102 protein-coding genes and 1 pseudogene (1 of these 103 running past the window's edge) are annotated in these 115,343 nt (G+C 31.9%); 80 read left to right on the top strand and 23 right to left on the bottom strand.

The features are described from left to right. The 3 genes from uvrA to WA340_RS02310 form a co-directional block, all read left to right on the top strand. Window positions 1-2,377, top strand: the 3' portion of a protein-coding gene (gene uvrA / locus WA340_RS02320; protein ID WP_336127115.1) for an excinuclease ABC subunit UvrA. The gene continues 458 nt to the left of window position 1, outside the view; only the last 2,377 of its 2,835 coding nucleotides appear in the window; the start codon falls outside the window, past its left edge; the stop codon is at window positions 2,375-2,377. Window positions 2,378-2,465: 88 nt separating this feature from the next. Further along, window positions 2,466-2,633 (top strand): lmo0937 family membrane protein, encoded by a 168-nt coding sequence (locus WA340_RS02315; RefSeq protein WP_027879774.1) that lies wholly within the window; start codon window positions 2,466-2,468, stop codon window positions 2,631-2,633. A 146-nt stretch (window positions 2,634-2,779) separates the two neighbouring features. Next, window positions 2,780-3,469: a TIGR00730 family Rossman fold protein gene (locus WA340_RS02310; RefSeq protein ID WP_027879775.1), complete on the top strand. Its 690-nt coding sequence runs from the start codon at window positions 2,780-2,782 to the stop codon at window positions 3,467-3,469. A 70-nt stretch (window positions 3,470-3,539) separates the two neighbouring features. Here the strand turns inward: WA340_RS02310 and WA340_RS02305 are convergent, their stop codons facing one another. Beyond that, window positions 3,540-4,430, bottom strand: a complete 891-nt coding sequence (locus WA340_RS02305) for a lysophospholipid acyltransferase family protein (protein WP_336127114.1) — start codon at window positions 4,428-4,430, stop codon at window positions 3,540-3,542. Window positions 4,431-4,492: 62 nt separating this feature from the next. On the opposite strand from WA340_RS02305, the gene WA340_RS02300 reads away from it, so the two are divergent. Then, the gene (locus tag WA340_RS02300; protein ID WP_336127113.1) at window positions 4,493-5,143 is read left to right on the top strand and encodes a rhomboid family intramembrane serine protease; all 651 of its coding nucleotides are present in this window, start codon (window positions 4,493-4,495) and stop codon (window positions 5,141-5,143) included. A gap of 61 nt (window positions 5,144-5,204) precedes the next feature. On the opposite strand, the gene WA340_RS02295 is transcribed toward WA340_RS02300, so the two are convergent. Continuing rightward, the gene (locus WA340_RS02295) at window positions 5,205-5,717 is read right to left on the bottom strand and encodes a peroxiredoxin family protein (RefSeq protein WP_336127112.1); all 513 of its coding nucleotides are present in this window, start codon (window positions 5,715-5,717) and stop codon (window positions 5,205-5,207) included. A 64-nt stretch (window positions 5,718-5,781) separates the two neighbouring features. On the opposite strand from WA340_RS02295, the gene mnmE reads away from it, so the two are divergent. The 27 genes from mnmE to WA340_RS02160 all read left to right on the top strand — a co-directional run bounded on the left by mnmE (window position 5,782) and on the right by WA340_RS02160 (window position 36,633). Beyond that, window positions 5,782-7,188 carry a tRNA uridine-5-carboxymethylaminomethyl(34) synthesis GTPase MnmE gene (mnmE, locus tag WA340_RS02290; RefSeq protein WP_304145322.1) on the top strand — a complete coding sequence of 469 codons (1,407 nt, stop codon included), beginning with the start codon at window positions 5,782-5,784 and terminating at the stop codon, window positions 7,186-7,188. Window positions 7,189-7,404: 216 nt separating this feature from the next. Further along, window positions 7,405-7,809, top strand: a complete 405-nt coding sequence (locus WA340_RS02285; protein WP_147677439.1) for a helix-turn-helix domain-containing protein — start codon at window positions 7,405-7,407, stop codon at window positions 7,807-7,809. Window positions 7,810-7,813: 4 nt separating this feature from the next. Continuing rightward, the gene (locus tag WA340_RS02280; protein ID WP_286493004.1) at window positions 7,814-8,920 is read left to right on the top strand and encodes a site-specific integrase; all 1,107 of its coding nucleotides are present in this window, start codon (window positions 7,814-7,816) and stop codon (window positions 8,918-8,920) included. A 1-nt stretch (window position 8,921) separates the two neighbouring features. Beyond that, complete coding sequence (locus WA340_RS02275; protein ID WP_336127111.1) at window positions 8,922-9,992, top strand: DUF6617 family protein; 1,071 nt, start codon at window positions 8,922-8,924, stop codon at window positions 9,990-9,992. Between the two features lie 121 nt (window positions 9,993-10,113). Further along, window positions 10,114-10,416, top strand: a complete 303-nt coding sequence (locus tag WA340_RS02270; protein ID WP_042292012.1) for a helix-turn-helix domain-containing protein — start codon at window positions 10,114-10,116, stop codon at window positions 10,414-10,416. Between the two features lie 2 nt (window positions 10,417-10,418). Then, the gene (locus tag WA340_RS02265; protein WP_040280860.1) at window positions 10,419-10,703 is read left to right on the top strand and encodes a helix-turn-helix domain-containing protein; all 285 of its coding nucleotides are present in this window, start codon (window positions 10,419-10,421) and stop codon (window positions 10,701-10,703) included. Beyond that, complete coding sequence (locus WA340_RS02260) at window positions 10,693-12,978, top strand: DUF3987 domain-containing protein (protein WP_336127110.1); 2,286 nt, start codon at window positions 10,693-10,695, stop codon at window positions 12,976-12,978. The genes WA340_RS02265 and WA340_RS02260 overlap by 11 nt, the downstream gene beginning before the upstream one ends. Before the next feature lie 104 nt (window positions 12,979-13,082). Next, the gene (locus WA340_RS02255; RefSeq protein WP_336127109.1) at window positions 13,083-13,376 is read left to right on the top strand and encodes a helix-turn-helix domain-containing protein; all 294 of its coding nucleotides are present in this window, start codon (window positions 13,083-13,085) and stop codon (window positions 13,374-13,376) included. A gap of 13 nt (window positions 13,377-13,389) precedes the next feature. Continuing rightward, window positions 13,390-14,955 (top strand): type I restriction-modification system subunit M, encoded by a 1,566-nt coding sequence (locus WA340_RS02250; RefSeq protein ID WP_336127108.1) that lies wholly within the window; start codon window positions 13,390-13,392, stop codon window positions 14,953-14,955. After that, window positions 14,945-16,072, top strand: a complete 1,128-nt coding sequence (locus WA340_RS02245) for a restriction endonuclease subunit S (RefSeq protein ID WP_336127107.1) — start codon at window positions 14,945-14,947, stop codon at window positions 16,070-16,072. Before WA340_RS02250 ends, WA340_RS02245 begins: the two co-directional genes overlap by 11 nt. A gap of 4 nt (window positions 16,073-16,076) precedes the next feature. Then, on the top strand, window positions 16,077-18,455 hold the full coding sequence (locus WA340_RS02240; protein WP_336127106.1) for an AAA family ATPase: 2,379 nt from the start codon (window positions 16,077-16,079) through the stop codon (window positions 18,453-18,455). 89 nt (window positions 18,456-18,544) lie between these two features. Continuing rightward, the gene (locus WA340_RS02235) at window positions 18,545-19,579 is read left to right on the top strand and encodes a virulence RhuM family protein (RefSeq protein ID WP_336127105.1); all 1,035 of its coding nucleotides are present in this window, start codon (window positions 18,545-18,547) and stop codon (window positions 19,577-19,579) included. Between the two features lie 18 nt (window positions 19,580-19,597). Further along, complete coding sequence (locus tag WA340_RS02230; protein ID WP_336127104.1) at window positions 19,598-21,433, top strand: DUF262 domain-containing protein; 1,836 nt, start codon at window positions 19,598-19,600, stop codon at window positions 21,431-21,433. Beyond that, the gene (locus tag WA340_RS02225; protein ID WP_336127103.1) at window positions 21,423-23,666 is read left to right on the top strand and encodes a GmrSD restriction endonuclease domain-containing protein; all 2,244 of its coding nucleotides are present in this window, start codon (window positions 21,423-21,425) and stop codon (window positions 23,664-23,666) included. The genes WA340_RS02230 and WA340_RS02225 overlap by 11 nt, the downstream gene beginning before the upstream one ends. Further along, the gene (locus tag WA340_RS02220; RefSeq protein WP_336127102.1) at window positions 23,663-26,818 is read left to right on the top strand and encodes a type I restriction endonuclease subunit R; all 3,156 of its coding nucleotides are present in this window, start codon (window positions 23,663-23,665) and stop codon (window positions 26,816-26,818) included. The genes WA340_RS02225 and WA340_RS02220 overlap by 4 nt, the downstream gene beginning before the upstream one ends. A 26-nt stretch (window positions 26,819-26,844) precedes the next feature. After that, the gene (locus WA340_RS02215; RefSeq protein WP_336127101.1) at window positions 26,845-28,872 is read left to right on the top strand and encodes a Piwi domain-containing protein; all 2,028 of its coding nucleotides are present in this window, start codon (window positions 26,845-26,847) and stop codon (window positions 28,870-28,872) included. Window positions 28,873-28,881: 9 nt separating this feature from the next. Next, window positions 28,882-29,694 (top strand): AraC family transcriptional regulator, encoded by an 813-nt coding sequence (locus tag WA340_RS02210; protein WP_286493031.1) that lies wholly within the window; start codon window positions 28,882-28,884, stop codon window positions 29,692-29,694. A gap of 77 nt (window positions 29,695-29,771) precedes the next feature. Then, window positions 29,772-30,248 carry a hypothetical protein gene (locus WA340_RS02205; RefSeq protein ID WP_336127100.1) on the top strand — a complete coding sequence of 159 codons (477 nt, stop codon included), beginning with the start codon at window positions 29,772-29,774 and terminating at the stop codon, window positions 30,246-30,248. Continuing rightward, window positions 30,248-30,826: a phosphatase PAP2 family protein gene (locus tag WA340_RS02200; RefSeq protein WP_225604075.1), complete on the top strand. Its 579-nt coding sequence runs from the start codon at window positions 30,248-30,250 to the stop codon at window positions 30,824-30,826. The genes WA340_RS02205 and WA340_RS02200 overlap by 1 nt, the downstream gene beginning before the upstream one ends. 1 nt (window position 30,827) lies before the next feature. Further along, window positions 30,828-31,256: a DoxX family protein gene (locus WA340_RS02195; protein ID WP_225604076.1), complete on the top strand. Its 429-nt coding sequence runs from the start codon at window positions 30,828-30,830 to the stop codon at window positions 31,254-31,256. Further along, a complete protein-coding gene (locus tag WA340_RS02190) occupies window positions 31,253-31,798 on the top strand; it encodes a phosphatase PAP2 family protein (protein ID WP_225604077.1) in 546 nt (181 codons plus the stop codon). Before WA340_RS02195 ends, WA340_RS02190 begins: the two co-directional genes overlap by 4 nt. Beyond that, window positions 31,777-32,892 (top strand): chromate efflux transporter, encoded by a 1,116-nt coding sequence (gene chrA / locus WA340_RS02185; RefSeq protein ID WP_225604078.1) that lies wholly within the window; start codon window positions 31,777-31,779, stop codon window positions 32,890-32,892. The genes WA340_RS02190 and chrA overlap by 22 nt, the downstream gene beginning before the upstream one ends. A 5-nt stretch (window positions 32,893-32,897) precedes the next feature. Then, window positions 32,898-33,512, top strand: a complete 615-nt coding sequence (locus WA340_RS02180; protein WP_225604079.1) for a sigma-70 family RNA polymerase sigma factor — start codon at window positions 32,898-32,900, stop codon at window positions 33,510-33,512. A gap of 123 nt (window positions 33,513-33,635) precedes the next feature. Beyond that, window positions 33,636-33,881 carry a thioredoxin family protein gene (locus WA340_RS02175; RefSeq protein ID WP_225573212.1) on the top strand — a complete coding sequence of 82 codons (246 nt, stop codon included), beginning with the start codon at window positions 33,636-33,638 and terminating at the stop codon, window positions 33,879-33,881. A 1-nt stretch (window position 33,882) separates the two neighbouring features. Continuing rightward, window positions 33,883-34,857 carry a permease gene (locus WA340_RS02170; RefSeq protein WP_225604080.1) on the top strand — a complete coding sequence of 325 codons (975 nt, stop codon included), beginning with the start codon at window positions 33,883-33,885 and terminating at the stop codon, window positions 34,855-34,857. 3 nt (window positions 34,858-34,860) lie between these two features. Then, window positions 34,861-35,217: a hypothetical protein gene (locus tag WA340_RS02165; protein WP_225604081.1), complete on the top strand. Its 357-nt coding sequence runs from the start codon at window positions 34,861-34,863 to the stop codon at window positions 35,215-35,217. A 363-nt stretch (window positions 35,218-35,580) separates the two neighbouring features. Beyond that, on the top strand, window positions 35,581-36,633 hold the full coding sequence (locus WA340_RS02160) for an ArsO family NAD(P)H-dependent flavin-containing monooxygenase (RefSeq protein WP_225604082.1): 1,053 nt from the start codon (window positions 35,581-35,583) through the stop codon (window positions 36,631-36,633). Window positions 36,634-37,859: 1,226 nt separating this feature from the next. Here the strand turns inward: WA340_RS02160 and WA340_RS02155 are convergent. Then, on the bottom strand, window positions 37,860-38,114 hold the full coding sequence (locus WA340_RS02155) for a hypothetical protein (protein WP_336127099.1): 255 nt from the start codon (window positions 38,112-38,114) through the stop codon (window positions 37,860-37,862). A gap of 47 nt (window positions 38,115-38,161) precedes the next feature. Between WA340_RS02155 and WA340_RS02150 the strand changes: the two genes are divergently transcribed. Further along, on the top strand, window positions 38,162-38,596 hold the full coding sequence (locus WA340_RS02150; RefSeq protein WP_336127098.1) for a DUF6943 family protein: 435 nt from the start codon (window positions 38,162-38,164) through the stop codon (window positions 38,594-38,596). Window positions 38,597-38,752: 156 nt separating this feature from the next. On the opposite strand, the gene WA340_RS02145 is transcribed toward WA340_RS02150, so the two are convergent. Continuing rightward, window positions 38,753-39,556: a hypothetical protein gene (locus tag WA340_RS02145; RefSeq protein ID WP_336127097.1), complete on the bottom strand. Its 804-nt coding sequence runs from the start codon at window positions 39,554-39,556 to the stop codon at window positions 38,753-38,755. Window positions 39,557-39,648: 92 nt separating this feature from the next. Between WA340_RS02145 and WA340_RS02140 the strand changes: the two genes are divergently transcribed. The 8 genes from WA340_RS02140 to WA340_RS02105 all read left to right on the top strand — a co-directional run bounded on the left by WA340_RS02140 (window position 39,649) and on the right by WA340_RS02105 (window position 54,696). Then, window positions 39,649-40,140 carry a thermonuclease family protein gene (locus tag WA340_RS02140; RefSeq protein ID WP_336127096.1) on the top strand — a complete coding sequence of 164 codons (492 nt, stop codon included), beginning with the start codon at window positions 39,649-39,651 and terminating at the stop codon, window positions 40,138-40,140. Between the two features lie 173 nt (window positions 40,141-40,313). Then, window positions 40,314-43,133, top strand: coding sequence for a helix-turn-helix and ligand-binding sensor domain-containing protein (locus WA340_RS02135; protein WP_336127095.1), 2,820 nt, complete (start codon window positions 40,314-40,316; stop codon window positions 43,131-43,133). 230 nt (window positions 43,134-43,363) lie between these two features. Next, window positions 43,364-46,414 carry a SusC/RagA family TonB-linked outer membrane protein gene (locus WA340_RS02130; protein WP_336127094.1) on the top strand — a complete coding sequence of 1,017 codons (3,051 nt, stop codon included), beginning with the start codon at window positions 43,364-43,366 and terminating at the stop codon, window positions 46,412-46,414. Between the two features lie 11 nt (window positions 46,415-46,425). After that, a complete protein-coding gene (locus tag WA340_RS02125; RefSeq protein ID WP_336127093.1) occupies window positions 46,426-47,889 on the top strand; it encodes a RagB/SusD family nutrient uptake outer membrane protein in 1,464 nt (487 codons plus the stop codon). 16 nt (window positions 47,890-47,905) lie between these two features. Beyond that, a complete protein-coding gene (locus WA340_RS02120) occupies window positions 47,906-49,957 on the top strand; it encodes a hypothetical protein (protein ID WP_336127092.1) in 2,052 nt (683 codons plus the stop codon). Window positions 49,958-49,968: 11 nt separating this feature from the next. After that, on the top strand, window positions 49,969-51,633 hold the full coding sequence (locus tag WA340_RS02115; RefSeq protein ID WP_304145307.1) for a glycoside hydrolase family 16 protein: 1,665 nt from the start codon (window positions 49,969-49,971) through the stop codon (window positions 51,631-51,633). 3 nt (window positions 51,634-51,636) lie between these two features. Beyond that, entirely contained in the window at window positions 51,637-53,934 is a 2,298-nt protein-coding gene (gene bglX / locus WA340_RS02110) for a beta-glucosidase BglX (protein ID WP_336127091.1), read from the top strand. Then, window positions 53,935-54,696, top strand: a complete 762-nt coding sequence (locus WA340_RS02105; protein WP_336127090.1) for a glycoside hydrolase family 16 protein — start codon at window positions 53,935-53,937, stop codon at window positions 54,694-54,696. 87 nt (window positions 54,697-54,783) lie between these two features. Here the strand turns inward: WA340_RS02105 and WA340_RS02100 are convergent, their stop codons facing one another. Further along, on the bottom strand, window positions 54,784-55,461 hold the full coding sequence (locus WA340_RS02100; RefSeq protein WP_336127089.1) for a Crp/Fnr family transcriptional regulator: 678 nt from the start codon (window positions 55,459-55,461) through the stop codon (window positions 54,784-54,786). 102 nt (window positions 55,462-55,563) lie between these two features. Here WA340_RS02100 and WA340_RS02095 point away from each other — a divergent pair, with 102 nt between their 5' ends. From WA340_RS02095 to WA340_RS02055, 9 genes are all read left to right on the top strand, one after another. After that, window positions 55,564-57,936 (top strand): heavy metal translocating P-type ATPase, encoded by a 2,373-nt coding sequence (locus WA340_RS02095; protein WP_336127088.1) that lies wholly within the window; start codon window positions 55,564-55,566, stop codon window positions 57,934-57,936. A 73-nt stretch (window positions 57,937-58,009) separates the two neighbouring features. Further along, window positions 58,010-58,192: a cbb3-type cytochrome oxidase assembly protein CcoS gene (gene ccoS / locus WA340_RS02090; protein ID WP_336127087.1), complete on the top strand. Its 183-nt coding sequence runs from the start codon at window positions 58,010-58,012 to the stop codon at window positions 58,190-58,192. An 11-nt stretch (window positions 58,193-58,203) separates the two neighbouring features. Then, window positions 58,204-60,393 carry a cytochrome-c oxidase, cbb3-type subunit I gene (ccoN, locus tag WA340_RS02085; RefSeq protein ID WP_336127086.1) on the top strand — a complete coding sequence of 730 codons (2,190 nt, stop codon included), beginning with the start codon at window positions 58,204-58,206 and terminating at the stop codon, window positions 60,391-60,393. A 6-nt stretch (window positions 60,394-60,399) separates the two neighbouring features. Continuing rightward, window positions 60,400-60,591, top strand: coding sequence for a cytochrome c oxidase subunit IV (locus tag WA340_RS02080; RefSeq protein ID WP_027879818.1), 192 nt, complete (start codon window positions 60,400-60,402; stop codon window positions 60,589-60,591). Next, on the top strand, window positions 60,588-61,556 hold the full coding sequence (locus WA340_RS02075) for a cbb3-type cytochrome c oxidase N-terminal domain-containing protein (protein ID WP_027879819.1): 969 nt from the start codon (window positions 60,588-60,590) through the stop codon (window positions 61,554-61,556). Before WA340_RS02080 ends, WA340_RS02075 begins: the two co-directional genes overlap by 4 nt. A 12-nt stretch (window positions 61,557-61,568) precedes the next feature. After that, window positions 61,569-62,990 carry a cytochrome c oxidase accessory protein CcoG gene (gene ccoG / locus WA340_RS02070; RefSeq protein WP_027879820.1) on the top strand — a complete coding sequence of 474 codons (1,422 nt, stop codon included), beginning with the start codon at window positions 61,569-61,571 and terminating at the stop codon, window positions 62,988-62,990. Between the two features lie 147 nt (window positions 62,991-63,137). Next, on the top strand, window positions 63,138-63,584 hold the full coding sequence (locus WA340_RS02065; RefSeq protein WP_223076537.1) for a FixH family protein: 447 nt from the start codon (window positions 63,138-63,140) through the stop codon (window positions 63,582-63,584). A gap of 1 nt (window position 63,585) precedes the next feature. Then, window positions 63,586-64,287, top strand: coding sequence for a sulfite exporter TauE/SafE family protein (locus tag WA340_RS02060; RefSeq protein WP_336127085.1), 702 nt, complete (start codon window positions 63,586-63,588; stop codon window positions 64,285-64,287). A 65-nt stretch (window positions 64,288-64,352) separates the two neighbouring features. Continuing rightward, window positions 64,353-65,183, top strand: a complete 831-nt coding sequence (locus WA340_RS02055) for a universal stress protein (protein ID WP_336127084.1) — start codon at window positions 64,353-64,355, stop codon at window positions 65,181-65,183. On the opposite strand, the gene WA340_RS02050 is transcribed toward WA340_RS02055, so the two are convergent. From WA340_RS02050 to WA340_RS02010, 9 genes are all read right to left on the bottom strand, one after another. After that, window positions 65,180-65,881, bottom strand: a complete 702-nt coding sequence (locus tag WA340_RS02050; RefSeq protein ID WP_336127153.1) for a sulfite exporter TauE/SafE family protein — start codon at window positions 65,879-65,881, stop codon at window positions 65,180-65,182. The two genes, WA340_RS02055 and WA340_RS02050, sit on opposite strands and share 4 nt — an antisense overlap. A 30-nt stretch (window positions 65,882-65,911) precedes the next feature. Further along, window positions 65,912-66,550 (bottom strand): hypothetical protein, encoded by a 639-nt coding sequence (locus WA340_RS02045; protein WP_336127083.1) that lies wholly within the window; start codon window positions 66,548-66,550, stop codon window positions 65,912-65,914. A 4-nt stretch (window positions 66,551-66,554) separates the two neighbouring features. After that, window positions 66,555-66,992 carry a hypothetical protein gene (locus WA340_RS02040; RefSeq protein ID WP_336127082.1) on the bottom strand — a complete coding sequence of 146 codons (438 nt, stop codon included), beginning with the start codon at window positions 66,990-66,992 and terminating at the stop codon, window positions 66,555-66,557. Between the two features lie 89 nt (window positions 66,993-67,081). After that, window positions 67,082-68,455, bottom strand: coding sequence for an MBL fold metallo-hydrolase (locus WA340_RS02035; protein WP_336127081.1), 1,374 nt, complete (start codon window positions 68,453-68,455; stop codon window positions 67,082-67,084). 3 nt (window positions 68,456-68,458) lie between these two features. Beyond that, window positions 68,459-69,301, bottom strand: coding sequence for an ATP cone domain-containing protein (locus WA340_RS02030; RefSeq protein WP_336127080.1), 843 nt, complete (start codon window positions 69,299-69,301; stop codon window positions 68,459-68,461). A gap of 3 nt (window positions 69,302-69,304) precedes the next feature. After that, window positions 69,305-70,144 carry a universal stress protein gene (locus WA340_RS02025; RefSeq protein WP_336127079.1) on the bottom strand — a complete coding sequence of 280 codons (840 nt, stop codon included), beginning with the start codon at window positions 70,142-70,144 and terminating at the stop codon, window positions 69,305-69,307. A gap of 118 nt (window positions 70,145-70,262) precedes the next feature. After that, window positions 70,263-71,099, bottom strand: coding sequence for a universal stress protein (locus WA340_RS02020; RefSeq protein ID WP_336127078.1), 837 nt, complete (start codon window positions 71,097-71,099; stop codon window positions 70,263-70,265). Window positions 71,100-71,187: 88 nt separating this feature from the next. After that, entirely contained in the window at window positions 71,188-72,552 is a 1,365-nt protein-coding gene (hemN, locus tag WA340_RS02015) for an oxygen-independent coproporphyrinogen III oxidase (protein ID WP_336127077.1), read from the bottom strand. Window positions 72,553-72,625: 73 nt separating this feature from the next. Next, on the bottom strand, window positions 72,626-73,282 hold the full coding sequence (locus WA340_RS02010; protein WP_336127076.1) for an HAD family hydrolase: 657 nt from the start codon (window positions 73,280-73,282) through the stop codon (window positions 72,626-72,628). A 78-nt stretch (window positions 73,283-73,360) separates the two neighbouring features. Between WA340_RS02010 and WA340_RS02005 the strand changes: the two genes are divergently transcribed. The 16 genes and pseudogenes from WA340_RS02005 (at window position 73,361) to WA340_RS01930 (ending at window position 87,397) form a co-directional block, all read left to right on the top strand. Further along, a complete protein-coding gene (locus WA340_RS02005) occupies window positions 73,361-73,993 on the top strand; it encodes a Crp/Fnr family transcriptional regulator (protein ID WP_027879832.1) in 633 nt (210 codons plus the stop codon). A 65-nt stretch (window positions 73,994-74,058) separates the two neighbouring features. Beyond that, complete coding sequence (locus WA340_RS02000; RefSeq protein ID WP_336127075.1) at window positions 74,059-74,853, top strand: sulfite exporter TauE/SafE family protein; 795 nt, start codon at window positions 74,059-74,061, stop codon at window positions 74,851-74,853. Window positions 74,854-74,951: 98 nt separating this feature from the next. Next, the gene (locus tag WA340_RS01995) at window positions 74,952-76,367 is read left to right on the top strand and encodes an MBL fold metallo-hydrolase (RefSeq protein ID WP_336127074.1); all 1,416 of its coding nucleotides are present in this window, start codon (window positions 74,952-74,954) and stop codon (window positions 76,365-76,367) included. Window positions 76,368-76,488: 121 nt separating this feature from the next. Further along, complete coding sequence (locus WA340_RS01990) at window positions 76,489-76,848, top strand: rhodanese-like domain-containing protein (RefSeq protein ID WP_336127073.1); 360 nt, start codon at window positions 76,489-76,491, stop codon at window positions 76,846-76,848. An 8-nt stretch (window positions 76,849-76,856) separates the two neighbouring features. Continuing rightward, on the top strand, window positions 76,857-77,126 hold the full coding sequence (locus WA340_RS01985) for a heavy-metal-associated domain-containing protein (protein ID WP_336127072.1): 270 nt from the start codon (window positions 76,857-76,859) through the stop codon (window positions 77,124-77,126). Window positions 77,127-77,128: 2 nt separating this feature from the next. Beyond that, window positions 77,129-78,145, top strand: a complete 1,017-nt coding sequence (locus WA340_RS01980) for a c-type heme family protein (RefSeq protein ID WP_336127071.1) — start codon at window positions 77,129-77,131, stop codon at window positions 78,143-78,145. An 11-nt stretch (window positions 78,146-78,156) separates the two neighbouring features. Further along, window positions 78,157-78,453: a thioredoxin gene (gene trxA / locus WA340_RS01975; RefSeq protein ID WP_027879838.1), complete on the top strand. Its 297-nt coding sequence runs from the start codon at window positions 78,157-78,159 to the stop codon at window positions 78,451-78,453. Beyond that, a complete protein-coding gene (locus WA340_RS01970) occupies window positions 78,453-79,055 on the top strand; it encodes a methyltransferase domain-containing protein (RefSeq protein WP_336127070.1) in 603 nt (200 codons plus the stop codon). The genes trxA and WA340_RS01970 overlap by 1 nt, the downstream gene beginning before the upstream one ends. 141 nt (window positions 79,056-79,196) lie before the next feature. Next, window positions 79,197-80,459, top strand: a pseudogene (locus tag WA340_RS01965) (NAD(P)/FAD-dependent oxidoreductase). Between the two features lie 139 nt (window positions 80,460-80,598). Continuing rightward, entirely contained in the window at window positions 80,599-80,742 is a 144-nt protein-coding gene (locus WA340_RS01960; RefSeq protein WP_169558270.1) for a hypothetical protein, read from the top strand. Between the two features lie 160 nt (window positions 80,743-80,902). Further along, window positions 80,903-81,565 (top strand): peroxiredoxin, encoded by a 663-nt coding sequence (locus tag WA340_RS01955; protein ID WP_336127069.1) that lies wholly within the window; start codon window positions 80,903-80,905, stop codon window positions 81,563-81,565. 83 nt (window positions 81,566-81,648) lie between these two features. Beyond that, on the top strand, window positions 81,649-82,986 hold the full coding sequence (locus WA340_RS01950; RefSeq protein ID WP_336127068.1) for a rhodanese-like domain-containing protein: 1,338 nt from the start codon (window positions 81,649-81,651) through the stop codon (window positions 82,984-82,986). Window positions 82,987-83,134: 148 nt separating this feature from the next. After that, a complete protein-coding gene (locus tag WA340_RS01945) occupies window positions 83,135-84,490 on the top strand; it encodes a cytochrome ubiquinol oxidase subunit I (protein ID WP_336127067.1) in 1,356 nt (451 codons plus the stop codon). 9 nt (window positions 84,491-84,499) lie between these two features. Beyond that, window positions 84,500-85,537, top strand: a complete 1,038-nt coding sequence (gene cydB / locus WA340_RS01940) for a cytochrome d ubiquinol oxidase subunit II (protein WP_336127066.1) — start codon at window positions 84,500-84,502, stop codon at window positions 85,535-85,537. A 123-nt stretch (window positions 85,538-85,660) separates the two neighbouring features. Continuing rightward, window positions 85,661-87,118, top strand: a complete 1,458-nt coding sequence (locus tag WA340_RS01935; RefSeq protein ID WP_336127065.1) for an NAD(P)/FAD-dependent oxidoreductase — start codon at window positions 85,661-85,663, stop codon at window positions 87,116-87,118. Between the two features lie 141 nt (window positions 87,119-87,259). Then, window positions 87,260-87,397, top strand: a complete 138-nt coding sequence (locus WA340_RS01930) for a hypothetical protein (protein WP_162835789.1) — start codon at window positions 87,260-87,262, stop codon at window positions 87,395-87,397. 189 nt (window positions 87,398-87,586) lie between these two features. Here the strand turns inward: WA340_RS01930 and WA340_RS01925 are convergent, their stop codons facing one another. Together WA340_RS01925 and WA340_RS01920 are read right to left on the bottom strand one after the other, a co-directional pair. Continuing rightward, complete coding sequence (locus WA340_RS01925) at window positions 87,587-89,677, bottom strand: TonB-dependent receptor domain-containing protein (RefSeq protein ID WP_336127064.1); 2,091 nt, start codon at window positions 89,675-89,677, stop codon at window positions 87,587-87,589. Between the two features lie 86 nt (window positions 89,678-89,763). Beyond that, window positions 89,764-90,138: a hypothetical protein gene (locus WA340_RS01920; protein ID WP_336127063.1), complete on the bottom strand. Its 375-nt coding sequence runs from the start codon at window positions 90,136-90,138 to the stop codon at window positions 89,764-89,766. A 131-nt stretch (window positions 90,139-90,269) separates the two neighbouring features. Here WA340_RS01920 and WA340_RS01915 point away from each other — a divergent pair, with 131 nt between their 5' ends. From WA340_RS01915 to WA340_RS01855, 13 genes are all read left to right on the top strand, one after another. After that, window positions 90,270-91,580: a TolC family protein gene (locus tag WA340_RS01915; protein ID WP_336127062.1), complete on the top strand. Its 1,311-nt coding sequence runs from the start codon at window positions 90,270-90,272 to the stop codon at window positions 91,578-91,580. Between the two features lie 108 nt (window positions 91,581-91,688). Further along, window positions 91,689-92,765, top strand: coding sequence for an efflux RND transporter periplasmic adaptor subunit (locus WA340_RS01910; protein WP_336127061.1), 1,077 nt, complete (start codon window positions 91,689-91,691; stop codon window positions 92,763-92,765). 190 nt (window positions 92,766-92,955) lie between these two features. Continuing rightward, window positions 92,956-96,150, top strand: a complete 3,195-nt coding sequence (locus tag WA340_RS01905) for an efflux RND transporter permease subunit (protein ID WP_336127060.1) — start codon at window positions 92,956-92,958, stop codon at window positions 96,148-96,150. 83 nt (window positions 96,151-96,233) lie between these two features. Further along, a complete protein-coding gene (locus WA340_RS01900) occupies window positions 96,234-96,539 on the top strand; it encodes a hypothetical protein (protein ID WP_336127059.1) in 306 nt (101 codons plus the stop codon). Between the two features lie 19 nt (window positions 96,540-96,558). After that, complete coding sequence (locus tag WA340_RS01895; RefSeq protein ID WP_027879860.1) at window positions 96,559-96,747, top strand: YgaP family membrane protein; 189 nt, start codon at window positions 96,559-96,561, stop codon at window positions 96,745-96,747. A 78-nt stretch (window positions 96,748-96,825) separates the two neighbouring features. Further along, a complete protein-coding gene (locus WA340_RS01890; RefSeq protein WP_336127058.1) occupies window positions 96,826-97,380 on the top strand; it encodes a YeeE/YedE family protein in 555 nt (184 codons plus the stop codon). Between the two features lie 4 nt (window positions 97,381-97,384). Next, the gene (locus WA340_RS01885) at window positions 97,385-97,801 is read left to right on the top strand and encodes a DUF6691 family protein (RefSeq protein WP_336127057.1); all 417 of its coding nucleotides are present in this window, start codon (window positions 97,385-97,387) and stop codon (window positions 97,799-97,801) included. 86 nt (window positions 97,802-97,887) lie between these two features. Next, window positions 97,888-98,226, top strand: a complete 339-nt coding sequence (locus WA340_RS01880) for a DUF4870 domain-containing protein (protein ID WP_336127056.1) — start codon at window positions 97,888-97,890, stop codon at window positions 98,224-98,226. A gap of 131 nt (window positions 98,227-98,357) precedes the next feature. Then, complete coding sequence (locus tag WA340_RS01875) at window positions 98,358-101,270, top strand: sensor histidine kinase (RefSeq protein ID WP_336127055.1); 2,913 nt, start codon at window positions 98,358-98,360, stop codon at window positions 101,268-101,270. A 3-nt stretch (window positions 101,271-101,273) separates the two neighbouring features. Next, window positions 101,274-102,026 carry a LytR/AlgR family response regulator transcription factor gene (locus WA340_RS01870; protein WP_336127054.1) on the top strand — a complete coding sequence of 251 codons (753 nt, stop codon included), beginning with the start codon at window positions 101,274-101,276 and terminating at the stop codon, window positions 102,024-102,026. A gap of 113 nt (window positions 102,027-102,139) precedes the next feature. Next, entirely contained in the window at window positions 102,140-103,357 is a 1,218-nt protein-coding gene (locus tag WA340_RS01865) for a hypothetical protein (protein WP_336127053.1), read from the top strand. Window positions 103,358-103,547: 190 nt separating this feature from the next. After that, window positions 103,548-106,328 carry a T9SS type A sorting domain-containing protein gene (locus WA340_RS01860; protein WP_336127052.1) on the top strand — a complete coding sequence of 927 codons (2,781 nt, stop codon included), beginning with the start codon at window positions 103,548-103,550 and terminating at the stop codon, window positions 106,326-106,328. 8 nt (window positions 106,329-106,336) lie between these two features. Beyond that, entirely contained in the window at window positions 106,337-106,882 is a 546-nt protein-coding gene (locus WA340_RS01855; RefSeq protein WP_336127051.1) for a hypothetical protein, read from the top strand. Window positions 106,883-106,949: 67 nt separating this feature from the next. Here WA340_RS01855 and WA340_RS01850 read toward each other — a convergent pair whose 3' ends face one another. The 7 genes from WA340_RS01850 to WA340_RS01820 form a co-directional block, all read right to left on the bottom strand. Then, entirely contained in the window at window positions 106,950-107,312 is a 363-nt protein-coding gene (locus WA340_RS01850; RefSeq protein WP_336127050.1) for a hypothetical protein, read from the bottom strand. A gap of 148 nt (window positions 107,313-107,460) precedes the next feature. Then, window positions 107,461-108,579, bottom strand: coding sequence for a DNA polymerase III subunit beta (dnaN, locus tag WA340_RS01845; protein WP_027879870.1), 1,119 nt, complete (start codon window positions 108,577-108,579; stop codon window positions 107,461-107,463). A gap of 87 nt (window positions 108,580-108,666) precedes the next feature. Further along, on the bottom strand, window positions 108,667-110,343 hold the full coding sequence (gene gldG / locus WA340_RS01840; RefSeq protein WP_336127049.1) for a gliding motility-associated ABC transporter substrate-binding protein GldG: 1,677 nt from the start codon (window positions 110,341-110,343) through the stop codon (window positions 108,667-108,669). Next, on the bottom strand, window positions 110,336-110,821 hold the full coding sequence (locus WA340_RS01835) for a hypothetical protein (RefSeq protein ID WP_336127048.1): 486 nt from the start codon (window positions 110,819-110,821) through the stop codon (window positions 110,336-110,338). The genes gldG and WA340_RS01835 overlap by 8 nt, the downstream gene beginning before the upstream one ends. Further along, complete coding sequence (gene gldF / locus WA340_RS01830) at window positions 110,818-111,537, bottom strand: gliding motility-associated ABC transporter permease subunit GldF (protein ID WP_336127047.1); 720 nt, start codon at window positions 111,535-111,537, stop codon at window positions 110,818-110,820. The genes WA340_RS01835 and gldF overlap by 4 nt, the downstream gene beginning before the upstream one ends. A 125-nt stretch (window positions 111,538-111,662) precedes the next feature. Beyond that, entirely contained in the window at window positions 111,663-111,959 is a 297-nt protein-coding gene (locus tag WA340_RS01825) for a putative quinol monooxygenase (protein ID WP_336127046.1), read from the bottom strand. Window positions 111,960-111,968: 9 nt separating this feature from the next. Then, complete coding sequence (locus tag WA340_RS01820) at window positions 111,969-112,802, bottom strand: SAM hydrolase/SAM-dependent halogenase family protein (protein ID WP_336127045.1); 834 nt, start codon at window positions 112,800-112,802, stop codon at window positions 111,969-111,971. A gap of 118 nt (window positions 112,803-112,920) precedes the next feature. On the opposite strand from WA340_RS01820, the gene WA340_RS01815 reads away from it, so the two are divergent. After that, window positions 112,921-113,874 (top strand): PhoH family protein, encoded by a 954-nt coding sequence (locus tag WA340_RS01815; RefSeq protein ID WP_336127044.1) that lies wholly within the window; start codon window positions 112,921-112,923, stop codon window positions 113,872-113,874. Window positions 113,875-114,130: 256 nt separating this feature from the next. Further along, a complete protein-coding gene (locus WA340_RS01810) occupies window positions 114,131-115,081 on the top strand; it encodes a phosphoribosylaminoimidazolesuccinocarboxamide synthase (RefSeq protein WP_336127043.1) in 951 nt (316 codons plus the stop codon). Window positions 115,082-115,343: the final 262 nt, after the last annotated feature.

The following is a 115,343-nucleotide window of genomic DNA, read 5'->3' as shown; positions in this document are numbered from 1 at the left end:
CGTGTTAGCGCCGGTAATTAGATCTAGAAAAGGACATTATCGTGAGTTGTTTGAGCAAATTGCAAAACAAGGTTTTGTAAAGGTTAGAACAGATGGAGAAATTAGAGATTTAATTAAAGGCATGAAACTAGATCGTTACAAAACACACGATATAGAAATTGTTATAGATCGCTTAAAGATAGATGAAAATGTAGATAACGATAAACGTTTAACCGAGACAATTAATACAGCAATGTATCATGGTGATGACGTGTTAATGGTGATTGATCAAGATACGCAAGAAGCACGTTATTTTAGTCGAAATTTGATGTGTCCAAGTTCTGGGATTTCTTATCCAAATCCAGAACCTAACAACTTTTCATTTAATTCGCCAAAAGGAGCTTGCCCAAAATGTAATGGCATTGGAACCTTGTATCAAGTTAATGAGAAAAAAATAATTCCAGACGATTCTTTATCCATAAAAGCTGGTGCATTAGCGCCTCATGGACCAGAAAAAAAGAGCTGGATTTTTAAGCAGTTTGAAACCATTGCACAACGCTATAATTTCAAATTAACAGATCCTTACAAGTCAATTCCTGACGAAGCAAAACAAGTGATTTTATATGGCGGAAATGAGAAGTTTTCTTTGGAAAGTAAAACATTAGGCATTACCAGAGATTATAAAATAGATTTTGAAGGTGTCGCTAATTTTATTGAAAACCAATACAATACTGCAGAGTCAACATCATTAAAACGTTGGGCAAAAGAATATATGGACAAAATTGAATGTCCAGAATGTGAAGGCAGTAGATTGCGTAAAGAGTCGCTTTATTTTAAAGTGAACGAAAAAAACATCGCCGAACTAGCAAACATGGATATTAGTGAGCTTTCTGCTTGGTTTAGTGATTTAGAACAACATTTAAGCAAAACGCAACTAAAAATTGCAGAAGAAATTATTAAGGAAATTCGTGCCAGAATTCAATTTTTATTAGATGTAGGATTAGATTATTTGTCGTTAAACCGAAGTTCAAAATCCTTATCTGGTGGAGAAGCACAACGTATTAGGTTGGCAACACAAATAGGATCGCAGTTAGTTGGTGTGTTATATATTTTAGACGAACCTAGTATTGGCTTACATCAACGCGATAACGAAAAGCTAATTAATAGTTTGGTGTCTTTACGCGATATTGGTAATTCGGTTATAGTTGTAGAGCACGACAAAGATATGATAGAACGTGCCGATCACGTTATAGATATTGGTCCACGAGCAGGAAAACATGGAGGAGAAATTATAAGTGAAGGTACGCCAAAAGCATTATTAAAAGGTAACACCATTACAGCACAGTACCTTAATGGTAAAATGGAAATTGAAATCCCTAAAAAGCGTCGTGAAGGTAACGGTAAGTTTTTAGAGCTTAAAGGCTGTACAGGTAATAACTTAAAGAATGTTTCTGTAAAGTTTCCCTTAGGAAAAATGATAGGTGTTACAGGTGTTTCAGGAAGCGGTAAATCGACGTTAATTAACGAAACGTTGTATCCAATTTTAAACGCTCATTACTTTAATGGTGTTAAAAAACCAATGCCATACAAAAGCATTAAAGGTTTAGAACATATTGATAAAGTGATTGATATTAACCAATCGCCAATTGGTCGTACACCACGAAGTAATCCTGCAACCTATACCAAAACTTTTGACGAAATACGTAGTCTTTTTGCCAAAATACCAGAAGCGATGATTCGTGGTTATAAACCAGGTAGATTTAGTTTTAATGTCGCTGGCGGAAGATGCGAAACTTGTAAAGGTGGCGGATTACGAGTAATTGAAATGAATTTTCTTCCAGACGTTTACGTAGAATGTGAAACCTGTCAAGGAAAACGTTTTAATCGCGAAACTTTAGAAATAAGATACAAAGGAAAAAGTATTAGCGATGTATTAGATATGACTATTAATGAAGCGGTAGACTTTTTTGAAAACATACCAAAGATTCATAAAAAACTGAAGACCATAAAAGATGTTGGATTAGGTTACATTACTTTAGGACAACAAAGTACAACGCTTTCTGGTGGAGAAGCGCAACGTATAAAATTGGCAACCGAGCTAAGTAAACGCGATACAGGAAATACTTTTTACATTTTAGATGAACCAACAACAGGACTTCATTTTGAAGATATTAGAGTGTTAATGCAAGTGTTAAATAAATTAGCTAATAAAGGCAATACTGTGTTGATTATAGAACATAATTTAGATGTTATTAAAACAGTAGATTACATAATTGATATAGGTTATGAAGGCGGTAAAGGCGGCGGACAAGTAGTTGCTGAAGGCACACCAGAAGAAGTTGCAAAACATAAAAAAAGCCATACAGCACGATTTTTAAAGAAAGAATTAAACTCTTAATAATAAGCTAATTACGATTTTGTTAACACATATTGGTGATTTGGATATGTAACTTTAAGTAACATTAACCATTAAAAACCAATATATTATGAGAAGTATTCTTTGGCTAGTAGCCGTTATTTGTATAATCATGTGGGTTCTTGGATTTTTCGGAATTGTTTCAGGAATGGGAACCGGAAGTTTAATACATGTATTATTAGTAATTGCAGTAATAGCAGTGCTTTATAACATCATTTCAGGAAGAAAACCACTGTAATTTTTAGTATAAAATATTCATTTTTAGAATATTATATAAAGACTAGCAATATTGCTAGTCTTTTTTTGTTTAAAAAATGTGAATAGAACAGCTAAATCCTTTCAAATCTATTAAATTTGTTTGTTTGAATTTTTTAAAACTATAATATGAGAAAAGAACAACATCCTAAAGGTTGGAATGAAAAGAAAACAAACGACTCTTGGGCGATTTTTAAAATCATGGGCGAGTTTGTTAACGGATTTGAAAAAATGAGTGCAATAGGACCAAGTGTATCTATATTTGGATCTGCTCGTACAAAACCAGATCATAAATACTATAAATTAGCAGAAGAAGTAGCTTCAAAAATTGTTAATGCCGGTTATGGTGTAATTACTGGTGGAGGACCAGGTATTATGGAAGCAGGTAATAAAGGAGCTCATTTAGCTGGCGGAACATCTGTAGGATTAAATATAGAATTACCTTTTGAACAACATGATAATCCTTATATAGACTCAGATAAAAGCTTAGACTTTGATTACTTTTTTGTTAGAAAAGTTATGTTTGTAAAATACTCTCAAGGTTTTGTAGTTATGCCTGGTGGATTTGGAACATTAGACGAGTTATTTGAAGCAATTACTTTAATCCAAACCAATAAAATTGAAAAATTCCCGATTATATTAGTTGGTACCGAGTTTTGGGAAGGATTAATGGATTGGGTTAAAACAACACTTTTAGATAGTTTTAAAAATATTAGTCCTGGAGATATCGACTTAATACATTTAGTAGATACAGCAGATGAAGTGGTAGAAATACTAGATAAATTTTACGAAGAATATGGTTTAAGTCCAAACTTCTAAAAAAACAAATAGGTTTTAAAAAAAGAAATTTCAGAAGATAATATGATGTTATTTTCTGAAATTTTTTGTTTTACATAAACTCTTTTGGCACCTTATCTCTGTGTTTCCATCGTTTATGAGTCCATAAGTAGTATTCTGGTGCTTCGTAAATTTGTTGTTCTACTAATTCAAAAAAACGATCGGTGATTTCATAATCTTTAAAATCATGAGGGTTTTCTGCAAGAGTAGTAATTGTAGTTTCATAATATCCTCTTTTAACACGCTTTACAGCAAAAAATACTACAGTCATATCAAGGCGTTTTGCCATTAATTCGGCACCAGTATAAACAGGAACTTTAATTCCCATAAAATTTAACCAATGGTAAGCTTTATCTGGTTTAGGACTTTGGTCTGCAGCAAAGCCATTAATAGTTAATTCGCCTTTATTCTTTGCTTTTTGCAGTACGTCAAAAGTTTCTTTAGTAGTTATTAAATAAGAGTTGTAACGTGCTCTAATACGTTTTACCAAACGGTCAAAATACTTATTGTTTAATCGTTTGTAAATAGCGTAACCAGTGTAGTTTATATAGGTTTGTAATATAAAAATCCATTCCCAACTGGCATAATGCGCAGTCATCATTACAATACTCTTACCTTCTTTTTCGTGTTTTTTAAGCTCTTCAATATTTTTAAACGTGAAGCGTTTTTTCATTTCTTTTTCAGAAATAGTCATAGATTTTATAGCTTCAACAACCATATCACATAAATGATGATAGAAGTTTTTAGTTATCGTATTAATTTCATCATCAGATTTCTCAGGAAAAACAAGTCTTAAATTTTCCTTTACGGTTTTTTTTCTGTAGCCAATAATACGGTAGATTAAAATGTACAATCCATCAGAAAATGCGTAAAGTAATCTAAAGGGTAAGATAGAGATTAACCACAAAAAAGGGTAGATTAATATGTAGGCAATAAATTGCATGATGCGTTCTTAGTTTAGCTTGGCAAATATATAGTATATTTGAATGAAACTTAAATATTGAAATGGGTAATTTAGCAATTGTTACAATAATTATAATCGCTGCAAACGTCATAATTTCTTACAAAGGATTTGACGATTATGGTTTTTTTGATAAGTATAAATTTAATGTTGGTGCCATAAAAAGAGGCGAACAATTTAGATTGTTTAGTTCTGGATTTTTACATGTAAATACACAACATTTGTTATTTAACATGATTACGCTGTATTTTTTTGCTAACAATGTAATTGCATATGTTGGGTCACTTAAATTTATAATTATTTACGTAGTTAGCTTAGTTGCTGGAGGATTATTGTCGCTATATTTTCATAAAGATGAATACCATTACAGCGCAGTAGGAGCAAGTGGAGCAGTTACAGGTATTTTATACGCTGCAATACTGCTTAATCCAGATATGAGTTTGTTTTTCTTTTTTATTCCTGTTCCAATTCCAGGCTATGTTTTTGGTATTGGTTACCTTTTATATTCTATCTACGGAATGAAAAAACGTATTGGTAATATTGGACATGATGCGCATTTTGGAGGTGCAATAGGTGGTTATATAACTACTTTAATTTTTGTTCCGTACTTGTTTCAAATTAATTTAACAATGGTTGTTGTTTTAGCATTACCAATCATTTTATTGTTTGTAATGAAAAAGTTAGGCAAAATCTAAACAAAAAAACTCCGATATTTTATCGAAGTTCTTGATTTTCCACGAAAGTGAAATAAAAATTTTAATTCGCTAATAACTCAGCAACTTTATCTTCTAAAGCTTTACCACGTAAATTTTTTGCAACAATCTTACCGTCTTTATCCAAAATGTAAGTCGCAGGTATTGATCTTACACCATAAGTTTGTGCTATTGGCTCTTGCCAACCTTGTAGGTTAGATACATGTTTCCAAGTTAGTTTATCTTGCTCGATAGCTTTTAACCATCGGTCTTTTTGCTGTGCTTTATCTAAAGAAATCCCTACAATTTCTAATCCTTTGTCGTGATATTGGTTATACATTCTAACCACGTTTGGGTTTTCTTTTCTGCATGGTCCGCACCAACTAGCCCAAAAATCTAAAATAGTGACTTTAGCGTTAATATCGTTAATATTTAAAGTAGCCCCATCAGGAGTTGGCGCAGTAAAAGTTGGCGCATAATCACCAATGTTAGTCCCAAAAACGGTAATTTCCTTTTTTTCTTCTTTACAAGAAAACAATGCTAAAACCGAAATAAATAATATTAAAGTGTTTTTCATTACAAATAAGTTTGCAACAAATATAAACTATAAAAGTTGAATAAAATATGCATATTTTTGCACTATGATATACAACGATACCATAGTAGCTTTAGCAACCGCTTCTGGTGCTGGCGCAGTTGCCATAATAAGATTATCGGGTAAAGACGCTATAAAGATAGCGGCAGATAATTTTAAGTCTGTAAAAAGCCAAAAGTCGCTTAGCGACCAAAAGACGCATACCATACATTTGGGACATATTATAGATGAAAACCGCGTAATAGATCAGGTTTTAGTATCAGTTTTTAAAAATCCAAATTCTTATACAGGAGAAGATGTAGTTGAGGTATCGTGTCATGGTTCGGTTTATATTCAACAAGAAATTATTCAGCTATTTTTAAGAAAAGGTTGCCGAATGGCAAATCCTGGCGAATTTACTTTACGTGCTTTTTTAAACGGAAAGCTAGATTTAAGCCAAGCCGAAGCTGTTGCCGATTTAATTGCTAGTGATAACGAAGCATCACATCAAATTGCAATGCAGCAAATGCGTGGCGGATTTTCTTCTGAAATAGCTAAGCTACGTGAAGAATTGTTGAATTTTGCTTCTCTAATAGAACTTGAATTAGACTTTGCAGAAGAAGATGTAGAGTTTGCAGATCGTACACAATTTAAAGATTTGGTAGATCGTATTTCTTTCGTTTTAAAACGTTTAATAGATAGTTTTGCAGTAGGAAATGTGATTAAAAACGGAATACCAGTAGCAATTGTTGGAGAGCCAAATGTTGGTAAATCTACATTACTTAATGCGCTTTTAAACGAAGAACGTGCCATAGTAAGTGATATAGCAGGAACAACCAGAGATACCATTGAAGATGAATTGGTGATTAACGGTATTGGTTTTAGGTTTATAGATACCGCAGGAATTAGAGATACAAAAGACGTTGTTGAAAATATTGGGATTAAAAAAACTTTTGAGAAAATAGAACAAGCGCAAGTTGTTGTTTTCTTATTTTCTGCTAACGAGTTTAAAACACAAAGCGAACGTTTGATTGTAGAAGTAGAGAAGATTAAAAACAAGTTTCCGCTTAAACCTATGTTAATTATCGCTAATAAAGTAGATCAATTATCAGAGGAAGAAAAAGAAGAAGTGTCACAATCTTTAAATACAATTCAACACATTGAAGCATTAATGATTTCGGCAAAAAATAACGAAGGTGTAGAAGATTTAAAAGATAAATTAATAGGTTTTGTTAATACTGGTGCATTAAACAATAACGAAACTATTGTCACAAACACACGTCATTATGATGCTTTATTAAAAGCTTTTGAAGAAATCCAAAAAGTAAAATACGGCTTAGAAACTGGACTTTCTGGAGATTTAATGGCAATAGACATTCGCCAAGCTTTGTATCATTTTGGAGAGATTACTGGTGAGATAACAAGTGATGATCTTTTGGGTAATATTTTTGCTAATTTCTGTATCGGAAAGTAATTATCTTTCTCTTGTTTGCTAACTACCTGTTTTTATTGGTTTTACAAGTTTTTAGCATCTCTTTTTTGTTGCCCAATTGCTCTTTATTTCTTATATTTGTTGTTCAGTTGTTGCCCTAATAGCTTATCTGTTGCCCAAATCATAAAGCAACAAATCAAAGCGAAATGATGCACCATATAGCACCACCAAGCAACATTGAGCTACAAGTAGCACCAAATGAGCAGTACAATTAAAATACCGAAATTCTGTCAATTCTGTGGAATGGCTTTTGTTGCACAAAAGACCACCACTAAGTATTGCGGTCATACGTGTGCAAGTAGAGCCTACAAACAACGTAAGCGAGAAGAAAAAGTACAATCCACCCTATCCGAGCAAATAAATAATAGTAAGCCTACATCTTCCGAGAACTTGCAAACTCTGCAAACCTTACCTACACAAGCAGGAAATCATATCAATCTTAGAGATAAAGAATTTCTAAGTATTACTGAAGCTGCCAATTTATTAGGTGCAAGCAGATGGACTATTCAGCGGATGATAAAACGTAACCAATTGAGCATTGCAAAATTAGGTAGGCGTACTATTATAAAACGGACAGAAATCGATAATCTCTTTAAAATTTAGCCTTATGAAAGTAACATTAAGAAAACGCAAGAAAGGAAACAAAATCAGTTTGTATTTAGATTACTATGCCAATGGTAAGCGAGAATATGAATATTTAAAATTGTACCTAAAACCTGACCCAGAAAAAGGTTCACTTACTAAGGCAGAGAAAGACCAAAATAAAACGATACTACAATTAGCTGAAAGTATCAGAGCCAAAAGGCACTTAGAGATTCAGAATAACATTTATGATTTTCAAGACAAGGAGAAACTAAAGGGCAGTTTCCTATTATACTTTGATGCACTTACAGAAAAGAGAAAAGCCAGTTTAGGTAATTATGGTAATTGGGATAGTGTTGGTAAGCATCTAAGAAAATACAGCCCAAGAGATATTTCATTTGATAGAGTAAATCGTGAATGGGTACAAGGCTTTAAAGATTATTTAGATAATGAAGCCAAAACAAAAAGTGAAAACGAATTATCTCAAAATTCCAAGTACTCCTACTTCAATAAATTAAAGGCAGCATTAAAACAAGCGGTTAGAGATGGGATTTTAAAATACAATCCTGCGGAGCAAGTCCAGGGATTCAAACAAGGAGAACCACAAAGAGAGTTTTTAACCTTAGAAGAAGTACAAGCATTAGTAAAAGCAGATTGCGAAAGTAAGCAGCTAAAAACTGCGTTTTTATTCGCTTGCCTTACTGGTTTAAGATGGTCAGATATAAATAAGTTAATTTGGTCAGAGGTGCAACATTCTGATGAAATGGGCTACTACATTCGTTTCAGACAACAAAAAACCAAAGGAGCGGAAACCTTACCAATATCCGAGCAAGCTCGTAATATGTTAGGAGAAGAAAAAGAAAAAACAGAGCGTGTTTTCAAAGGCTTAAAATATAGTGCTTGGCACAATGTTAAATTAGCTCAATGGGTACTTCGTGCAGGTATTACTAAAAACATCACGTTCCATTGTGCAAGACACACCTATGCAACCCTACAGCTTACAATGGGTACAGATATTTATACCGTATCAAAATTATTAGGTCATAGAGAATTAAAAACCACTCAGATATATGCCAAAGTAATAGATAACAAGAAGAAAGAAGCAGCTAATAAAATTCAACTCGATTTATAGTATGGAACTAACTATTTTTAAAAGCATCATTTATGGCGACCTAAAACCTTGGGCAAGTGATGCAGTCAATGAAAAGTTTTACAGACAAAATTTGTCTGCAAAATTTATACAGCCAAAACATACTATAAATGAGTATTACAAAGCGTTAAAAGAAATCCACAAAAACAAGCCTAATCTATTCAAAGAAGATGGTTTGGAAATATATCTTTTGCAACCTGATACAAATATTCAACACGATATTCTGTATCCATTGGTTGAAATCCAATTAGCTGAACCAACCACAGCAACACAAAGGTTTTATCATTACTTGCTATTAAATGAAGCTACAAGACTATCAGACAGAGTTTTTAAATGTGTAAATAAAGACATTGGAGAAATTCAGAAAAAAGAGATAGTTCAAAATGTAGTGAAATCCTGCAAAGACTTATTATTAAGAATAGGAACAGATCAAGACAGTTTTAAGCAAACCGACTTGACAGCTTATGTTATTCCGCAACTCATTACTAACGTAATTCGTTTTCTAAAGGAAACCGAAAAGTTATATCCTCAATTCCTTTCGGAATTACCGTCAAACAAAAATGAGCTTTACGGAGAACTATTACAACAACCCATTCCAGATATAGAGATTGACAAAACAACTCCTGAATTTCAAACAGTAAATAATATTCTTTTAGGTATTGATAATTATAAGTTTGAAAAAGATACTCGTTTCTCATTTGGATTTACTGGAGATACAACAAAGCTAAAATCGGTACTCTTTTTGCTTAATCGTGATATGGAACTCTTAAATGAGGATAAATCAACAGTTGAAGAATTATTGTCTGTATTAACAAGTAAAGATTTAAAACTGGGTGCTCCACAAATTTATTTAGGATGTGAAACATTAGAATTTGCATACATAGTGAAGAAATTAGAACTCTCATTCTCAAATTTTACAGCTACCACAATAGACAAATCAAAGTTATTTCATTCTAAAAAAGGGAATGCAATTTCAAAAGGAAGTCTATACAATGCAAACCAAAAACAACCCTATAAAAAAGAAGATATAGACAACATTTTCAGCCATCTGTAAATAAAAACAGTTAGATGTGTTAGATATAGTAGTTAGATGTTAGCGTCTAACTGATTACCAGAGTGTTACGAAATAGTTTAGCGGTCAGAAATGATTGTTAAACCTTTTAAATCGTAACACAATGAGTAACGAAAATTTAATTTTAGAAAAGCTCAACAGACTTGAGCAAAAGATTGAGGAACAAAACCTCTTAAAGAAAGAAGTATTAAACTTCAATGATGCTTGTAGCTATTTAGATATAAGTGCTTCGCATCTCTACAAACTTACCAGTCAGAAATCCGTTCCGCATTTCTGCCCACAAGGTAAAAAACTCTATTTCAATCGTACCGAGTTAGACGAATGGTTACAACGTAACCGTCAATCTTCTACGGACGAAATCGAAAAAGCAGCAGCCAATTATCTAATTCAAAACAAACGCAGTTAGATATGGGCTTTTATCATCCTTTAGACGAAAAGTTAGAACAGATAGACGATAGACTATCAGAACTAACGCTTATGCTTAAAGATAAGCAAAGAAGCAATCCTGACCAAGTGTTTTTCGACACCCAAGAGTTTCTACAGATAATGAATGTTAGTAAGCGAACCGCTCAATATTGGCGAGATAGCGGACTCATAGGCTATTGCCAAATTGGGTACAAAATCTATTACCGCTTATCAGACATACTCCAATTGTTAGACCAAAATTTTAAAGCACCTATCAATGGAAAATAATCACATAAATACTTCTAAAATGGCATCATCAACTATATATAAAAATTTCAATCAACCCATAGAAAATAAAGCCTTACTACTGATAGTAAAGGATGTTATTGAGGGTAAATACAAAGAACCTATTGAAGCTATCCGTATGGCTATTGGAATGGGTAAACCAGAACGAGCAGACCAATTCAAAAAAGAATTAGTAGCCTTTACACCGTCAGCAACTTTTGAAGGCGGTCGTAAAATGGAGTACTTTAAAATGTACAGCGGATTTGTACACTTAGATTTTGATAAGTTAGAACCAGACGAGCTTCAAGAAGCAAAACAGAAAATACAATCCATTCCTTTCACTTTTGCTTGTTTCACAAGCCCAAGCGGTAATGGCCTAAAAGTTTTTATTGAAGTAGATTCTACTATGGAACAGCATAAAACCGCTTATGCACAAGTGCAAGCGTTTTATGAAAAAGAAGTGGGTATTGAAGCAGACCCAAAATGCAAAGATATAACAAGGTTGTGTTTTGTGTCTTACGACCCTGATGGATATAAGAACATTCAAAACCAAAAGTTCAAGGTTAAAACCGAAACGATTTTACAACCTATCACACCAACAGCACCCAAAAAAGTAGTAACCCAAAATCTTAGCAATAATGAAAACAGTAATAGTTCAGAAATCTTTACCGAGTGTATCACATTCACCGAAAACAAAGAAAGCTATACAGACGGCAACCGAAACAATTTCATATATCAATTGGCTTGTAATTGCAACAGGAGAGGAATCGTGTATGATGATACTTTGCATCTTATTCTAAATACTTATGACCTAAACAAAGATGAAATAAAAGCATCAGTAAAATCAGCGTATGATAACAACGCTATACAATTTGCGAGCTATCCAAGTCATAAGAAAACAATACAACCAACTGAGATAGTAAACAATGAAGATTATCTAAAAAACACACCCACTTTTGACGAGCAATTATTTGATAATCTACCAGAGATATTAAGAAAAGGCACAATGGCATTTACAGACCCAAGAGAACGTGATGTTTTTTTTACTGGTGCATTGTCTATTCTTAGCGGTTGTTTACCTAATGTATCGGGCGTTTATGCTCAACAGACTGTTTTTCCAAATCTGTTTTCTTTTATCATAGCTCCAGCAGCAAGCGGAAAAGGTGCTTTAAAATTTGCCAAAATATTAGCAGACCCATATCAAGAAAGTGTATTAGCACAAAGCAATCAAGATAAGTCCATTTATGTAGCTGAATTAGCCCAATACAAGGTAGAACAACGTAACCGAAAGAAAGACGACACAGAAACTCCAGAAGAGCCTGTAAAACCACCTTATAAAGTGGTGTTCATTCCTGCCAATACGTCTTATGCAGCTATCTTACAACACATACAACAAAATGAAGGTAAAGGAATTATTTGCGAAACAGAAGCTGATAGTATGGGAGCAGTTTTTAAGCAAGATTGGGGCGGATATTCCGATATGCTAAGAAAAGCGTTTCATTCTGAAACGATTTCTGTGTCAAGAAAAACCGACAATGAATATGTTATTATCAAAGAGCCTAAAATATCTGTTGCTTTATCAGGAACTCCTGGTCAAGTAGCCAACATCATTGCATCCGCAGAAGATGGTTTATTCAGTCGTTTTTTATTCTATACGTTTAAGGTGGAGCAACTTTGGAAAGATGTATCACCTTTCGGCAATACCTTAAATTTAAACGACCATTTTGAAGTCTTATCGCAGAATGTTTTGGAAATGATTCACTTCTTAGAAGCAAATCCAACGCAAATACACTTGTCCAAAGAACAATGGCAAACGGTTAATTATACAGGGCAACAATGGTTGACAGAAGTAACCACCTTTACAGCAGAAGAAGCTGGAAGCGTAGTAAAACGTTTGGGTTTAATTCTATATCGTATTTGTATGATATTATCCACGCTTCGCAAATTTGATAATGGCGATTGTACCGAAAATATTACGTGTACGGATGAAGATTTTGAAATGGCATTAATGATTGCAAATGTCTATCTGGAACATAGTTTGTTAATGTACAACAACCTACCAAAAAAAGAAGAAACAGGCATTTTTAAAGGTGCTAATAATAAAAAGAAATTTTTTGAAGCCTTACCGCAAAACTTCAAACGTGAAGAAGCCATCATCATAGGAAAGAAATACCAACTCAAGGACCGTTCTATTGATAATTTGCTCAAATCCTTATTAGGTTCACATCTCTCGCAACCCAGTTACGGACACTATCAAAAAACTACAGACAAGCTGTAGTTTGCAACCTTTGCACTTTTTTAAATTCTTCTTGTGGTTTTTGTTCTTGTTTATTTTTTATTTGTCTATATTTGACAAATGCAATTAACACAAATAAGCAAAGGATGAATAAGTTTGGAGACTTAATACGGTCTAAAAGAGAAGAACAAGAAATGCTACTCAGGCACTTATCCGCAGAGTTAGACATTGATACCGCAATGCTTAGTAAAATAGAAAGAGGAGAAAAAACCGCTAAACGTGAACATATAGAACCTTTAGCAAAACTTTTCAAACTTGACTATAACGAACTGTTTTCACTATGGTTAGCAGACCAAGTATTTCAGTTAGTAGAAAATGAAGAACAGGCATTACAAGCTCTGCAAATTGCAGAAAAGGAATTAAAATCAATCAAAAAATAATCAGACCCTATATATGGCTAAGAAGAAAGTAGAAACTACTAAATCAATAGAAGAAACACTTTGGCAATCGTGTGATAAGTTAAGAGGTTCGGTTGACCCATCAGAATACAAACACGTAGTATTAGGGCTTATTTTCTTAAAGTTTGCAAGCGATAAGTTTGAAGAGCGTAAAGCTGAATTGATAGCAGAAGGCAAAGAGAAGTATGTAGAGATGAAAGATTTCTACAATATGAAAAACGTCTTCTTTTTAGAAGAAATATCACGTTGGACGTACATCAGTAAAAATGCAAAACAGAACGATTTAGCATTAAAGATTGATACTGCGTTACATACTATAGAAAAAAACAATCCTGCACTTAAAGGAGCGTTACCAGACAATTACTTTTCTCGTTTAGGTTTAGACAGAACCAAATTAGCATCCTTAGTAGATAAGATTAATGAGATAAACACTTTAGAAGATGAAGAACAAGATATTATAGGACGTGTTTATGAATACTTTTTACGAAAGTTCGCTATAAAAGAAGGGAAAGGAAAAGGAGAATTTTACACCCCTAAAACCATTGTAAACCTTATGGCAGAATTAATAGAGCCATACAAAGGTATTATCTATGACCCTGCTTGTGGTTCTGGTGGTATGTTTGTTCAGTCTATTAAGTTTATAGAAAGTCATCAAGGAAGTAAAAAAGAAGTATCTATTTACGGTCAGGAATCCTCGCCTACTACTTATAAATTGGCTAAAATGAATTTAGCTATTAGAGGTATATCAGCCAATTTAGGAGAGAAACACGCAGATACTTTTTCTAATGACCAACACAAAGATTTAAAAGCCGATTTTATAATGGCAAACCCACCTTTCAATCAAAAAGATTGGAGAGGAGAAAATGAACTCATAGACGACCCAAGATGGAAAGGTTATGATGTACCACCAAAAAGTAACGCCAATTATGGTTGGATATTAAATATGGTATCTAAACTTTCAGAAAATGGTGTAGCAGGTTTTATATTGGCAAATGGTGCATTGTCTGGTGGTAGTGAAGAATACAAAATCCGTAAAAAACTAATCGAAAACAACCTCATAGAAGCAGTTATCATTATTCCTCGTGATACGTTTTACACCACAGATATTAGTGTAACACTTTGGATTATTAATAGAAATAAAAAAGAGCGTACAGCCACTATAAACGACCAAGCTAAAAACTACCGTAACAGAGAAAAAGAAGTCCTATTTATGGATTTAAGACGTTGGGGAAGTGAATACGAAAAGAAGTTCGTACAGCTTACAGAAGAGGATATTAGCAAAGTTGCAGGTCATTATCACAACTGGCAACAAAAAGATTGGGAAACCACCTATAAAAATATTCCAGAGTTCTGCCAATCGGTAGATTTTGATACTTTAAAAGAGAACGACTTTTCTTTAGTACCAAGTAAATACATAGAGTTTGTAGATGCAGATAGCAGTATAGATTTTGATACCGAAATGAAGCGTATTCAAACAGACTTTAAAGAATTACTAAAAGAAGAAAAACAAAGTCAAGACCAACTCATAAACGCCTTTAAAACATTAGGATATGAGTTATAAAAGATTAGGCGATTACATACAATTAGTGGATAACCGTAATGTAGATTTGGCGGTTACAAATCTTTTGGGAATCAATATTACTAAAAATTTTATGCCTTCTGTGGCTAATGTTTCTGGTACAGATTTATCTAAATATAAAATCATTCAAAAAGGTCAGTTTGCTTATTCTGCAATGCAGGTTGGTAGAGATGAAACTATTCGGTTAGCATTATATGCTGAAGATGAACCTGCTATAATTTCACCTGCCTATTCTGTTATAGAATCAAAAGATATTGAAGAATTACTGCCTGAATATATGATGATGTGGTTTCAAAGACCAGAATCTGATAGATATGGATGGTTTATTAGCGATAGTAGTGTTAGAGCAAGCTTAGATTATGATAGACTTTCAGATATTGAAATCCCAATACCACACATAGACGAACAACGTAAATATGTAGCTCTCTACAATGGCATATTAGCCAACCAAAAAACCTATGAAAATAGTTTAGAGGATTTGCAGTTAATATGCGACACCTACATTGAGGATTTAATAATCAACGAACCTGCAAAAACGCTTGGTACATACATACAGCAAGCAGATGAAAGAAATACAGATTTAGAAATAACTTTTTTACAAGGTGTTTCAACTTCTAAAAAATTGATAAACTCAAAAGCTAATACTACAGGTGTTAAGTTTAATAAGTATAAAATAGTAAGGAATGGTCAGTTTGTTTATGTAGCAGATACATCAAGAAGAGGGGAAAAAATTGCATTAGCAATGAATGACGCAGAAGATTGTATTGTTTCTTCAATTTATACAGTTTTTGAAGTTATAGATGAATCTGTTTTAATACCTGAATATTTATTCCTGTTTTTTAAACGTGCAGAATTTGATAGATATGCTCGTTTTCATTCTTGGGGAAGTGCAAGAGAAACTTTTGATTGGGATGATATGTGTAGCGTAAAACTACCTATACCAGATATAAAAATACAAGAAGCCATAGTTACAATATATCACACCTTAGAAGCTCGTAAGCGTATTAATGAGCAACTAAAAGCAAGTATAAAACCTATTTGTCCAGTATTAATGAGAGGTGTTGTTGAGAGTATGGAATGTGAAACAGTAGAAGGTTAAGATTATGATTAAACAAATAAATAACATCACTAATGTTGGTACATTTCGAGACTTTTCTAGAGGTGGTTCAATTCAATTTGAAAAACTGACATTTATTTATGGGCGTAACACAAAAGGAAAAACCACATTAACAGATATACTCTCTTCACTCAAAGAAAATGAGTCATCCTTAATTACATCTCGTAAGTCGATTCCTATTGTTAGTTCAAATCAGAATGTAAGAATTTCAGTTAAACCTCATAATGCTAATAAGCAGCTACCGTGTACTTTTTCTAACGATTCTTGGACACAATTGAACTCAAATAATGACCTTCATATTTTCGGCTCTGATTTCACACATAAAAATTTGTTTACAGGACTCTCTATTGAACGGCAGAATAAGGAGAATTTCACAAGATTTGTTCTTGGTCAGCAAGGGGTTCAATTAGCAACACAAATCGCAGAGGATAAAAGAGTTTTAAGAGGTAAAAGAAGAGGCCTTTCTAATGTTTTGCCAGCATATTTAAAAGATAAGGCAAATGAAGAGTTTCTACCTTTTTTATCTATCGACCCAGCTTCAATTAACCTTGAAGAGACAAAACAGCAATTAATTGATTTAGAACAAAAGCTCAAACAAGAACAGCAAAGACTTGAAAAACCTAGAGAAATACTATCAATTGAAGATATTTCCCAGTTCAATATTACACTAACAAATGTTCAAGAGCTAGTAAATCAAACAAATGATTTATTACAAAGAGAATTTAATGAGATTAGTTCTGTTGCAATTGCAAAGCTTCAGGAGCATATTCAAAATAATTTTGAAATAACCGAAAATGCAGAACAATGGATAAAAAAGGGGTTAGACACTCGAAAATCAGACTCTAGTAACTGCTTATTCTGTGGTCAATCTTTAGAATCCGCAGCCGATTTAATCAATGCATATCACTCGTATTTTAATGAGGCATACCGCAACTATATTTCTGATATATCGAATACGATTAATAATTTAAATAGTCAATGGCAAGAATTGAACTACAGTTCATTGAATACGGTTGCAACAAAACAAACTCTACTTGCACAATATGCTCAGTTAATAAATACAGATGCTTTTACAGCTTTAGTTTCTCGGTTGAATGAGTTAATAGTTTCAGCGAATGAGACAGACCTTAATGTTTTATCAAAACAATTTGCCCAACAGGTAGAGCAAGCATTCAATATAAAAGAAAGAAAGCCGCACGAAATTCTTCAATCAATTGATTTTTCTGACCTTTTAGGAAATTACATTAATTATCAAAGAAACTTATCTTTAATTTCTGAAACCAATGATAGTATTCGGGAAGCAATACGCTTGTTTAAAGAACCCTATCGTAACTTAACGCAAATAAGAACTAGGATTTCTGAATTACAAACTGAAATTGAAACTAAAAAAAGAGCAATTGCAAGAGTTGAACAAAATGATGCTTGCGTTTTATATCAAAGAGAACAACGAGAAATAACAGTTATTGATGGTAGAATAACTGCAAGCGAACAAGCATTATCTGAAAATCAAAACCAATACCTCGATAGGTTCTATGATCGAATTGATTTTCACTTTAAGCAGTTCGGTAGCGAAAACTTCACACTTGAAAGAGGAACGGACAATCGTGGACACCAACCTGTTTATTCTTTAAAAGTAAAGTTCAAAGATGTTGAAATAAACGACTCCAACATTACCAAAGTATTTAGTGAATCTGATAAACGGGCATTGGCTCTCTCTTTATTTTGGGCTAAGTTAGATTTTTTAACACCTGAACAAAAGCAAAATGTTATTATCGTTTTAGATGACCCTGTTACAAGTTTTGATGACAACCGAATAATAAAATCAATAAATCGTATTAAGGCAACCTTGAGAGATGTTCGTCAAATAATTGTCTTGACTCACTATTCTCATTTTATTAAAAACTTTCTTGAGAGAGGGATGAATGATGATTTTGCAATAGCATTCATAGAGATTGCTCAAAATAATAACACAAGTTATTTAAGGCGTATAGAAGGTAGAACGTTTACAGAAACTACCTATGAAAGAGTTGCTACAAAAATATATAAGTTTATTAATAGAGAAAGTGAAGATGATATAAGGTCGTATCTAAGAACGTTTTTAGAAAGTCAATACTTCCCTCACTTTTATTTTGGAAAATTAAGAGAATTTGAACAAAATGGTGTTTCCTGCCCTAATCTCAGTGATAAGATAGACCAAATCTTTTCAGATGATGATGTAGTAAGAGCCAAATTTCACGAGTTTAGAACCACACTAAATGGCGATAATCATATTTTCACAAGTAGTAATGAGGAAGATATAAGGAGTTTTGCTAGTGAAATGATGACGTATCTCTATAATTTTTCTCACAATACGTATGAACATTAAAATTATTGTAAACGAATTAAGATTATAATGACAGAAACCAACCTCATAGAACACAAAGCACTACTCAACAAACTATAAAACTTATGTGAATGAAAGAAAAAGACAAAAACATAAAAGCAAGTGATGAGCTAAGCGACTTTATTTTATACACCGCACCAAGTGGTGAAGTACGAATAGAGATTTATGTGCAAAATGAAACCGTTTGGCTAACACAACAAAAAATAGCCGATTTATTTGGAGTAGATAGAACCGTAGTTACCAAGCATCTTAAAAACATATACACAGAAGGCGAATTAGAAAAAACAGCAACAAGTGCAAAATATGCACAAGTTCAAAAAGAGGGAGAAAGAGAGGTAAAACGAAATATAGAATTTTACAACTTAGATGCTATTATATCTGTAGGTTACCGAGTTAATTCTACCAAAGCTACACAGTTTCGTATTTGGGCAACCAAAACTTTAAAGGAATACATTATAAAAGGATTTACCATAGATGACGAACGCTTAAAACAAGGTAAAACCCTATTTGGTAAAGATTATTTTAAAGAGTTATTAGAGCGTGTGCGTTCCATACGTGCCAGCGAACGCAGAATTTACCAACAAGTAACCGATATTTTTGCCGAATGTAGTATCGATTACGACCCACAAGCTACCATTACCAAAAAATTCTATGCTACTGTTCAAAACAAATTTCATTACGCCATTACAGGAAAAACAGCCGCAGAAATTATCTACTTAAAAGCAGATAGCAAAAAAGAAAATATGGGTTTAACCACTTGGAAAAATGCACCAGATGGTAGAGTTATAAAATCAGATACCAGTATCGCTAAAAACTACCTGCAAGAGAAAGAAATTAAGCAATTGGAAAGAACAGTTACAGGCTATTTCGATTATATAGAAGGTTTAATTGAGCGTGAAAACACCTTTACTATGGAGCAATTAGCATTAAGCGTAAATAAGTTTTTGGCATTTAACGAATACAAAGTGTTAGAGGGCTTGGGTAAAAAATCAAAGAAGCAAGCAGAAAATAAAGCCTTTTCAGAATATGATAAATTCAACAAAACTCAAAAAATAGAATCTGATTTTGATAAGATGGTTAAGGGATTAAAAAAAGGTAAAAAGTAGCCCAATTAAATAAACTGAATGAGCAAACAAGAAAATCAAATCATACTAAAAACCATAACAGAATTGTTAGGGTTAAATTTTTATATCCCAGATTATCAAAGAGGTTATAGATGGACCAGTCATAATGTAAGTCAGCTACTTAATGATGTATGGGAATACCGGCAAGATGCTACAAAAGTAAATTCCTTCTATTGCTTACAGCCTATAGTAGTTAGAAAAAAAACTTGGCAAGGACAAAATGGAGAAACTATTGACGGTTATGAGTTAATAGATGGTCAACAAAGATTAACCACTATGCATAGAATACTTACTTATTTACGCTTAGAACATTTGCGTATCGATAAGTTAAGTGATGAGTATAAACAAGACATATATACTATAGAATACCAAACACGTCCAGAAACTCGCCAATTTCTAAATCAAACAGAAGAGATTCTTAACAAGCCCGATTTATACTACCTAAGTAAAGCATACAATACCATAAAGGATTGGTTTAAAAATAGCGGTAAAATAGAAGGACGTTCAGATAAAAATAACTTTTTAGATACCTTATTGCCCAGTATTAAAAAAGATGAAGATGGCAAAACAATAATGCCTGAGTGGAGTACTCAAATTATCTGGTACGAAATCAATGACAGTACGCAAAAGAGCGAAGAACTTTTTACACGTCTTAACAGAGGTAAAATACCTTTAAATAGTGCAGAATTAATTAAGGCTAAATTTGTTAATCAAGAGAGTTTTAAGGAGTTTGGTGAACAAGAAAAAGTAAAAAGACGAACCCAACTTATTCAACTTTGGGATGAAATAGAGAATAACTTAAATAACCCTAAGTTTTGGGCATTTATATCCAACAAAAAAATAGATGCTTATGCTTCCAAAATAGAATATCTGTTTGATATAAATACACAGAAAAAAGATAATAGTAAAGACCCATTATATAGCTTTATTCATTTTTTTGATGAAAAAGAAAATGCAACGACTTTATGGGAGAAATGGTTGAGTATTGAAGAGGTATATCGTTCGTTAAGTTATTGGTACACAAATAAAAATCATTACCATAAAGTAGGTTATTTAATTGCTATTGGCACGAATATAAAAGACATTATAAAGCTCAAAAAAGAGAATGATAAAGACCTTTTTGAGCAGGAAATAAATTATTTAATAGCTCAGAGCATTCCTAATGATTGGGATGATTTAAGTTATGACAATCGTAACGACCATAAAAAACTAATTGAGATACTACTATTAGTAAATACAGAGCTTACGCGAAAAAATAATAATAACAACGATTTTTTTCCATTTGAAATTTACAAGAACATAAACAAAAGTTTAGAGCATATTCACGCTCAGAATATTATCGGTATCAACGAGAATAAAAAAGAACAATGGTTTTCTTGGTTAGATATGCATATTCAAGTACTGCCCTCAATAGCAACAAATCCTAAGAAAGCAGAAAAAATCATAGAATCTGTAAAAACAATTGATAGAGAAAAATATACCTATGCCCAGTTTCAGGTATTAAGTGATGCTATTATAGATATTCTTCCAAAAGATGATGAGAACGAAAATTTGTATCTACATAATATTAAAAACTTGGCACTATTAGGTTTAACAGAAAACATCTCATTAAGTAATTCCATTTTCGAAATTAAGAGGAGAAAAATAATTGAGATGGATAAACAAGGTGCATTTATTCCTATTGCAACAAAAAGAGTGTTTTTAAACTACTACCAAAAAGAGTCCTATGCACATTCAGCTATCTGGTCTAAAGAGGAAAGAGAAAACTACTTAGAACAAATTGCTGATTGCTTAAACCATTATTTAAACAAAATTGAAGTGCATAATGAAGCTTAAATTTACAGACATACTTGCCAATAAGGTTGAAATACCTATTATTCAACGAGATTTTGCACAAGGCAGAAAGGACAAAAATACCAGTAAAATAAGAAAAGATTTCTTAGATGCTATTTTTGATACCATTGTTAAAAACAAAGAAGAAGGCATAACCAAAAACTTAGAATTAGATTTTATTTACGGTAATAAAACACAAGAAGAAAACCCTGTTTTCTCGCCTATAGATGGGCAACAACGTCTTACAGTATTGTGGCTTTTATATTGGTTTGTAACATCAAAAGAAAACGTACTTACTGAAGATAAAGTAATGCTTAAAAACTTTGTTTATGAAACAAGGCACAGCACTACTATATTTTGTAAAAAACTAATAACATTTAAGCCAAAATTTGATAATAATACCATTTCAAAAGAAATTAAAAATCAGTCTTGGTACTTTGAGACTTGGGATTTTGACCCAAGTATTCAAGCTATGCTTGTGGTATTAGATGCTATAGAAACTCGTTATGCAAAATTCAATTTAGAGTCAATTTGGCACATCTTAAAAGAAGATAATTGCCCATTTGTAATGTACCAATTGGTGTTAAGTGAATTTAAATTATCAGACGATTTGTACATTAAAATGAACTCAAGAGGTAAACCTCTTACAGAGTTTGAATATTTTAAAGCTAATTTTTCTGAAATCATTAGCGACAAAACGTTAAAGCAAAAGTTTGAAAAACAAATAGACCAAGATTGGTTTGACTGTATTTGGAACTTGTTATTAAACACAGAAGAAGCAAAAGACATTAAGGATGTTGCTCTTTTAGTTGATAATAGTTTCTTAAACCTCTTCAATTTTATTACATACATTTTAGGTCTTAAAAATGATATAAAGTATATAGATACAGTAGAATCTAACAAAGAATTAAAGGCAATTTATGGTGACGAAGAAAATGTAAAAGCACTCTTCTCAACCTTAGATAGTTTGGTTCTTAGTGTGAATACAAATCCTAACTTTTGGCAGAACTCTTTTTACTATGATAAAGATAGTTTTCATAAAGACAAAACAAGATTATTCTTCCCTCACAAAGAGCATAATTTATTAGTAAGGTGCTTATTATATTATGATAAAGATAGAGGTTTCACTTTACCAGAACAACTGTTGTTGCACAGCTATTTATTCCAAAACAGTAAGCAAACTGAGAACTTCACAAGAAAATTAAGAATAGTAAGAAACTTAGTTGCTAATTCAGAATTTGAACTACGTAGAGAAACTTTGGTAGAGAGTATTACTGAGCTGGAATCTTTCTTGTTAACTTTTGATTTTGATACATTAAAGAGATTTAAAACAGACCAAGTACAGGAAGAAAAAGAAAAAGAAACTTTTTACAACACACAAGAATCAATTGATGCATTTTATCAATTAGAGGATAGTGATATTTTCAGAGGTAATATATCTATATTTCAATTTGACGAAAACACAGAAAACAGAGCATTACAGTTTTTAAATTACTTTGATGAAGATGTGATTATTAACGATTTCTTTAATAGAGCTAATTTTTTACTTTGTTTTGGCGATTACACGCAACACGATAGTGGTAATCAAGACAGAAAAGAAGGCTGGTACAATATTTTGTCACCAAACAAAAAAGTGATAAGAAAATTCTTTACAACACCTGGTTTTGGTAAAAAGAAGGATATTTTTTCGCATACACGTCCTGTACTTATGAAGTGTTTAGACTTCTTAGTTACCAATCCAAATACAGATGTAAAAGAACATACTGCTACAGAAATAACAGCTTACCAAGAAGAAGGTAAAGATTGGAAATATTATTTTATCAAATACCCATCTTTCCGTCACGAATGTTTGAGAGGTTATTATTACTCATTTGAAGATTATGTTTTCAACAAAATGCGTCAGAAGCAATTCAATGGCTTTAATTGGTGTCCGTTTTTTTATGAGGTAAATAAACAGATTAAAAGTAAAAAGCTAAAACTTGGAGATTACAACGAGTTACTGTTCTTAAAAATCAAAAAAAATACAGTTAGTATCAATATGAAAAGCAATCATTTTCTTTTTGAAAATCATAATTCTGAAGGTGTTGAAAATATCATATTAGAAGAGCTACTAAATACCAACACAATTGATGATAATGGTGTGTTTAAAATAAGTCAAAATGAAGAAGGTTTAGATAATGAAGATAGGATTGTAAAATTAGTTGAATGCATTAATTCGATAATTGAAAGCGTATGAGTACAAAATTTACAGAAGCCAAATTAGAGGAAGCATTTATAGAATTATTGGGTAACGAAGGCTACCCACATTTTTTAGGCAACACCATTAATAGAAATGAAGAAGAAGTATTAATAGAAGAAGATTTAATAGCGTTTCTTTTAAGTCAATACAAAAATGATGGCCTTACTACTAATGAAGCCAAATCTATTGTACTGCAATTAAAAACCTTATCATCATCAGACCTATACGAAACCAATAAAACCATTATGCAATGGTTGGCAGATGGCTTCACTTTTAAAAGAGAAGACCGCAACCAAAAGGATATTTGGATATACTTAATAGACTATTCAGAAGCTAATAATAACACCTACAAATTTGTAAATCAACTTGAAATAGTAGGTACAGAAAAAAGAATACCTGATGGCATTATCTACATAAATGGATTACCAGTAATAGTGTTTGAATTTAAAACCGCTATTCAAGAAAACTGTACCATTCATAATGCTTATACTCAATTAACCACACGTTACAAAAGAGATATTCCCGAATTGTTTAAATACAATGCTTTCTGTGTTATTAGTGATGGTGTCAATAATAAAGCAGGTTCATTCTTTGCAGCCTATGAGTTTTACTATGCTTGGCGTAGAGTTTCTGATTTAGCTAAAGATGTAGACGGTATAAATAGTATGTTTACGCTTATACAAGGTATGTTGTACCAAAACCGTGTAAGAGATATTATTCAAAACTTTATTTACATTCCAGATACCTCTAAGAAGGATGAGAAAATAGTATGTCGTTATCCTCAATATTATGCAGCCAAAGCATTATATGAAAATATTAAAGTAGCTCAAAAACCAGCTGGAGATGGTAAAGGAGGAACATACTTTGGTGCTACAGGATGCGGAAAAAGTTTTACAATGCTTTTTCTGTCAAGGATATTAATGAAGAGCGAATATTTTGAAAATCCTACCATAGTTTTAATCACAGATAGAACAGATTTAGACGACCAATTATCAGGACAATTTACTAACGCTAAAAATTATATTGGAGACAACACAATTACAAGCGTAGAGAGTAGAGCAGAATTAAGAGAATTAATACAAGGTAGAGCAAGTGGAGGTGTTTTTTTAACAACTATACATAAGTTCACAGAAGATACTGAACTCTTAACAGACAGAACAAATGTTATTTGTATTTCAGATGAGGCTCATAGAAGTCAAACCAACTTAGACCAGAAAATTAGAGTTACAGAAAATGGCGTTAAGAAAACCTTCGGTTTTGCTAAGTATTTACACGACTCATTGCCTAATGCCACTTTTGTAGGTTTTACAGGCACACCAGTAGATGCCACTTTAGATGTGTTTGGTAAAGTGGTAGATGCTTATACAATGACAGAATCTGTTAAAGATGAAATCACTGTTAGAATTGTTTATGAGGGAAGAGCAGCTAAAATAGCACTACATAATAGTGAATTAGAAAAAATTGAAGAGTATTATCAGGTTGCGGAAGAAGCTGGTGCAAACGAATATCAGGTAGAAGAGAGTAAAAAGCAATCTGCTAATATGAATGCTATCTTGGGTGATCCAGACCGCTTAAAAGAGTTAGCAGCAGACTTTGTAAATCATTATGAAAATAGAATAAATGAGGGTGCTACCGTAAAAGGAAAGGCAATGTTTGTAAGCAGTAGTAGAGAGATTGCCTATGAGTTCTACAAAAATGTAATAGCACTTAGACCAGAATGGAATGAAGTAAAAATAGCGGAAGAAGGTGCTGTACTTTCTGATAAGGACAAAAGAGAAATTAAACCTATGGAACGTATCAAGATGATAATGACCAGAGGAAAAGATGACCCAAAAGAAATGTATAATTTATTGGGTACAAAAGACTATAGAAAAGAATTAGATAGACAATTTAAAAATGAAAAATCTAACTTTAAAATTGCTATAGTTGTAGATATGTGGTTGACTGGGTTTGATGTGCCTTTCTTAGATAGTATCTACATTGATAAGCCAATACAGCAACACAATCTTATTCAAACAATTTCAAGAGTTAACAGAAAGTTTAAAGGCAAGAATAAAGGCTTAGTAGTAGATTATGTAGGTATTAAAAAAGCTATGAATTTGGCTTTAGCCAAATACACCAAAGGAGAAGGAGATAACTTTGAAGATATACAGCAATCATTGATTGTAGTTCGTAATCACTTAGACTTGCTATCAAAATTGTTTCACAAATTTGACAGCTCAAAATACTTTAATGGTTCTTCTTTAGAGCAGTTAAATACCTTGAATATGGCAGCAGAATATGTGCAGCTTACAAAGGATTTAGAAACTCGTTTTATGGGCTTAGTCAAAAGGCTAAAAGCAGCTTATGATATTTGTGCCGGAAGCGAACAATTAACCCAAACAGAAAGAGATTACACACACTTTTATTTAGCGGTAAGGTCTATTGTATTTAAACTCACCAAAGGAGATGCACCAGATACAGCACAAATGAATGCTAAGGTTAGAGAGATGATAAAAAATGCACTTCAAAGTGATGGTGTAGAAGAACTTTTTAAAATGGGAGAAGAAACAGAAAAAGAACAAGATATTTTTGATGAAGATTATTTAGCAAAAATAGATAAGATAAAACTACCTAACACTAAAATAAAACTGTTACAACAGCTTTTGGCTCGTGTCATTGGCGAGATGAAAAAAGTAAACAAAGTAAAAGGTATTGATTTCTCTAAAAAAATGGAAACTCTGGTTACACGATATAATGAAAGAGATGAAAATGATGTGTTAAGAAGTGAGGTGTATGAAGAAATGGCGGAACAACTAACTAACCTAATTTGGGAAGTACATCAAGAGTTTACAGCAGGTGATGATTTAGGAATCGACTTTGAAGAAAAGGCATTCTATGATATATTAAAGGAATTATGTGTAAAGTATGATTTCTCATATCCTGAGGACAAATTAATTCAATTAGCTAAATCTGTTAAAGACTTAGTTGATGGTCAAGCTAAATTTCCAGATTGGAGCAAAAGAGACGATATAAAATCGGCATTAAAAGTTGGTCTTATTCTTTTATTAGATGAACACGGTTATCCACCAGTTCAGAGAGATGAAGTTTATAAAGAAATATTTGAACAGGCAGAAAACTTTAAAAAGAATCGTGTCATTAAAAAATAAGAAATAACTATAAAAAAATATTGCTTTTGAAAAACCTTACTATAAATATCATCCCATTCAAACACCCTTCTATTCAGAAGGAGTTTGGTTTTTATACCGAAAAAAAAGAAGGTTATTTCCCTATACACAGAACCGAGCTTCCCAATGAGTTATGGGATAATCAAAAAGAAGAAGTTGTAAAACATAAATATTACTACACCAATTTTGAAGATACAGAAGATTGCATACTCAAAACAAAAGTAGATTTATACAGCAGTACCAAGTTTGCAAAACATCTTTATACACGTTTGGTATATCAATATTTTATTGATATTTCGGATGCAATACAATTCAATTATGTAGGCGATATAGAAGTATGGTTATTAGATGCTAAAGCATCAACAACCAAATACAACAGCTATAACAAATACACCCTAAAAATTGAATTTTCAGGTTTAACCAAAAGTCCTGCATTGCTTTTATCTTATGATAGCACCTCTAAAGTTGCTACCACAAGCATTGATGAAATCAACATTTCTACGGAATATTTCAAAACAGTAGTTTACAATAAAGAAATACAGCGTTTTAAGTACCTTTCAGAAGATGCTAAACAGCATTTAGACCAAGTATATCCATTACTAAATATACCGCTTAAAAACCATTTAGAAATACCGCATACAGTACCAAGAAAAGGCAATAGATACAAACCTTACTTTAATTACATAACCACTTTTTACAACAACTATCTAAATACAGATGAATTTAGAGCCATACTTCCATTAGATGAAAATGGCTTTTTTGATATTGCAGAAGATGAAGTATTGCAAACACATTATCACTCAAACAATTTAAGATTTTATGATGGCGTAGGTATAGACCCAAAAGCAGGAATGAAAAACCCTGGTCCTTATAAAGCAAGTCCACACGATAATGTAAGGTTCTTTTTTATATACCATAAACCTGATAGAGCAGACTATGTAGTTAAATTATATAACTATTTTGAAAAAGGATATAAGACGTTCTTTCCACCACTAAAAAAACATATTCGTCAACCATTTTATATGGATAACGATACCAGTTTAGCATTTGATAGTCCTGATACTGCAATAAAAGAAATCAAACATCATCTAATCAATTTAGAGAAACAACCAAATACAAGATATGTTGCGGTTTATGTAAGCCCAATACATAAAGAGGATGAAGATAACAAACACTTATATTATCAAGTAAAAGAAGAGCTTTTAAAGCACGAAATAACCTCACAAGTAATTTACAAAGAGAGTATCAATAATGCCTATTTTGGTGCATTCTTAGAGAATATCACACCTGCATTGTTAGCTAAAATAGACGGTATTCCTTGGCGTTTAGATAGAGAACTGAAACAAGAGTTAATTGTGGGTGTAGGTGCTTTTAAATCAATGGAAACCAATACTCGTTTTGTAGGTAGTGCATTCTGTTTTAATAACAAAGGAGAGTTTAAAGGATTTGATTGTTTTAGAGATAATGAATTTGACTTAATAGCTGGAGCAATAGGAAAACAGATTTTAAAATTTGTTGTGGATAATGATAACAAAGCAGAAAGGCTAATCATTCACTACTATAAGCCAATAAGCAAAGACGAAATAGACCCAATTCAAAAAACTTTAGGTAGATTAAAATTAGATATTCCAATAGTTATAGTAACTATCAATAAAACAGAATCAAGCGACTATGTAGCGTTTGATACCAATGATGATGCCTTAATGCCTTTAAGTGGTACAATCATAGAAATTGCACATCTAAAATATTTGTTATTCAACAATGCCAAATACAGTAGTAACGGTTTTGCAAAAGACCATCCGTTCCCTGTAAAACTAAGTCTATATTGTACAGAACAAGACTATTTTGAGGATATAGCAATTGTAAAAGAGTTGATAGACCAAGTATATCAATTCAGCAGAATGTATTGGAAATCTGTAAAACAACAAAACTTACCAGTAACCATAAAATACCCAGAAATGGTAGCTCAAATATTCCCTCATTTTGAAGGAGATAAACTACCTGACTTCGGTAAAAATAACCTTTGGTTTTTGTAGTAAATAAAGATGGATATTCAAATACAAAATAAGGCTAAAGATGTTTCCCTTTTTAAAATTGCAAAATTTAAGAAGCATATTAGAAAAACATCACCCCACAAACATAACAGTTATTTCGAAATCATTTTTTTAACCAAAGGATCTGGTTCACATACAATTGACACAATAGAATACAAAATTCAACCACCTGTAGTATTCAATATACGTAAAGAACAGGTTCATTTTTGGGACATCAAAACAGAACCTGAAGGGTTTGTTTTAATTATTAAAAAAAACTTTATTGAAAACTGTATAGATAAAGATATTAAAAAGCTAATTTCAGAACTGAGTGCCTTAACTTGTCTATTTCCTAATAATACCACAGTAATTGATATGTCAAATATATTATTAAAGGAATATGAAGGTGCAAAAATTAAAAACCATCAAGTTATAGAAGGATTGTTAAAAGCTCTGTTAGCAAAGTTTCTTGAATCGAAAATTGTAAGTAGTCCTAAAATAAAATGTAGCTCAATCTATCAAGAACTTATTTTGCTTTTAAGTAAAGAAAATGAACTTACAAACAAGGTAAGTCATTATGCAAAATTACTAAATACCACTCCACAAAACTTAAATGCTATATGCAGAAAAGAATCAGGTCAATCTTCTGCTGAGGTAATTTCCAATTATATTATTAACGAAGCTAAACGCCTTTTGCTTTATACTGACTTAACGGTTAGTGAAATTGCAGGCAAACTTGACTTTAAAGATAATTCTCATTTCACTAAATACTTTAAACGAAACGTAGGTGATACCCCAATTGCTTTTCGTAAAGCAAATGATTAAGTACCATACATTTTTCAAATAGACCATATTATTAGTCTTGTGTTGTATAATTTTACACCATAATTAAATCACAACATATGAAATGGCTAATATATATTCTCACAGCACTTCTACTTTCTTCTTGTCGAGAAAACCAACAACAAATAGTAGAAGGAAATTGGATAAAAGGTACGGAACAAGAAAAAATTGAAACCATCGAAAACCAATTTAGGGGTTTTGATATGGCAATGGTAGAAACAGGATACCGCTATCAAGAACTGTATTGGGCAGGACAAGATGAAAATTGGGAATATGCTGATTACCAAATTGAAAAAATCAAAAAAGCGATTGAGAACGGCTTGAAAAGAAGACCCAAACGTGCAAAATCCGCAGAACATTTCTTAACCGTTGCAATTCCAGAAATGGAAAAAGCACTCGAAAAAAGAGATACCCTTGTATTCAACAAAAATTTCCAAATCTTCACCAATAACTGCATTAGTTGCCACGCAATGGAAAAAGTGCCAAGCTTTACTATAAAAAAACCGCTTTATAGACAATCACCAATTAGAAAATAATGATAGAATTTATTAATCAGATAGATATTGAAATTCTATTATGGCTGAATGGTAATCACAATCTATTTTGGGATGCTGTAATGTGGTTTGCAACAGGTACATTCACTTGGCTGCCATTTTATATGATATTGTCATTTCTGTTAATATGGAAATATAAAAGGGACGCAATATTGATGATTCTGTTAATAGCATTACTGATAACAATAAGTGACCAATTAGCTTCAGGCATATTTAAACCATTTTTCGAAAGATTGCGACCAAGCCATAGTCCTTATTTGATAGGTAAACTTCATTTAGTAAATGATTATAGAGGTGGTAAGTTCGGTTTTATTTCTTCTCACGCAGCCAATGTATTTTCATTAGCATTTTACTTGACATTAGTGACTAATGAGAAATTAAAATGGATACCATACGTGCTTATTCCTTGGGCAATCTTTGTAAGCCTTAGTAGAGTTTATCTTGGTGTTCATTATCCATCCGACATAATAGTTCCAGCGATTTTAAGTATACCAATAGCTTGGATAGTAGCTCGAATTTATAAAACGTATAATCCCATATTGATAAAAAAAATTGCTTAAAATGTTTAAAAAAACAATTAGTACTGATATATCAAAAACAACCATCATTATTCGCTTAATGGTTGGTGCTGTTTTTCTATCGGAAGGTATTCAAAAATTTCTATTTCCTGCCATTCGGGGTGCAGGACGATTTGAAAAAATCGGACTTCCATCACCAGAATTTCTCGGTGCATTTGTCGGCACGTTTGAAATTGTTTGTGGCACGTTGATTTTACTTGGCTTGCTTACCCGATTGGCAAGTGTTTTAACACTCGTAATTATGTTGGTTGCCATTGTTACAACAAAATCAGACATTTTAGCCAATGATGGATTTTGGATAATGATGCACGGAAGTCGAACTGATTGGGCAATGCTTTGGGGAAGTCTATTTTTAATTATTAAGGGCGGTGGGAATTGGTCGATAGATAAAAATATGTACAAAACCAAATGAATTTCTTTTTACAAATCGATTATGAATTTTTAAGATGGATTCAAGCAAATAGAATCGTTTTTTTAGATCCATTATTTTATTGGATTTCTTCATATACCTTCATTATTTCAATTATGATATTAGGTTTTATTGGTCTATTTTATATTAAAAATAAAGTAAAGTCATTCCAAATAAAGTACTACAGCCTTTTATTAATATTTATAGCTTCCTCAACATTCAGTTTAATTTTAAAATATATTGTAAAGCGGCCACGTCCATTTGTAGTACATCCTGCCATCATTCAATTGTATGAAACAAGTACCTTTTCATTTCCATCAGGTCACACTTCAATTGCTTTTACCTTAGCATTTAGCTTGGTATTCTTTTCATTAAAAAAATACTATGTGATACTTATTTTTATTTGGGCTCTTTTAGTAGCCTATTCTAGAATGGTATTAGGTGCTCATTATGTCTCTGATATAGTAACTTCAATTTTAATAGGTTTTATGTTTAGTCTATTAATCAAACCAATTTCAAAAGAATGGATAGTAAGAAAAACTTAAAAGAAGTAGCAAAACTTTTTTTTAAATTAGGAAGCATTGCTTTTGGCGGTCCTGCCGCCCATATTGCAATGATGGAAGATGAAGTCGTTAAAAAAAGAAAATGGATGAGTCATCAACATTTTCTTGATTTAGTTGGAGCAACAAATTTAATTCCAGGACCTAATTCTACCGAAATGACAATGCATTGCGGTCACGAAAGAGCAGGTTGGAAAGGCTTGATTGTAGCAGGTGCTAGTTTTGTTTTTCCAGCTGTTGTTATTACAATGATTTTTGCGTGGTTATATCAACAATACGGACAACTTCCAAAAGTTGAACCTTTCATTTATGGAATAAAACCAGCGGTAATTGCCATTATTCTTGGAGCAGTTTACCGACTTGGAAAAAAAGCACTCAAAAATGTAGAACTCGGTATTTTAGGAGCATTGACATTGATTGCTTGTTTGCTTGGTGTCCACGAAATTTTGGCGTTGTTTGCTTGTGGTCTTTTAGGTTTAATTCTATACTTTGTTAGAAATTCAAAAAACACATTAAATAGTTTTACTCCATTTCTTTTATTACAAGTAGTTATAACACCGAGTACTCTAAAGATTCTATGGACGTTCTTTAAAGTAGGTGCTTTGCTTTATGGTAGTGGCTATGTATTATTTGCATTTTTAGATGCTGAATTGGTTTCTACAGGTACATTGACTCGTCAAGAATTGATAGACGCTGTGGCTGTTGGTCAATTTACACCTGGCCCAGTTTTATCAACCGCTACATTTATCGGGTGGCAATTAGGCGGTTTTTGGGGGGCGATTGCAGCAACCGTTGGTATATTTCTTCCATCATTTATCTTTGTTTCTATATTAAATCCATTTGTTCCAAAAATGCGAAAATCAAAAATATTTTCGGCATTTTTAGATGCGGTAAATATTGCAGCAGTTGCTGTTATCGTAGCAGTTTGTGTAGAAATGGGAAAAGAAACGTTGACTGATTGGAGAACAATTCTGATTGCCGCTATAAGTCTAATAGCTGTTTTCGTCTTTAAGAAAATAAATAGTGCTTTTATTGTAATTGGTGGTTCACTTATAGGATATTTTTTATCTTTGATATAGAATATATGGATTCACTTAAAACAAAAAATAAGGAATGTTGTAATATCAATGAGGTAGTACAAGAATTTTATGAATTCTTGAAAGCTTATATCATAAAGAAAACAAACGATATAAACCTTGCTGAAGATATTGTTCAAGAGGTGATGCTCAAATTGGTAGAGTCTCATAAAAAAAACATAGAAGTTAATAATATCAAAGCTTGGTTGTTTCAAGTAACTCGCAATACCATTGCGGACTATTATAAGGACTATTATAATAAAAACAAAATTGAATTTAATTTTAATGAAGATTGGAAAGAACATAGTATTTCCAGTGAAAATATTTCTACCATTTTAGAATCAGATTTTATCATCCCTATGATTGGTTTGCTGCCAGAAAAATATGCGAAGCCATTACATCTAAGCGATATTGAAAACATTCCTCAAAAAGAGATTGCTCTACAACTTAACCTTGGTTTATCCGCAACTAAAATGAGAATACAGCGAGGTAGAGAAAAATTAAAATCCCTATTTATAGAATGTTGTGATATTCAATATGACAAATCAGGTAATTTTTCGTCGTGCACAATAAAACCTCACTGTACACCATTACAAGAAATAGAAAAAAAAATAACTAATTAACCATTGATACATAGTTGGTTATAAGTAACCTCTCAAAAAATACTTTTTTTTGTTCCTAAAAATGTGTCTTTTTTAAAAGATTTCAGACTTCGTAATAAAGTTTAATCATTAAAAACATTTATTATGAACACTGAAGTTAAAATTTTACACTCTTCTTGTTGTGCAAAAGGTTCCCCTATTAAGGAACAATTAGAAAAATTAGCACAAGAAAACAATCTGTCAATTACTATTGAGGAACTGTCAGAAATGCAAGACACTATGGTCTATGGTACAATGTCTTTTCCTTCATTAGTAATTAACGGTAAGGTTCACGCTTATAAATCATTTAATTCTGATGCAGAACTTCTTGCAGCACTAAAAGCAGCATAATATGGAGAAGTTGACAGAATTATTATCTAGTTTTTCAGACTATATAGTGTTTGAATTATTAGGTTTAGACCAATCAGGGCTGTTTGCAACAGCCCTTCAATACTTTATTGCCACGTTTATTTTAATAGCTTTTTTGGTTGTGATAGTAACCTACGTTATGGGTATCATAACCAGTTATTTACCAATGGGTAAAATACGTGACTATTTAGAGCGTAATAAAAAATCAGGTTTAGGGAACATATTAGCCTCTTTGTTGGGAGCTATTACCCCTTTTTGTTCGTGCTCATCAATTCCTTTATTTGTAGGAATGATGCAAGCTAGAATTCCGTTAGGTATCGCATTATCTTTCTTAATCACCTCACCTTTAGTAAACGAAATCGCTATTGTACTATTTTGGGTGTCTTATGGTTGGAAGGTTACTTTAATTTATATTTTATCGGGTATTGTTTTAGGTGTTATAGGTGGGATTATTCTTGATAAAATGGGAATGTCAGCTCATATAGCAGAATGGTTAAAACAATTGCATTCTAAAACTGAAAAAACTATTGAAGATAAAAGGTCTTTAAAACAGAAGTTTCCAGAAATACATAAAGAAGCCTTAAGTACATTAAAAAAATTAGTGCCATATATCTTTATTGGTATTGGAATAGGTTCTTTTATTCACGGTTATGTGCCTCAATCCTTTTTTGAGACATACATTTCTAAATCCAACCCTTTTGCAGTTCCTATTGCTGTCATTATGGGAATACCACTTTATATAGATGCTGTAGGTGTCTTACCAGTGGTAGAGGCTTTGGTGGATAAAGGTGTACCATTAGGTACGGCTATTGCCTTTATGATGGGGTCTATTGGTTTATCACTTCCCGAAGCTTTACTCTTAAAAAAAGTAATGCAGAAAAAATTAATCATTGCTTTCTTTTCGGTTATCGGGTTAGGAATGATTATTTCTGGTTATGTTTTTAATTTATTATTTTGATTTTTGAAATCAGTTTTATCATCCATAAGTGCTGTATTTGTAGCATTAGTCGCTTGCACTTGTTGTGTTGGTCCATTAATGGCTTTTGCAGGAATGTTAGGAGCAATTGTTTCTCAATTGGTATGGCTAGCAACAATAAAACCGTATCTTATAGCATTCAGTTTAATAGCAGTTTCTTACAATTTATATAGAGCATATTTTCCTAAAAAAGAACAAGCTTGCTGCACCATAGAAAGTCAAGAGACAATAAGTAAACTAGATACTAAACAAAAGAAATCATTATCATTTCTACAATCAAAAACGTTTTTATGGTGCGTTGCCATTATAACATTAATCATATTAATTCTACCATATATTTAAAAATTTAATAATTATGAAATCAATAACATCTCTTATATTAACACTAGTATTTGCTACAAATATTTTAGCTTTTACCCATAATAACGATACAAATATTCATCAGAAAATTGAAGGAAACATTGTTATCTCTGATACTGTTAAAAAACGTATCAATTAGAAAAATTCACCCAATCTTGTTGTACAGGAATTGTAGAATATTCATTAAAGAAAAACGTTAAAGGTTTTATTAAAGCTGTTTCTAACACTAAAAAAGGTCAAATAACCGTTTGGTACGATAGTACAAAATCTACCGATAAAGAAGTAAAAGAAGCCATTAACAAAACCCCTTATAAAGTAATTAAAGAAATTAAGTAAGGGCTTATTATGGCAATACCTAATAAAATATTTGATTGTATAATAATAGGTGGCGGGCAGGCAGGCTTGTCCGTTGCTTATTTTTTAAAAAGAAGTAAACTAAATTATTTAATTCTAGATGCAGAAGGTAATTCCGGTGGTTCTTGGTTACATACTTGGGATAGTTTAAAATTATTTTCACCTTCTCAATATAGCTCACTTTCTGGTTGGCAAATGCCTACAACTAAACAAGAATATCCTACAAAGGAAGAATATTTGAGTTATTTGTCCAATTACGAAAAACGATATAATTTCCCAATACAACGAAGTACATTTGTTGAAGAAGTTGTTAAAGAAGGAGAATTATTTAAATTAAAAACCAATCAAGGAGTATTTATTAGTAAAACTGTTGTAAGTGCTACAGGTACAGCTCGTTCACCTTTTATTCCTATATATCCTAAAATTGATGAATTTTTAGGTATGCAAATACACTCTAGTGCTTATAAAAATAGTTCACCTTTCAGAAACAAAAGAGTAGTTGTTGTTGGTGGGGGTAATTCTGGTGCTCAAATTTTAGCAGAAGTTTCTAAAGTAGCTTATACAAAGTGGGTAACACTAGATAAACCTACGTTTCTACCAGAAGAAATTGACGGTCGTTACTTGTTTAATCAAGCTAATGAAAAGTATCTTAAGAAAAAGAATACTTCAAATACTTTACAAGTTTCTTTGAGTGATATTGTACAAGTTGAAAGTGTGAAAGATGGATTAGCACGTAACGTATTTAAAGATCATCGTCCATTTTCCTCATTTTATAAAAACGGTGTAATTTGGCAAGATGGAAAAAAAGAAGCTTTTGATGCCATTATATGGTGTACTGGTTTTAGACCTTATTTGAACCATTTAAAAAAATTAAATATTATTGAAAATGATAAAGTAATAACAAAAAATACGCGAGCAGTTAAAGAGTCAAATTTATGGCTAGTGGGTTATGGTAATTGGACAGGTTTTGCTTCAGCAACCATTTATGGCGTTGGTAAAACTGCAAAAATTACAGCAAAAGAAATAATTAATTCATTGTCATAACTCCCCATTTGCTTCCAGTAGGTTCTTTTCGTTCGCTCGTACCTTACTTACTACAATCACCCACTTCCTGCAACACTCAGGAAGAGTAGTCCTTTATTTAATTTGCCTAACATTTATTATCTTTGTGTATAGTTAATGACATTTCAATTTTCAAAAGTATATAGGTAATAACATTTGTTAGTTAATAAAGTCAAATGATAATACCAATAATGTAAGTAAACTCATTAGCCAAATATGTTAATTCAGCAGAATGTATTGGAAATCCGTAAAGCAACAAAACTTACCAGTAGCCATAAAATACCTTGAAAAGGTAGCTCAAATATTTCCTCATTTTGAAGGTGATAAACTACCTGACTTCGGTAAAAATAATCTTTGGTTTTTATTACGGATAAATAATAAGGTGTGCCACAGGCACGACTTTAATAACGGTTGGTTCCGTAGGTTTCTTTCCCCAGCCTATAAAAATCCAACGTTATTCGTGCCTCATAACTCCTCTGTCTTTTTATAGGCTTCCGCTCTTCCAACGCTACAGTTGTTATTTTCTGTCACACTTTTTGCAATCCAACGCTAATTATAGCCCATTAATATCCTCGTTCCTTCGGTAGTAAAGAGCTATGCCACCACACAAAAGCAAAAAGGCGTATGCACTCCAAAGTACCGCTCTGTGCAACTTGTGCCAGAAAATAACAACCCAAAGCTACATTAACATAATGTGGCATTATAGTACATACCACAAGGGCTTCATTGCATTACGGGCTAAAGCCTATGTCCTATAATAACATTATGTTAAGTATCCGCTCATTGCCAACGCTTTAAACCTACTTCACCAACCGAAAGACCACAATTCCCCAACCACCCTTTTCAGCGGTCAGAAAAAAAATAAACTATGAGTTAATGTCGGTTTATAGTAGGTACATTTCATTCTCTCATTTCGTGCCTACATTCTTTCATTGCATATACCCACTAACACCTAATAATGCAAGCAAGAGTAGCTCATTCTCTACACTCCACTAAGCGACACACTATTCCATTACGCAATCCGTATGCAAGCCCACCGCACAACAACTTTGCAGTAAATTGTAAAGTTTGCAAAGTCTGCAACCCTGCAATGCATACAGTATTACTTCATTCCATCCCACCGCATTTAGTTCCGTTTCTTTCAATCGCTACACTTGCCACACACCAGCCCACGCTTTTAGAATAGGTATAGTTTATTTTTTTTCTGGTCATATTTCCCCAAAGGAATTGAACAACCAAATAAGCATTTTACAAATAAGAGAGTAAGTAAAAAATGTTATGCCAAAAGAATAAAAAAGATAGCAAATGTAGGTGGTTACAATTGGCCCTTCAAGTTCAAGCCCTACGGGTTTTGAAAAAAATCTCCACCCACAAGGGGTAGTATTTTCCTTAAAAACCTTGTCAGCCCACTTTCCACCACCAGTTGAATGGCTTTCTTTTTTTTTCGTTTTTTTCTTTGTCAAAAAATTTTGTGAAGGGGATTTCGGAAGCCAACTAAAATTCTCGGAAAATGACAAAATTCACTCTCAAAACTTACAGACCATCAGTCGAAACTGAAAAGCCACATTTCTACATTCTGAACAAAGGGATGAACAGCGGAAAGCCACTAAAACAGCCTTGTCCGAATTGCTTTATTTTGACAGCACCCACAGAGGAAGCCAAAGACCAGTTATATTGGCTATGTTTTGGGCTATGGCGTGCAAAATCCTTTCATTACTATTTAAAAGGTTCAGTTATCCCATTCATAACCAAAAACGACCTTAAACAAGGTATTTTAAACGGATTTGAACAGGCAAATAATGATATTCCAATTTTCAAAAAGTCAGTCCAAGCCTTACAACTTTTAGAAGAACAAGAAAAGGTTTATAAACTCAACCTAAAACTAATTGATGATGCACGTAGGGCGGTTTTCTATCGCTACATTTCTAAAAAGCGATATTCTTAGGGCTATTCATATTTGAGTACTGTATAAGGCATATTTTATCCCAATATGATTGCACCGTCTTAATAAAGAAATGCAAACCTTACAAAGTGCCAAAAAGAAAAGCCTACTCAAATGAGCAGGCTTTCTTCTAATTCCATAAATCTCTAAAATGGCATCTTAGAATATTTCGGAAATCTTTAAGGCGTTACCTTGTGCAAATACATAGTAGTTTGAACCTACTTCTTGATAGAACTCAATACCGATAGAGTTTAAAACACTTACATCAGTTGTCATAGTTGGAGAACCTGGTAATGTAGCAACCAATGAAATTAATGCAGTAACTGAATCAACAGGTAAATAGGCAGAATACTGAACATCTTTTAATTCGTTCAAACTTGCTTCTTTAGGCTCATAAACCTTTGTAGTAGTGTTAAACTCATAATCAGACAATACTGAAATAGCATTGATAATTCTAAAATGAGTTGCACCGGCTGGTATGTTTAAGTAATTCAACGGATTGAATGCGGGAACATCCAAAGTTGAACTATCACGAGAACCAGCAGGAGTAATTGTGAACGGAGCATTAAAAGCACCATTGAAAGAAGTAAATCTGTTAAAATCAAAACCTTTCAAATAGTTTGGTACAGCAGAAACCAATACAGCTCGTCTACCTCTGGCTTCAGAACCATCTTCTAAATTGATTTTCTTCATTATAGCAGTTAATCTTCCAGTCACTTGACTGTCTGCCATATTTTTCATTAGACTTGCTAATCCGACTCTTACGGATTTACCAACCATTGCACAACCTCCAAATTCGTTCATATTTTCACGAGTTCTTTGAAATGCTGGGTCAGTTGCAATTTGTTCAGCAGTTGGACCACCAGTCAAACCTGCAAAATAACCTTCATTTCCTTTAATTTTAAAATGTCTAATATCTCCAAGAGTACCGACATATTTTAGGGGACCTTTCTGTCTTGCCATTTCTTTAAATTTTTAAATGTTAATAATAATTCTTACTATTACAAAGATAAGTCTAACATATTGACTGTCAATTGATTAATAAGCGTAAACAAATGCAAACAAGTGCTAATAAACAAACAAGGGTAAGACCACACTATGAAGTGGTTAAAGTATTGGACGGAGACGGACTAATCGTTAAAAATATTTTCACAAATATTGAAGAAGAAATAAGGCTATTAGGAATTGATGCTCCAGAGATTAAACTATGCAGAAAATTAAAGCAAGATGAAAGAGAAGTGAATATCTCAGGCACATATTTAATTGAGTTGGGTTTTAAGTCAATGAAATTTCTACTTAAAAAAGCCAAACCAAAAACAAGCGTTACCATAATTCAAGAACAATCAAATCTTACAGATGCTTTTGGAAGAACATTAGCTTACATCATTTTGCCAAATGGTAAAACGATTAATGAAATAATGGTCAGAAGAGGTTATGCAAAGCCATACAACAAGGTATTCTGTGAAGAGTTACCAAAGTACCAAGCACTTAATTTGAGGGCTAAAACAAAGAAAAAAGGTTTATATTCGCTTATCAATTCGTTCTAATCTCCCTACATTTACTTGCTCTTATTATCTCTTATTTATAGTTTATTGTTGCCTATTTGTTGCCCAATAACCATAACTAACTGATATACAGTATTACTTTACTTTTTGTATCGGTAAATAGTAAGTGTACATCTAAACCTTAATAATTAACCATACATTTTGTATATTGTCATATGCAAAACTGTATTTCAAGATGTTTGGTTAATAACAAGCAAAGCCTTATTGCTGTTGCTTTTTTGTTTGCTTTTTTTGTGCTTAAGTCTCAAAACTTACCACCTATACAATATTTTTCACCTAAGCAATACAACGCATCAAATCAAAATTGGGATATATCTCAATCTTCAGATAAATATATTTATGTAGCTAATTCCAAAGGATTATTAGAGTTTAATGGTGCTAATTGGAATTTATACAATTCACCTAACGAAACTGTAATTAGATCTGTACATGTTTTAGGAGACAAAATATATACAGGTTGTTATATGGAGTTTGGGTATTGGCAAAAAACACAAATAGGAGACTTGCAATACACATCTTTATCTTCAAAAATTAAAAAGAAACTATTAGAAGATGAACAGTTTTGGAATATTGAAAGTTTAGGTAATTGGCTTTTGTTTCAATCCTTAGACAGGATTTATATTTATAATACATTAGATAAAACTTTCAATATTATAGATTCTGAAGAGTCCATATTAAAAATGTTTAAAGTTAAAAATGCTATTTATTTTCAGGATAAAACAAAAGGATTATTTGCTTTTGAGAATAGTAAGCCTAAATTAATTTCTAATGCTCCAGAAATTTTAAATGATATTGTAGTAGGTTTTTTTCCTATTGAAGAACATTTTATAGTAATCACCCAGAATAAAGGTATTTATCAATTAAAAGGTAATCAAATAACAAAATTTTCTGATGTTTTAGATTCATTTTCTGTTTACAGTAGTTTAATGCTTAATGACAATAGTATTATTGTAGGTACAATATCTAACGGAATTATTCAATTAAATACAAATGGAGAAATAGTAAATACAATTAAACAAGAAAACGGATTGGGTAATAACACAATTTTGTCTGTATTTGAAGATGTAGACAAAAATTTGTGGTTAGGAATGGATAATGGTGTAAGTTGTATAAATATAGATTCTCCTTTCTTAATTTTTAATGATAATAAAGGAGGTTTAGGTACTGTTTATACTTCTGTAGTATATAGAAATAGACTATATCTAGGAACAAATCAAGGATTATTTTACAAAGATGAAAAAAGTCATGATTTAACATTTGTAGAAAACACAAAAGGTCAAGTTTGGTGTTTAAAAGTGATTGATAATCAATTGTTTTGTGGACATAACAGAGGTACTTTTATAATTGAAGATAATATAGCAAGACGCATTGCAGACATTGATGGTACTTGGGATATTTTAACTGTAAAAATCAATCCAAACCTACTATTACAAGGTAATTATAATGGATTAAATGTTCTTGAAAAACAAAACGGAAAATGGGTTTTTAGAAACAAAATTAATGGATTTAATAACTCGTCAAGGTTTTTGGTTTTTATCAATAATAATCAAGTTTTGGTAAACCATGAGTATAAAGGCGTATTTAAAATTGATATCAAAAAGGACTTTAGTTCAATATCAAAAGTTCAAAAATTAAATTTTTTAGGTAATGGTTTGTTTTCTTCAGTAGCAAAACATAATAATAAGATTTACTATGCATCAAAAAAAGGTGTTTTTGTATCAGATCAAGAAAATTTTAATCTAAAAAAGGATACCATTCTTTCAAATCTATTTAAAAAACAAGGTTATGCATCAGGTAAACTTGTTTCAGATTCAAAAACAAACACGTTATGGATATTTACACAAAAAGGCATAAATTATATTAAGCCTGGTAAATTAAGTAATGAGCCAGAAATTACATTTATTCCTTTATCTAATACACTAAGAGACAATATTTCGGGTTACGAAAGTGTTTCTAGCATATCTGCAAGTAAATTTATTTTAGGAACCTCAAGAGGTTATAAAATACTTGATATATCAAAATTTGAAGCTAGAGCTTACACTGTTCATATAAATGAAATTAAACTGAATCCTCTTTCAGGTCAAACAAAACTTATAAACATATCAGAAAACGGTCTATTTAAGAACAAACAAAACAATTTAGAGTTTAGTTACAGTATAGCAGAATATGATAAGTATTTAGAAGCTGAATATGCTACCAAACTTGAAGGGTATTACGAAAAATGGAGTGATTGGAGTAATCAATCAAATGTATCTTATAAAAACTTATCACCAGGAGATTACATATTTAAAGTAAAAGCAAGAGTAGGAGATAAAAATGTAGAAGACGCTGTTGTGTATAGTTTTACTATTGAAAAACCATGGTATTTATCTTCTTCAATGATTGTTGTGTACTTTATTTTAGGAATAATTATAGTCCTGTTGGTAAACTATTTTTACAAATTATATTATAAAAAACAAAAAGCAAAACTACTTCTAAAGACACAGCGAGAGCTAGAATTAAAAGATTTAGAAAATAAGCAACATTTAATGAAGCTCAATAACGAAAAGCTTAAAAATGAAATTGAAAGTAAAAATAGAGAGTTAGCTGTATCTACAATGAGTCTAATAAAAAAGAATGAATTTTTAAATACTATAAAAAAAGAATTATCAGAAAAAGTTGAAGACTCAAATCTAAAACCTGTTATTAAAATAATTGATAAAAACATAAATAACAAGGATGACTGGAAACTTTTTGAAGAAGCTTTTAATAATGCAGACAAAGATTTCTTAAAAAAGATAAAATCTATACATCCAAAACTTACCTCTAACGATTTAAGACTTTGTGCATATTTACGTCTTAATTTATCATCAAAAGAAATAGCACCTCTATTAAACATCTCTCCAAGAAGTGTAGAGGTTAAACGATATCGTTTGCGTAAAAAGATGGATTTACCCCATAAAACTAATTTAACCGACTATATATTAGAGTTATAAAAACACTACAAGTGTTAAAATAACCTATACAACACCACTACAAAGGCTATTTTTTATTAAAAAGTTTCATTTACTAGAAAAAAATATAAAACATTATAACATCAATAAATCACTGTGTTTTTACATGTTTTATGATGTTTTTTTTGCGATGTATGTTTTTTGTAGCGCTAAATATTAAGAATTTGTTAATTAAAGCGATTAATTTTGAGAAAAGCTCAAACTAAATAAAAATGAAAAAAATATTTTTATCGGTTTTACTCTCAATTTTTGCTATAAGTATCTATGCTCAAGAGTATACCATTTCAGGAGTTGTAACCAGCCAACAAGATGGATTACCACTTCCTACAGTTAGTGTTATTATTAAAAACACAACAAAAGGTACTGTTACCGATTTTGATGGTAACTATACAATTAGTAATGTCCAAAAAGGAGAGACATTAGTGTTTTCTTACATAGGATTTGAAACTAAAGAAGTTGTTGTTAATAATTCTAATGCTATAAATGTAGCCTTAACAGAAAATGTTGAGTCACTATCAGAAGTTGTTGTAATAGGATACGGATCTCTTAAAAAACGTGAAGTCACAGGAGCTGTATCAACAGTAGGTTCTGAAGTTTTAGAAGAAATTAAACCTATTAAAGTAGAACAAGCACTACAAGGAACAGTTTCTGGTGTTAACGTAACCCAACAAGGTGGAGCACCAGGTGCAGGTTTGGATATTAGAATAAGAGGTATTTCTACCAACGGTGCAAACGGTCCATTAGTTATTATTGATGGTTACCAAGGAAATTTAGATATCTTAAACCCAAATGATATTGAAACTATTACAGTTTTAAAAGATGCTCAGGCTGCTATCTACGGTACAATAGGAGCAAACGGTGTCGTTTTAATTACAACTAAACAAGGTAGAAAAAACTCAGCTCCAAAAGTTTCTGTTAATTCTTATACTGGTTTTCAAGAAACCACAAGAAAGTTACCATTACTTAATGCTACAGAATATGCTCTACTTTTAAATGAAAGCTATGCTGCAGGCGGACAGGCTATACCTTTTCCAAATGTAACAGGATTAAGTACAGGAACCGATTGGCAAGAAGAAGTATTTAATGAAGCAGTACCAATTGTTAATCATGATTTTAATGTTTCTGGAGGATCAGAAAAAATAACATACTCCTTTAGTGGATCTCATTTATACCAACAAGGTATTATTGGACCTAAAAAAACAGACTTTAGACGTAATACAGCAAGATTGTCTTTAGGTGCAGATCTTTCAGATAAAATTAAAGTTAATGCTAATGTTATTTATACTTACTTAGATAGAGATGCGATTAATGATAACGGTTTAGGCTCTGTATTATTCAACGCAATTAATGCTCCTGCTACTTTATCTCCATATCAAACAAATGGTGATTTTTCTCTAGTACCAAATACACCAGGTTTAGGTATCGAGATTATAAATCCATTAGCTCAAATAGATAACACATTTAATGATTATGATTTAAAAAAATTAAATGGTACTGTATCTTTAGATTATGATATTCATAAAAAAGTAAAGTTAACCAGTAGAATTGGTTTTAATACAAGTAATAGTGAAGGTAAGTCTTTTGCTAAAGAGATTGATTATGGAGGTAAAGTCTTTGATGTACAAAGAAGTAGCGTGTCGCAAAATGCAATCAATGATAATAACTACTCACTAGATATTTTTGGAACTTATAACGATGTCTTTGCAGATAACCATAAAGTAACATTAACATTAGGGACTACTATCTTTAAAGAATTTGGTAATGGTCTTTTTGCAACTGGATTTGATATACCTAACAACGATTGGGCATTTGCTGATATAGCGTTAGCTGAAGGAACAAGCGACGAAGGTGTTAGAGACGTTGGTTCTTATGCTTATGATGAAAGAAGACTATCTTATTTTGGTAGGCTACAATACGACTATAAGGGTAAATATTTATTCTCAGCAATGCTTAGAAGAGACTCTTCAACAAAGTTTGGACCAAACAACAGAACAGCATATTTTCCTTCTGTAACTGCAGGTTGGGTAATTTCTGATGAAGGGTTTATGAATAACTCAAATTTTATAGACTTTTTAAAGCTAAGAGCTAGTTATGGTGTGTTAGGAAACGACCAAATAGGAAACAACGGTTACACAAGTCTATTAGAAGGAGAAGCAACTTATATTTTTGATGGATCTTTAGTAAATGGTCAAGCAATAGGTGTTTTGTCTAATCCAGATTTACAATGGGAAGAAGCTAAAAAACTAGATATTGGATTAGATTTAAAATTTTTAGGAGAAAAACTAAATGTTACAGCAGACTACTTTATAAATAAAAGAGATAACCTGTTAATTCAAAATATAGCAACTTCAGGTATAACAGGTATAGCAGCTCCAGGTGCTGGATCACCAACGGTCAATGCAGGTGAAGTAGAAAACAGAGGTTTTGAATTAGCATTAGGATATAGTGATAAGTTATCAGACAACTTTAAATTTAATGTAAATTACAATTTAACAACATTAAAGAATACTGTATTAGAAGTTAATAATAGTACAGGATATCTTGAAGGCGGAGCTTTTGGTGTTGGTCAACCAGCACCATCAAGAATGGAAGTAGGTTTACCAATTGGATATTTTTATGGTTTTCAAACAAATGGAATTTTCCAAAACCAAGCAGAAGTAAACGCACATCCATCTCAATCTGCTTTAGGTGCAGAAGCAGCTCCAGGAGATATTAGATTTGTTGATGTAAATGGTGATGGAGTAATTGATTTTGATGATAGGACAAACTTAGGAGACCCAATACCAGACGTAACAATGGGACTAAATTTAAGTTTAGATTATAAAAACTTCGATTTTAAAATGTACACGTTTGCTTCTATAGGAAACGATATGGTAAGAAACTACGAAAGAACTTTATCTGATGTTAACAGACTTAATTATGTGTTAGATAGATGGACAGGAGAAGGAACAAGTAATACAGTACCAAGAGTAACTACAGCAGCAACTAGTAACAATGTGTTTTCAGATTATTTTGTAGAAGATGCATCTTTTGTTAGAATTCAAAACATTCAATTAGGTTACAGTTTACCAAGCAAAGTATTAGACAAATTAGGTATGTCTAAAATAAGACTTTACACAGCTGTAAATAATCTTTACACATTTACTAAATATAAAGGATATGACCCAGGAGCTTCAAACGGAGCACCAATTGGCGGAGGTATAGATTACGGTTTTTATCCTATACCTAGAACTTACATTCTTGGTTTAAATCTTAACTTTTAAAAAAAAGAATTATGAAAAATTATAAAAATATACTTTACGCTTTTACTGTATTAGTAGGCTTCGCTGCTTGTTCAGATGACTTTGTAGAGCGTGAGCCAGTTTACTCAATTGGATCAGAAAATTATTTCAACTCAGAAACAGATTATTATAATGCTTTAGTAGGAGCATACGATTTATTACAATCTACCTACGTAAATGTCATGTTAGGAGAAATAGCTTCTAATAATACACTATGTGGCGGAGAAAGCGCTACAGATGTTATTGGTTTTCAGCAAATAGATGATATGACGCATACACCAGTTAATAGTAACTTAAAAAATATTTGGGATTGGATGTTTGCAGGTGTTAATAGAGCAAATTACATTTTAGAATTTCAAGATAAAACAGACTTTGAAGGTAAAGAAGTTATTATTGCCGAAACTCGTTTTTTAAGAGCTTATTATTATTTTGAATTAGTAAAATGGTTTGGTCCAGTGCCTTTAAAAGAAACAAGATTTGAACTAGGAGACGAAACTTCAATACCAAGATCTCCAGTGTCAGATGTATATGGTTTAATAGAATCAGATTTACAATATGCAATAAATAATTTAGAGTACACAGCACCACAAATAGGACGTGTAACTAAAGGTGCAGCACAAGCATTATTAGGTAAAGCTTATTTGTATCAAGATAAATTTTCAGATGCAGCTAATGTGTTAGATAATTTAATTCAATTTGGTCCTTACGATTTGGTTGACGATTACAATACAATTTTTGAAAATGCAGGAGAAAATGGTGTAGAATCTGTTTTTGAAGTTCAATATACAGATGCAGAAGGAGCAGGATTTGGATGTCTTCAATGTAGTGAAGGTAACGTAGCTGTTGGCTTTAACGGAATCCGTAACTACGATGGTCCAGTGTTTGATTCTGGTTTTAGCTTTAATGTGCCTACACAAGATGTAGTTGACGAGTTTGAAGCAGGAGACTTAAGAAAAGATGTGGCTATTTTAGATATCGAAGCTTGGGCAAATACAACTGGCGCAACTTACGGTACAGGATATGAACACACAGGTTATTTTAATAGAAAATATATTGCTAGACAAGGAGATGCAAATCTTGGTGATCAAAATCTTACTAACCCAAATAATTATAGAGCTATTCGTTTTACAGATGTGCTTTTAATGGCTGCAGAAGCTTTTAATAGAAGCGGAATTGACGATACAAAAGCACAATTATATTTAAACAGAGTCAGAGAACGTGCTTTTGGGGATACATCTCACAATGTAACAGTAACAGGTACAGCTCTAACAGATGCAATTTATCATGAAAGACGTGTAGAATTAGTTGGAGAAGGACATCATTTCTTTGATCTAGTTCGTACAGGAAGAGGAAACCAAATTCCAGGTTTCACTTCTAATAAAAATGAATTATTTCCAATACCAATTGAAGAAATTCAATTTTCAAATGGTAATTGGCAACAAAACCCAGGTTATTAATTAAAAAATTAGAAAAATGAAAAATTTTAAGTACATCCTTACATCTTTTTTGGCTGTTTTGTTAGTGTTTACATGTGCTAATGAAGATGATGATACAAACTATGTAAACCAAATAGAAGCACCAAGAAATGTTTCGGCATTAATAACCGTAACACAAGATAATACGGGCTTGGTAACAATTACACCATTAGGTGAAGGTGTAGTAAGTTTTAAAGTAAACTATGGTGACGGTTCTGAGTTGTCAGAAGATTTAAATCCAGGAGAAAGTACACAGCATACATATGAAGAAGGCGTGTATAATGCTATTATTGTCGCTACAGGATTAAACGGAAAAACAACATCCGTAACACAAGAAGTAGTTGTGTCTTTTCAAGCACCACAAAATTTAGTAGTTACTATAGAAAATGATGCGACTATATCTAAGCAAGTAAATATTAATGCAAACGCAGATTTTGCATTGTCTTACGAGGTTAATTTTGGTGATGGTAGTGATGCTATTATGACTAATTTTGAAGAACCTTACAGTTATCAGTACACAGATGCAGGTATTTATACAATTACAGTAACAGCTTTTAGTGCTGCTATCGAAACTACTGTTTACACGGAAGAATTTGAAGTAACAGCTATACTTCAACCCTTAAATGCAGCTCCTTCACAACCAGCAAGAGCAGATGCAGATGTCATTTCAATTTATTCTGGATATTACACAGATATTTCTGGTACAGATTATTATCCTAATTGGGGACAAGCAACAACTTTTAACGAGTTAGATATCAATGGAGATGCAACTATTCAATATAGTAACTTAAACTATCAAGGTATACAATATGGAGAAACTGTAGATGCTTCAGCAATGGAATATTTACATATTGATGTATGGACAACAGATGCACCAAATATTCAAGTATTTCCTATAAGTATCGCTACAGGAGAGCAACAAGTAACTTTAGACTTAGTAGCAGACCAATGGAATAGTTTTGATATTCCTATATCAGATTTTACTTCTCAAGGCTTATCAATGAACGATATTCATCAGTTTAAATTTGTAGGGTCTGGTACTGTATTTATAGACAATTTATATTATTATCGTGCACCAACAGTTCAAAATACATTAGAAGGAACTTGGAAAATGGTTGAAGAAGCAGGCGCATTAGGTGTAGGACCAGCAGTAGGAGATACAAGCTGGTGGAATTGTGATGCTACTTGTGTTACAGATCGTGCATGTTATTATGATGATATTTATGTATTTAATCCAGACGGAACATTTAATAATGTTTTAGGTGCTCAAACTTGGGTTGAAGGCTGGCAAGGCGGAAGCGATGCTTGTGGATCACCAGTAGCACCATATGATGGGTCAGCTTCTGCAACTTACACATACGATAGTGCTGCAGGAACTGTAACGTTAAATGGTACAGGAGCCTATATAGGTTTAGCTAAAGCTAATAATGCAGGAGAATTACCAAATGTAGCAGTACCAAGCTCAATAACTTATAATGTAACGTTTTTAGACGCTAATACAATTAGTGTTTATATAGAATCTGGTGCTGGTGTATTCTGGCAATATAAATTAGAAAGAATTGGAGCAACTTCATCACCAATTGAAGGAACTTGGAAGATGGCAGAAGAAGCTGGCGCATTTGGCGTAGGACCAGCAGTAGGAGATACAAGTTGGTGGAATTGTGATGATGCTTGTGTAACAGAAAGAGCGTGTTATTACGACGATACGTATGTATTTAATTCTGACGGAAGTTTTAGTAATGTTTTAGGAACAGACACTTGGGTTGAAGGTTGGCAAGGTGGTAGCGATGCTTGTGGTACACCAGTAGCTCCTTATGATGGTTCAGCGTCTGCAACTTACACTTATGATAGCGCAGCAGGAACCGTGACTGTTAACGGTACAGGTGCTTACATCGGTTTAGCTAAAGCAAATAATGCAGGAGAATTGCCTAATGTTGCTGTGCCAACTTCAATTACTTACAATGTAACATTTGTTGATGCAAATACAATGACTGTTTATGTAGAAGCTGGTGCTGGAGTTTTCTGGCAATATAAGCTTGTTAAAATTTAAAAATTACTATGATGAAAAATCTAAAAATAAATTTATTATTCATTCTTGCGTTATCACTTTTCACCTTTAGTTGTCAAGAAGATGATGCAGAATTTGGAGAAATAATTGCACCAACCAATTTACAAATTAGTGCCGAAATTATAGGCGTAGATGCAAATAATCCTAATGGTGATGGAAGTGGTATGGTAATATTAACTGCAACAGCAGATAATGCTATTACCTATAATTTTGAATTTGGAGACGGACAAAATGGCGTTTTCCCATCAGGAGTAGCAAACCATCGATTTAGTTTAGTAGGTTTAAATTCTTATAACGTTGTTGTAAGTGCAATAGGAAGAGGAGGTAACGCAACAACAGGAACCATAACTATTGATGTGTTTAGTTCTTTTGACGATTTAGAAGCTAAACAATTACTGTCAGGTGGAGCTGGTAGTTCTAAAATATGGTATTGGGCAGCAGCAGAAACGGCTCATTTAGGAGTTGGACCTGCTAATGGCTCAATCGGCGAAGGATATTGGTATCCGCAATGGTATGCAGCACAACCTTTTGAAAAAGCTGGTTCTGATGAAAGTAGTTGTATTTATGAAGACCAATTAGTTTTTTCTTTAGATGTAAACGAGCAATTAACATACCAACTTAATAACAACGGACAAACATACTTTAATGGTGCTTATGAGTCTGTTGTTGGAGGAAGTGCAGGTTATGACTTTTGTTATAACTTTGATACATCAGGAACAAGTATAGTATCTCTTGCGCCAACTTCTGTAGATTGGAGTACTGTACCAGACCCAGATTTTACATCTAGAGGAACAGTAATGAACTTTTCTAACGACAATTTTATGGGTTACTATGTAGGAGCATCTAGTTACGAAATTATCGAGTTAACATCGTCTTTATTAAAAGTTAGGTGTATAGATTCCCAAAACCCAGATTTAGCATGGTATCATACCTTTACAACGCAAGAACCAACACAAGGATTTACTTCAGATTATAATACACTTGCTTGGCAAGACGAATTTGATGTAGATGGTGCTCCAGACCCAACAAAATGGACTTATGATTTAGGAACAGGTGTAGACGGATGGGGAAATCAAGAAGCTCAATCTTACACAAATAACACTGAAAATATTGAGGTTTCTAACGGAAACTTAATAATAACAGCAATTAACTCAGGTTCTGGTTACACATCTGCAAGAATTAAATCAGAAAACCTGTATGAGTTTACTTACGGAAGAGTGGAAGTAAGAGCAAAATTACCAACTGGTGGTGGAACTTGGCCTGCAATTTGGATGCTTGGTGCTAATTATGATACCAATGCTTGGCCAGCTTGTGGAGAAATAGATATTATGGAACATGTAGGGAATGATCAAAATACAATTCACGGATCTTTGCATTATCCAGAAGCTTTTGCAGGTAATGCAGACACAGGATCTACTACTGTAGATACAGCAAGTACAGAGTTTCATAATTATACAGTAGAATGGTCTCCGACAGCAATAAAATTTGTTGTAGATGATGTAGTGTATCATACCTATGCTAATACAGGATCTTCGCCATTTAATAGTGATTTCTTCTTGATTTTAAATGTAGCTATGGGCGGAACTTTTGGAGGCGATATTGACCCTGCCTTTACACAAAGCTCTATGGAAATTGATTATGTAAGAGTATACGAATAGAAAATGAAATTTAATATATTAAACGCACTATTGATTTGTGTTATTTTCTTTACATCTTGTGAAAACAACGAGAGTAACCTGTCAGTAAACGATATAAAAACCTCTAAAACGCTTTCTATTGAAGATAAGGTTGAAGCTTTGCTATCTAAAATGACTTTAGAAGAAAAAATTGGCCAAATGAATCAATATAATGGGTTTTGGGATGTAACAGGACCAGCGCCTTCAGATGGAGAAGCAGAAATAAAATATGAGCATCTTCGTAAAGGTTATGTAGGTTCAATGATTAACGTAAAAGGCGTTAAAGATGTTAGAACTGTTCAAAAAATAGCAGTTGAAGAATCTAGATTAGGTATTCCTTTAATTATAGGTTTTGATGTTATTCATGGGTTTAAAACCACAAGTCCAATCCCTTTAGCAGAAGCAGCAAGCTGGGATTTAGAAGCTGTAAAAAGCTCCGCTGAAGTTGCCGCTAAAGAGGCTGCTGCATCAGGTATTAATTGGACGTTTGCTCCAATGGTAGATATATCTAGAGATGCACGTTGGGGACGTGTTATGGAAGGCGCAGGAGAAGATCCGTTTTTAGGTTCAAAAATTGGGGTAGCTAGAGTACAAGGTTTCCAAGGAGAAGATTTATCATCACCATTAACCATAGCAGCTTGTGCTAAACATTTTGCAGGTTATGGATTTGCAGAGTCTGGTAAAGACTATAATACTGTAGATGTAGGTACTTCAACTTTAAATAATATTATTTTACCTCCTTTTAAAGCAGCTTCAGATGCAGGAGTTAGAACATTTATGAATTCTTTTAATGAGTTAAACGGAATTCCTGCAACAGGTAACAAAATGTTACAAAGAGACATCTTAAAAGAAAAATGGAATTTTGATGGATTTGTAGTCTCAGATTGGGGATCAATAGCAGAAATGATTGCACATGGGTACGCTAAAGACGGAAAAGAAGCTGCAAAATATGCTGCAAACGCTGGCTCAGACATGGACATGGAATCGTATTTATACGTAAAACATTTAGCTTCTTTAGTTAAAGAAGGTGAGGTAGATGAAGCCTTAATTGACGATGCGGTAAGACGAATTCTAAAAGTTAAATTCGAATTAGGATTATTTGATGATCCTTATAAATATTGTAATGAAGATAGAGAAAAAGAAATTATAGGTAGCGAAGCTATTAATAACACCATTTTAGATGTTGCAAAAAAATCTATAGTTCTTTTAAAAAATCAAAATCAGTTATTACCGTTAAAAAAAGAAGGTCAAAAAATAGCAGTTATTGGTGCTTTAGCAGACGATAAAACAAGTCCTTTAGGAAACTGGAGATTAGCTGCAGAAGAAGGTTCTGCTATTTCACTTTTAGAAGGTTTAAAAAACTATACAGGTAATACAATTACATACGCTAAAGGTGCAGATGTAATTACAGAAAATACATCATTTGCAAAAGAAGTAAAAATTAATGAAGATGATACTTCTGGTTTTGCAGAAGCTTTAGCTTTAGCAAAATCTTCGGATGTTGTAATTATGGCTTTAGGAGAACATGGTATGCAGTCTGGTGAAGGTAGAAGTAGAGCAAACCTTGGTCTTCCAGGTGTTCAACAGCAACTTTTAGAAGCTGTTTACAAAGTAAATAAAAATATAGTTTTAGTATTACATAACGGTAGACCATTAGCAATAGATTGGGCAGATCAAAATATACCTTCAATTTTAGAAGTATGGCAATTAGGTAGTCAAAGTGGTAATGCAATAGCGCAAGTCTTATTTGGTGATTATAATCCAAGTGGTAAATTACCAATGACGTTTCCTAAAAACGTCAATCAAGTTCCTATTTATTATAATTATAAAAGTACAGGAAGACCAAACATGCCAGCACCAGATGAGGTATTTTGGTCACATTATTCAGATCAAACCAACCAACCGCTATATCCATTTGGTTTCGGTTTAAGTTATACGACGTTTAAATATGATAATTTAAAAGTAGAAAATACTTTTGGTGAAAATAAAACGGTTAAGGTTTCTGTTGAAATCACCAATACAGGTAATTACAAAGGTAAAGAAGTAACTCAATTGTATATAAGAGACTTATTTGCAAGTGTAACAAGACCTGTTAGAGAGTTAAAAGGTTTTGAAATGATTGAATTAGAACCAAACCAAACAAAAACTGTAACTTTTACTTTAACAGAAAATGAACTTGGGTTTTATGATAATTTAGGTGAATTTATTGTTGAAAAAGGAGATTTCAAAGTATTTGTTGGAGGAGATTCTTCAGCAAAATTATCATCAGAATTTAAAATTTAAATGAAACATTTATTAATTATAATTAGTCTAGTAACAATATTTTCTTGTGAAAAAAAGAAGCAAGAAAATATTGTTTTTTTTGAAGACTTTAATACTGAAAATCTTAACGAAACTCATTGGAATTACGAGTTAGGTAATGGTTGTCCAAACCTTTGTGGTTGGGGAAATAATGAAAGACAATATTACACGAAAGAAAATGTATCTATAAAAGATGGTAATTTAGTAATTACAGCTACAAAAGATTCAACTAAATATTATTCTGGAAGAATAACGACTAAAGATAAAGTAGAATTTACATACGGTACTGTAGAAGTAAAAGCAAAATTACCTCTAGGACACGGTTTATGGCCAGCAATTTGGATGCTAGGATCAGATATTGAAGAAGTTGGTTGGCCTGCTTGTGGAGAAATTGACATAATGGAGTATGTTGGTAAAATACCTCATGAGATCCATACAACCTTACATACACCATCTAGTTTTGGTCAATCTATAAATACTAATGTAGAAACTTTAGAGAATATTGAAGAAGGTTTTCATGTCTATAAAACAAATTGGAGCAAAGATGCTATTAAGTTTTATATAGATAATCAGTTGGTATATACCTTCTCACCAGAAGAAAAAGATAAAAAGAATTATCCTTTTAATAAACCATTTTTTGTTATTCTAAATATGGCTATTGGAGGTAGTTTTGGTGGACCAGATGTGGACGATTCAATTTTCCCTCAACAATTTATTATAGACTATATAAAGATTTATCAATAATTAAAATTTACCTGAATAACTAACTATAATAAAAAAGGTGCAAATATATTTTTGCACCTTTTTTTATTTAAAAATTCTTTTCACTGTTTATTCAACTCTAAGTAAACCAGTTTCATCTTCAATTTTTATTTGCTTTCCTTTTGTACTAATTAATCCTTGTTTTTTAAATTGAGATAAGATTCTAATAGCACTTTCTGTAGCAGTACCAACAATACTGGCATAATCTTCTCTAGATAAGGTTAGTACCAAAAAACCATTTTCATCACTTCCAAATTTTTGATGAATGTAAACAAGCGTATTAGCAAGACGTTGCTTTACCGTTTTTTGTGCCATGTCTACAAGCTGATCATCAGAGTTTTTTAAATCTTTGGCCATATTTTTTAATACGTCCATAGAAAAATTAGGGTTTTTCTGTAAATCTTGGATAATTTCACTTTTAGGAACAAAGCAAACTTGCATATCATTTACAGCAGTTGCAGTAAGGTTAGATGGTTCTCCACTAACTAAAGAGCGTTGACCAATCATTCCGCCTTTTAGCGCAAGTTTTACAACTTGATCTTTACCATTTTCACTTAACTTAGTTAATTTACAAACTCCATCTCTTATACAGTAAATACCATTTAAAGAATCACCTTCTTCAAAAATGTTATCTCCTTTTTTAACGATTTGAGTTGTTTTACATGCAGAAACACGCATTAACTCTTCTTTTGTTAAGGCCTTTAAACTATTAAATTGCCTAACAATACATTGTTCACATTTGCTCATACCTAAAAGACTAATGTTTCAAAATTATACATAATATGACAAATATCATAAAATATCTTCAGCTTAATTGTAACCTTTGTTATAGGTATAAAAGAGCAAATTATGGATGCAAAAGTATGTTATCATTGTGGTGATACATGTGCAGATACCAAAATAACAAAAGATGAAAAAGTGTTTTGTTGTAATGGTTGTAAAACGGTTTACGAAATCCTTTCGGAAAGCGATTTGACATGTTATTATGACCTTCAAGCTTCGCCAGGAGCTGTTCCTAAAGAGATAGAAGGAAAGTACGATTTTCTTTCTCAAGAAAAAATTATCGAAAAATTAGTAGAGTTTAGTGATGGTAAAACACAAATTGTTACGCTTTACATTCCGCATATACATTGTAGTTCTTGTATTTGGATTTTAGAAAATTTAAACAAATTAAATCCTGCTATTTCTCAATCTCAAGTCAATTTTGGAAAAAAAACTGTACGAGCAACGTATAATACAGAAACGTTTAGCTTAAAAGAATTAGTATTACTTCTTAGCTCTGTAGGTTACGAGCCATACATTAGTTTAGACGATTATAAAACAGGAAAAGAAAACGTTAATCGAAGCTTAATATACAAGCTTGGTGTTGCTGGTTTTGCATTTGGCAATGTCATGTTTTTGTCTTTTCCGGAGTATTTTGAGGTAGATGAGTATTGGCTAGAAAAATACAAACATCTTTTTAGATGGTTAATGTTTGCGTATTCGTTACCTGTTGTGTTTTATGCTGCACAAGATTATTTTATTTCGGCGTATAAAGCTATTAAAACCAGAATTTTAAATATAGATATACCAATTGCTTTAGGTGCAATTGTTCTATTTTTAAGAAGTACGATAGAAATTATTTTCAACTACGGATCAGGATTTTTTGACAGCTTAACAGGGTTGATATTTTTCTTATTACTTGGTAAATTCTTTCAGCAAAAAACCTATTCATTTTTATCTTTTGAGCGCGATTATAAATCATATTTTCCAATAGCGGTCACCAAAATTATTAATAATGAAGAAGTGCCAGTTCAAGTCTATGATATAGAAAAAGGAGACCGATTATTAATAAGAAATCAAGAGTTAATTCCCGTAGACGGAATTTTAATTAACGGAAGCGCAAAAATTGATTACAGTTTTGTAACTGGCGAATCTGAACCAGTTAAAAAAGCGTCTGGAGATAAATTATTTGCTGGAGGAAAGCAGACTTCGGGCGTTATAGAAATGGAGGCCATAAAGTCCGTAGAGCAAAGTTATTTAACACAATTATGGAGTAATGATGTCTTTAATAAAAATAAAGAAGATGGTTTTACAACGCTAACAAACGCTATAAGTAAGCGTTTTACAATCATTATTTTAAGTATAGCTTTTATTGCAACTGCATATTGGCTTTATGTAGACTCTTCTAAAGCGATGAATGTGTTTACTGCTGTTTTAATCATTGCTTGTCCTTGTGCTATAGCGTTATCGGCTCCATTTACCTTCGGAAACTTGTTGCGTATTTTTGGTAAGAAAAAGTTCTATTTAAAAAACGCTTCGGTAATAGAACAATTATCGCATATAAACACGATAATTTTTGATAAAACAGGAACCATTACTTCAAACAAAAAAAGTGAAGCAAAATATGAAGGTTTGCCACTTACCACAGAAGAAGAAACTTTATTAAAAAATACCTTAAGAGGATCTAATCATCCTTTAAGTAGAAGTCTTTATGATATTCTAGACGAACATAATATTATTACTTTAGATACTTATAAAGAACATTTAGGACAAGGTATAGAAGCATCCCATGCTTCAAAAAATATAAAAATAGGCTCTGCAAAATTTGTTGGTTATCAAGCAGAAACAGAGGTTTTAAATACAGCTGTTCACGTAAGCTCTAATAGTATTTATAAAGGAAAATTCACCTTCTATAATAGCTATCGTAAAGGGTTGTCCAAGTTATTTAATAAGCTAAAAAAGAATTACGATTTAGCAATTCTTTCAGGAGATAATGAAGGTGAAATGGAAAACCTTAAAAAACTATTGCCATCAAAAACCAAGCTGCTTTTTAATCAAAAACCAGACGATAAGTTAGAATACATAAAATACCATCAAACTGAAGGCGCAAAAGTACTTATGGTTGGTGACGGACTTAATGATGCAGGAGCATTAGCACAAAGTGATGTTGGTGTAGTGATTTCAGAAAATATAAATGTGTTTTCTCCAGCTTGCGATGCTATTTTGGATGCTTCTAAGTTTAATAACTTGTATAGTTATATCAAGGCTTCAAAAAGTGCATTAAAAATTATAAAATGGAGCTTTTTGCTGTCATTCTTTTACAATGTTATAGGATTATATTTTGCTGTTACAGGACAATTAGCGCCAGTAATTGCAGCAATATTGATGCCTTTAAGTTCTATAAGTATTGTGATTTTCACAACAATAGCTACAAACTGGATTGGCCGAAAACTAAAATAATTTTAAACATGATAAATATCATCTTTTAAACAAGACTTCTAAAGTAATTTTGAAACATAACTTCTAATTAGGTATGAGTGTTATATATATATTATTAACGGTAAGCATTATTGTAGCTGTAATTTTCTTTGTAGCCTTTATTATGGCTGTAAGAAACGGGCAATTTGACGATGGTTATACACCATCTGTAAGAATGCTTTTTGAAGACGAACTTATAAAATCAAACAAAACAATAACTAAAAACAACAAAGACTAATCACAATTATTATGGAAATGCAACAATTTTATTACGATAACAAGATTGTTAAAAAGTTTCTCTATGCAACAATGCTCTGGGGAGTAGTTGGTATGCTAGTAGGACTAATTTTAGCTTTCATGTTTTTATTCCCAAATATGACAGATGGGATTTCATGGTTAAGTTTTGGTCGTTTAAGACCATTACATACCAATGCCGTTATCTTCGCATTTGTGGGTAACGCAATTTTTGCAGGTGTTTATTACTCTACGCAAAGATTATTAAAAGCCAGAATGTTTAGCGATTTACTAAGTAACATAAACTTTTGGGGATGGCAGTTAATTATTGTCGGTGCTGCAATTACTTTGCCTTTAGGGTTTTCAACATCAAAAGAATATGCAGAGTTAGAATGGCCTTTTGATATTGCAATAGCACTTATATGGGTTGCATTTGGAGTTAATTTAATTGGTACTATGTTAAAACGTCGTCAACGTCACTTATATGTTGCAATTTGGTTTTACATAGCTACGTTTGTTACTGTTGCAGTATTACATATATTTAACAGTTTAGAATTACCTGTTAGTGCATTTAAGAGTTACTCAGTTTATGCAGGTGTACAAGATGCATTGGTACAATGGTGGTATGGTCATAATGCGGTAGCATTTTTCTTAACAACACCATTTTTAGGTTTAATGTACTACTTTGTGCCAAAAGCAGCTAACAGACCTGTGTATTCTTATAGATTATCAATTATACATTTCTGGTCTTTAATATTTATTTATATATGGGCTGGTCCACACCATTTATTATATACCGCTTTACCAGAATGGGCTCAAAGTTTAGGAACAACATTCTCTGTAATGTTATTAATGCCTTCTTGGGGAGGAATGATTAATGGATTATTAACACTTCGTGGTGCTTGGGATAAAGTTCGTGTAGATCCAGTGCTTAAATTTATGGTAGTTGCAATTACGGGTTACGGTATGGCTACATTTGAAGGACCAATGCTTTCTCTTAAAAATGTAAATGCAATTGCTCACTTTACAGATTGGATTATTGCTCACGTTCACGTTGGTGCTTTAGCATGGAATGGTTTCTTAACCTTTGGTATGATTTATTATTTAGTACCAAAGTTATTTAAAACTAAATTACATTCGGTAGGATTAGCTAATTTACATTTCTGGATTGGTACCTTAGGTATTATAATGTATGCGTTACCAATGTATGTTGCTGGATTTACTCAAGCTAGTATGTGGAAACAATTTAATCCAGATGGTACGTTAGTGTATGGTAACTTCTTAGAAACTGTTTCAGAAATTATCCCAATGTACTGGATGCGTGCCATAGGAGGTACGTTATACCTTACAGGAATGTTAATCTTAGTATACAACATTGTTGTTACTATTGCTAAAGGTAGTAAAGTTGAAGACGAACTTGCTGAAGCAGCAGCATTACAACGTGTATCTAAAAAGCGTGTAGCTGGAGAAGGTTGGCATACTTGGTTAGAGCGTAAACCAATTAGATTAACTATCTATGCTACTATCGCAATTTTAATTGGTGGTATTATTCAAATTGTACCAACAATAATGGTAAAATCTAATGTTCCAACTATTAGTAGTGTAGCGCCTTATACACCGTTAGAGTTAGAAGGTAGAGATATTTATATACGTGAAGGTTGTGTAGGTTGCCACTCTCAAATGGTACGTCCATTTAGAAGTGAAGTTGAGCGTTACGGTGAGTACAGTAAAGCAGGAGAATTTGTTTACGATCACCCATTTCTTTGGGGAAGTAAGCGTACAGGTCCAGATTTACATAGATTAGGTGGGAAGTATAATGATAACTGGCACTTCAACCATATGTATGATCCACAAAGTACATCATCAGGATCAATCATGCCAGCCTATAAATGGTTAATTGATAATGAGCTTGATAAATCTCAAACCGAAGCTAAAATGCGTGCAATGGTATCTTTAGGTGTACCTTACACGGAAGAAGATATTGCAAATGCTCAAGCTCAAATGACAGAACAAGGTACTCAAATAGAGAAAAACCTTTACAGCGATCCAGATTTTGCTTCTGCTTACGAAGCAAGTAAGAAAAATGCTGGTGCAGACTTTGTAGAAATGAAAAACAGAGAGATTGTTGCTTTAATAGCATACTTGCAACGTTTGGGTACAGATATTAAAGTAGAACAAACAGAAGAAACAACAGCTCAAAACTAATACGTCATGTTGAAATTTGTAAAAAATCATTTAGAAACAATAGCAGGTGTAGAGATATACCCAATATTATCACTTCTTATATTCTTTGGATTTTTTGTAGTTCTTTTTTGGTGGGTAATCACCGCCAAAAAAGACTACATCTCTAAAGTAAGTAATATACCACTAGAATTAGACAACCAAAACGAATCAGAATCATGAGAAATTTATTCCCATCATATGTAAGAGTTCCTGTAATATTCTTCACAATATTCGGATTAATCGAGTATTTCGTGGATTCAGGAGACGAGCCAGCTTTTTTAAAGTATCCTGTTATCATGCTGTTCTTACTATTAATTTTATTAGTACTTATAGCAATAGAAGGAATAGTAGGTTCTATAGAAAACGTGCTTTTCCAAAGTTTAGATGAAGCTGGTAAAGAACGTTACTTAGCTAGTAAAACAAAAACGCCTCAATTTAAAGCCTTAAATAACATTTATGATAAATTAAAAGGTAAACAAAAACCAATTGAGGAAGAACACGAAATTATCCTAGACCACAATTACGATGGTATTAAAGAGTTAGATAATAACTTACCACCATGGTGGGTATGGTCATTCTATATTTCAATTGTATTTGCAGCAGTTTACTTAGTAAGATTTCATGTTATTGGAACAGCAGATTTTGCAGCAGAAGAATTAGAAAAAGAATATGCACAAGCTAAAATTGAAATAGAAGAGTATAAGAAAACAGCTAAAAATTTAGTCGATGTTAATACTGTAACCTTATTAACAGATGCTGCCGATTTAAAAGCGGGTCAATCTATCTTTAATGCTAACTGTGTAGCTTGTCACATGGCAGATGGTGGAGGAGGAATTGGTCCAAACCTAACAGATAACTATTGGATTTTAGGAGGTGGAATTAAAAATGTATTTCACACCATTTCAGAAGGTGGACGATCTGGAAAAGGAATGATTTCTTGGAAAAACGATCTAAAACCAATAGAAATGGCGCAAGTAGCTAGTTATGTATTGTCTTTAGAAGGTACAACACCAGCAAATCCAAAAGAACCAGAAGGAGATATTTGGAAACCAGAAGGAGTTGATAATGTAGAAGTACCAGAAGAAGTTATAGAAACAGAAGTTATTGAAGTAGAAAAATCTACTCCAGCAGAAAATAACGATTAATAATAAGTTAAAATGGAAGCTCCAGACAACGAGAGTTTTAGAGACTCGATTGCAACAATAAACGAAGAAGGAAAACGCGCTTGGATTTTTCCAAAAAAACCAAGCGGTAAGTTTTATGATTACAGAAAGTACGTAAGTTACTTTTTACTAGCCTTTTTGTTTGCAGCACCGTTTATTAAAATAAATGGTAATCAGTTTTTAATGTTCAATGTTTTGGAGCGTCGTTTTAATATTTTCGGCTTTCCGTTTTGGCCTCAAGATTTTCACCTGTTTGTAATCTCAATGATTATAGGTGTAATTTTTATTACTCTATTTACTGTAGCTTTTGGTCGTATTTTTTGCGGTTGGATTTGTCCGCAAACCATTTTTATGGAAATGGTTTTTAGACGTATAGAATATTGGATTGATGGTGATAGAGGAAAACAATTAAGACTTAAAAAATCTGGATGGACTAGTGAAAAAATAAGAAAAAGAGTTCTTAAACACACTATTTTTATAATTATTTCATTTTTAATTGCCAATATCTTTTTAGCTTATTTAATTGGTAGTGATAAGCTTTTAGGATATATCAAAGACGGTCCGTTTGAGCATTTAGGTACATTAATTCCGTTACTAATATTTACAGGTATTTTCTACTTTGTTTTCTCTTGGTTTAGAGAGCAGGTATGTATCATTGCTTGTCCTTACGGTCGTTTACAAGGTGTGCTTTTAGATACTAAATCTATTGTTGTAGCCTACGACCATAAACGTGGAGAAGGCGAAAATGGACGCAAAAAATGGCGTAAAAATGAAGATAGAGAAGCTTTAGGATATGGAGATTGTATTGATTGTTTTCAATGTGTACATGTTTGTCCTACAGGTATTGATATTAGAAACGGTACACAATTAGAATGTGTTAACTGTACAGCTTGTATTGACGAGTGTGATACCATAATGGAAAAAGTTGGTTTACCTAAAGGCCTTATTAGATATGCAAGTGAAACTAACATTGAAGACAAAGAACCATTTAAACTTACAGCTAGACTAAAAGGGTACATTGTAGTTTTAACAGTTTTAATAGGTGTTTTAATAGCAATGCTTCAATTAAGAAACGAACTTGAAGCACGTGTATTAAGGTTACCAGGACAATTATACGAGCATAAAGAAAACAATATAATAAGTAACGTATTTACCTATAAATTGGTAAATAAAACAACAGAACCAGTTGAAGACGTTAGCTTTAAATTAAAAGATTATAAAGGTACAGTAAAACTAGTATCTACAGAAAATACTGTAACAGTGCCTAAACAAGGTTTAGAAGAAGGAACTTTATTTATAGAGCTTGACCAAAGTTTATTAAAAGGTGATAAGACCGAATTAACTATTGAAATTTATAGTAAAGATAAATTAATAGAAACAACTAAGGTTAACTTTTTAGGTCCTAGAAGTTTCTAAAATATAAACATTGAAAGAATAAAAAAAATAATGGCAAGTACACCTTGCATTAAGGATTGAGGTATTGTTGGAGCGCCTTGTAAAGCGCGACTACCGAAAGCCTGACCTGAAGCTTGCGTAAGGTAATGCCATAAACATTTTAGAGATATGAAACTTAATTGGGGAACCGGAATTGTAATTGCATTTATTGGCTTTATTAGCTTTATAATGTACTTTGTTATCAATATGAATACTGACAAGAAGTTAGATCATGATTTAGTTACAGAAGATTACTATAAACAAGAATTAAAATATCAAAACGATATAGATAAAGAAAAAAATGCCAAAACACTGTCTGCTAACTTAAAGTGGCAAAAAACAGAAAATGGCATGCTAATCAGTTTTCCTGAAAATTTAGAGCCAAGTAATATTTCAGGTAAAGTGTTCCTATATAGACCATCTAATAAACAATTGGACTTTGAAACCACAATTTCTCTGTCTAACCACAATTTGCTCATACCTGACAAACGTTTGTTAGATGGTCGTTGGAACATTAAAATAGATTGGAGTTACAAAGGTAACAACTACCTTTATAAAGAAGAAATTTTATATTAAAATGCTACTTACAGCTATCATATTTGGTTTATTAGGAAGTTTTCACTGCGTAGGAATGTGCGGTCCTATTGCTTTTATGTTACCTGTTGATAGAAGTAATTCTTTTAAAAAAGTATCTCAAATTACAGCTTACCATATTGGGCGTTTACTAGCTTATAGTATTATTGGATTAATTTTTGGGCTAATTGGTAAAAGCTTATATATTTTTGGTTTACAGCAAAAACTATCTATAATTATTGGTGTGTTAATGATAGTGGTTGTTGTGTTCCCTTATAAAAAAATAGGACAAAACTTTGTAGTAAAACCTATTTACAAAGCGGTAGCTTTTGTAAAAAAACAAATGGGTGAAGCTTTAAAAAAGAAAACAGCAGATACTTTTTTAACGATTGGTTTTTTAAACGGGTTTTTACCTTGCGGATTAGTTTATATGGCAGTTTTTGGAGCAATAGCAACTGGTACATCTTGGCAAGGTAGTTTATATATGTTCTTTTTTGGATTAGGCACAATACCCTTAATGACTAGCGCTATTTATTTAGGTAAATTTTTAAATGCACAAGCCAAACAACGCATCCAAAAAGCAATACCTGTATTTGTTGTAGTTATTGGTGCTTTATTTATTTTAAGAGGTTTAGGTCTTGGTATTCCTTATATTTCTCCAGCTCCTGTTGTAGAAATGGTAGAAGGCGCTATTAATTGTCACTAATTTCTTCTTATCTTTATTTTTTGAATTTCATGCTGAATTGAAATCTCAAAACCAATCTATTTTATATGAAAAACATTCTGTTACTTACCGATTTTTCTGAAACTTCAAAAAACGCGATTCATTATGCTTTACAGTTATTTGAAAATAAAGAAACAACGTTTCATCTAGTTTATGTGCATAAAGCATCTGCATTTACGTCTGCAGATTTGATGACAAGTAGCACAGATAATTTGTATGCAAGTATCGTAAAATCGCCACAAGAAGATTTAGAAGACCTTGTAAACAGTTTTAAAACGTCATATAAAAACGATAAGCATACTATAAACTCTCATGTAGATTACGATGTGTTTACAGATGCAATCAATCAGTTAATACAGCTTCAAAATATAGACCTAATCGTTATGGGAACTAACGGTGTGACTGGTGCAGATGAGGTTGTTTTTGGAAGTCATACGCTTAATGTTATTAGAAAAGTTGAATGTCCAACACTTGTCATTCCTAAGGATTTTAAATTTGAAACACCTAACGAAGTTTTAATTCCTTTAGATGAAAAAGATTATATAAACAAAACGCGATTAAGCTTAATTTCTAGTCTTTTACATAATAAAGAAACTAAATTTCATGTTCTTAGAGTTATAGAAACTGAAAATGATAGTTTTAAAGAGGCAGATGTTGAGGTTTTAAATTCAAACTTTTCTAAAGAAGACTATAGCTATTTCAATATTACTAATGTGCCATTACACTATGTTGTAGATACTTATGTACAAACAAATACTATTGATTTTGAGGTGTTTATTATACAGCAAACTACTTTTTTTGAAAGACTTTTTAAAGGATCACCAATTACAAAACATAGTAAAGTAGCAAAAGTACCTTTGTTTATACTTCACGATTAAAACCAAAGACTTACAAAGCTAGAGATACCGATAATTAAGATTAGTATTAGTACAAAACTTCTAAATTGATCTTGAGATATTTTGTTTAGGATTTTTTTACCAATGTAAGTCCCAATAATACTAATTACCAATAGAATAGGGATGAGGTATAAAATGTCTTTTTGTATGTAACCATTGTTGTAATATACAACACTTCTACTTAAATCTACTCCTAAATCTATAATTGCAGAAGTAGCAATAAATTTTTCTTTATTCATTTTAAACGCAGAAAGAGTTATGCCTCTTATTGCTCCGCCAGTACCTAATAAACCTGCGCTAAAACCAGATAAAACACCTCCTAAAATGGCGTTTTTGTTGGATGCTTTAATTATTAATTTTTTAAAAACTAAAAAGATAAGACTAAGTATAATTAAAAATCCGCCTAAAAAATAGGTAAGTATTTTAGTGTTAAAAAACTGACTTACGTAAGCACCTATAATTACAAAAATAACAGCTGGTATACCTAAGTATAGGATAACTTGTTTGTCAATTCCTTTTTTGAAAAAGGCTATTTTAACCAAGTTACTAGATAAATGAAATAGTGCAGTAAGCCCTAAAACCGTTTGAAAATCTAAGAAAAAATTAGCTACAGGAACAAAAACACAGAGGAACCAAAACCACCAACCGTTCCTAAAATTTCTGCAAGTAAAACAAGTAATAGAAATACACCAAAATATTTAGATAACATACTATTTTGGTGTTGGTATTATAGCTTCTTCCTCTAATATTAGTAGTAATAATTTAATATAATCTTTAACGCTATCTTTTAAATTAGTAGGGTCAATTATATCTATACTGCCTTTCCAGATGAGGTTTCTATCATTATTAGGGCATAAGCAATATATACTAGTTTCTGCATTATAGACATTATAATCTTCATAATAATTAGGGTTATAGAACTGGTCTTGATATAAGATGAATTCTTCCTTGAAGTTTTTTTGCTCTATATGTTCTTTATAATACTGATCAGAGTACTTTATCTTATTTTTAATACCAATTATTCTTGAAATAATTACAGTGTCATAATTTAAAGAAATTAAAGAATCTTCTATTTTATTTATTTCAGTTTCAGAAATTTTTTCCTTAAATAAATCCTTATTTAAAACAACTTGACTTTTATCTGCATCTACACCAAGAATTTGTAACTGAGTTTCAAATGTATTTTCAAACAGATCTCTAGCTTCCTTATTTTGGGTCATACCAATTATTAATACTTTTTTAGGTGTGTAGGTTTTAATTGTTGGGTTTTTCCAATAATCTATTAGATGCGTCGTGTTTTCGCAACTTAAAAGAAGTATTAAAATTATATTTAAAAGAAGTAGTCTCATTATTTTATTTGATAAGATTTTTCATTTTATCTGTTTTCATTAAATCTTTAATTAAGCTAAAAATTTCAAATTTTACAGCTTTATAATTATGAAAAAACTCACTTATTTTAGAGGTAAATTCTCTGTGTTCTTTTTTGTATTTATTTTCTTCTTCAAGCTCATCAATACCGTTTACGATAATTTCAAGTTCTTGTTCGTGTTTAATTAAGTTATTAATTAGTTTTTCATTACCACGTTTGGTTCTGTATAAGGCTGTTGTTGCAGTTTGAGCACGCTCTAGATCGTTATTACTTATAATTTTTTGGGTATAATTTGTAATTAATTCTTCTAAAAATAATTGTTCATCTTTAATAAAATTAAGATCTGACAACCAATTTTTTGACATTTCATGCATGCGCTCTGCGCTAAACCATTCTACTAGTTTTCCTTTGTTAGTTTTCATTTTTATATTGTTTAAGAGTTAATATTTATTTCTTTAAGTTACTTTTATATGCTTTAAATAAAAATGATAATTATCATGTATTTAAGAGGTTATAAATCGATTTCTAAGCTTTCATAAAGAGATGGAATATGTGTATTCCAACCCATTTCATCTGTAATTTTTAATCTTAAACTATCAATAGAAGTAAGTTCACCATGAATTAAAAATATTTTTTTTGGTGTGTTTTCAATAGCGCTTAGCCAGTTTAATATTTCAGATTGATCTGCATGTGCTGATAAGCTGTCTATACTGTATACTTTTGCATTGACTTTGTGGTAATTTCCGAAAAATTTTACTTCATGAGCACCATCTTTTATAAGTCTTCCTCGGGTACCTTCGGCTTGATAACCAGCTAATAATATACTTGTTGTATTGATGTCTATGAGTTGTTTTAAATAGGTTAGTACGCGACCGCCAGTAACCATACCGCTACCTGCAATGATAATTTTAGATCTAGGATCGTCAATGGTTTTCCAGGTATCTGCATATGAAGTAATAATATTGATATGTCTACACATAGCATGATAGTCTTGTTCTGATAGTTTGTGCCACTTAGGAAAACGTTTAAAAACTTCTAAAACATTATTGCCCATTGGACTATCTACAAAAATAGGGATATTAGGTATTTTGTTTTTTTGATATAATTTAAACAGAATATACATAAGTGTTTGCAATCTTTCTACCGCAAAACTAGGGATGATTAGATTACCTTTTTTATGTATTACTTCTGTAATGATATTGGTTAAAAGAGTTTCTATATTTTCTTTACGGTGTAATTTGTTTCCGTAGGTGCTTTCTAAAAATATATAATCTGCTTCTTTTGGTCTTTTAGGGTCTTTAAGAAGATAATCATTAGTACGACCAATGTCTCCAGAAAAGACAAAACGTCTACCTTCAATATCAATTTCTATAAAAGTAGCGCCTATAATATGTCCGTTGTAATTAAATTTAAACGAAATGTGATTATTTATTTTAATCCATTTGGCTTCTGTTTGGACTTCAAATTTAGAAATGGTATTTTCTACGTCTTTTATATTATAAAAAGGTAAAGCAGGATGATGTTTAGTAAATTGTTCTTTGTTGGCTTTTTTAGCTTCTTCTTCATGAATTTTAGCACTGTCTTTTAAAATAATTTCGGCTATAGCTAAGGTCGGTGCAGTACCAATAATTGTACCTGTAAAACCTTGTTTGATTAGTCTTGGTAAATAGCCAACATGATCTAAATGTCCATGTGTAAGTAATACTGTATCTATGGATTTGACATTAATGGGTAAATCATTCCAGTTGGTTTGGCGTAATTCTTTTAATCCCTGAAAAACGCCGCAATCTATCATTATGGAAGTATTATAAGCTTCGATTAAAAACTTTGATCCAGTGACGGTTTTTGCTCCTCCTAAAAAAGTTATTTTGGCTGTATTGGACATTTGTTAAGAATTACATAATAAGTTAAATTCGTTTAAAATTCTTTTTTTTCGGGTAGTAGAAACACCTAAATGGTCTAAATAAAAAGAATCATTTAGTAAGTCTTTACTAAGTACTATATCTCTATTTAATAAAAACTGTTTTTCTCTTTTTGTTAGTAAAGTAGAAACTGTTATGGGATATAACTTATACTTATCTATACGTTGTTTAAGACTATTATTGTGAGGGTAATCCCAACTAAGTAATTTTAAACCTACACAATTACCAAAAATTTTAGCGTCTTCTGTAAACCTAGTATTAGTAACGACCCAACCTTCTGATAAAGTAGAAGTTTTATTTTGATTATCATTCCATTTATCTTGAACATCTTTGTATCTAGAGAATATATATAACGGAATTTTGACATTACAATTTAGTCCTTGCTCACCATGAAATTTGCATTCTACTAATAGGGTTTTGTTATTTTTTGTGGCAAGAATATCTATTTCATGAGAGACACAAATACCAGAAACTACATCGCCAACACTAGTGTTATATTGCTCTGCATTGAAAATTGCAGCAACAAAGCGCTCAAAAGGAAAGCCTGTTGGACCAAGTTCGTAGATTGCTTTTTTTAATTTGTATTTGGAGGCAATATGACTTTGTTTAGATTTTAAAAGCGCAAATGCACGATTATATATTTCTTTTGTACTTATACCTTGATAGATTTCATCTCTAACTTTATTTGCGATTTGGTTTGTTAAATTAGTGTCTGCTCCACTTTTTTTTAATGAATGTTTAAGTTTATCTATTGAAAAACTTACTTTTTTACCAGACGATTTTGTGATATCAAAACTCTTGTTTTTCATAGATTAAGATGTTTTTTTATTTGGAATAACTAAAAATGGTATTTGAGGATTAAAACCAATTTTATTAATCACAGGCTCATTTAGAATTTTTTCAAAAATGCTATGTTTGTAATTGACCATTACTAATAAATCGATATCTAAATCTTTTATAAAAGTATTTATTACTTCTGTTTTTTTGTCAAAGTTTGGTACACTATGATAATGTGTTTTAAAGCCCTGTAAGCTTGACTTAAGTACCGATAAATTATAATCTTGTATGCTTGATAATGGTTTATTAGTTTCTATATGCATGATTCTTAAAACAGCGTTATTGTCGTAAGCTAGATCGTTTAATATAGTTAACTCTTCTGTAGTGTAAAAACGGTTTAAATCTGTCGAAAAAGCAATTTGTTTTATAGGGTTATAGTCATAATCTTCTGGCAAAATCATAACTGGGCAAGATAAATGAGTTTTTACAACATTAACACTATTAGTACCAAACAAACTATTTAAGATACTGTTTATCCCTTTAGTACTCATTATGACTAAGTCAACAGAGATTTTTTTTGTAACTTCTTCTATTGCATTTGTTAAAGGCTGAAATTTTATAATAGTTTTAAACTCATGATTAGCATTAGGATCACTACTTTCAATTTGTTCTTTAAATTGATTTAATTGGTCATTGCCCAATTTCATTATGTTTTCTATATAAACTTCATTTAAAGTAGAAAGTGTTTCTGGATCTAAAACTTCTGTATGTAAAAGATGAAATGTACATAAGTCATCTTTATATAGTTTGACAGCGTATACTAATCCAGCCCAAGAGTTATCTGAAAAATCTACAGGAATTAAAATATGTTTCATTGTCTTAATTTTTTGATTTACTTAAAGTTATTTTAAATTTTCATAATAAAATATGATAACTGTTAGGAAATAAAAAAGCCAGCATTTTTGCTGGCTTTTTTATATATTTTAAGGTTTATTACTTGATTTTAAAAGTTATAACAGGTAAAGACGCGTGGTTGGCAATATCTTCTGAAATACTTCCAGATAAGAAATGTGTAAACCCTGTACGACCATGTGTAGCTATAGCAATAGCATCTGCGCCAGATACATTAGCAAAGTTTAAAACACCTTTTTCTACGGTGTAATCTGATACATATTTTACGTTATCTAATTGACTTAAGTCGCCATCTGCTTTAGTTAAAAAGTCTGCTACTGTTTGTTCTATTTCTTGAGAGCTGTTAAAGTTGTCCCCAGGTGTATTTACATATAACAAGTGTAGTTTAGAGCCTAAAGTTTTAAATAACTTAGTAGCATTTAAATAAGGTGTAACACTTTTTTCTGTAAAATCTGAAGCAAACACTACATTATCAAAACTTAAAGTAGTCGGTTTGTTTTTTATTACAAGTACAGGTATATCTGCATGTCTAACTACTTTTTCTGTGTTGGATCCAACAAATATTTCTTTTAAGCCACTACTACCATGAGATCCCATAACAATCATATCTGCATTTTGCTCTTTAGCAACATCATTTACTTCGCTAAATACTTTAAAATGTTTAACTATTGGTGTTACGTTAATACCTTCTAAAAAGTCTTGCTCTAAAAATTCATTAAACTTTTTTTCTGCTAGTTTTATAAAGAAAACAGTTTCGTCTTGTAAAGCTGTTTCACCTTTAGTTAATATAGTTTCAGAGATTTCTAACATGTGCAATGCTAAGATTTCTGCATTATATTTTTTTGCTAATATTGATGCAGCTTCTAAAGCATAATTAGAATGTTCTGAGAAATCTACTGGTACAATTATTTTTTTCATTTTTTGTTGATTTTAAGAGTTATATAAAGGTATTAATTTTTTAAGGTTTTAAAGTTTTTTTTTATGATTTAAGCTTTAATTAACATGCTTAAATTGTCATAGAAAAAAGTTGTGTTTCTGGTTTATTTCTTTGTAGTAACAAATCAAAAGCCATACATATGTTTCTTATAAATGGTTTGCCTTTTTCTGTAACAAAAATTTGATTAAGTTTTATGTTTACTAATCCATCTTGTTGCATTTCTTGTAATTTGATTAGTATTTCTGGTATTTCTTCAAAATACAAACCATTTGACATCCAACTTGTTTTAAAATGACACATTAAATTTAAAATATGTTGTCTTATTATTAGGTCTTCTGTAGTTAAAATATGACCTCTAAATACAGGTATTATATTATCGTTTATAAGTTGATAGTAGTCTTCAATATTTTTAACATTTTGAGCAAAAGCATACCAGCTATCACTTATAGAAGATACACCTAAACCAATCATAACTTTAGTTTTTGATGCTGTGTAGCCCATAAAGTTACGATGCATGGTTTCGTTTTTACTAGCTTTATATAAACTGTCTGTTTTTAGTGCAAAATGATCCATGCCTATATCGTAATAACCTGCATCTGCTAGTAGTTTTTTACCTAATTGATATTGGTTTTGTTTACTATCTGCTTTTGGTAAATCACTGTCTTTAAAACCACGTTGTCCATTCCCTTTTATCCATGGGACATGGGCATAGCTGTAAAAAGCAATACGGTCTGGTAGTAACGCTTTTGTTTTTTTTATTGTTGCTTCTACATGTGCTTCTGTTTGAAAAGGTAAACCAAAAATTATATCATGTCCAATAGAGGTGTAACCAATTTCTCTAGCTTGTTCTGTAACACGTTTTACGTTTTCAAAAGGTTGAATGCGGTGTATTGCCTTTTGTACTATTGGGTTGTAATCTTGTACACCAAAACTAACACGTCTAAACCCTAAATTATATAAGGTTTGTAAATGTTCTTTTGTGGTATTATTTGGATGACCTTCAAAGCTAAATTCATATTCATTAGCAAGTTCTGCTTTAGCTTTAAGACCATTAATTAGAAGTGTTAAATTTTCTGTCGAAAAAAATGTTGGTGTTCCGCCACCTAAGTGAAGCTCTTTGATAATTGGTTTATCATCAAACAACTCGCAATATAAATTCCATTCTTTTAAAACAGCTTCAATGTAAGGAGTTTCAACTTCATGGCGTTTAGTTATACGTTTGTTACAACCACAAAAAGTACATAAACTTTCGCAAAAAGGGAGATGGATATAAAGACTTATACCTTCTTCTTGATTACTTTCATTAAAAGCTTTTATAAGGCTTTCTTTCCATTTATTAGAAGAAAACGTTTCTGTATTCCAATATGGTACCGTTGGATAACTTGTGTATCTAGGTCCGGCTACATTGTATTTGTTAACTAAAGAAAAGCACATAACTAATTTTTTATAAGTCAAAATTAGTGTGCAAAAACTATTTAAAACATGACATTGGTCATAACACTATAAATTAAATAAGTGTCTTAACCTTTTGATAAGGTATTTGTTTAAAAGAAGAAATTACTAAATCTGCTTGACTATAATCTTGATTTTTTGAGTGTAAACTGTCATATCCTATACAATAACTGCCTGCAGATTTTGCTGCTTTTATACCGTTTGTAGAGTCTTCTATAACAATACAGTGTTCTTGTTTAAAACCGGCTAATTGAGCTGCTTTTTCAAAAATTTCTGGATGTGGTTTTGACGCTTTTAAAGTAGCGCCACTAATTTTTGCTTTAAAATACTGGTCTAATTCAAATCTTGTAAACACCTTGTTAATTGTACTATTTGAAGCTGAAGAAGCTAAAACCAAAGTTAAACCATTATTAAAATAATCAACAATAATATCAAGTACACCATCTAAAAGCTGTAAACTTTCGTCTGTTTCAAATAAACCATTAAAGTGATTACGCTTGCACAATTCTAAATCTTTAGGACTAGCTTTTAAATTAAAATGATTAACAAGTTTGGTACAAACATTTCTTGTAGATTGACCGGTAAAACTTTCGTATAAATTTTTAGTTACATCAATTTTATAGTCTTCAAACATTTTGTGATAGGCTTTGTTGTGTAAAGGTTCTGTATCTACAATTACACCATCCATATCAAATAACACAGCTTTTAACATAAACAAGATTAAATTTTAGCAAACTTAAACTTAATATTACTTAAAATACATAACTTTACGTATAAAAATTATTCTAAAATGATAGAAGAGCTTAAGCAGCATTATGGCTATTTATTTGAAGATGAATTACTTCAAGAAATAAACAATGTTGGTACTTATAGAGATATTCCTGAAGGACTTAAATTGATAGAAATAGGAGACTATATAAAATCTATGCCACTATTAATTAGCGGAGCCATTAAGATTTTAAGAGAAGATAAAGAAGGAGATGAGCTTATTCTTTACTTTATAGAACAAGGTGATACTTGTGCAATGACATTATCCTGTTGTTTAGGAGATTCTAAAAGTGAAATAAGAGCAATAGCCGAAACAGATGCAAGATTAATAATGGTGCCAGTTCAAAAAATGGAAGAGTGGCTAGGCAAGTATAAATCATGGCGTAATTTTGTGTTGCAAAGCTATCAAAACAGAATGACCGAGCTTTTAGAAGCTATTGATACTATTGCTTTTTTAAAAATGGACGAAAGACTATTTAAGTACCTTAAAGATAAAGCAATGGTAAATCATAACGATGTGATACATGTTACACATCAAGAAATAGCTTCAGACTTACATACATCAAGGGTAGTAATATCAAGACTACTTAAAGCTTTAGAAATAAATGGTCGCATAGAGCTACACAGAAATAATATTAAAGTTCTAGACTTATAAACCTGTAACAAATGTTACAAAAAAACAAGCTAATCATTATTAGTTTTGAGTACTAACTCTTAACTATGGAAATACAATATATACTTGGATACATAGGCGCATTACTAATAGGTCTTGTTTTAGGCTTAATTGGTGGTGGCGGATCAATCCTTACCGTACCTATTTTAGTTTATCTATTAGGTATAAATCCAATAACAGCTACAGCATATTCTTTATTTGTGGTTGGTAGTTCTGCTCTAGTTGGAGCTTTAAAAAATATTCAAAAAAAATTAGTAGACTTTAAAACAGCAATTGTTTTTGCAGTTCCTGCATTTACAGCCGTATTTTTAACACGTAAGTATTTAGTACCAGCAATACCAGAACAATTTTACAAAATAAACAATTTTATAATCACAAAAGATATTGCAATAATGTTACTATTTGCAGTATTAATGCTTTTAGCTTCAATATCTATGTTAAAAAGTAAAAAAGAAGTTATAGAAGAAGATGTAAATCTTAATTTTGTTGTTTTCTTTTTTCAAGCGGCATTTATAGGTGTTTTAACAGGATTAGTCGGTGCTGGTGGCGGATTTTTAATCATACCAACACTAATGTTTTTTGCCAGAATGTCTATAAAAAATGCTGTAGCAACTTCGTTATTAATCATAGCTATTAACTCGCTAATAGGATTTATAGGAGATGTTCAAAATATAGAAATAGATTGGTTGTTTTTATTAAGTTTTACATCCATCTCTATTATTGGTATATTTATCGGCACATATCTTTCAAAATTTATTGAAGGCGCAAAACTTAAAAAAGGATTTGGATGGTTTGTACTCGTTATGGGGATATATATAATCTTTAAAGAGTTAACTAAATGATAATTGTAACTTTTGTTACATCTATATAATTACAAATCAATTAATTTTATAACCCATTAATAATCAATTTTTAAAATTGAATTAGAACATAAAATAACATGAAAGTAGAACAAATTTATACTGGTTGTTTAGCGCACGCAGCGTATTACATAGAAAACAACGGAGAAGTAGCAATAATAGATCCGCTTCGCGAAGTTCAGCCATATATTAATAGAGCAAAATTAGACGATGCAAAAATCAAGTATGTTTTTGAAACGCATTTTCACGCAGATTTTGTTTCTGGTCACTTAGATTTAAAAGAAAAAACAGGAGCTAGCATTGTATTTGGACCAACAGCAAAACCAAATTACGAAGCAATAGTAGCAGAAGACGGACAAATCTTTGAAGTTGGTAACTACAAGATAAAAGTTATCCATACACCTGGTCATACTATGGAAAGTACCACATATCTTTTAATAGATGAAAACGGTAAAGAACACGGTATTGTTACTGGCGATACATTATTTATTGGTGATGTTGGTCGTCCAGATTTGGCACAAAAAGTTGTTGCAGATTTAACTCAAGAAAAGTTAGCAGGTTATTTATACGATTCTTTACGTAATAAGATTATGCCATTAAGTGACGATTTAATTGTGTACCCAAATCACGGTGCAGGATCGGCATGTGGTAAAAACATGAGTAAAGAAACTACAGATACTTTAGGAAATCAAAAAAAGGTCAACTATGCTTTAAGAGCAGATATGACTAAAGAAGAATTTATAGAAGAAGTTCTTGACGGTTTATCAGAGCCACCAGGATATTTTCCTCAAAATGTAATGATGAATATTACAGGTTACGAAAGTTTTGATAACGTTATCACTAAATCTAATAAACCGTTATCACCTGAAGCTTTTGAAGCAGCAGCAAATGAGACTGAAGCTATTATTTTAGATGTACGTCATCAATCAGAATTTGTAAAAGGACACATACCACGTTCAATTTTTATTGGTATAGATGGTGGATTTGCTCCTTGGGTTGGTGCTTTAATTGTAGACGTAAGTCAGCCAATACTCTTAGTAGCTCCAGAAGGAAGAGAAGAAGAAGTGGTGACACGTTTATCTCGCGTTGGTTTTGATAATGTAATTGGTTATTTAGATGGTAGTTTCCAGTCTTGGAAAAAAGCAGGAAAAGAATACGATACAATAACTTCAATTACCGCAGAAGAGTTTGCAAACCGTTTTGAAGATAATAAAGACGTTGTATTTGATGTAAGAAAAAATGGAGAGTTTACTGCCGAACACGTAGATGGTGCAAAAAATACACCATTAGATTACATAAATGATCATTTAAGTGAATTTCCTGATAATAAAACATTTTATGTGCATTGTGCAGGAGGATATAGATCTGTAATAGCAGCGTCTATTTTAAAAAGTAGAGGCATCCACAACTTAATAGATGTTGGTGGCGGTTACGGTGCTATCAAAAAAACAGATATACCAGTAACAGACTATGTTTGTCCATCAACACTAAAGTAGTTTTAAGTTTTTTAGTTAGTTAAAAAAGTGTGTGTTACAAACTTGTAGCATGCACTTTTTTTGTAACAAAGGTTACCAACAATAGTAACAAATTGACGTAATTTTATAAAAATTTTTATAGATGAAATACATACTTATTATGTCAATATTCTCATTTTTATTCGGAAATAATTCAATACAAGATAAACCAATAAAAGTATTATCTCCAGAAGAATTTAAAGCCCAAATTCAATATAAAGACGCGCAATTAATAGATGTACGTACGCCAGCCGAATTTGAAGCAGGACACATTGAAGGCGCTAAAAATATTGATTTTTTTTCAGGAAAATTTAATGTAGAATTTGACAAATTAGACAAAGAAAAACCAGTTTACATTTATTGTAAAAGCGGAAATAGAAGCAGACAAACCGCTAACAAATTAGCAGAAAGAGGTTTTAAAGACATCTACGATTTGCAAGGCGGAATTTTAAATTATAAATAAAAACAAATATGAAAACATCAATAATAGTTCAAAACCTAAAATGTGGTGGTTGTGCAAATACCATTTCGACTAAATTATCAGAAATTGAAACAATTTCAAATATAAATGTAGATGTAGAAGAAAGTAAAGTCACTTTTGATTGCCCAAATCCTGAAGATGCAATAGAGGTTAAACAAATGCTAAAAAGTTTAGGTTATCCATCAATAGAAGATGAAAACGGATTAGTATCTAAAGCTAAATCTTTCGTCAGTTGCGCAACGGGTAAACTATCAAAATAATCATGAAACAGTTACTCATAATTTCAGTTTTAGCAATCACTTTTTTTAGCTGTAAAGATTCAGAAAATAAACAACACTCTGCATTAGATGTACAATTACAAGCTAACAATCATCCTGGTAAAAAGCTAATGGAAAAACATTGCTACGTTTGTCATAGTCCAACTGCTAGTCATGACGATAGGATTGCACCACCAATGGTTGCAATTAAAAGGCATTACATAGATGAAGATACATCAAAAGAAAAATTTGTCGCAGATATAAATGCTTTTATAAAAAACCCAACTAAAGAAAATGCAAAACTCTATGGTGCTGTAAAACGCTTTGGTGTTATGCCAAAACAATCTTTCCCAGAAGAAGATATTAAGCAAATTGCAGAATATATGTTTGATTTTGATATTGAGCAACCAGAATGGTTTGAAAATCATTTTAAAGAAGAACAAGGTAAACACAAAGGGCAAGGCATGGGTAACGGAAAAGGTAAAGGAAAGAGTAAAGTAATGCAAAAACAACAAGCAGAAGTTAACTATCAAGATTTACCTTACGGCGAACGAGGTTTAAAATATGCTTTAACCACAAAAGCAGTTTTAGGAAAAAATTTGATGGGAACCATCCAAAAAAAAGGAACTTTAGAAGCGTTAGCATTTTGTAATGAGAAAGCTTATCCGTTAACAGATAGTATGAGTGTTGTACACAATGCTAATATTAAAAGAGTTTCAGATAAACCAAGAAACCCTAATAATAAAGCAAACGCAATAGAGCTTAATTATATCAATATATTTAAAAAACAATTGGCAAATCAAGAAGAGATTAGTCCAATTGTAAAAGAAGATACAGATCAAGTACACGTGTATTATCCAATCGTTACAAATAGCATGTGTTTACAATGTCATGGTAAACCAAACGAAAATATTAAGCCTGAAATAATAAAAAAGTTAACTTTGTTATATCCAGAAGACCAAGCTACAGGTTATACAACAGACCAAGTTAGAGGTATTTGGAGTATTAGTTTTGATAATTAAAACAATTAGGTATGAGTAAGTTTTCAGATATTATAAATCAAGACAAACCTGTTTTAATAGATTTTTTTGCAGAATGGTGCGGACCATGTAAAATGATGAGTCCAATTTTAAAAGAAGTAAAAGACAATTTAAAAGACCGTATTTCTATTATAAAAATTGATGTAGATAAAAATCAAGCATTAGCCGCAAAATATCAGGTTAGAGGCGTACCTACACTTATGATTTTTAAAAACGGAAAACAAGTTTGGCGTCAATCTGGAGTGCTTCAAAAAGACGAAATTATTAACATCATCACTAATTTAGATTAATGGATTTATCTGAAAAATATTGGGATACGCGTTATAAATTAAACGATATAGGTTGGGATTTAGGTGAAGTTTCTCCTCCACTTAAAGCTTATTTTGATCAGTTAGAAGATAAAAACTTAAAGATTTTAATTCCTGGCGGCGGTAATAGCCACGAGGCAGAATATTTACACAATCAAGGTTTTACAAATGTTTATGTTGTAGATGTATCTAAAACTGCTTTAGAAAATTTTTCAAAAAGAGTGCCTAACTTCCCAAAAAACCACTTAATACAAAAAAACTTTTTTGATATAGATACAACTTTTGATCTTATTGTAGAACAAACTTTTTTCTGTGCAATAAATCCTAATTTAAGAGCAGCCTATGCAGCAAAAGCATTCGATTTACTAAACCAAAAAGGTAAAGTTGTCGGATTGTTATTTGATGCACCATTAAATACGGATAAACCACCATTTGGAGGTTGTAAAGAAGAATACATTAATTACTTTAAACCGTATTTTAAAATTACCATTATGGAAAATGCTCACAACTCAATACAACCAAGAGTTGGTAGAGAATTATTTTTTAGAATAGATAAAATAGAAAAAGAGACTACTGTTTTTTAGCTTTTGATAAAAAACTACACTTAATGTTGTTAAAACATTAGTATTCTATTTGTTATGTAACAAAAGTTACAATTTTTGTCTTAAAACACTATTATTTTTATCAGGATTGAAAACTAACAAACTCAATAAATAAAAATAATAGTGAAATCTCACTATCAAATTCTAGTAATTGGTGGCGGAACAGGAGGAATCATGACTGCAGCCAATTTACTATCCAAAAACAAATCGTTAGATATAGGTATAATCGAGCCAGCAGATTGGCATTATTATCAACCAGCTTGGACATTAGTTGGAGCAGGTACATATGATTTTGATAAAACAAAACGTCCTATGTCATTTGTTATGCCTAGTGGTGCAGATTGGATAAAAGATTACGCTACAATTTTTAAACCAGAAGAAAATACTGTTGAAACTTAAGAAAATGGAGCAATAACATATGATTTTTTAATTGTATCTCCTGGTTTAGTTATGGATACATCCTTAATTGAAGGTTTAACAGAATCTTTGGGTAAAGGTGTAATTTGTAGCAATTATACAGACCCAAAACATACTTGGGATGTAATTAAGAATTTTAAAGAAGGCAATGCTGTGTTTACACAGCCAACAACACCAATTAAATGCGGTGGAGCACCTCAAAAAATAGCCTATTTAGCAGCAGATTATTTCAAGAAAAACGGATTGAAAAATAAAACTAATGTTATTTTTGCAACACCTGGTTCTGTTATTTTTGGAGTAAAAGAAATTAGAGAAAGCCTAATGCAAGTAATTAGTAGATATGGTATTCATTTTAAACCATTCTACGCGCCAATTAAAATTGATAGCGAAAATCAAATTGTAACCTTCAAAGGTGTTGGAACTGGCGAAAATAAATGTGTGATAAATGAAGATAACGAATTAAGAGAAATCATGTCTGGCGAGTCTATTATAGATATGCCATTTGATATGCTTCACCTTGCGCCACCACAAACAGCACCAAAATTTGTTAAAGACTCTCCTTTAGTTAATGAAGCTGGTTGGTTAGATGTAGATAAACACACTTTGCAACATAACAAATATGCAAATATTTTTGGTTTAGGTGAAGTTGCAGCATTACCTACAGCAAAAACAGGAGCCGCGATACGTAAGCAAGTACCTGTATTTACAGATAATATTTTACAATTAATAGCACATAGCAAAAAAGGCAATAAATCATACAACGGTTATTCATCTTGCCCATTAGTAACAGGATATGGTAAAATGATTTTAGCCGAATTTGATTATGATAACAATTTTATTCCAGATCCAAAACTGAAACAAATGCTAGTTTTTAATAGTGAAAAAGAGCATTAGCGACTTTGGATGTTAAAAAAATATGGATTACCGTATTTATATTGGAACAAAATGATGAAGGGAAAAGAAGTGTAAATATCATCATCTTAATTAATAGCGTAAAGCATCTGATAATTTTAGATGCTTTTTTAATTTAAATGACAAATGTCATATTTAATTATGTAAATCGGTTATACCTTTACATAGTAATAATTAAAGACTAAACTAATCAATTATGGTATCTCAAAATATATCTCTTTACAGCTGGAGTAACGGTGTAATAATGATTGTTATTTTTGGTATTGTTTGTTTAACACTTATAGGTTTTGCTATAAAGTTTATGAGTGGAGAAAGTAAAAAGGATGATACTAAAGAGTAGCTTTTTTATTTAAATTTGGTTAAAGAGTGCAAGTAATTGCACTCTTTTTTTTTAAACTATTGTTAAATTTCAATCTTTTGTAACAAATGTTTCAAATAGATTAAATCTATTGTTTTAATTTTATGTCATAGAAATTAAATATTTAAAACATATAGTAATTATGGAAACAAACAATGAAATAAACCAAGTAAACACTATGCCAAGAATTGGTGATCAAGCACCAGATTTTGAAGCAGTAACGACTAAAGGAAAAATTAAATTTTCTGACTTTGCAAAAGATAAATGGGTAGTAATGTTTTCTCATCCAGCAGATTTTACACCAGTTTGTACAACAGAAATGAGTGGATTTGCAATAAGAAAACCAGAATTTGATGCACTTAACACAGAACTTATTGGGTTAAGTATAGATAGTGTTCACGCACATTTAGGTTGGGTACAAAACGTAAGAGAAAATACAGGTGTATATTTCGATTTTCCTATTATCGCAGATATTGATATGAAAGTATCTAAGCTTTACGGAATGTTACAACCTAACGAAAGCGAAACAGCAGCAGTACGTGCGGTTTTCTTTATAGATCCAAGTAAAAAAATACGTCTTGTAATGTATTACCCATTAAATGTTGGTCGTAATATGGACGAAATTTTAAGAGCTTTAGAAGCACTTCAAATGTCGGATAAATACAAAGTAGCGATGCCTTTAGATTGGAAAAAAGGAGATAAAGTGATTGTTGGACCACCAAAAACTTTAGACGAGTTAAATGAAAGAATCAACGACGATTCTCTTGAAAAAGTAGACTGGTATTTAGCAAAGAAAAACCTATAAAATACTCTTAAAATATCGGTCTTTTCATCAAGTTAAGACCGATTTTTTTTATCTTATTCTTAACTAAAGCAAAACTAAATAAAATGAATATTACTCAATTTGAAGACAAGCCATTAGCGCATTATTCTTACGCAATAATTAGCGATAATAAAATGGCAATTGTTGATCCTTCCAGAGACCCAAAACCTTATTATAAATTAGCCGAAAAAGAAAATGCAAAAATCGTTGCGGTTTTCGAGACGCATCCACATGCAGATTTTGTAAGTAGTCATTTTCAAATTCATAAAGAAACTGGCGCAACCATTTTTGTAAGTAAATTAGTTGGTGCTAATTATCCTCATAAAACTTTTGATGATGGCGATGTTTTTAACTTAGGAAGCGTTCAGTTTTCTGCAATAAATACGCCTGGTCACTCACCAGATAGTATCACAATTATTGCAAAAAATAACGCAGATTACGCCATGTTCTCTGGTGATACGCTATTTATTGGTGATGTTGGTCGTCCAGATTTACGCGAAAAAGCTGGAAATATGAAAGCTAAACGCGAAGAATTAGCCAAAAGCATGTACCAAACCATGCAAACAAAATTTAACGATTTACCAGACAACACCATTGTTTACCCAGCACATGGCGCAGGATCGCTTTGCGGAAAAAATATGAGTAAAGATGCATCAAGTACTTTAGGTCGAGAACGTGAAGAAAATTGGGCATTTAAAAATTTATCTGAAGACGATTTTGTCAATCATATTTTAAAAGATCAACCTTTTATTCCTTCATATTTTGGATATAACGTAGATATAAACAAAGTTGGAGCAAAAGATTATGAAAAGGCAATTTCTAAAGCAAACTTTCAATTTAAAGCAGATAGTTTTGAAGACAACGCTTTAATTATTGATGTTAGAAATGAAGCTGATTTCAAAAAAAATCATCTAAAAGGTAGTATAAATATTATGGCAAAAACCGAAAATGATAAGTTTGAAACTTGGTTGGGATCTATCGTCAAACCAGAAGAAGCATTTTATGTGGTTTTAAATACAGTTGAAGATAAAGATGAAATACTACATCGTATAGCCAAAATTGGTTATGAAGATCAGTTGCAAGGCATTCTTACTTTAGATGATTCATCTTTTGAAAGTACAGAAAAAATAGATTTATCAGACTTTAAAAATAATCCAAATCAATACACAATTATTGACATAAGAAATAAAAGTGAAGTAGAAGAAGGTAAGTTTTTTGATAACGCTATATCAATTCCTTTAAACGAATTAAGAGATTCTGAAAATCAAATTCCAACAGACAAACCAATAGTTGTACATTGTGCAGGTGGTTACCGTAGCGCAGCAGGAAGCAGTATTATTTCTAATTTAAAAAATGATACTAAGGTTTATGATTTAAGTGATGCTGTTTCTCAATTTAAATAGTAAAACCTCATAAAATAAATTAAAAAAACCAGTTGTATTTTAACCCTTACAGCTGGTTTTTTATGCTAAATGTTAAAGTTTGTAATATGTAATATTTATTACATTCAACCAATTATCTGTGTCGTATTTTTGTTAGAAACTCACAATTATGGATGTCGAAATCTTAGCCCGAATTCAATTTGCCTTCACCGTAGCTTTCCATTATATCTATCCGCCATTAAGTATTGGTATTGGATTAATCATGGTTATTTTTGAAGGTTTGTATCTTAAAACTGGTAAAAAAGAATACGAAATTTTAACTCGTTTTTGGTTAAAGATTTTCGCCATAACCTTTGGTATTGGTGTTGCTACAGGAATTATTATGGAGTTTGAATTTGGTACCAATTGGTCTGTTTATTCCAAATATGTTGGTGATATTTTTGGAAGTGCTTTAGCTGCAGAAGGATTATTTGCTTTTGGACTAGAAAGTACCTTTTTAGGTATTTTAATTTTTGGATGGAATCGGGTATCGCCTAAAGTTCACTTTATATCAACAATAGGCGTGTTTTTAGGATCTATGTTTTCGGCAGTTTGGATTGTTGTAGCCAACAGTTGGCAGCAAACACCAGCAGGTTATCATATTGTAGGCGAAGGATTAAATGCTAGAGCAGAAGTAACCGATTTTTGGGCAATGGTCTTTAATCCATCTAGTGTAGATCGCATCATTCACGTTTGGCAAGGCGCATTTTTAGCTGGTGCATTTATGATTTTAAGTGTTCATGCTTACTATTTATTAAAAGGAAGGTATGTAGAGATTTCTAAAAAAGCCTTTAAAATAGCATTATCTGTAGCTACAATAATTTCGTTAACACAATTAGTGTCAGGTCATAGTTCTGCAGATGGTGTTGCAGTAAATCAACCCGCAAAATTAGCAGCTATGGAAGGGCATTACGAGCCATCTGCTGCTGCCGATTTATATTTATTTGGTTGGGTTGATCAAGCTTCAAAAACTGTTACAGGTATTGGTATTCCTGGCGGATTATCATTTTTAGTGCATCAAGATTTTAACGAGCCAATCACGGGTTTAAACGCATTTCCTGAAGATGAAATACCAACGCAAGTCAACGCTGTTTTTCAATTTTATCATATTATGATTTCTATAGGTATGTTTTTTATCGGGTTAACATTATATGCTAGTTATTTATGGTGGCGTGGTAAGTTGTTTGATAAAAAGTGGTTACTTAAAATATTTGCATTTTCGGTATTACTACCTCAAATAGCCAATCAAGCTGGTTGGTTTGCTGCCGAAATGGGACGACAACCTTGGGTTGTTTATGGTCATTTAAAAACAAGCCAAGCGTTTTCTCAAGAGGTATCTGCAAATCAAATTCTATTCTCATTAATTTTGTTTTTTGTGGTTTATGCCATCTTATTTTTGTTGTTTTTATATTCTTTAAACAAGAAGATAAATCATGGTCCTTATGATGAATCTGAAAATCCAAATGAATTTTTAAAGTACACGTAATTAAAAGTTATGGAAACATTTTTAGGTATAGATTATCCAACATTATGGTATTTAGTAGTAGGACTTTTGTTTTCTGGTTATGCTATTTTAGAAGGTTTTGATTATGGTGCTGGTGCATGGCATTTATTTTTAAGAAAAGATATAAGTAGACGTATTGCCATAAATTCAATTGGTCCACTTTGGGATGCCAACCAAGTATGGTTAATTATTGGTGGCGGCGCATTGTTTGCAGGTTTTCCTGTAATGTATGCAACTATGTTATCGGCAATGTATATTCCGTTTATGTTGTTTTTAATGCTATTGGTATTACGTTCTGCTGCTATAAAATTTAGAAGTGCTGAAGAAATGAAATGGTGGCGAAAAACCTGGGACATCATTTACTTTACATCAAATACATTAATAGCTTTTTTACTTGGTGTTGTTTTAGGAAACGTATTACAAGGTTTTGAATTACACGAAAACTTTATTTATAAAGGCGGCATTTTCTTCGCGTTTTTAAACCCATATTCATTAATGGTCGGATTTACTACATTATCCATTTTTATGACGCAAGGTGCTATTTTTCTTCTTTTAAAAACTGAAGGAAAACTACATGATAGATTATCTTTTTTACTAAAAAGAGGCATGATTTTCTTTATTGTTAGTTTTGTGGTTACATCTTTTTACACATTGTCATATCTTCACGGAGTGACCGATAAATTTAAAGAACAACCTATATTTTTCGCATTACCAATTTTAGCATTTTTAGCAGTAGCTAATGTGCCAAGATTAGTATCTAAAAAGAAATACTTTTATGCATTAGTATTTTCGTCATTAATCATGGCATTTTTATTAATGTTAGTAGCTTTTCAATTGTATCCAGTGTTGTTGCCTTCAACTATAAATCCAGAATATAGTGTAACTATTTATAACGCAGCATCATCACAAAAATCATTAGGGATTATGCTTACTATTGTACTAATTGGAGCGCCACTTTTAGCATTTTATTTCTTGTTTTTATACAAAACTTTTAACGGAAAAGTAGAGTTGGATGACACCAGTTATTAAACCTAAGATTATGTAACATAGGTTACTGTGTAATTAGTTTTAAAGTGCAACCTTTACATAGAGATTAAAAAGTACAATACTTCAACTTTTTAAATCTAAAAACTAATTCTTAATCTTAGTAAAATGTCAAAAATAGTTATTTTAGGAGCCGGAATTTCTGGTCACGTAGCTGCGTCGCATTTAAGACGAAAGCTGTCAAAAGATCACGAAGTTGTCGTAGTCTCTCCTAATAGCAATTACCAATGGATTCCGTCTAATATTTGGGTCGGAATTGGTAGAATGAAATCAAAAAAAATCCTATTCCCATTAGCGCCATTATACAAAAAGAAAGGCATTGGATATAAGCAAGCCAAAGCGGTAACCTTTCATCCTGAAGGTGATAAAACAGAGCAGAAACCTTATATTTTAGCCGAATATGTTACAGGTGAAAAGAAAGGAACTCAAGAAAAAGTCACTTACGATTACTTGATAAACGCCACAGGTCCAAAATTAAATTTTGAAGCAACAGAAGGTTTAATTCCCGGTGAAAATAAAACGTATTCCGTATGTACTTATACACATGCAGATCATGCTTGGCATGGTTTAAATGAAGTGATTCAGCAAATGAAGAACGGTAGAAAAGCTAAAATTTTAATAGGAACTGGTCACGCCAAATCGACGTGTCAAGGTGCTGCATTTGAATATATTTTAAATGTAGAACAAGAGTTACGTAGACATAATGTTCGTGAAATGGCAGAAATCACATGGATTTCTAATGAATACCAATTAGGCGATTTTGGTATGGACGGTATGTTAATGAGTTACGGAAGCATGACGATGAAGTCTAATGAGATGATAGAAATGATTTTTGAAGATCGAGATATAAAATGGATTACAGGAGCAGGCCTAAGTAAGATTGAAGATGGCGTAGCACATTATGAAAATTTAGATGGCGAATACAAAACCGAAACCTACGATTTTGCAATGTTAATACCAGCATTTTCAGGTCACGGTTTTAAAGCTTACGATAAAAATGATAACGATATTACAGACAAGCTATTTAAAGGCTTTATGATTGTAGATGCCGATTATACTCCAAAACCTTATGAACAATGGAGTGTGCAAGATTGGCCAGAAACTTATCAAAACCCAAGCTATAAGAATATTTTTGCACCAGGTATTGCATTTGCGCCGCCACATACAATTTCAAAACCTAGAAAAAGTAAAAATGGAACTGATATATTTCCTGCTCCACCAAGAACAGGTATGCCATCAGGTATTACAGCAAAATTAGTAGCAGATAACATTATAGATAGTATAAAATCGGGTAAAGAATCCTTACATCATAAAGGATCAATGGGAAATATGGGAGCAGCTTGTATTGCTTCTGCAGGTTATGGTATGACTCAAGGTAGCGGTGTAAGTATCACCACATATCCAATTGTGCCAGATTATGAAAAATATCCAAAAACACAAGGTAGAAAACTAGGAAAAACCTTTGGCGAAATAGGTTTAGCAGGACATTGGTTAAAACTAGCCTTACACTACGCCTTTATTTATAAAGCAAAAATGCGACCATTTTGGTGGTTGATTCCTGAATAGGAATCAAATCTAAAAAAGGTTAATTCCTGAATAGGAATCAAATCTAAAAGATGATTCCAGAATAAGAATTAAATCTTGAAATAGTTGATTTAGGCGTATAAGTCAAATCAACAAATAAACGAATAAACAAATAACATAATCATGACACAAAGAATATCAAAATATCAGCGTTTTAAAATGATGAATCCAATACTTCAATTTTTTAAATTCATCTATTTAAGTATCAAAATTATGATTGTTGTTGCTGGCGGACATGGCGGCACAAGAAAAGTAAACTGATGTGGTTATCAGTGATTTTTGGTTGGTTTTTTAATTGAAAAAGGGCATTTTTAAAATGCCCTTTTTCTATATGATGTAATAATCAAAATTGCGTCAGTTCGAGTGATTTTTTAGTATTTGCTGAGCGTAGTCGAAGCAGAACTATAAAATTGTATCGAGAACTTTTAATAAATAACGGACATGTTTTTATTAAAATTGATACTGCACAAAAGCAGAAAAGTTACGTCCTGGTTCTGTAATTGGTGTTCTTCCAAAATCAGCTTGATTTGTAAAACTAAAGTTTAGATGATTGTTATAAGCTTCATCAAAAATATTTAATGCAGCAACACCTAATGTTAAGTTTTTAAGTGGTTTTATACCTAATTTTACATCTAAAGTTTCATAACCTGCTGTTGTTGTTTCTCCAAAACTTTCGGCGATGTTTTCTTGTTTGCTAGTTACATTATATTGCACTTTTGCCCAATATTTTTCACGGTCTAAGCCTAAAGAAAATGTACTGTTTAATGGTGGCGTAAGTGGTAAAGATTCACCTAAATCATTGTTTTTTGCATACACGTAAGCCAATTCAGTTTTAAAATAAAAATCATTTAAAAAGTTAACTTTCGCCATAGCTTCAAAACCAGTTTTATAAGCGTTATCTAAATTTCTAAACACTTTTACTTCTTGTGGCATTGCAGTTGGCATATACTTGCGTGTAATGGTTGGATCTACAACCGCTACGATATAATTTTCGAATTTAGAATAGTAAAAACTAGCCGCGTAATTAAAGTTGTTTTTACTGTTTTTTCCTTTAAAACCAACTTCAAATTGATTGTTAACTTCTGGATTTAGATTTGGGTTTCCTAAATATTCATAAGGATCTTGACCAACATTAAAATGATTAATATAACGCTCTATCATATTAGCACTTCGTACACCACGACCATAAGCAGCTTCTAACGTAAAATTATCTGTAACTAATCGCTTGATAGAGACTGTTCCGCTTACATTGTTATCTGTTTTTTCTTCTAAATCGTAACGCGCAGCAAAGTCGTCTTCTGGATCTTGTATATCACTTTTTACTAGGTCATAACGCATACCAGCAGTTAATACTGTGGTTGGGTTAATTGCCCATTTTGCTTCTGTAAATACACCATAATCGTTAATGTAAGAATCTTGCCAAACCTTGTCGTTAAACACCATTGGCATAGCAAGTGACATACCCATCATGTTTAACTTTATGGTTCTGGTTCTTCCACCATCTCTTGCAATTGTCATAGCATCCAAACCACTAAAAATTGTCAGGTTTTTTGCTGGTTGCCAGTTTAATTCTAATTTTCCTCCAATAGTTGTAGATTCAACAGAAGATTCTGCCGCCATACGCGCAAAAGAAGGTCTGTCAAAATTTGTCATTAAATGATCTACGTAGCTGTAATACGCTTTCGCGGAAAAGCTTTTAACAGTTTCACCTAAATCCGAAATTTTATAATCTAAAGACAGGATACTACTATCATCATATTCGGTATCCATCATCAAAGCAGCGTGTTGTACATCACGACCAAAAGATTGACGCCAATGCGCTTGTAAACGTTGATTGTCTGTAAAATTATAGCCTAACTTTACCCCATAATCGGTGCTTCTAAAAGATGAAGGAATTTCAACACCATTTCCGTCTTCATAACTTCCAAAATCTCTATAACCAACATTACCAACAATGTCGTATTTGTCTTCAATATATTGTAATTGAAGCATGTTTACCATCGAGTTTCCGTTGGTTTCATATCCAGCAGAAGCTTTGCCATGAAAGCCTTTATCTAAATAATTTGGTTTTTGAGTGACTAAGTTTACAATACCGCCAAATGTTGCGCCATAACGTACGGTGTACGGACCTTTAATAATTTCAATTTTTGAAATTTCTTCAGGAATAACATGTGTTGTTATTGGATCCATACGGTTTGGGCAAGCGTGCATTGCTTTGGTTCCACCATCATATTGCACGTTTAACTGTTCGTATTGGCTAGCTCTAAAACTTGGATCTATAGCGTAATCTCCTCTTTTAATGACCGAAAAACCATTAATATCATTAAATAAATCGGCTACGTTTTTAGGTTGAACAATAGTTTCATCATAATTATTAGTAACAATAGTATGTATTGGGTCTGTTTTTAAATTTCCGGTTACAATAACTTCGTCTAAAGTTGTTACTTTTTGTGTAGTTGTATCTTTTGCTTTAGGGTTTGTTTGAGCAATAGATACGGTTGTGATTAGCGCACATAATAATGCACTATAAAATGTTTTCATCGTATATTTTTATTTGAAAATTTGTAATAAGTCTGTGGTTTTAATACTGAAAAACAGTATTAAAGCTAAAATAATGGTATGTAGACTTAAACTTGTGGAGGATGAAAACAGGAAGATTTATAACTAAAGTTATAAAGGTTAAGGTAAATAAAGTTTTCCCTTTTTAAACTATAAAAGTTTGTTTGTAATTTATAATCTGTAATGTCTTGTTTAAATAGAAGTAACTCTTCAAAATTTACAATTTTAACAGGCTCATTTTCGTCACCAGTCGTTTGAGCTACTTTTTTTAAGTGACACTTTCCGTTACATTGTAATTCTGGTTTGTCTTTATTCTCGCAAAGCTCTTCGATAAAGCCAATAGGATCTAATTCGTAGTATATAAAAGTAAAAGAGACTCTTAGCATATTAAATATAATAAGAGCGCTTAAACTAACTGCAAAAAAGAAAATCCATTTTTTCACAGATGCAAATTTAGTATAAAAAGAAGGGTTTGAAAGTGACTTTTGTCACAAATTTCATTTTTTTCTAGGTAACATATGTTACTGACATAGGTGTTTTCTAAACGTACATTTGTATCAGTAAAAATTGAAAAATGAAACACATAATTAACTTATCAATCCTATCAGTATTTATCTGGTCTTCCTTAACACAAGCGCAAGAGGTAAAACCAATAAGTAAAAGTGAAGTTTTGACTCAAGTTTCAGAAAACAATACTTCTATAAAAATTTCTGAAGAAGAATTTAACCAAGCTAAAGCAGATTATAGACAGACCAATGCTATTTTCTTGCCAAATATTACAGCTAGCCATACAGGTATTTCTACTACAAATCCTTTAATGGCTTTTGGTTCTAAATTAAATCAAGAAATTTTAACAATGAATGATTTTAATCCAGCATTGTTAAACGATCCAGAAACGACGCAAAACTTCGCAACCAAGCTAGAAGTACAACAACCACTAATTAATGTAGATGGAATATTTCAGCGTAAAGCAGCCAAATCTAAAATGGAAGCCATGTCATTAAAAACACAGCGTACTGAAGATTACATTGTTTTTGAAGTAGATAAAGCCTACATGCAATTACAATTAGCATACAAAGCTGTTGATGTTTTAGAAAAAGCATTAGAAGCCGCAAATGCAAATAAAAAATTAGCAGATAATAGTTACGAGCAAGGGTATTTACAACGTGCCGATGTGCTTAATGTAGAAGTACGTGTTACCGAAGTAAAAAACCAATTACAACAAGCTAAAAGTAACGTCCAAAATGCGTCTAATTATTTATCATTTTTAATGAATGACGACACATTTGTAACCTATAAACCAAGCGATACATTAACGCCTTATGTGCGTACCATGGAATTGAAAACGTTTACTGAAAACCGTAGCGACATCAAAGCAATGCAATTAGCAAGTAAAGCATATGAAGCTATGAGTAAAGCAGATAAAATGGCGTTTTTACCACGTTTAAACGCTTTTGGAAGTTACGAAATGTATGATGATAAAATCTTTCAAGCAGATGCCAACGGATACATTGTTGGTGCACAATTAAGTTGGGATATTTTTCAAGGATCAAAGCGTTTTGGAAAAGCTCAGAAAAGTAGAGCCGAGTTTGAAAAATCTAAACTTGAATACAATCAATATGTATCAAAAAGCAAGTTAGAATTAAATAAAGCTAAGAGAATGCTTATTGATGCCGAAAACAAATTAAACCTATCAAAATTAGCTTTAGACCAATCAGAAGAATCGCTTAGAATTCGTACTAATCGTTTTAAAGAAGGTTTAGAAAAAACATCAGATTTATTGATGGCAGAAACCCAATATGCACAAAAACAATTAGAATATTACCAAACCATTTTTGAATACAATTACGCTTTAGCGTACGTCAATTTTTTAACTAAAGAATAGTGTTTAGTTTGCAGTATGCAGTTGCAGTAATCAGTAAATATGAAATAAAAATTAGCTTAGAAAAATATTCGTGAATTCTTGGCAAACAAAAAAATAAATTCAATTAAAATGAAAAAACTATATACCATCTTATCACTTTCAACAGCAATATTACTAGCAAGTTGTGGTAGCGAAGACAAAAAAGCAGTTGCAGATAACTCACCTGCTATTACTGTAAAAGTAGCACAGGTTAGCGACAATAATGACAGTCCATTTTTAGCGGTAAGCGGAAAAATTCAAGCCGAAAACAGTGCTAATTTAAGTACAAGAATGATGGGTTACGTCAATAACGTACCTGTAAATGTTGGCGATAAAGTAAGCAAAGGACAATTGTTAGTAGCTATTAACAATGCCGATTTACAAGCTCAAAAAGCTCAGGTAAACGCAAATATCACAAAAGCTACAGCAGCATTTAATAACGCTAAAAAAGATTACGAGCGTTTTAAGTCGCTATTTGCTCAAAACAGTGCCTCTCAAAAAGAAATGGATGATATGACAGCTAATTATGAGATGGCAAAAGCAGGTCTTGAAGCTGCAAAACAAATGAAAAACGAAATTAACGCACAATTTGCTTATACCAACATTACTGCACCTTTTAGCGGAGTTATTACAAGTAAAAATGTAAAAAAAGGAGACATGGCAAATCCAGGTCAGCCTTTAATTTCAATAGAAGCACCAGGCGATTTTGAAGTGGTTGCAATGGTTCCAGAAACCGAAATTTCAGAAATAAAAAAAGATACAAAAGTAAGTGTAAATGTAAAATCTATTAACCAAACTATTTCTGGAAAAGTCACCGAAGTAAGTACATCTGCAGCACAAACAGGCGGGCAATATTTAGTAAAGATAACCTTAGATAAAACCGATGCAAAAATTCTATCAGGAATGTTCACAACGGTGCAATTTCCTGTAGAAAGAAAAGCAGAAACTTCAATGGTTTTGATACCAAAAGAAGCTATTGTAAAGAATGGTCAGTTAAGCGGCGTTTATACGGTAAGCCAAAGTAATACAGCCATTTTACGTTGGTTGCGTTTAGGTAGAACGTTTGGAAATGAAGTAGAAGTATTATCTGGTTTAAACGCCAATGAAAGTTATATCGTTTCGGCTGAAGGAAAGTTGTATAACGGAGCAAAAATAAGTGTGCAGTAATTCAGTTTGCAGTAGGCAGTAAATAGTACTGAATTTTAAATTAATAACAAGATTGAATTAACAGTTCAAAGTCGCGTTAGGGATAGAAGCGGCATCCTTTTTATTGTCACATTGAGCGCAGTCGAAATGTAAGACAATAAAAAGATATAGCGAATAGCCCGTTAAAACGCCCAAAAAATAAGAAATCAAAATGAAAGAAGGTTTAGCAGGAAAAATTGCCAAAGTCTTTATGACATCAAAGCTTACAGTGCTTTTAATGATTGTTTTTATGGTCATTGGTGTGTACAGCTCGTTTTTAATTCCTCGTGAAGAAGAGCCGCAAATTGATGTGCCTATGGCAGATATTTTTGTAGGTTATCCTGGTGCAAGTCCAACCGAGGTTGAATCTAGAGTGATCAAGCCTTTAGAGCAATTAATTTCGAATATAAAAGGTGTGGAATATGTGTATTCTACGTCTATGAAAGAACAAGGAATGGTCATCGTTCAGTTTTATGTGGGCGAAGATATCGAGCGTTCTTTTGTGAAACTTTACAACGAAATCAATAAGCATATGGATGAAATGCCTGAAGGCGTTACGTTTCCGTTAGTAAAAACACGTGCTATTGATGATGTGCCTATGTTAGGGTTGACGTTGTGGAGTGAAAACTATGACGATTTCCAATTAGGGCAAATGGCTCAAGAATTAGAAGCCGAAATTAAAAAAGTGAATGACGTTGCTATTACACATAAAATAGGAGGAAGAGAACGTCAAATTCGTGTCGTTTTAGATAAGGATAAATTAGCGAGTGCTGGCTTAGACTTTTTATCGGTTTCTGAAATGATTAAAGCCAACAATGCGCAATTAAATAGCGGAACTTTTGATAAAAATGATACAGAATTTGTTGTAAATACAGGTAAGTTTTTAGAATCGGTGACTGATGTTGAAAATCTAGTTGTTGGTGTGCAGCAAAATCAGCCCATCTATTTAAAGCAAGTCGCAAAAATTGTTGATGGTCCTGAAGTACCACAAAATTACGTTAGTCTTGGTTTTGGTCAAGCAAGCGAAAAGGCAAGCGATTACCAATCAGAATATCCAGCAGTAACTATTTCTGTAGCAAAACGAAAAGGTGCAGACGCGATGAAAATTGCAGATGTCATCATTGATAAAGTAGAGCATTTACGCAAAACTTTAATTCCTGATGATGTACACGTAGAAATCACCAGAAACTATGGTGAAACAGCATCTCACAAAGTGTCTGAATTACTATTACACCTTATAGGTTCTATCATTGCGGTAACATTTGTAGTGATGTTGGCAATGGGTTGGCGTGGTGGATTGGTCGTGTTTTTATCTGTGCCAATTACCTTCGCATTAACGCTATTAAGCTACTATATGCTGGATTATACGCTTAACCGAATCACCTTATTTGCGCTAGTATTCGTTACAGGTATTGTGGTAGACGATTCAATTATCATTGCCGAAAATATGCATAGGCATTTTAAAATGAAACGCTTGCTATTTAAACAAGCGGCTTTATATGCCATTAACGAAGTTGGTAACCCAACTATTTTGGCAACGTTTACCGTAATTGCATCAGTATTGCCTATGGCGTTTGTGTCTGGATTAATGGGCCCATATATGGCACCAATGCCAATTGGAGCGTCTATTGCAATGATACTGTCGTTATTTGTAGCCTTAACTATAACACCGTATTTAGGGTATATTTTCTTGCGTGAAAAAGATAAAAAAGGAGCAGAAGAGAAGCCTAAAAAACCATTAGAAGACACATTAATTTACAAGTTCTACGAAAAATTTGAGCGTCCGTTAATTGAAAGTTCCTCTAAGCGCTGGTTGTTTTTAGGATTAACGTTCATCTTGTTAATGGGAACAATGGTGATGTTTTTCACCAATTCGGTAGTTGTAAAAATGTTACCGTTTGATAACAAAAATGAATTTCAGGTAGTTATCGATATGCCAGAAGGAACAACCTTAGAGCGTACAGCAGTTGTAGCTCAAGAAATTTCGCAATATTTATCAACGCGACCAGAAGTAGTTAATTATCAGAATTATATTGGTACATCAGCGCCAATTACTTTTAACGGTTTAGTACGTCACTACGATTTACGTGGTGGAAGTAATATGGCAGATATTCAAGTGAATTTAATTGATAAAGGAGAACGTAGTGCGCAATCTCACGATATTGCAAAATTATTGCGTCCTGACATTCAAAAGATAGCTTCAAAATATAATGCGAATGTTAAGGTTGTTGAAGTGCCACCAGGACCACCAGTTTTATCAACTTTAGTAGCAGAAATTTATGGTCCTGATTATGATAAGCAAATGGAGATAGCTAACGAAGTTCAAAATATTTTGAATAATACTGAAGATGTTGTTGATGTCGATTGGATGGTAGAAGCAGATCAAAAAGAATTTCAATTCACCATAGACAAAGAAAAAGCAATGCTTTACGGTGTAGCACCAAAACAGATTGCTTATACCATGAATATGGCACTATCCAACAGACCGTTAACCGTGTTGTATGACGAAGATGCTGTAAATCAAATAGGTTTAGTATTGGCTCTAGATGAAAAGGAAAAGTCAACCATTCAAGATATTTCGCAGTTAAAAGTGAAATCGCAACAAGGTAACTTAGTGCCAATTGTAGACTTGGTTGATATTTCTGAAACTACAAGCGCAAAAAGTATTTACCGTAAAAACCAAAAGCGCGTGGTGTATGTGTTAGCAGATATGGCTGGCGAATTAGAAAGTCCTGCGTATGCAATTTTAGGAATGGAAGAGAAATTAAAAGCTATTCCGTTACCACAAGGCTATGAGATTAATGAAATGTATTTAGGACAGCCAGAATTTGAAGATGATTACACCGTAAAATGGGATGGCGAATGGCAAATTACCTTAGAAGTATTTAGAGATTTAGGAATTGCCTTTTTAGGAGCAATAGCTTTAATCTATATTTTAATTGTTGGTTGGTTCCAAAACTTTAAAGCACCAATAGTAATGATGGTTGCCATACCATTATCGATGATTGGAATTATTCTAGGTCATTGGTTGATGGGCGCATTTTTCACCGCAACATCATTTATTGGTATGATTGCTTTGGCGGGAATTATGGTACGTAATTCGGTATTGTTGATTGACTTTATCAATCTGAGGTTAGAAGAAGGCGTGCCATTAAAACAAGCCGCAATAGAAGCAGGAGCAGTGCGTACAACACCAATTTTATTAACTGCAGGAACAGTAGTCATAGGTGCGTTTGTTATCCTGTTTGACCCGATATTTCAAGGATTAGCTATTTCGTTAATGGGTGGAACCATCGTTTCGACTGTGTTAACCTTATTAGTTGTGCCTTTAGTGTATTATATGATAGAACGTAAAAACCATAAATAAAAAGCTGGCTGAGCACAATTAAGTGTTATGAGAGTTCAAAAAAAATCTTAGTTGTGCTCATTTGGCCAGTAAAATTGAAAGATATGAAATTAGTATTAGTAACCGCAGTAGAAAGGTTTCACAAGGATGTAATTAAACTTTTTAAAAAAGCAGGTATTGAAAATTTTAGCGAATCTGATATAGATGGTTATAAAAACAACCATGCTTTAATTATGTCTACCAATTGGTTTGGAGCAGAAAATGCAAGTAATGAGTCTACAATGTTTTTCTCATTTACAGAAGACATGTTTATTGATACCCTTTTTGATTTGATAAAAGAATTCAATAGTAATTTAGAAACCAACAATCCTATTAAAGCGATTGTTGTACCCATAGAAAGAGCAATTTAAATTTAAATAAATAATAGTTATGTTAAACAGGTATATAAGAGCAATAGCAGGAATTTTTGTTATAATAAGCGTATTATTAGGTATGTACGTTAATCAAAATTGGTTGTGGTTTACAGTGTTTGTAGGCGCTAATTTATTTCAGTCTGCAATCACTAAATGGTGTTTGATGGAAGATATTTTAACTAAAGTGTTTAAAATCAAAAACTAAAAAAATCTCTAACAGTTAAAAAAGATTTTAATTTCCATAAATTAAATTATAGCATGTATTTTTGCACAAAATTGATTTATGGAATTTTTTTTACAACCATGGTCTTGGTTGCTCTCAGGTTTTTTAATAGCACTAATTATGTTTTTTCTTTTAATAATGGGAAAAACTTTTGGTATGTCTTCTAATTTACGCACTTTCTGTGCCATTTGTGGTGGCGGAAAATTCAGCCAATTATTCAATTTTAATTGGAGGGAACAAAGCTGGAACCTATTAGTTGTTTTAGGAGCAATTTTAGGAGGATTTGTAGCTAAGAATTTTATGACTGATGGTACGATGCCGCAAATTAGTAACGCTACAAAAGAAGGTTTAAAAGAAATAGGCTTTTCTGAAGATAACGATTATCTACCCAAAGAATTGTTTTCTGCAGAAGCCTTACAAGAGCCAAAAACAATTATTATTTTAATTGTTGGCGGATTGCTTATTGGTTTTGGTACACGTTATGCAGGCGGATGTACTTCGGGTCATGCTATAACAGGCTTAAGTAACCTTCAAAGACCTTCATTATTAGCTGTAATAGGATTCTTTATTGGAGGATTAATTATGGTACATTTATTATTTCCTTTAATTTTTTAGTACTATGAAAAAAGTATTCATCTATTTAGTAGTCGGTTTCTTTTTTGGAATAATTATGTACAAATCTGAAGCAGCATCATGGTTTAGAATATATGAAATGTTTCGATTTGAATCTTTTCATATGTATGGTATAATTGGTACAGCATTATTTTTTGGAATTATCTTTATCCAACTTATAAAAAGAAAAAAAATCAAGTCTATTGATGGTAGTCCAATAGTGATTCCTGATAAAGAAAAATCAATATATCGTTATCTGTTTGGCGGTATTATATTTGGATTAGGTTGGGCTTTAGTAGGAGCATGTCCTGGACCAATGTTTACATTAGTAGGAGCTGGTTTTTTACCAATATTAATAGTTATTGGATCTGCAATTATAGGAACGTTTATTTATGGAGTTTTAAAAGGTAAACTTCCTCATTAACAATAATTTAATTAATAAGTTCTTAAAATTTTGTAACTTTTTTGATAAATGTGCGTCATATAAGTATCAATCAAAAAAGTATTATCATGCAAGAGAATAAACAATTAATAGTATTAACACATTTAAGTCAGTTAATTACTTTAGTAATAGGATTTGGTAGTTTGTTACTACCTTTAATTATTTGGTTAACTCAAAGAGATAGAGTTTATGAGTTAGACCAACATGGTAAAAATATAGTTAACTTTCAGTTAAGTTTACTAGTGTATTGTCTACTGTGTATTCCGTTAATTTTATTACTAGGCTTAGGTCTTATAGGATTTATGGTTTTAGGTTTGATTTCTATTATTTTTCCTGTGATAAATGCAATAAAAGCTAGTCACGGAGAAATTCCAAAATATCCTTTATCTTTTAATTTTATTAGTTAGTTAGTTTTAGATAAAGTTAAAAACGCAACCATAACCAAGGTTGCGTTTTTTGTTTAGAAAAAAAACGACTGCTTACAGAAAAAACAAAGCTTGATTAGCTAATTAAATATTAAGTTTGCTAATTATAAGCTATGCAATTAATATTTAGATACATACTATTTGTTTTTATTATTGGTTTTGGAAGCGTTGCTCATGCTCAAAATCCAGTAATACAACATATGTCTAAACTCTCAAATCTTCCAGATGTTGAGTTTTATGATATTGCAGAAGACAACCAAAACTACATTTGGCTTGCTGCAAACAAAGGCTTATATCGTTACAACGGAAAAACTTACGAGCAGTTTACACATCCTGAACAGAAATCAAATTCACTTTTTCAGTTAAAATTTGATACCGAAAACAGGCTTTGGTGTAACAATGTTTATGGCCAATTATTTTATGTTGAAAATGATCGTTTACAACTATTTTACGATGCAAGTCAACTTGTAAACGGTCAATTAGCACAATTTGAAATTTTAGAAAATAGCATCAGGTTATTTACCGTAATCGGGATTTTCGACATTAATAAAACCACCAAACAAGTTACCGAAGTGTTTAAAGGTATGTGTATTACCAATGTTAGAGACCACGATAGTAATTACACGTTCATCATCAATTTTGAAGGCGAATTAAAGCGTCACCGATTATATAAATTAGGAAAGAAAAAAAGAACCAAAATACTTGAAATAACAAGTGCCAATCGTATACAATCGCCAAAACTATTTGCTTTTAAAAACGATGTGTTTTTAATTCACAATAGTGCAAAAGGAAATATACTTTATGTCATTGATAAAGCAGAAAATACGTCTAAAAAAATAACAATACCGTTACGATTACAAAACGAAACCATCTACAATATTTTAAATTTTGATAACGAATATTGGTTTTTAACCAGCTCAGGAGTTTTTGTTTATGAATTTGAAAATGAGTTCTTTACTTTTAAAGAGCAACTTTTTAGTACCGAATCTGTTACCGATATTCAAATAGATTTTAACAACAACTATTGGTTTACTACGCTAGATAATGGTGTGTTTGTTTCGCCTAATTTAAATATTCGTCGTGTAGAATTATCAACTATTGAATCTAAAATTACAGCTTCTTTAGCATTGCAAAACAATGATTTTGTATTAGGAACCAATGACGGAAAATTACTGTTCTACAACCAAAATCAACTTATAAAAACGCTGCAATTACCTGGTAAAAAGATAATTGGTAAATTATATTTTGATGCTGAAACAGAGCAGTTAATTGTAAGTATTAATGCCTCAGAATCTTTTGTAGTCGATTTAAAAACCGATAAAATTACCGATGTTAAAAACCGATTTTCGGTTGCAAAAACATTTTCAAAAATTAACGATAGCACCTTATTTTATGGTAATTACCGACAAGGTATTGTATATAAAAAAGCGTTTAATAATCCTGAAAAACAAATCCTAAAAGAAAGTCGTGTAAAGGCTTCAGTTGTCTCGGGTAACGCGTTGTTTGTGTCTTATATCGACGGACTTTACAAATACAATTGTAATACCTTTTCTTCTGAAGAAATTCAATACAATTCAGCCAGTTTATTAGTAAACGCTATTGCAAACACCAACGGAACCATTTGGTTAGCAACGCAGCACAACGGATTACTAAAATACGAGCAAAACACATTACAACCATCCGGAATTAAACTTCCCAAAAATCTTCAAATTAACACCATTTTGTCCGATGGTTGGTTACTGTGGATAGGAACCGATTCTGGCTTATTTCAATATCACACCAAAACTAATGAGCTTAAATCGTTAAGTGCTCAAGATGGTTTAAATACTGCGGTAAATAGCCTTTTGGTGTTACAAAATCAGTTGGTCGTAGTTTTACCAAATGGTTTTTACACTTTACCAAAACAATATGGCCTATTTAAAGTTTTTAAAACCGCAAAAGTTAGGGTAGAAGCAGTATCAATTAACGATCGAGATACTTTAATTTCAAGTAGTTATAAATTGCCACATGATTTTAATAAAATAGGTTTAAAATTCAATTCTAACGGATTTCAATCTAATCAACACGTTAATTATCAATATCGTGTGCAAGAAATAGATTCTAGTTGGCAAAATATTCCTTTAAATACACACTTTGTAAACTTTAATAGCTTGTCAAGTGGTACATATACTTTCGAATTAAAAGCGCAAAACATTAGTACTAAAAATCCTGTTTTTGCAGCACCAATAACCTTTGTTATTGCTAAACCATTTTGGGAAACCTATTGGTTTTACGGATTGGTTTTATTAACTGTTTTCGGATGGATTTGGCTGTATTTTAGATGGCGATTACAACAAAAAGAAGGACAACGAATTGCCGAAATTGATAAGATTTTAATTGATAAAAAAATAACGAATTTAAGATTAGAAAATCTGCGTTCGCAAATGAATCCGCATTTCATTTTTAATGCTTTAAATTCCATTCAAGATTATATTATTTCCAATGAGAAAGAATTGGCAAGCTCGTATTTAGTGAAGTTTAGCCGATTAATCCGCATGTATTTGGATTACAGTCAGCAAAACGAAATTACTTTAGATGAAGAACTAAACGCCTTAAAACTGTATTTAGAATTGGAAAAAGTACGTTTTGAAGATGAATTGGAATACAAGATTACTATCGATAATCAGTTAAAAACAAAACAGATAAAAGTACCGTCGTTATTCATACAACCTTATGTTGAAAATGCTTTAAAACACGGATTGTTACACAAATTAAACGACCGAAAATTACATATTGAAGCAAAAATTATTCAGCAAAATAAATTAGAAATTACGGTTGAAGATAACGGAATTGGTCGCGCTCAATCCGAAAAATTAAAACGACCAAACCAACAGCATAAACCCTTCGCAACCAAAGCCAATGAAGAACGTGTGCATCTTTATAAAAACAAATTAAAACGTGATATAGCCATAACGACTTACGATTTGTATGACGAAAACGACGTAGCTGCAGGCACAAAAGTGGTCATCACGATGCCAATACATTAAGATATGAAAGCGATAATTATAGACGACGAAAAACGGGCCAGACATTTACTATCAAACTTGCTAACCGAACATTGCGAAAGTATTACAAGTATTGAAGAAGCTCAAGATTTAGCATCTGGTGTAGACTTGATTAAAACCAGTAAACCAGATGTTGTTTTTTTAGATATTGAAATGCCAAATCAGTCTGGATTAGACATTTTAGAATACTTTCCAAATCAGATTGATTTTAAAATCATTTTCGTGACGGCATACAACCAATATGCGATTGAAGCTTTCAAACTGTCGGCTGTAGATTATTTGTTAAAACCAGTGGACACAACCGAGTTAAAAGAAGCGGTTGCAAAAGCAGAAGAATCCATAAAAGCGAACAATTTAAACGACCAGTTAAACAAGTTACGCGACTCGTTAAAACAGTTATCCATAGACAAAATTGCTTTAGAAATTCCTAAAGGAATCATGTTCGCATCTCACAATGATATCGTGTATTTTGAAGCTGATGGTATGTATACCAACGTGCAACTTATGGATGGCAAACAAAAAACCATTTGTAAACCATTAAAGCATTTTGTTGAGCAATTAGAACGTAATGCGATGTTTTTTAAATGTCATCGTTCGTATTTAATCAACTTAAAATATGTTGATGAATTGGTAAAAGATGATGGCGATTATTTGCTAATGAACAATCAAAAACGCATCCCAATTTCAAAATCTAAACGCGATCAGTTTCTTGAAGTGATTAAGGAAACCTTTATGTGATTTATTTGAAATTTCTGAAATTCCTTCAGAAAAAAAATCATCATTTTCAGAAAAAACCAAATTAAGAATAGTGGTTAAGTGCTTTATTTTGAAGTCTATTAAACACAATTCTTATGAAAAAAATAGTTCTATTATTCGTTTTGGCATTATGCTATAACGTCTCTCATGCGCAATTTGGTAAAATGCTTAAAAAGAAAGCCAAAGCAGCAGTAGAGAAGAAGTTAGATAAAAAAGAAAGTAGCAATTCGTCTTCAAAATCTGAAAACGCTTCAGGAATGGTTGGCAGTTCTTCAACTGAAAATTCATCAAAAACCGAATATACCGACGAAGAATTTAAAGCAGAATTAGCCAAAAAATATCCAAACGACCAGGCAAAGCAAGATTTATACTATCAAAAGTATCTTGAAAAAAAGCAACAAGAAGCAGACGCTAATAAGCCTAAATCTGCAAATTCAGTAAGTGATGAGTTTTTATACATGTCTTATCCGTTTGCAATGACAAAAGGCATGAGCGCAGTTGGTGTTGATCGTGTAAAAATAAGACGCCAAATGACAGATATGGGTGATAATGTAGACTTGTTGCCTGCACAAGATCCAGAATATGCGTGGTTACGCTTTTTAACAACGCCAGAACTAGTCGCCATGTCACCAGAAGGTTACATTGGTTATGAGTTGGTTTCAGGAATGTTTACTACCAAAGTAGGCGCAGACCGATCGCAAACTTTAGGGCTTGGTACAGGCATGCCAATTTTAGTAAGAGGAATGTTAATTGCAGACGATGTTTTTGTTATTTATGCTGCATCGCACCAAGGTGGACACGCATTTAATGTACCATCATATATGCACGAAAACGATATTACTATTTTAAACGTAATAGGTAAAGGCGATCAACAATTTCATTTAGAGTGGTTAGAAAAAGCGAAGCCAATTGTAAAAGAGTTTGAAGCCACGTTAAAAGCAAATTATGATGCTGCTGCAAAATCGACTATGGATGCTATAAAAATGCCAAAAGCAGGTAGCATGAATAGTAATGCTTCATTAGTGAGTTTTGCTAAAGAAAATGTATCTAAAACCATTGCAAAAGATGGTGCAAAACTTCTAAAGTTAAACATAGAATCTAACGATTGGAGTATTGTAATAAACAAATACACAGGTCGTATTTTATACCGTTGGATAAAAGGTGCTTTCACAGAAAAAAATAAAAATAACGACTGCTATTTACAAGGTTTTTTAATCAAGCAACAGTACAATGGTAGCGGTTATGGTAGCTCACAATTTGGTGGTGTTATTCACGGTCAAATGCCATACGGACAAAAAATGAACTGCGAATAATTAATATACGCTATTAATCATAGTTTTTTAAGTCTGCTTTTTTAAGCAGGCTTTTTTTATAATATTTAGTGTAAGAAAAATCTTTATAAATCATTCAGAAAGAAATTAGACCTATTCAGAAAAAAGCAAATTGAAAACCTTATATGTAGTAGTTGTTTTGTGGTTGAAAATAAAACAAATCTCAACTACAATGAAAAAAACATTACTCTTATTAACCTTTTTAGTGTTTGGTTTTACGCAAGCACAAACCATTGTTTATGTAGATATTGATGCTACAGGAAATAATGACGGAACTAGTTGGGCTAATGCCTACAACTCTTTACATGATGCTTTAACAAATACAACAACTTCAGGTGCTGAAATTTGGATTGCTGAAGGAACTTACAAACCTATTAATGCTTCAACACCTTTTTTAAACCAATATGGTGTTAATATTTTTGGTGGTTTTGTAGGAACTGAAAATACAAAAGCTGATCGTAACGTTGACCCATGGTTACATCCAGTATACTTATCTGGCGATATAAACGGAGATGATTTGAATGAAGTACCTAGTGTAACATCAACAGATAAAAGTGATAATGCAACACGTATTTTGCAAATTGAGCCAACTACTGTTAATGGAACTACTTTAAATCATGTACAAGAAAACATTGTAATAGATCGTATTAACTTTGTAAATGCTTACGGAGGAAGTGCTTTGTACAGTCACCCAAGTTCAGTTAACTATACACAAAATCAAATCACACTTTTAAATTGTCGTTTTGCACGAAACTACGCAGCAACTAGACCAGCTTTTGATATTTGGGCTAATATATATGGAGGAAGTAGTGCAAATCCTATTAAAACGTTTTCTTTACTTAATAGTATTGTAGATGAAAATGTGTCGCAAGTTGGGTATGCTTTTGAATATAGATCACTTCAGGATTATGATAAGATTTTTATAGGAAATAATTTATTTATTGCAAACAAAGTAGAAGATGCAGGAAAGTCGGGTAGTGTAGCTAGATTTATTTCTAACGGAGCACAAGGTCTTAGTGTGTTTTTTAATAATAATACCCTTTCTTTAAATCAAGAAGGTGCTGGTGTAGCAGCTTCAGTAGCTAGTTGTATTCGATTAGAGAGAACTTCAGGAGGTTTAAGTGGTGCTTGGTATAATAATATATATTATAATAATATTGGAACAAATGAATTTGTTGGTTTTACTACTTCTGGTGTAGGTATAAATTTTGGTGATACCAACGCTCGTGATTTCACACCAAGTAATGATGTTTCAAATTCAATATATCTACCAACAACACCTTTTGTAGATATTTCTTCAGGAAATTTTGAACCTTTAGCAGCCTATCGTCAAAACGGTACTATGGGTGGTTTTGGAGGCTATAATTTCTCTGATTTTCTTGCGACAGATTGTTTTCAAAACGGAAGAACGTATTCTAGTGGAACAATCATTGGTTTAGGAGCTATTCAGCATGCAAATACAGCGATGTTTCATGGTCCTGGAGATATTGCAAATTTATCTACACCAGCACCAATTGGAGATATTTTTGTAGATGCTGGTGCAACTGGTAATAATGACGGTACCTCTTGGGCAGATGCTTACAACTCTTTATATGATGCTTTAAACTCAACTAGTTTTGTGCCTGGAGGAAAAGTGTTTGTAAAAGCTGGAACGTATTACCCAACAACTGGAGGATTTACAGTAAGTGATGATAATGTTCAAATTTTTGGAGGTTTTAATGGTACAGAAACAGATGAAAATGATAGAGATATGTCTCTCATTTATACAACAAATGCTACTATTATTTCAGGAGATATAAATGGAAATGATATTGATGGCGATTTTGCATCTAACAAATCTGATAACGTAGGGCAATTAATGAATGTTAACACAAATGTGGTAACAATCGATGGTTTTATTTTTGAAAATGCTCATAAACCTAGTGGTAGTAACCCTGTAATTTATTTTCCAACAACTTATAATACATCGTATTTTACGCTAAAAAACAGTATCATTAGAAACAATTATACGGGTAATGGATTACTGATGGATTATAGATATTTTACAGATACTATTGAATTTATTAATGTTGCTGTAAAAGGAAACTTAGTTAATAATGGAGTTTGCTTATTTCAAAGTTCAAGTAGTAATACACCAATCGATTTTAGATTTGTGAATTTAGAGTTTTCTGATAATCAGTTTAATTCAGACTTTGGCGCTATTTGGTTTAGAGAAACAGGAACTTCAAATATGAATACTTCAATTGTTAATTCGACTTTTGTAAACAACCAAAATGATTTTTCCACAACTACAATTAAACATTTAATTAATATTAGCTCATCAGGTTCGTTAGAAAATGTTGTAGATGTATATAATTCTATTTTTTTTAATAATCTATATAGTAATACATCTATAGTTAGTGATAAGGTTTTTGATAATTCTAAACCTGCAGAAGGTAATTTTGGAGATTTAGATATTGATAACTGTATTGCACCTACAATTTATCCTTATACATCTAATATTGATTCAGATGCTTTTAATATAAGTACAGCAAATCCTAATTTAGATGCTGATTATAAACCAACTTCAGCTTCAACAGCAGTTATAGATCAAGGAACAAATTCATTTTATAATTCAGGATTATTCGGAACTTTAGATTTATCAGGTAATGATAGGGTTTTTAATACTACAATAGATTTAGGAGCTTACGAGTACAATTCTACATTAAGTGTTGATGATATTTCTTTAGATGAAAACTCAGTAAAATTATATCCTAATCCAGTTACAGACGTTGTAAATATTAAGACTAATCAAACTATTAAAAATGTAACAGTTTTTAATGTAAATGGTCAAAAAGTACTTGATTTTGCTAATCAATCTCAAATTAACATTTCTAATTTACCAACAGGAATGTACTTTTTAAACATAAACACTAACCAATCAAATCAAACAGTAAAAATCTTAAAACAATAATTTTTAAAATGAAAAGATTAAACAAACTTGTAATATTATTTTGTCTTGCTTTAACTGTCTTAAATTGTTCTTCAGACGACGATAACAACATAGAAGAACCTCAAAACACAAATGTTATTACTTTAAATAATGAAACTTATGTTGTTAGTTCTGTTATCGTAGAGCCTGCATTAGGCAATAGTACTTTTGTAAGTTTTATCAATAAAAATGAAACGGAGTTTTTAGACGCTATAAATAATGGGACTCAACTTGATAATGTTAATGTATTTAATATACGCATTAGTCAAAGTCCATTAGCAGAACAAATATATAGTTTTTCTGATATGTCTAATTTTCAATTTGAAGAAAACGCTCAAATTATTGATGGAGAACTAGAAGATGGTGATATATTATTAGATAGAAATAATTCTAATACTAATTTAAACGCATCTACAGGTAGTTTAACATTAGAAGTATACACTACTGATCAAATTGAAATTAGTTTTCAGTTTACAAGAAATGATGGTGTAATAGTTAACGGAACTTATAAGGGAGATTATCTTTACTATGATTAACATTTAACCTTCAAGTTAAATATAAAACGCAACCTTTATAGGTTGCGTTTTTTTATTTTATAAAAATTTATTGTTTAATAAACTCTAATGTTGATAAATCATTAATTATTAGGTTACCATTTTCTGTAAAGGAGTAATTAGAAATAATTGTATGGCTATCAAAAATTAAAGTAATTTTGTTGTTAGAAACAGACCAATCAAAACTAATTGCTGTAGATACAATACCTTCTGCTGTTGTATGTTTATCTGCTGTGTAGCCAAAATCGTTGTCTTCAAAATGTATACTATGCTCATAAGTGTTATCGTAATCACTTCTTAACCATTTGCCAATCAAAATATTATTGTCGGTAGTTGTATTATCATCATCATTACTGCATGACCATAAAGTAAAACATAATAAAACTAATAATAGTCTATTAAAATACATCATTTGTTCTTGGATTAATTGCTTAGTAAAACACTTTGGTAATTAGGGAAGCCTTTCACTATATCAAAAGTAAAAAAATATCAAACGATTTTAAATAAAAAAAGCCACAACATTTAAGTTGCGGCTTTTTTTTAAATTTATGTAGTTAGGTTTAGCTATTTAGCATTACCGGCATTACTAACATGGTTACAAATTCGCCTTCTTCAAGATCGTCTACTGGTGTTAAAATACCAGCTCTGTTAGGCATACTTAATTCTAATTGAACATCTGCTGAACTTAAATTGTTTAGCATTTCTGTTAAGAAACGTGAATTAAACCCAATTTGCATATCATCTCCTTGGTAATCACATGTTAAACGTTCTTCTGCTTTGTTAGAATAATCTATATCTTCTGCAGAAATATTAAGTTCGGCACCAGCAATTTTAAGTCTTATTTGGTGTGTTGTTTTGTTAGAGAAAATACTAACACGACGTACAGAGTTTAAAAATTGTGTGCGGTCTATAGTTAATTTGTTAGGATTTTCTTTTGGTATAACTGCTTCGTAGTTTGGATATTTACCATCAATTAAACGACAAATTAATACGGTATTTTCAAAAGTGAATTTAGCATTAGAGTCATTATATTCGATAGTTACTTCATCTTCATTAGCTCCTAAAATTCCTTTTAATAAGTTTAAAGGTTTTTTAGGCATAATAAACTCGGCTACTTGAGAAGCTTTAACATCTTCTCTTGAATATTTTACAAGTTTATGAGCATCTGTAGCTACAAAGGTTAAACCTTCTGTAGAGAATTGAAAAAATACACCACTCATTACCGGACGTAAATCGTCATTACCAGCAGCAAAAATAGTTTTGTTTATTGCAGTAGCTAATACATGAGCCGGCATTGCAGTAGAGCTAGGATCTTCTAGGCTAACTGCTTTAGGGAATTCGTTTCCATCTGCGTAAGCTAATGCATATTTACCATGATTAGAGCTAATTTCAACAGTGTTGTTTTCTTCTACAACAAATGTTAAAGGTTGCTCAGGGAAAGTTTTTAAAGTATCTAATAATAAACGCGCAGGTATAGCAACGCTTCCTTCGTTATCACTTTCTACGTCTAATACAGCAGACATGGTTGTTTCTAAATCACTTGCAGAAACGGTTAGTTTTGATTGCTGTAATTCAAATAAAAAATTATCTAAAATTGGAAGTGTATTGGAGTTGTTTATTACACCACCTAAAACCTGTAATTGCTTTAGTAAATAGGTACTTGATACAATAAATTTCATCTATTTATATATTCGTTAAAATCGGTTAATTGTTGTATTACAAATATATTGTTAATGTGTTTAATTAGGAAACAAACTTATTAACACTTATTTGGCGTATTTTTTCTTACGAAAGTAGTTAAAACTAAAACCAAAAATACCTAACAATACCAATGGTAATAAGATGTTTAAGAGTTGCCATTTGGTTTTTTCTTCAGTGATTTTTTCTGAATTTAAAAACGCAACTGCTATTTCTTTTGATCGAATGTTTATAAGTCCATTATCGTCAAGCAGATAATTAGCAGCGTTTACTAAAAATTCTTTATTACCAAAAAACTGATTTAATTTAGAATCGTATCCTAATTCTTTAGGTCCATTTCTATCAATTTCATTTTTAATTACATCACCATCAGAAATTACAACCATTTTAGTTGGTACACTTTCGTTTTTTACATCTTTTAAATCGAAAGGTTTTACACGGTTATTATATACCGAAGTAAATTTACCTTCTAATAATACCGCTAGGTTTTGAGAGCCTTTATTAAATGATGCAGGATCTTGTTGATTATTAACTTCATCTAGACTAATCTCACGCGGTGTGCCTTCTAATTTTGAAAGTGGCGCACTTTGAAGTAAAACCGTCTTTTTAACGGTCTTTAAGTTGTTTTTTAAGGTGTCTATTGGACTAGCAAAATCAAACTTTATGTAGTTTAAGTTGTTTACCACAGGATGCGTACTAATACCTTGTGCTAATGGCGAATACGTCCAAGGGAAACGTTCTGCTCTGGTATTGCTACCTTCACCAGATAACAATACGATAGGCGCAGAGTACATAGAGCTAACTAATACAGGATTAATCCTAACGCCGTACTTAAAGAAAAAGTCGGTTAAATTTAAGTCTCTAGCTAAAGCTACATTTTTACCAAAGTCGTTATACAAACTGTCTTTATCCATAGCAACTTGGTCTATTAGCCAAAGACTTTTTCCGCCATTCATGGTGTATTGATCTAATACAAATTTTTCATCTTCTGTAAAGGCTTCAGTTGGTTTTGCTGCGATGATTAAATCAAAGTCTTGTAAATTTTTTAACGTCTTTTCTCGGTTATCACTGACGCTATCTAAAGTAAAAGGCGCTATAAAATAGTAATCACGAAGTGTTTTAACATAATCGGCAATGTTAAGGTTATCCATTTCGCCATTACCTTTTAAAACCGCTATTTTACGACGCTTAGGATTGACTAATTTACTAATGCCATCTGCAAACGCATATTCTAAATGTTGTACAGAATTAGTAACTAATTGCTGTTGTGTTTCGCCAATTTTATTTTTTACTAACGGAATTTTTACCGTAACCTCATCATAACTTGCTAATGCCCAAGGAAAAATAACTTCTTGACTTTGTTTTCCGTTTTCCTGAACGTTTAATTGCATTGGTGTTAAACCGCGTGCATTAAGTTGTTGGATGGCTTGATCGCGCGTATCTTCGTCTTCGGTAGGATTTATAAACTTAAATGAAATATTGTCGTTGTAAGCCCTAAACTCTTCTAACAATTGCTTGGTTTCACTTTGTAAACGTCTAAATTCTGACGGAAAATCTTCGCCTTCTAAAAAGACATCAATTACAATAGGTGTTTCAGCTTTTTTTATAATATCTAAAGTTGCTTCATTTAGGGTATAACGCTGATCTGTAGTTAAATCGAAACGCTTGTAAACCTTAGTGCTAATAAAATTTACAGCAATAATAACAACAATAACTAAGATGATATGTTTAAGTGACTTATTCAAATTTTTGTTCAAGTTGATAGTTTCTTATAGATTGTAAAGTATCGTTTTTAAAGACAAATTCTAAACACTCTTGATCTTTGGTAAACGCACCAGGTTTAAAACCTAAGTTGTAATTCCATTTGTCTTCAGAGTTTGCTTTAATAGCATCGTCCCAACCGTACCATTCAGCTTTTCCTAATTTAGATTTTACTTCGGCTTTGGTTTCACCAATTAATGTGCTGTCATTTAAAATATCGCCCATCATCTCAAAGCGTTGTGCAGGATATTCTTCCCAATCTTCAGCATTAAAATATTTTTCATGATGATAACTACTAAAAATATTTACCATAGGATATAACAAGTAAAAATAGGCAAAAGGTGTAATTACTAAAGCGATTAAAACGCTTAACCATTTTTTGTTGCCAATGGTTTTTACAAATAGCCAAACCAAGACAAAAGTTACAATAAACGATAGTATTAAAGGAACGGTAATGATCATGCTTTTTGACGATTAATAATATGCGTTGTAAAAAAGATAAATAGTGCTGTAACACTAATAAAATAGATGATATCTCTAGTATCTAAAACACCACGACTCATACTTTTAAAATGTGCAGACATGCCTAAATTATCTATAAAATTACTTGAAGTAAAATCTGCAATACCTTCAAAACCTATATAAAAGAAAAAGCATAAAAATACTGCAATTATAAAAGCTACAATTTGATTGTCTGAAAGGGTAGAGGCAAACACACCAATAGCAGTATATGCAGCAACTAAAAATAACAATCCAAAATAAGAGCCTAAAGTGCTGCCAACGTCTAAATTACCTTCTGGGTTACCTAATTGATAAACTGTATATACATAAAGTAAAGTTGGTATTAGTGCTATGATAATTAATAAAAATGCACCAAAATATTTACCTAAAACAAGCTGTAATGTGCTAATAGGTTTGGTTAATAACAACTCTAAAGTACCTTGTTTTTTCTCGTCACTAAAGCTACGCATGGTTACCGCAGGAATTAAGAAAATTAATATCCAAGGTGATAACAAGAAAAACGAAGATAGATCTGCAAAACCATTATCTAAGATGTTAAATTCGCCTTTAAACAACCATAAAAACAGTCCGTTAAGTAATAGGAAAATTGCTATAACTAAATAGCCTATTGGTGAGGCAAAAAACGAGTTAATTTCTTTTTTTAGAATGGCTAGCATTAATAAGTTTTAAGTATTTAAAGTTGTAAGTATTTAAAGTTGTAAGTTTTTAAAGTGAAATTGTTTAAAGCGTAAAGTTAATAGTTTTTATTCTGTTTTACTTGTAAATCGTTAGTCGTCATTGATCAATTTAAAATCGCTAATTTGTCAACACTCCAAGCTTCAGGTTTTGCGTTAAACAAAGGTTTTGTTTTTGCCCAAACACCTTTAAATAATTCAGAATTTCGATAATGCTCTAAATCTTCTTCTGTATTCCAATAACTATACGTAAAAAAGATATTACTATTGTGTTTATCTTGATATAATTCTAGCAATTGGCAACCTTCAAAAGCTCTGATTTTATGTTTTACTGTTTCAAAATTAGCTTTAAAAACGTTTATATTTTCTTCGGCAAAACTCAATTTTACAATTCTAACAAACATTTTTTGCAATTATTTTTTAAAGTTGATAGTTACAGTGTCTCTTAATCCTAGTCCCATTAACGTACTTGCGCCACCTACAGTATTTGTGTTGCTTTTGTAAATTGCAATTTCTAAAAAGTTTGAGCTATTAAAGACAACAAGACCTCGTCCTTCATCGTGACGCTGAGCTTCAGGGATGTCAAATTTTACTATATCACTATATTTGTTATATATAGTTTTAAATTTATGGCTTCTTGCAGAAATTTCAAAAGTTCTACCTTTTTGTAATTGTTCAAAAAAAGACTTTCTAATATTAGTAACGACATTACCGTAATTGTCTATGTAGATTATGCTACCTATTATCTGTGTTTTCTCTTCATTAACATAAGGCACTAAATTTTTTATTGGTTTAATGTTATTAATAGCTTTACCTATAACTTCTAGAGTTCCTCCTCGTGCAATATGGCACGCTACTTTTACAAACACATCTAAAACCGGAAAACTAGTTTCTATTTTATCGTGTATATTTATTTCAACAATTTTTTTAGGAGAAATAACATTGGCAATCATGCTCATAATTCCGTTATTGGCACAAATAAAAAAATGATCGTCAAGCTCTACAGCTATATGTTTATTTTCTGGGTTTAATTCAGAGTCAATTCCTATAACATGAATGGTTCCTTTAGGAAAACTACTGTACGCATTTTGAATAATGTAAGCAGCTTCAGAGATATTAAAAGGCGATACAGAATGAGAGATATCAACAATTCTAACATCTGGTAACTCAGTATAAATAGCGCCTTTAATTGCGCCAGCAAAGTGATCTTTCTCTCCAAAATCGGTTGTTAAAGTGATGATAGCCATTAATTTTGTTGATATTTTTTTAATATACAACACGCAAAAATTGCGTAAGTTTGTTTAGTAGCATTTATGCCAACAAAACTAATAAAATTGTACAGATTAATTTAAAATTTAAACGCTTTTGAACGAAATAATTATTGAACTTGAAGAGATTTCTCCAAAAGAATTTTTTGGAACTGGTAACGAACACATTACCACATTAAAAAAATATTTTCCAAAACTTAAAATTGTAGCTAGAGGAAATAAAATTAAAGCTTACGGTGATGAGGATCTTCTTGAAGAGTTTGATAGGCGCTTAAATATGTTATTTGAACACTTCGGGAAGTACAATAAATTAGATGAAAACACTATAGAACGTGTGCTAACAAGCCAAAGCAAAGAAGACTACACAACGTCTGAGCATAGCGGTGAAACTATTGTACACGGTGCAAATGGTAAAATTATCAAAGCGCAAACAGCTAACCAACGTCGTATGGTAGAGTTAATGCGTAAAAATGATATGGTTTTTGCTATTGGTCCTGCAGGAACAGGTAAAACCTATACTGGTGTTGCTTTAGCGGTGCAAGCTTTAAAAAATAAAGAAGTTAAGCGTATCATTTTAACAAGACCAGCAGTAGAAGCAGGAGAAAATCTAGGTTTTTTACCAGGCGATTTAAAAGAGAAATTAGATCCGTATATGCAACCATTATATGACGCTTTACGCGATATGATTCCTGCTGAAAAATTAGCTAATTACATAGAAACAGGCATAATCCAAATAGCACCATTAGCCTTTATGCGTGGTCGTACATTGGATCATGCATTTGTTATTTTAGACGAAGGTCAAAATACAACACACGCACAAATGAAAATGTTTTTAACCCGTATGGGTAAAAACGCTAAGTTTTTATTAACAGGTGATCCTGGACAAATCGATTTACCACGTCGTACTATTTCTGGATTAAAAGAAGCATTATTAATTCTTAAAAATGTAGAAGGCGTTGGTATGGTCTTTTTAGATGATAAAGACGTTATTAGACACCGATTAGTGAAAAAGATAATAGAAGCTTACAAGAATATTGAAAATAGAGAGTAGGCATTTGTTAGCAGTTATCTGTTGGCAGTTTGTGATAATTATTAAAAAGAAATTAAAAAAATAAAATAACTTTGCGCTTTTCTATTGAAATTTTAGTGTTTGTCGTGTATGCAACCATTTAGCAAAGGTTTGTAATTTGTGACAATTCTTGAAATTAATGTTGAAGAAGAAAAAGCTTTTCGAAATCATTAGTGATAATTAGTGAAATTCGTGTCAAATAAATCCATAAACCCAGAATCGTAATTCGTAAATCAAAATGAGTAACACCATTATAAAATCTAACTTTAATTTTCCTGGTCAAAAAAGTGTATACAAAGGAAAAGTAAGAGAAGTTTACAATATTAACGACGACAAATTAGTCATGATAGCAACAGACAGGCTAAGTGCTTTTGACGTTGTTATGCCAAAAGGTATTCCTTACAAAGGTCAAATACTAAATCAAATTGCAACAAGTATGATGAAAGCAACCGAAGATTTAGTCCCAAATTGGTTAACAGCAACACCAGATCCAAATGTTGCTGTTGGTCATTTATGCGAGCCTTTTAAAGTAGAAATGGTGATACGTGGTTATTTATCGGGTCACGCTGCACGCGAATATAAAGCTGGTAAACGCACACTTTGTGGTGTAGCTATGCCAGAAGGCATGAAGGAGAATGATAAATTTCCAGAACCTATCATTACACCAGCAACCAAAGCAGAAATGGGTGATCATGACGAAGACATCTCGCGCGAAGATATTTTAAAACGTGGTATTGTTAGCGAAGCAGATTACAATGTTTTAGAAGATTACACACGCAAATTATTTGCTAGAGGAACTGAAATTGCTTCAAAACGTGGATTAATTTTAGTAGATACTAAATACGAATTTGGAAAAACCAAAGACGGTAAGATAGTCTTGATAGATGAGATACACACGCCAGACTCTTCACGTTATTTTTATGCCGATGGTTACCAAGAGCGTCAAGATAATAACGAAGCCCAAAAACAACTGTCTAAAGAGTTTGTACGCCAATGGTTAATTGCTAATAATTTTCAAGGGTTAGAAGGACAAACCGTACCAGAAATGAGTGACGATTACATCCAAACCGTATCTGACCGTTACATAGAGTTATACGAGAACATTATGGGCGAAACTTTTGTAAAAGCAGACGTCTCTAACATAGAAAGTAGGATAGAAGCTAATGTGTTAGATTATTTAAACGCCTAGATTTTTAAATAAAATATATCAATAAAAAAAAGCTCACGTTTTGTGAGCTTTTTTTGTGGAGTTTCGTTTAACGTGTTTGTATATGGTTTGTTGCGTGGTTTAGCATGTAATTTAGCAAATAAGAACCGAATAGAAAATCCGCGAGGATTTTCGTAAGTAAGCCTTCGCTAGCAATGAATTATATACGTCTTAAGTTAGCAATCTATTAACTTTAACATTTAATCATAAAGAACCAAAGAGAGGAATAAGGTTATGATATACG

The organism is Mesoflavibacter sp. CH_XMU1422-2 (assembly GCF_037029245.1).
GTDB classification, from domain to species: domain Bacteria; phylum Bacteroidota; class Bacteroidia; order Flavobacteriales; family Flavobacteriaceae; genus Mesoflavibacter; species Mesoflavibacter zeaxanthinifaciens.
Note: the sequence above shows the minus strand (reverse complement) of the source record. Positions and strands in the feature narration are given on the sequence as shown.

Bases quoted from the DNA above. Each gene is read 5' to 3' on its own strand.
- WA340_RS02315 (WP_027879774.1), top strand. From the start codon at position 2,466: ATGAGAAGTATTCTTTGGCTAGTAGCCGTTATTTGTATAATCATGTGG.
- WA340_RS02310 (WP_027879775.1), top strand. From the start codon at position 2,780: ATGAGAAAAGAACAACATCCTAAAGGTTGGAATGAAAAGAAAACAAAC.
- WA340_RS02305 (WP_336127114.1), bottom strand. From the start codon at position 4,430: ATGCAATTTATTGCCTACATATTAATCTACCCTTTTTTGTGGTTAATC.
- WA340_RS02300 (WP_336127113.1), top strand. From the start codon at position 4,493: ATGGGTAATTTAGCAATTGTTACAATAATTATAATCGCTGCAAACGTC.
- WA340_RS02295 (WP_336127112.1), bottom strand. From the start codon at position 5,717: ATGAAAAACACTTTAATATTATTTATTTCGGTTTTAGCATTGTTTTCT.
- mnmE (WP_304145322.1), top strand. From the start codon at position 5,782: ATGATATACAACGATACCATAGTAGCTTTAGCAACCGCTTCTGGTGCT.
- WA340_RS02285 (WP_147677439.1), top strand. From the start codon at position 7,405: ATGAGCAGTACAATTAAAATACCGAAATTCTGTCAATTCTGTGGAATG.
- WA340_RS02280 (WP_286493004.1), top strand. From the start codon at position 7,814: ATGAAAGTAACATTAAGAAAACGCAAGAAAGGAAACAAAATCAGTTTG.
- WA340_RS02275 (WP_336127111.1), top strand. From the start codon at position 8,922: ATGGAACTAACTATTTTTAAAAGCATCATTTATGGCGACCTAAAACCT.
- WA340_RS02270 (WP_042292012.1), top strand. From the start codon at position 10,114: ATGAGTAACGAAAATTTAATTTTAGAAAAGCTCAACAGACTTGAGCAA.
- WA340_RS02265 (WP_040280860.1), top strand. From the start codon at position 10,419: ATGGGCTTTTATCATCCTTTAGACGAAAAGTTAGAACAGATAGACGAT.
- WA340_RS02260 (WP_336127110.1), top strand. From the start codon at position 10,693: ATGGAAAATAATCACATAAATACTTCTAAAATGGCATCATCAACTATA.
- WA340_RS02255 (WP_336127109.1), top strand. From the start codon at position 13,083: ATGAATAAGTTTGGAGACTTAATACGGTCTAAAAGAGAAGAACAAGAA.
- WA340_RS02250 (WP_336127108.1), top strand. From the start codon at position 13,390: ATGGCTAAGAAGAAAGTAGAAACTACTAAATCAATAGAAGAAACACTT.
- WA340_RS02245 (WP_336127107.1), top strand. From the start codon at position 14,945: ATGAGTTATAAAAGATTAGGCGATTACATACAATTAGTGGATAACCGT.
- WA340_RS02240 (WP_336127106.1), top strand. From the start codon at position 16,077: ATGATTAAACAAATAAATAACATCACTAATGTTGGTACATTTCGAGAC.
- WA340_RS02235 (WP_336127105.1), top strand. From the start codon at position 18,545: ATGAAAGAAAAAGACAAAAACATAAAAGCAAGTGATGAGCTAAGCGAC.
- WA340_RS02230 (WP_336127104.1), top strand. From the start codon at position 19,598: ATGAGCAAACAAGAAAATCAAATCATACTAAAAACCATAACAGAATTG.
- WA340_RS02225 (WP_336127103.1), top strand. From the start codon at position 21,423: ATGAAGCTTAAATTTACAGACATACTTGCCAATAAGGTTGAAATACCT.
- WA340_RS02220 (WP_336127102.1), top strand. From the start codon at position 23,663: ATGAGTACAAAATTTACAGAAGCCAAATTAGAGGAAGCATTTATAGAA.
- WA340_RS02210 (WP_286493031.1), top strand. From the start codon at position 28,882: ATGGATATTCAAATACAAAATAAGGCTAAAGATGTTTCCCTTTTTAAA.
- WA340_RS02205 (WP_336127100.1), top strand. From the start codon at position 29,772: ATGAAATGGCTAATATATATTCTCACAGCACTTCTACTTTCTTCTTGT.
- WA340_RS02200 (WP_225604075.1), top strand. From the start codon at position 30,248: ATGATAGAATTTATTAATCAGATAGATATTGAAATTCTATTATGGCTG.
- WA340_RS02195 (WP_225604076.1), top strand. From the start codon at position 30,828: ATGTTTAAAAAAACAATTAGTACTGATATATCAAAAACAACCATCATT.
- WA340_RS02190 (WP_225604077.1), top strand. From the start codon at position 31,253: ATGAATTTCTTTTTACAAATCGATTATGAATTTTTAAGATGGATTCAA.
- chrA (WP_225604078.1), top strand. From the start codon at position 31,777: ATGGATAGTAAGAAAAACTTAAAAGAAGTAGCAAAACTTTTTTTTAAA.
- WA340_RS02180 (WP_225604079.1), top strand. From the start codon at position 32,898: ATGGATTCACTTAAAACAAAAAATAAGGAATGTTGTAATATCAATGAG.
- WA340_RS02175 (WP_225573212.1), top strand. From the start codon at position 33,636: ATGAACACTGAAGTTAAAATTTTACACTCTTCTTGTTGTGCAAAAGGT.
- WA340_RS02170 (WP_225604080.1), top strand. From the start codon at position 33,883: ATGGAGAAGTTGACAGAATTATTATCTAGTTTTTCAGACTATATAGTG.
- WA340_RS02160 (WP_225604082.1), top strand. From the start codon at position 35,581: ATGGCAATACCTAATAAAATATTTGATTGTATAATAATAGGTGGCGGG.
- WA340_RS02150 (WP_336127098.1), top strand. From the start codon at position 38,162: ATGACAAAATTCACTCTCAAAACTTACAGACCATCAGTCGAAACTGAA.
- WA340_RS02145 (WP_336127097.1), bottom strand. From the start codon at position 39,556: ATGGCAAGACAGAAAGGTCCCCTAAAATATGTCGGTACTCTTGGAGAT.
- WA340_RS02140 (WP_336127096.1), top strand. From the start codon at position 39,649: ATGCAAACAAGTGCTAATAAACAAACAAGGGTAAGACCACACTATGAA.
- WA340_RS02135 (WP_336127095.1), top strand. From the start codon at position 40,314: ATGCAAAACTGTATTTCAAGATGTTTGGTTAATAACAAGCAAAGCCTT.
- WA340_RS02130 (WP_336127094.1), top strand. From the start codon at position 43,364: ATGAAAAAAATATTTTTATCGGTTTTACTCTCAATTTTTGCTATAAGT.
- WA340_RS02125 (WP_336127093.1), top strand. From the start codon at position 46,426: ATGAAAAATTATAAAAATATACTTTACGCTTTTACTGTATTAGTAGGC.
- WA340_RS02120 (WP_336127092.1), top strand. From the start codon at position 47,906: ATGAAAAATTTTAAGTACATCCTTACATCTTTTTTGGCTGTTTTGTTA.
- WA340_RS02115 (WP_304145307.1), top strand. From the start codon at position 49,969: ATGAAAAATCTAAAAATAAATTTATTATTCATTCTTGCGTTATCACTT.
- bglX (WP_336127091.1), top strand. From the start codon at position 51,637: ATGAAATTTAATATATTAAACGCACTATTGATTTGTGTTATTTTCTTT.
- WA340_RS02105 (WP_336127090.1), top strand. From the start codon at position 53,935: ATGAAACATTTATTAATTATAATTAGTCTAGTAACAATATTTTCTTGT.
- WA340_RS02100 (WP_336127089.1), bottom strand. From the start codon at position 55,461: ATGAGCAAATGTGAACAATGTATTGTTAGGCAATTTAATAGTTTAAAG.
- WA340_RS02095 (WP_336127088.1), top strand. From the start codon at position 55,564: ATGGATGCAAAAGTATGTTATCATTGTGGTGATACATGTGCAGATACC.
- ccoS (WP_336127087.1), top strand. From the start codon at position 58,010: ATGAGTGTTATATATATATTATTAACGGTAAGCATTATTGTAGCTGTA.
- ccoN (WP_336127086.1), top strand. From the start codon at position 58,204: ATGGAAATGCAACAATTTTATTACGATAACAAGATTGTTAAAAAGTTT.
- WA340_RS02080 (WP_027879818.1), top strand. From the start codon at position 60,400: ATGTTGAAATTTGTAAAAAATCATTTAGAAACAATAGCAGGTGTAGAG.
- WA340_RS02075 (WP_027879819.1), top strand. From the start codon at position 60,588: ATGAGAAATTTATTCCCATCATATGTAAGAGTTCCTGTAATATTCTTC.
- ccoG (WP_027879820.1), top strand. From the start codon at position 61,569: ATGGAAGCTCCAGACAACGAGAGTTTTAGAGACTCGATTGCAACAATA.
- WA340_RS02065 (WP_223076537.1), top strand. From the start codon at position 63,138: ATGAAACTTAATTGGGGAACCGGAATTGTAATTGCATTTATTGGCTTT.
- WA340_RS02060 (WP_336127085.1), top strand. From the start codon at position 63,586: ATGCTACTTACAGCTATCATATTTGGTTTATTAGGAAGTTTTCACTGC.
- WA340_RS02055 (WP_336127084.1), top strand. From the start codon at position 64,353: ATGAAAAACATTCTGTTACTTACCGATTTTTCTGAAACTTCAAAAAAC.
- WA340_RS02045 (WP_336127083.1), bottom strand. From the start codon at position 66,550: ATGAGACTACTTCTTTTAAATATAATTTTAATACTTCTTTTAAGTTGC.
- WA340_RS02040 (WP_336127082.1), bottom strand. From the start codon at position 66,992: ATGAAAACTAACAAAGGAAAACTAGTAGAATGGTTTAGCGCAGAGCGC.
- WA340_RS02035 (WP_336127081.1), bottom strand. From the start codon at position 68,455: ATGTCCAATACAGCCAAAATAACTTTTTTAGGAGGAGCAAAAACCGTC.
- WA340_RS02030 (WP_336127080.1), bottom strand. From the start codon at position 69,301: ATGAAAAACAAGAGTTTTGATATCACAAAATCGTCTGGTAAAAAAGTA.
- WA340_RS02025 (WP_336127079.1), bottom strand. From the start codon at position 70,144: ATGAAACATATTTTAATTCCTGTAGATTTTTCAGATAACTCTTGGGCT.
- WA340_RS02020 (WP_336127078.1), bottom strand. From the start codon at position 71,099: ATGAAAAAAATAATTGTACCAGTAGATTTCTCAGAACATTCTAATTAT.
- hemN (WP_336127077.1), bottom strand. From the start codon at position 72,552: ATGTGCTTTTCTTTAGTTAACAAATACAATGTAGCCGGACCTAGATAC.
- WA340_RS02010 (WP_336127076.1), bottom strand. From the start codon at position 73,282: ATGTTAAAAGCTGTGTTATTTGATATGGATGGTGTAATTGTAGATACA.
- WA340_RS02005 (WP_027879832.1), top strand. From the start codon at position 73,361: ATGATAGAAGAGCTTAAGCAGCATTATGGCTATTTATTTGAAGATGAA.
- WA340_RS02000 (WP_336127075.1), top strand. From the start codon at position 74,059: ATGGAAATACAATATATACTTGGATACATAGGCGCATTACTAATAGGT.
- WA340_RS01995 (WP_336127074.1), top strand. From the start codon at position 74,952: ATGAAAGTAGAACAAATTTATACTGGTTGTTTAGCGCACGCAGCGTAT.
- WA340_RS01990 (WP_336127073.1), top strand. From the start codon at position 76,489: ATGAAATACATACTTATTATGTCAATATTCTCATTTTTATTCGGAAAT.
- WA340_RS01985 (WP_336127072.1), top strand. From the start codon at position 76,857: ATGAAAACATCAATAATAGTTCAAAACCTAAAATGTGGTGGTTGTGCA.
- WA340_RS01980 (WP_336127071.1), top strand. From the start codon at position 77,129: ATGAAACAGTTACTCATAATTTCAGTTTTAGCAATCACTTTTTTTAGC.
- trxA (WP_027879838.1), top strand. From the start codon at position 78,157: ATGAGTAAGTTTTCAGATATTATAAATCAAGACAAACCTGTTTTAATA.
- WA340_RS01970 (WP_336127070.1), top strand. From the start codon at position 78,453: ATGGATTTATCTGAAAAATATTGGGATACGCGTTATAAATTAAACGAT.
- WA340_RS01960 (WP_169558270.1), top strand. From the start codon at position 80,599: ATGGTATCTCAAAATATATCTCTTTACAGCTGGAGTAACGGTGTAATA.
- WA340_RS01955 (WP_336127069.1), top strand. From the start codon at position 80,903: ATGGAAACAAACAATGAAATAAACCAAGTAAACACTATGCCAAGAATT.
- WA340_RS01950 (WP_336127068.1), top strand. From the start codon at position 81,649: ATGAATATTACTCAATTTGAAGACAAGCCATTAGCGCATTATTCTTAC.
- WA340_RS01945 (WP_336127067.1), top strand. From the start codon at position 83,135: ATGGATGTCGAAATCTTAGCCCGAATTCAATTTGCCTTCACCGTAGCT.
- cydB (WP_336127066.1), top strand. From the start codon at position 84,500: ATGGAAACATTTTTAGGTATAGATTATCCAACATTATGGTATTTAGTA.
- WA340_RS01935 (WP_336127065.1), top strand. From the start codon at position 85,661: ATGTCAAAAATAGTTATTTTAGGAGCCGGAATTTCTGGTCACGTAGCT.
- WA340_RS01930 (WP_162835789.1), top strand. From the start codon at position 87,260: ATGACACAAAGAATATCAAAATATCAGCGTTTTAAAATGATGAATCCA.
- WA340_RS01925 (WP_336127064.1), bottom strand. From the start codon at position 89,677: ATGAAAACATTTTATAGTGCATTATTATGTGCGCTAATCACAACCGTA.
- WA340_RS01915 (WP_336127062.1), top strand. From the start codon at position 90,270: ATGAAACACATAATTAACTTATCAATCCTATCAGTATTTATCTGGTCT.
- WA340_RS01910 (WP_336127061.1), top strand. From the start codon at position 91,689: ATGAAAAAACTATATACCATCTTATCACTTTCAACAGCAATATTACTA.
- WA340_RS01905 (WP_336127060.1), top strand. From the start codon at position 92,956: ATGAAAGAAGGTTTAGCAGGAAAAATTGCCAAAGTCTTTATGACATCA.
- WA340_RS01900 (WP_336127059.1), top strand. From the start codon at position 96,234: ATGAAATTAGTATTAGTAACCGCAGTAGAAAGGTTTCACAAGGATGTA.
- WA340_RS01895 (WP_027879860.1), top strand. From the start codon at position 96,559: ATGTTAAACAGGTATATAAGAGCAATAGCAGGAATTTTTGTTATAATA.
- WA340_RS01890 (WP_336127058.1), top strand. From the start codon at position 96,826: ATGGAATTTTTTTTACAACCATGGTCTTGGTTGCTCTCAGGTTTTTTA.
- WA340_RS01885 (WP_336127057.1), top strand. From the start codon at position 97,385: ATGAAAAAAGTATTCATCTATTTAGTAGTCGGTTTCTTTTTTGGAATA.
- WA340_RS01880 (WP_336127056.1), top strand. From the start codon at position 97,888: ATGCAAGAGAATAAACAATTAATAGTATTAACACATTTAAGTCAGTTA.
- WA340_RS01875 (WP_336127055.1), top strand. From the start codon at position 98,358: ATGCAATTAATATTTAGATACATACTATTTGTTTTTATTATTGGTTTT.
- WA340_RS01870 (WP_336127054.1), top strand. From the start codon at position 101,274: ATGAAAGCGATAATTATAGACGACGAAAAACGGGCCAGACATTTACTA.
- WA340_RS01865 (WP_336127053.1), top strand. From the start codon at position 102,140: ATGAAAAAAATAGTTCTATTATTCGTTTTGGCATTATGCTATAACGTC.
- WA340_RS01860 (WP_336127052.1), top strand. From the start codon at position 103,548: ATGAAAAAAACATTACTCTTATTAACCTTTTTAGTGTTTGGTTTTACG.
- WA340_RS01855 (WP_336127051.1), top strand. From the start codon at position 106,337: ATGAAAAGATTAAACAAACTTGTAATATTATTTTGTCTTGCTTTAACT.
- WA340_RS01850 (WP_336127050.1), bottom strand. From the start codon at position 107,312: ATGATGTATTTTAATAGACTATTATTAGTTTTATTATGTTTTACTTTA.
- dnaN (WP_027879870.1), bottom strand. From the start codon at position 108,579: ATGAAATTTATTGTATCAAGTACCTATTTACTAAAGCAATTACAGGTT.
- WA340_RS01835 (WP_336127048.1), bottom strand. From the start codon at position 110,821: ATGATCATTACCGTTCCTTTAATACTATCGTTTATTGTAACTTTTGTC.
- gldF (WP_336127047.1), bottom strand. From the start codon at position 111,537: ATGCTAGCCATTCTAAAAAAAGAAATTAACTCGTTTTTTGCCTCACCA.
- WA340_RS01825 (WP_336127046.1), bottom strand. From the start codon at position 111,959: ATGTTTGTTAGAATTGTAAAATTGAGTTTTGCCGAAGAAAATATAAAC.
- WA340_RS01820 (WP_336127045.1), bottom strand. From the start codon at position 112,802: ATGGCTATCATCACTTTAACAACCGATTTTGGAGAGAAAGATCACTTT.
- WA340_RS01810 (WP_336127043.1), top strand. From the start codon at position 114,131: ATGAGTAACACCATTATAAAATCTAACTTTAATTTTCCTGGTCAAAAA.